This is a genomic window from Pantoea ananatis PA13, from assembly GCF_000233595.1.
Classification (GTDB): Bacteria; Pseudomonadota; Gammaproteobacteria; order Enterobacterales; family Enterobacteriaceae; genus Pantoea; species Pantoea ananatis.
Map to the genome: position 1 here is coordinate 687,810 of NC_017554.1, position 112,350 is coordinate 800,159.

Sequence of the window (112,350 nt, forward strand, 5' to 3'; positions counted from 1 at the left end):
AGCGCAATCTCGCTAATGCACGTCGCCAGCCCGCCGGGGCTGGTGAGTTCTTTTGCCTGGCCTGCGATGAGGCGATACCGGCTGCCCGTCGCCGCGCCGTGCAGGGCGTTACTCACTGCGTAACCTGTCAGGAGATCATCGAGCTGAAAAGCGCCCATTACAAAGGCGGTGCTGTATGAGTACGATCCTCAAATGGGCGGGCAACAAAACCCGCCTGATGCCTGAGCTGATTAATCATCTGCCGCAGGGGCAGCGCCTCGTTGAGCCGTTCGCCGGTTCCTGCGCCGTTATGATGGCTACGGATTACCCGGCTTATTTAGTGGCTGACGTTAATCCTGACCTGATAAATCTTTACCGCCACATTAAAGAACACACGCGCCCGTTTATCGTGGTGGCGATGAGCCTGTTTACCCAAAATAAAACGGCAGAGGATTATTACCGCATCCGCGAAGCGTTTAATCATAACCCGGCTTTAACTCTACTTGAGCGCGCCGCACACTTCCTTTACCTGAACCGCCACGGCTACCGTGGCCTTTGCCGTTACAACCGCAAGAGTAAATTTAATATCCCCTACGGAAACTATTCTGAACCTTATTTCCCCCTGGAAGAAATCGAAACTTTCGCAGCCAAAGCACACCGTGCAACGTTTGTCTGTGCTGATTTCCGCGAGACGCTGAGCATGATACAGACCGGCGACGTCGTTTATTGCGATCCGCCCTATGACGGCACGTTTAGCGACTACCACGCAGGCGGATTTGATAAGGCCGCGCAGCAGGACTTAGCCAGCATGTTAACCAGCGTGTCAGAGCGCTGCCCGGTCATCGCTTCAAACAGCGATACCGACTTTACACGCACGCTTTTCAATGCCTACGAACTGACCAGCGTCAGGGCTGCCCGAGCGGTTGGTGTGGCTGCAGGTGACGGCAAAAGCGCGGCAGAAATTATCGCAGTGCGCCGTCCTGTTGTCTGGATTGGTTTTGACCCTGCAGCATCTTCGGAGGTGGTCGCATGATCGACAAACGCTGCTTTGGTGAGAACGTCATGAATGTGGTCAGCATATCTGGCGGAAAAGACAGCCTTGCTGACTGGTTGCTGGCTGTTGATTCCGGTGTTGAGTTTCAGACGGCATTTGCAGACACCGGTCATGAGCACCCGCAGACCATGGAATATCTGGATTATCTGGAATCGAAGCTGGGGCCGGTTAAGCGTGTTAAGGCTGATTTCACTTCCCGCATTGAAAACAAGCGCAAGTTTATCGCGGAAAAATGGCCTGTTTCCCTGGTTGAGGAGTGTGGATTTACTTCTGAACGTGCGCTATCCGCTGTTGCTTTAGCGCTTGAAACACTCAAACCCACGGGCATTCCTTTCCTTGATTTGTGCTTATGGAAAGGGCGTTTTCCTTCAACTAAAGCCCGTTTCTGCACCTTCGAACTGAAGCATGAGCCAATAAAAGTGCAGATAGTTGATCCCTTAATAGCTGCCGGGAAAAAAGTTATCTCATGGCAGGGTGTCCGTGCGCAGGAATCACCACAGCGCGCGATGCTGGAGCCATGGGAAGAGGGGTTTGACATTGGCCCGGGCCTGGCAATTTATCGGCCTATCCTGAAATGGAAACATGAAGATGTTTTTGCTTTGGCGCGTCGCCACGGAATCAAGCCTAACCCTCTCTACGAGCAAGGCTGCAGCCGCGTAGGATGTATGCCGTGCATCCATGCCCGCAAGTCAGAGCTGGCAGAAATTTTCAGCCGTTGGCCAGAAGAGATAGCACGTGTAGCAGCATGGGAGAAACTTGTTGCGCGTTGTTCACGCCGTGGCAATTCCACGTTTTTCCCGTCAACACAGGATCCGCGCAAGGCAGAGCGCAGAATAGATTTTATATCAGTTGAATCTCACGGTATTGAAACTTACCGGGACTGGGCGCTGACAACCCGTGGAGGCAGTCAGTTCGATTTGCTGGCAACCGCCACTGATCAAGGTGTCTGCAACAGTGTTTATGCAGGGGTGTGCGAGTGATCGAGCACTACGCTTACCCGTGGAATGCCCCACGGGAAGCCATCGCCAGCCCTTATCCCACTTATGAGGAAATGCACAGCCGCAGTCAGATGATTGCGGCTTTAGTGCGTGCGCAGGAGCTGCTTGAACAGCAGCCGACGCTGATTCAAATCGACGTCAAACGTCGCATGAACGAGCTGGAAAAATCACAGGGCATTGCCCGCGCCAATGCGTACTTAACGAAAACTTTCGTTGAGCGCACATTGCCGCGTGTTGAATGCGTTAACGAGCAATACCGGGTTAAGACTATGGATGCCAGCACTTTTAACCTGCTGACACATAACGCCCCGAAAGAGACTGGCGCAGCGCGTGCCGGGGGCCAGCTGTGGGAGCTGATGAAGCGTTTTAACCGCCTGGCTGATATGTCGCGCGCCGATGTGGATTTGCTGGCCGGTGATATTGCCAGTTTCATTCTGGCCGAGCTGGTACAGGCACACGCGCAGGCAGCTGATGAGTCAGATTATAAATACACGCACCGCGTCTACATGACGGCGGCGGCCATCACCCGTGAATTTAATCAGACGCCGCCACTGTGGGATAAGGTGACGTCCCGTTTCTTTGATCCGGAGGAAGTCACGCCCGCCGTGCTGCGTATGCAGACTGAAAAATGGTGGACGGGGCGACTGCGCCGCGTGGCTGCGTCATGGCGGGAACACCTGCAGATTGCCCTGGCTAACGTCAGCAAAAAGCACACCCCCTATGCCAGCAGAATGACGGTTTCAGAATGGCGGGAACAGAAACGCCGCACCCGTGAGTTTTTAAAGGGCATGGAACTGGAAGACGAGGAAGGCAACCGCATCAGCCTGATTGAAAAATACGACGGCAGCGTGGCGAATCCGGCAATCCGTCGCTGTGAGCTGATGACCCGCATTCGCGGCTTTGAAAATATCTGTAATGAGCTGGGCTATGTCGGCGAGTTTTACACGCTGACCGCGCCGTCACGCTATCACGCCACAATCAAAACCGGCCATCGTAACCGCAAATGGAATGGTGCCAGCCCCGCAGATACGCAGCGTTACCTCTGCAGCGTCTGGCAGCGCATCCGCGCAAAGCTGCACCGTGATGACATTCGAATTTTTGGCATTCGCGTTGCTGAACCCCATCACGACGCAACGCCACACTGGCACATGCTGATGTTTATGCGTCCCGAAGATGCGGATCAGGTGCGCCAGACAATCCGTGATTATGCCTTCCAGCAGGACAGCAACGAGCTGACCACGGATAAAGCCCGTAAAGCGCGCTTTCATGCCGAGGCCATCGATCCTGATAAGGGCAGCGCTACGGGCTACGTTGCTAAGTACATTTCAAAGAATATCGACGGCTACGCGCTGGATGGTGATCTGGACGACGAAAGCGGCAAAGAGCTGAAAGAAACCGCGCCCGCCGTTTCTGCCTGGGCGGCCCGCTGGCACATCCGACAGTTTCAGTTTATAGGTGGCGCGCCGGTCACGGTTTACCGCGAGCTGCGCCGCATGGATGACACCGTAACCGCCCACGGCCTCAGCGTGGAGTTTGCCGCTGCGCACGACGCGGCAGACGTGGGCGACTGGGCGGCATACGTTAACGCGCAGGGCGGCCCGTTCGTGCGTCGTGATGAGCTGGCCGTGCGCACATGGTATCAGCCGGGCGATGAGCTGAATGAATACGGTGAGGAGACAGTGCGCATCAAGGGCGTCTACGCAACTGAGGTTGGCGCAGACACGCCGATTTTAACCCGTCTGGCACAGTGGAAGATTGTTCCGAAACGTGCCGTTGATTTTGGTTTTGACCTTCAGGGCGCGCCCGCGCCCTCTCGGAGTTCTGTCAATAACTGTACGGGGCGTTTGAGATCTGGGGATTCAAACCCGCCGGAAAGGGTGGAAGAAATAGACTTCATTGGGATGAGTCGTAAAGAACGGCGGCGGCTGCTGGCCCGACTGAGGGCAGAAAAGCCGGATAAAAAACACTTAGTGCTGCGGCGTACAGACAAAATAGAGACCGCGTGTGACAACGTCATCGGCCAGGTCAGAGATTTAAGCGGAGAAAACATCAGCCGCGGTCTGGCCGTGCGCCTGATAGGTGGCACGCAGACAGAAATTGCAGGAAAAATGTTCCGCAGCACCTGTTACGGCGACTTGGTGCGGCCATTCAGTAACAAAGATGACAATTCACGTAAAGACGAAATACTTAGCCGTTTCAATAGCCTTGCTGAAAGGGCTAAGGCGGACAACTCGCAGAAGGCGGAAAGCGAAGCGCACAAAAAGTAAGGCGGAAAGTAAAAAAACATTTCACTTTCAGAACATCCTAATATACTGTGTTTATGTACAGTTGTTTGAAGAGAGTAAATGTTATGCAGGATTATTTTTTTGAATCTTTGAAATTGCAACGTATTGATTTGTTTCTTAAATTGGTTGCATCGAGTGAATGCAGTGAAGATGAAAAGAGCCTGGCGATACAGTGGGTTTCTGAGTTGACCGACGAGCTAATGAAAAAGGTCAGGAGTCACGAATACGCCCGTTCGATTGAAGTATCAGAGTAAGAAAGGGGGGAGGGGATGCGTATTGAAATAATGATCGACAAGCAACAAAAGGTTAGCCAGGAGACTATTGAGGCGCTTGAGTCAGAAATCATAAAAAATTTGCAGCCTCAATATCCAAAAATGGCTATCCGAATCCGCAAAGGCAGTGCGAACGGCGTCGAGCTGTCAGGCTTAAAGCTGGATGAAGAAAAAAAAGGCGTGATGGAAATTTTACAAGCCGTCCGGGAAGACGACAGCTGGCAGCACTGATAACCGCGCCAGCGTCAAAAACTGGTTTTTGGCGCTGGCGCGGTTGAACAACGAGCAGTGCGAGGCGTTAGAGAAAATCCATGATTAGTTACATACATATGGCAGGTGTTGTTAACATAGACCAGAATATTTCTTTAATCATGCCTATGGGGAATTATGGACAAAGTATTAATTATTTTTTCTTTTGCTTTTTTTGTACTCTTTTTAGTTGGTTTGATCAAACCGTCTGTTGTAAAAATGAAAGACAGGAAAAAGGCGTCATTAGTTTATTTTGGATTGGGTTTTGTGTCTCTGATTGCAGGCGCTTCTATGCTGCCGGATCCTGATAAAAGAAATGCACTTGAGAAATCTGAGGGTGTGCAGCAAAGACAATTTCAATATAATGATTTGAAGTTGTCAGAGTATCGTATAAAAGACAAGGATGAGAGACACGCTGTTGTTACAAATTTCATTAATTCAAAATCAATGAATAATAATGGTCTAAATAACATGTACGCCTGTCTTAGCGAATACAGCATGACCAAATCAGGTGATTTGCCGCTCGGAACCGTTTTAGACTGGTGCTATAAAGAATTTGAGCGCGCGCCTTCTGAATTAAGTAAGAAAGTTAATTTTGATCATTTTCAGTCAAATATAAGTGCGTGGGATGCTTCATACAGGCCGCTCGAAAAACTTATTAAAGACAGCATGAATGATGAATCGTCATATGAGCATGTTTCAACGACTTACAGTTTTATTCTGAATGATAATCCCCATGCTGTTGTTAAAACCTCTTTTCGTGGGAAGAACGGTTACGGCGCAGTCGTGAAAAATACAGTTACGGCTCGCGTAAACATACAAACTGGAGAAGTTGAAAAAATCACTGACCAAAATTAGGTAAAGGATTTTTAAGCACCCTCTTTTCGAGGAAAGGTGGTTCGGTATGGGGCGAAAAGACAGCGATTATCGAATTGTCTATCACGGTCAGGTACTGGAGAATTACAAAGAAGGTGAGTTTATTTTCTTTCAGCGCGCCAAAGAAAGCGGCGGCGGTTACTGGTTGGGGCGGACATTCGACGGCGTTTTTGTATTCACGCTGCCACATCCAACTAAGTTTTGGGATGGGTGGGAATACCTGATCAGGTACGCACTCAGGCCGCCGCCAAAGCCCAAAGCGGTCGAATCCGGAGACACCTTTCCTCTGTTCTGACCGTTTGCGCGTGGGTGCATGTCTATGCTGCATGAAATCGCATGATCCCGAAAGGATCGTTTACCCTCCGGCCCGCCAGTACTGGCGGGCTTTCTCGTATGTCATGCAGGTGCATGAAAATCACTACATAAAGCGCGCAGGCGTGGCGGGGCTACGAGCGCGCGCTAAGGCTTTGTGCTATAGAACTATAGAAATAGAGGGGTTTTTGTAATGTGTTTATAGGTTTACCTATAGAGATCTCATACTATCTTTAGTCTATCTTTGAATGATAAAATCACTGCATTATTTGCTCAATTCAAGAGAATTTTATGGATATTGAGGTTAAAAATTTCGGGACTATACAGGATGCTCATGTCCACATAGGTGGCTTGACAGTCATTACTGGTGAGAACGACACTGGAAAAAGTACAGTTGGAAAGATACTTTTTTCAATTGTTAAAGCCATTGCCCGATATGAATTCGATTTAGAAGAAGACAAGGATGACAGACTCCTCTCGATTGCTGAGGTTCTATACTTTTCTATAATTAGGAGGAGTATAAATGTTTCTACTCATACTAAAATAAGGGATTTGTTTCACCCAAAAAAATTAGTTTCTCAAATTAAAATGGACACTAATACGACACTTGCTGAATGCTATAATACGCTTAGTCAGATGCTTGATAATAACGAACTGACAAATCTTTCATTTTCTGGTGCGAGTACAGAACTCGAGAAAATGAGGTCTATCATTGAAGAGCCTGATGACAAGGTTTACGCAATGAACAGGGCTATCAGCAAAGCGTTTTTTTCTGAATTTCGTGGTGAGATAGTTCCAAAGGGGCAATTTGAGGCTTTGAAGCCTAGTGTAATAGTGAATGACGGCGCATCACCTTTGATGAAAATTAATTGGGTGAGTGATACAAAATTTAAGTTCGAGTTTGATGACGAACTTGGATATAGTGATGCTACATATGTTGAATCACCGGCAATTATGCAGTTTCATAATTTGGTGCAGATGTCAAAAACTTTATTTGAATTCAAAGGTGATGCTGCTGGAAGAGCTACTGTTCCTTTGCATATTAAGGACTTAAGTAATAAGCTGAGTGATTCGATTTATAATTTATATGCTTATAATGATTTATTTCATGAACCAGAAGAAGACATTCATTCTCAGGTCTCGGCGAGAATAAGTAGGGCTTTTAATGGTGAGATATCATATGATAGCGAAAAGTTTGACTTCCTACTCAATAGAGAAGGTTATGTGATCTCGTCTTCAAATATCGCTTCCGGCGTTAAGTCATTGGGCATACTTGACATGATAATCAAAGGTGGTCATGCAGAGGATAATAATTTATTAATTTTAGATGAGCCTGAAGTTAATCTTCATCCTAAGTGGCAGGTTTTATATTGTGAGCTAATATGCGAATTGGTCCGCTCTGGTGTTGATATAATAATAACCACGCATAGCCCATATATTATTGATTCCTTAAAGCATTTTGCTGACAAGTTGAGTATAGAAAATAGTTTTTATTTGGCAATGAGACTTCCAAATGAAGCTCTTACAACATTTTTAGATATCACTGATAATGTTTCATATGCTATCGACCTTCTTGCTGAGCCATTACACGATTTAAATAAGGATGACTTTGATGATTTCTAAAAGTCAGAAAATATTTGATAAGCTTTGTGAGGTTTATCCTGATGCTATGGAAACCATTACTAATCTTAGTTTTAATTCGGATGGCGGTAAGAATTTCATAATTTCCGATGAGGTTGGTTTTAATTACGATGCCGTTGTCAATCACGCTCCTTGTTATAAGCATGGACGTAAAGAAAAATCTCCTGATGCTTTATTTATCGCAGGTGATGTTCTTTATTTTGTTGAGTTCAAAGAGGGCGCTGCAAAAAAAGAAGATATCAGAATGAAGATACACGAGGGAATTACAACATTATTTTGTTTTGTCATAAAGTTTCTCCCCGAAATAACTAGGGATGAGTTTTTTCAACTTGATATACGTTATGCTGTTGTAATGAGGGGGTTTCGCGCTTCAGGACGGCAAGGCCTAATTGACGGCCTTGAGGCCAGTTCTAATAAATTTAATCTTAGAAACATAGAGGGTTTTTTAGTCAGCAAAACTACTATAAGAGATGAACCTAGCAGGATTTTGGCATTACTAAACACGGTAACTTCTGGAAGAATTTCAACAATTAAAATAAATTTACCCGATTCATCATTAGTTAACCTTTCTATTTAGCTTATGTAGTTTTATGGCTATGGCGCTATTTCCTCAGAAAAAGGGAGGTTGGTCTCCCTTTTTTAAGTATCAAGTCAGATCATAGTCTCTAAATTTTATAACATCTTCTTTAACCCACTCGTTTAGTTCTTTCATTCGCTGTTGCAGTGGAATAAGCTCATTACGGACAAATACTTTGCTGGCCTTCTCAATATCCCCAAACCCGCCGGTGTTGTTGGGAATTATTCCCATCAGCTGCGGTGGTACGCGATGCACGGCCAGCATGTCATCACGGCTCACGTTTTTGATATTCAGAAACTCATCTTTCGCCGCCACCTCTGACAGTGGGATAATCTGAATGCCGTCTTTCTTACCGTTAGGGCTGTACATAAACAGATTACGGAAGTTACCGGGCCCTTTCGCGCTTTTCATGGCGCTGCGGATGTTGTCAACGTCCTGCTGGCTTTGTGCCGGGTCGGTCATGTACATGATAAAACCCGCATGGCTGCCGTTAATGTAATACTTGCGGCGAAACAGCGTGGCCGACTCATTCAGCAGCGCGGAAGGTATGGCTGACAGGTAGCCCGGCACGCCGTAGATTTCCTGATTGATGTCCGGTTCCATCAGGTGGAACACGCTGCCTTTTGTGAATTCATACGGCTCCGCGTTCAGGCCGTAATGCGCATACCAGTAGGTGTCAAGGTCAAGCCCGCGTCGCGTGTATTTGGCAAGGGATGGCTCCAGTTTCAGCGTGGTGCCGAGACGGCTGGTTCGCTTCTCCAGGTACGCGTTGGCAAAGACCAGATAATCCATCGCAAAGCGGGTAAAAGCCTGCTGGCTCAAAAGCGGATGCGGGATAAAGGTACTCGCCAGAATGTTGCATTTCACGCTGATGGGTGAGCTGTGATGCACGGCGGCGCGGAACGTGCGCGCCAGCCCGTCAACGCTCACGGGCGGCTCATACCAGCGGTCATTGATGACGCACTCCACGTAGTCCAGCAGTTCGCGCCGGTCGAGTACCGGGATCGGGTCGCCAAATGTAAACGCCTCCGAGGCGGCTGTGCTGGTCATCTGTTCCGGCTGCTGCACGGGCTGTGTGCGCGTGCGGTTCCTGCGTTTGCTCATTAATACATCTCCACAATGTTCTGCGTGTGTGCCGCCTGTCCCTGCAGCGGCTCATTTGCCAGCGCGTGCATGGTCGCCCAGGCTAAATCGCCGTGGCTGACTTCCTCGCTGCGGCTGGTTTCATAGGTCGGACGGTTGCCGCTGGCCGTGGTGGCCTTGCGGATGGACATAAATGACTGCGCGATATCTAAATGGCTGGCGTCAAACTCCATTCGCCCGCTGCTGATGGTGTCGTAGGCTTTCAGCACCAGGGCATTTTTGACCGTCGGGTTGTAAACAAACTCTTTCACCTGCGGGAAAAAGGCTTTCACGTTCTCATAAACGCCAAGGCCGACGCCGGTCGAGTCGATGCCGATGTAGGTCACGTTGTACTGCTGCGTAAGGGTTTTAATGGCGTCGGCCTGCGCGCGGAAATCCATCCCGCGCCACTGGTGGCGCTCAAGGATGCGGAACTTGCCGCCCGGCACGGCAGGCGGGGCAATCACCACGCAGCCCGCGCTGTCGCCGTTCTGCGTACCCTTCGCCGGGTCGTAACCAATCCAGACCTCTTTCCAGCCGAACGGGCGCAGCGCCAGCGCTTCGAAGTCGTCCCACACTTCCCAGCTGTCCACCATGCATTTCTGCAGCATGGCAAGCTGGAACACCGAGGCGAGGTCGTCCATAAACACGCACATCAGCAGGTTTTGATAGTCCTCGGGGCTGTAGCGCGTGCGCAGTTGCTCCAGGTCGAACAGGTCACAGCCGCCCCGTACCGCATCCTCAACGGTTACAATCTGGCGAAACTGGCCGTCGGCACACAGGCGGCCAGCGGCAAGCGACGCGTGGCTTAAATCAATATCAACCCGGTCGGCTTTGACGCGGCCCTTGTTAAACTGTGCGCCTGACCAGAACGGATAGGCACTGTGCGTGAGGCTGGACGGCGTGGAAAAGTAGGTTTCCCGCCATTTCTTGTGCAGCGCCATGCCGGAGGCGACTTTCTGCAGCTCCTGAAATTTCGGGATCCAGAAATATTCGTCAAGGTAAAGGTTGCCGTGATAACTCTGCGCCGTGCGGGCGTTGGTGCCGAGGAAGTACAGGCACGCACCGTTAGCCAGCGTCATCGGGTCGCCTTTCAGTTCTACATCTGCCTCACGGGCAAATTCCACAATGTACTGCTTGAACACGTGCGCCTGCGCCTTACTGGCCGACAGAAAAATCTGGTTGCGCCCGGTGGTGAGCGCATCGATCAGCGCCTCGCGGGCAAAAAAGAACGTCGCCCCAATCTGGCGCGATTTCAGCAGGTTGCGGACGGCGTATTTATTGCCCGCTTCCCACCACTGGCGCTGGTAGCCAAACATCGTGCTGTGGAAGATGTCCTGCAGCTTTTCGATCTGCGCGTCGCTGAATACGTTTTTTTCAGGCGGTTTGCGCGGGCCTCTGTTGCGGTTTTCGACATTGGGGTTTAAATCCGCCTCATTGCCGCCGTTGTTAAATTTCCCGATGCGCGCATGGCGCTCTGACTGACGGGCCAGCAGGTCAATTTCTTTGTAGTCCTTTCCTTCCTTCACCTCTTTCATGACCAGCTGACAGTAGCGCGCGGCGGTGGTGAGCTGCATCTGATCAAGCGGGCCATACTCGCCCCACTTATCGCGCTTCTTCCAGCTGTGAACGGTTGCGGGTTTCTCTCCCAGCATTTCAGCAATGCGGGCGATGCGGTATCCCTGAAAGTGCAGCAGCAAAGCCTGCCTGCGGGGATCGAGGTCTGCGGGGGCGATTGTCGTTGTCATGGCCCCAAAATACGGCCCGCCCGTTTCCTTTTCTGCCGTCCGTGATTGTGTGAATTACGGTACAACGTCGCCGCGTTGTTTCAGTGCCCCTGTCGCCGCAAACATAGGGACTCACAGAGTTTTTATCTAACCGGAGCCTGGACAATGGCAAAGAAAGCAAAGCGTTTCCGCATCGGGGTGGAAGGTGCCACCACGGACGGGCGCACCATCGAGCGCAGCTGGCTGGAACAGATGGCGGCCAATTACGATCCGGCTGTTTATACCGCCGTGATCAACATGGAGCACATCAAGGGTTATACGCCTGACAGCGCGTTTCGCCGTTTCGGTGTGGTCGATGCGCTGGACACCGAGGAAATCAGTGACGGCCTGCTGAAAGGCAAGCTGGGCCTGTACGCGGTGATTAACCCGACGGATGAGCTGGTCACGATGACCGGCAACATGCAGAAGCTTTTCACCTCAATGGAGATTCGCCCGGAGTTTGCCGACACCGGCGAGGCGTATCTGATCGGCCTCGCCGTTACCGACGATCCGGCCAGCCTCGGCACCGAAATGCTGCAGTTCAGCGCCAGTGCGGGCGCTAATCCGCTGGCAAACCGCAAGCAGCATCCTGACAACCTGTTTACCGCAGCCACCGAAACCGTGATTGAGTTTGAGGACGTGGCCGACGAAAAACCGTCTCTTTTCAGCCGCGTGTCCGCGCTTTTCAGCAACAAACAGAAGTCTGATGACGCCCGTTTCAGCGACGTTCACAGGGCCGTCGAGCTGGTCGCTACCGAGCAGCAGGAATTCAGCCAGCGCATCGAAACCGCCCTGAGCGAGCAGGCCAGCAGCCTGCAGGCGCATTTGACCGAAGCGCTGAGCGCAGAAACTGCAGCCCGTGAGCAGCTGCAGACCGATTTCAGCCAGCTGCAGGCGCAGCTGAGCCGTGAAGACGGGCGCCAGGACTTCCGCCCGCGCACGCCCGGTAACGGCAGCGGAAACAACCAGGATGTGCGAACCGACTGCTGATACAGGCGCGGCAAATCCCATTAACGAACAGAGAACACGAAGCGATGAAAAACAGCACCCGTTTTAAGTTAAACGCCTACATGTCGGTACTGGCGGAAATCAACAACATCAACCTGTCGGCGCTCAACAGCAAATTTACTGTTGAGCCATCCGTGGCGCAGACGCTGGAAACCAAAATTCAGGAGTCATCTGACTTTCTGACGCGCATCAACATCGTGCCGGTCGCTGAGCAGAGCGGCGAACGTCTGGGGCTGGGGATCGGCAGCACGATTGCCGGTACAACCGACACGACGCAGAAAGAGCGCGAGCCAACCGATCCGACCTACATTGACGGTGAAGGTTATAAGTGCACGCAGACCAACTTTGACACGGCGCTGCCCTACGTGAAGCTGGACATGTGGGCGAAGTTTGCCGACTTTCAGGTACGCATCCGCGACATGATTGTGAAACGCCAGGCGCTTGACCGCATCATGATCGGTTTTAACGGCCTCAAGCGTGAGAAAACCTCTAACCGCGTCCAGAACCCGCTGCTGCAGGACGTGAACATCGGCTGGCTGGAAAAAATCCGCCAGGAGAAACCGTCGCAGGTGGTCGGCCAGCATATCGACAGCAACGGAAAAGTTATCGCCGACAAAATCACCATTGGTAAAACGGGGCTTTTCCGCAATCTGGATGCCGTGGTGATGGGTGCCGTAACGGAAAAAATCGCCGTGCAGTATCAGGATGACACCGAGCTGGTTGTGATCTGCGGTCGCCAGCTGCTGGCCGACAAGTATTTCCCGATCGTCAATAAAGACCAGCCCAACACCGAAGCGCTGGCCGCTGATTTGATTATCAGCCAGAAACGCATCGGCGGCCTGCCTGCGGTGCGTGCGCCGTTCTTCCCGGCTGATGCCATGCTGATTACGCGCCTTGATAACCTGTCGATTTATGTCCAGGACGACACGCGCCGCCGCTCCATCATCGACAACCCGAAACGGGATCGCGTTGAAAACCTTGAATCGGTCAACGAGGCGTATGTGGTCGAGGACTACGACAGCACCTGCCTGATTGAAAACATCGAAATGCTGGAGCAGGAGCCAGAGCCGGAAGCGGGCCATATGAGCGACGCCGAAATCGCACGCATTGCCTCCGTTGCGGCAAGCGTGGTCAAGGTCATGAGCGAATCGGATACGGCGCAGGCCGAATCTGACGCCAGCACTGCCGCTGACAACGGCACCGGCACCGGCACCGGCAACGCAGGAGCGTAAACCGTGACCAATCCTTTCCGCGCGCACACGCGCTTCATTCAGGGACAGGAGGCCGCCCGCACGGGCGGCAATGGCCGCCATGCGAAAGGCTATGACCTGATGCTGCTGCAGCTTAACGAAGACCGCCGCCGCCTCAAGGGCATTCAGTCCACCGTCACCAAGGCGCAGATTAAGGTTGAGGTGCTGCCGAAATATGCCGCCTGGGCAGAGGGCGTGCTGAGCGCCGACGGGGCGCAGCAGGACGACGTGATCATGTACGTCATGCTGTGGCGTATCGATGCCGGTGATTATGCCGGTGCGCTGACCATTGGCCGCCATGCGCTTAAACATGGCTGGGTGATGCCGGTCGGCAAGCGCAATACGGCGACGGTGCTTACCGAGGAAATGGCCGACGCCGCAAAGGCCGCCATGCTGGCCGGAACGCCGTTTGACGCTGAGCTGCTGCTGCAGACGCTGAAAGCGGTGGACGGGGAAGACATGCCGGATCAGTCGCGTGCACGCCTGCACAAGTCCATTGGCTGGGTGCAGACCGAAAGCAACCCGGTATCCGCACTGAATCACCTTAAGCACGCCCTGCAGCTGGACGAAAGATGCGGGGTGAAAAAAGACATTGAGCAGCTTGAGCGGAAACTCCGCAAAGACAGCTGATAACCGAACGTGCCCACGCGCGGGGCGGCACGGGGTGGCGACAGGCTGCGCCGCATCAAAACCCCGTCCACCGCCCACCTATTCAGGAGTAGTAAGGATGCAGTTTACAGCGCCAGAGCAGTCGCCGGTTGCGCCGGTCATTATCCCGAACAATTCATTCTGGCCGGATCTGGATTTGGCTAAGTTTCGCAGCGCGATGCGCGTTGACGGCACCGTGACGCCGGAGCGGCTCAAGCAGGTGGTGCTGACCGCCATGTCAGAGGTGAACGCCGAGCTTTACCCGTGGCGGGAACGGCAGGAAATGGCAGGTTATAACGGGCTGGCCGACGTACCGGCTGAGCAGCTGGCCGGAAAAAGCGTGCGCCTGCACCACTATGAAAACGCCGTGTGGTGCTGGACGCGTGCGGTACTCAACGAGCGATACAGTGACTTTGACGCCACCGCATCCGGCGCGAAGCGCGGCGAAACGCTGGACGATGCCAGCGGCGATTTATGGCGCGATGCGCGCTGGGCCATCAGCCGCGTGCAGGATCTGCCTCACGTAACCGTCGAGCTTATCTGATGAAAGTGCGTGCGCAGCAGTATGACACGGTGGACGCACTGTGCTGGCGTCACTACGGGCGCACGCAGGGGTTGTCAGAGCGTGTGTTACAGGCCAATCCGGGGCTGGCGGAATACGGCCCCACCTTACCCCACGGTTTAGTGGTCGAGCTGCCGGACGTTGCGCCCGCAGCCACGGCGCAGACCGTGCAGCTATGGGATTGAATCATGTGGGAAAGAATCAGCACGTTTATCACCTGGTCGATGGCCGTGTTTATGGCCTGGCTGGGCGACTTATCGGTTAAGGACGTTTCAACGTGGGCCGGGCTGATTATCGGCATCGGCATGGCGCTAATCAGCTGGTACTACAAGCACAAAACCTACCAGCTGCTGGCTAGCGGGCGCATCACACGGGAGGAGTATGAATCTGCAAACCGTTAAACGCTGCGCTGTGGGTGCGGTACTGGCCATCGCCGCCACACTGCCGGGCTTTCAGCAGCTGCATACCTCGGTTGAGGGGCTGAAACTGATTGCCGATTACGAGGGCTGTCGCCTTAAGCCATACCTGTGCGATGCGGGCGTGTGGACTGACGGGATCGGCAACACGCGGGGCGTTGTGCCCGGCAAAACCATTACCGAGCGGCAGGCTGCCGGGACGTTCATCACCAATGTGTTACGCGTTGAGGCGGCACTGGCGCGCTGCGTGGCGGTTTCCATGCCGCAGCAGGTCTATGACGCGCTGGTGTCGCTGGCGTTTAACGTCGGCACCGGCAACGTGTGCGCATCAACGATGGTGAAACTCATCAGGGCCAGCCGGTGGCGCGATGCCTGTTATCAGTTGCCGCGATGGGTGTACGTGAAAGGCGTATTTAATCAGGGGCTGGATAACCGGCGCGGGCGCGAGCTGAGCTGGTGCCTGAAAGGGGCGGCATCATGATGCGCGCCGTTGTGGTGACCTGCTTTGTCATGCTGCTGGTGACCGCCGGGCTGCTGTCGTGGCAGCTGCACAGCGCAAACAGGACTATCGGCACGCAGGTGGCAGAGCTGGCCGCAAAGGATAAAAAGCTGAGCCAGAAAAACAGCCAGCTGATGGCGGTCAATATCCTGGCACAGAGCAGTAACCTTGCACAGACGCAGCTGTATGCGGCGGCTGAGAAAAACAACGCACTGCTGCGCCAGCGGCAGCGCCAGATTGAGGATCTGAAACGTGAAAATGACGCCCTTCGCCGCTGGAGTGATGCCCCTCTGCCTGATGCTGTTATCCGGCTGCGCCAGCGACCGGCCATCACCGGAGGTGAATCTTACCGTCAGTGGCTGTCCCAGAGTAACCCGCTGCCAGCTGGGGCCGTCGGCGGCGCGCACTAACGGCGATTTGCTGGCCCTGCTGGACGAAACCGAAACCGCCTGGGCGGCCTGCGCCGACAAGGTGGACACCATAGTGACCTGCCAGGATAAAGACGATGAACAAGCCGCAGTCCTTACGCGAAGCCCTTAACAGCGCTGTCCCCTATGTACAGCAGAATCCCGACAGGCTGCACCTGTTTGTTGATAAGGGCGCATCGGTTGGCACTTCTGCCGCGTCACTGTCGTGGGAATACCGTTATACGCTTAACGTCATCGTTACGGACTTCACCGGCGATCAAAATCTGCTGATGGCGGCGGTGATGCACTGGCTGCGCACCAACCAGCCCGACGCGCTGCAGAACGCCAGTGAGCGAGAACAGCTTTGCACGTTTGAGGTGGACATTCTCGGTAACGGTGCGTGTGATATCAGCATTAATTTAAAGCTGACAGAGCGGGTTATCGCCGAGGAAGTCAACGGCGTGACAGAGGTCAGAGCCGTGCCGGAGCCGGACGAGCCAGAGGAAGCCTGGACGGTGAAACGTGGATAATCTGCATGAGGTTGACGCCTGGCTGGATGCGCTGCTGGCAAAGCTGGAACCTGCAGAACGTAAAAAGATGCTGCGCGAGGTGGCGCGGGACGTGCGGCGGATTCAGCAGGCCAACATGACGGCACAGCGCGCGCCCGACGGCAACGCATGGGAACCGCGCCGCGTATCCGCCAGAACAAAGCCGGGGCGAATAAAGCGCAAGATGTTTGTGAAGCTGAAAACCGCAAAGTATCTGAAAACAAAGGCAACAGGCGACAGTGCCGAGGTGGCTTTCATTCCTGCCGTGCAGCGGCTTGCCCGCGTTCACCATTACGGGCTGCGTGATCGAGTGAGCAAGAGAAGTTTTAAAGTGAAATATACCGAGCGTCAATTAATTGGAATCGATGAGCTAACAGAAGTTATGATACTAAAAAAATTAAAAGAATGGTTAGTTAGCTGAGGGAATTAAAAAGCATAGGTTTTTTCCATAACACTATGCTTTTATTGTTAATTCTGCCCTTGGCTTTCAGATTTGCTTTCAAGGTTCCTTAGCGTATTTGGAATTAATGTTTCACTAAAGCCTGACAGAGCGCAAATTACGTAAAGTGAAAAAGAAATGTCACTTTCGGTATTTAAGAATCCAAAGATTATATTGCCTTTCAACATAAAAAAAACAAGTATGCCACCAATTACAGAAAAAAGTATCCGCTCTGCTCCATAAAAGAAGTAGACCTTTTTTTTAAGCTCCCTGTCAGTGTGAAGAGTTTTTATCTTTAAGGATACCGAAATAAATCCTCCCATCGAGGCAAATGCGGAAACATAAAGTAAAATTGGCAGGAAGTGATTCTGTAAAAGAAAATTAGTTTCGCGAAGCAAATAAGCTGCGATACTTATCAATATAATCGTAAGCGATAATGCAATTGCACCTAACTGGTATAAATTTCTACCACTCATGGTGCTGTCATAATCGGTCTTAATTTCACTTATGATTGTTTGGAAAGGATTTGAGTCGAGTTTTACTCGACCAAGTATTATAGAGGATAAAATAGTTGCGGCTCTTTTCTTGTAAATGGATGCGCAATTATATTTGTAGCAGGTGGCTACAAACTCATCAAAGTGAACTTTACAATCTTGAAATAAGTATATTTTTGTCATGTCATCTTCTATCTCGGAGTCGATATTGACACGCATTGATTCATGTGATGGGTGGTCGCCAATTTCGTATATAATATACTCGTCACCGCGAGAGTATATCTTGGTTATTTTATTTCCGGCCAGATCGTTATTGCCTACTTTATAACTTGAAATCCTCTCTCGTTGTTTCTGTTTATATGATTCACTAAAGCTTGGCTCTGTTGTTGTTTTGTCTGAATCGTTCGAAGCATCCATTGCCTTGAAGTTTTCATCAGTAGTTTCAGTTTCATTCAAATTTAACATAGGTCCATACCCAGAAAATTATGATAAAAATTTGTGCCGTAAACGACACAATCTTAAAGGGTTTAATATACGAATAAAATATTTAAATTAAAAGCATGAACGAAAAATTTACTGAAATCATGCGCCTCATCACCAACCTGATCCGCACCGGCACCGTGTCCGATGTCGATCCGGTTAACTGGCTGTGCCGGGTGAAAACGGGCGACCTCGAAACCAACTGGATTAACTGGCTCACCCTTCGCGCCGGTAACACGCGCACATGCTGGCAGCCCACCGTTGGCGAACAGGTCATTTTGCTGAGCATGGGCGGCAACCTTGAAACCGCCTTTGCACTGCCCGCCATTTATTCCGATGCATTCCCGCCGCCTGCAAATTCAGAGAACGGCAGCGCCACGCAGTACAGCGACGGTGGTTTTTTTCAGTACGAACCGGCAACCGGCCAGCTGCTGATAAAGAACATCAAAAGCGTGCGCATCGAAGCGGCGGACGGCATTCAGCTGTTAACTGAGGCATTCGGCGTTGAGGCCAGTAAAACAACCCTCAACAGTGAAACGGCTATTAACGGCACAGTCACACAGCGCGGCGGTGATATGAGTTCTAACGGCGTCGTGGTGCATACCCATAAACACGGCGGCGTTAAGTCCGGCAATGACACATCAGGAGGCCCGGCGTGATGTATCTCGGCATGAACCGCGACACCGGCAAAGCCCTGACCGATGTTGACCACATTCGCCAGAGCGTCAGCGATATTCTGATGACCCCGGAGGGCAGCCGCCTGGCGCGTCGTGAATACGGCTCAATGCTTTCCGCGCTCATCGACCAGCCGCAGAACGGCGTCACCCGTATGCAGGTTATGGCGGCAACCTACACCGCACTTAGCCGCTGGGAGCCGCGCACCCGGCTGATTTCAGTGAATTACACAACGGCCTATGACGGTTCGATGGTCGTTGAGATAAATGCACAGCGTGCCGACGGCTCGCCGCTGGCAATGACCATACCAACGGGGGTGAACCGTGGCAGTGATTGATTTATCGCAGCTTCCCGCGCCGGAAGTCATTGAGGTGCCGGACTTTGAAACGCTGCTGGCCGAACGTAAAGAAAACCTGATTGCGCTGTATCCGTCAGATCAGCAGGGTGCCATGCGCAGCGTGCTGGCGCTGGAATCCGATCCGCTGGTCAAGTGCCTGCAGGAAAACGTCTACCGCGAAATCCTGCTTCGCCAGCGCATCAATGAGGCGGCGCAGGCGGTCATGGTGGCCTATGCGCTCGGCACCGATCTGGACCAGCTGGCGGCAAACAACAACGTTAAGCGCCTGACCATAACCCCGGCCAACCCCGACGCCGTACCGCCCGTGGTGGCGGTGATGGAGTCCGACGACGATTTACGCCTGCGCGTGCCGGGTGCCTTTGAGGGGCTGAGCGTGGCCGGGCCGACGGCGGCGTATGAGTTTTACGCCAAAAGTGCCGACGGGCGCGTATCTGACGTGTCGGCAACGAGTCCGGCACCGGCGGAGGTGCTGATCACGGTACTGAGCCGGGACAACAGCGGGGCGGCAACGGCGGATTTACTGAACGCAGTGAATGTCGCGTTAAACGCCGAGGAAGTGCGTCCGGTGGCAGACCGCGTAACGGTGCAGGCGGCAGCGATATTTGACTATCAGGTGAAAGCCACGCTGCACCTGTTTGACGGTGTGGCCGCAGGCCCGTGCCTGGAGGCGGCGCAGGCGGCAATGGATGCCTACCTGACTGACCAGAAAAAGCTGGGCCGCAGCGTGCGCCGCGAGTCTTACGGGGCGGTGCTGCGCGTGGCGGGCGTGGACTGGGTGGAAATCACCGAACCGGCGCAGGACATTATTCTGAACCGCACGCAGGCGGGCAACTGCACGGCGGTGGCCGTTACCGTTGCCAGCGATAACGGGGGTAAAGGATGAGCCAGAGCCTTTTACCGCCCGCGTCCTCGGCGCTTGAGCGAAGGCTTGCAGAGGCGTGTAGCGGCATCAGCGGGCTGAACGTCCCGCTGCGCGACCTGTGGAACCCTGCCGCCTGCCCCGCGTGGTTTTTGCCTTACCTTGCCTGGTCATTTTCGGTTGACCGCTGGGACGAGGCCTGGGCAGAAACCGTTAAACGCCGCGTGGTGATGGATGCGTTTTACATCCATCAGCACAAAGGCACCATCAGCGCCGTGCGCCGCGTGGTGGAGCCGTTCGGCTTTCTGATCCGCGTGCTGGAGTGGTGGAAAACCGGTGAAGCGCCCGGCACGTTTCGCCTGGATATTGGCGTACAGGAACAGGGGATTACCGAGGAAACCTATCAGGAGCTTGAGCGGCTTATCAGCGATGCCAAGCCCTGCAGCCGTCACATGCTGGGAATGAGTATCAACCTGCAGAGCAACGGCACGGTGATGACGGGTGCTGGGGCTTACGTGGGCGAAATCATGACGGTTTACCCCTACACGCCGGAAGTTATTGAAACCCGCGGCAGTGCGGTGACGGGTGCGGCACTTCATTTAACAGACATACTGAGGGTTTAACATGGCAGCAAAATTTTACGCCCTGCTGACCCTGCGCGGGCAGGCCAAACTGGCGCAGGCCGCCGCGCTGGGAACGCAGCTGAAAATCACGCATATGGGCGTTGGCGACGGTGGCGGCGTGCTTCCCACCCCTGACGCCACGCAGACACGTCTGGTGCGCGAGGTTCGCCGGGCAGCGGTCAACTCGCTGATCATCGACCCTGTAAACGCCAGCCAGATTATTGCCGAGCAGGTCATCCCCGAAGATGAGGGCGGGTGGTGGATTCGGGAAATCGGCCTCTATGACGATGCCGGAGAGCTTATTGCGGTGGCGAACTGCGCCGAAACCTATAAGCCTAAACTGGCAGAAGGTTCCGGCCGCACGCAGGTTATCCGCATGATCCTGATTGTGAGCAGTACGGACGCGGTGACTATCAAAATTGACCCCTCGGTGATTCTGGCTACGCGTCAGTACGTGGATAACGCGGCCATTGAGGTGCGCGCTTACGCCGACGGCCTTATGGCAAAGCACCTCGCCGCCGCCGATCCGCATTCACAGTATGCCCCTAAAAAAGACCCGGTTCTGAGCGGCACGCCTAAAGCCCCGACCCCGGCTGCCGGTGACAGCACCACGCAGATTGCGACCACGGCGTTTGTTATGGCCGCGCTGGCAAAGCTGGTTGACTCATCACCGGCGGCACTGGACACGCTTAACGAGCTGGCCGCTGCGCTCGGCGACGATCCGAATTTTGCCGCCACGATGACCAATGCGCTGGCAGGTAAGCAGCCGCTGGACAACACCCTCAGCAGCCTGAGCGGAAAAAGCGTGACCGCGCTGCGTGACTTCCTGCAGCTGGGAACCGCTGCGCTGAAAAACACCGGCACCGGATCCGGGCAAATACCGGACATGGGCGCCTTTGAAGGCGGGCCGAATTACTTCCGTCTGCCGGGCGGGCGTATTGTCCAGTTCGGCATCATCGGATTCAACGTCGGAAACTACCGGACAAAGGTCAGTTTTCCCATTGCGTTTCCAGCTTCCTGCGACAACATCCAGCTGTCGTGGATGGATGCCTCGGTAGATCTCGGCGGCGAAAAAACCAACGTTGATTTTGGGGTTGTCGCGGATGATTTATCGCGGAAAACCGGTTTCAGCGTCTGGATGAGCGGATCGGGCGGCTTTAACCTTTACTGGATGGCAATCGGGAGATGACACCATGAGCGAAACGTATTTCTACAGCGCGTCAACGAACTGCTTTTACCCGCAGTCGATGAGAGCAGTGTATGAAAGCCAGGGCGGCTTGCCTGCTGACTGTGCAGAGGTATCCGGCGCGGTGGCGGCTGAGTTTATGGGCGCTGCACCGGAGGGCAAGTATCGCGCACCCGGCACCGGCGGTGCCCCTGCCTGGGTGGATTTGCCGGAGCCGACGCGGGACCAGCTGGCCGCCGCTGCCGCCAGCCGCAGGCAGGCTTTGCTTACCGCCGCCACGGCGGCCATTGCTCCGTTGCAGGATGCCGTTGATCTGGATATGGCACAGGAGGCGGAAAAGGTGCAGCTGACCGCCTGGAAAAAATACCGCGTACTGGTAAACCGTATCAGCCCGGCTGATGCGCCGGACATCAGCTGGCCCGACACCCCCGCATGATAAAAGGCCCGCTGCGGGCCTTTTTCCTTTGTGTCATTTGCCAGACAATGGCCGCAGGGTGCGCCAGCGCGCCATCCCTTTCACCATAGCGGAACCCCTTAACAGAGGATCTGCTTTATGGCACAGGATTATCATCACGGCGTGCGCGTTGTAGAAGTCAACGAAGGCACCCGAACCATTACCACCGTCAGCACGGCCATCATCGGCATGGTCTGCACTGCTGACGATGCCGACGCGGCAGCGTTTCCGCTCAACCGCCCGGTTTTACTCACCGACGTCACTACCGCCATCGGCAAGGCCGGTAAAACCGGTACGCTGGCCGCCTCACTGGACGCCATCGCCGACCAGGCAAAACCGCTCGTCGTTGTCGTGCGCGTGGCGCAGGGCGAAACCGAGGCGGAAACCACATCCAACATCATCGGCGGCGTGACCGCAGACGGGATGCGCACCGGCATGAAAGCGCTGCTGGCCGCGCAGAACGTCTGCGGTGTCAAACCGCGCATTCTCGGCGTGCCGGGGCATGACACAAAGGCGGTGGCAACCGAGCTGCTGAGCGTCGCGGAGACCCTGCGGGCGTTTGCGTATATCTCAGCCTGGGGCTGCAAAACCGTGTCAGAGGTCATTGCCTACCGCGCTAATTTCAGCCAGCGCGAAGGAATGCTTATCTGGCCTGACTTCATCAGCTTTGACACCGTGCTGAACGCTGACGCGACGGCGTATGCCACCGCCCGCGCGCTCGGACTGCGCGCCAAAATTGACGAGGCGACCGGCTGGCACAAGTCCCTGTCTAACGTCGGCGTGAACGGAGTCACCGGCATTTCAAAAGACGTGTTCTGGGATTTACAGGATCCGGCAACCGATGCGGGCCTGCTGAACCAGAACGACGTCACTACGCTTATCCGCAAGGACGGTTTCCGCTTCTGGGGTTCGCGCTGCCTGAGCGATGATCCGCTGTTTGCCTTTGAGTGCTACACCCGCACGGCGCAGGTGCTGGCCGACACGATGGCCGAGGCGCAGCTGTGGTCCGTTGACGGCGCGCTGAATCCGTCGCTTGCCCGCGACATCATCGAAAGTATCCGCGCCAAGCTGCGCAGCATGGTGAATCAGGGCTATCTCATCGGCGCAGACTGCTGGCTGGATGACACCGTGAACACCAAAGACACGCTAAAGGCCGGGCAACTCATTATCGATTACGACTACACGCCGGTGCCGCCGCTGGAAAACCTGATGCTGCGCCAGCGCATTACTGACCAGTACCTGGTCAACTTCGCCGCCAGCGTTAAAGCATAAGGAGCTGAACACATGGCCTTACCCCGTAAGCTAAAACACCTGAACCTGTTTAACGCAGGCAACAACTGGCAGGGGCTGGTTGAGTCCCTGACGCTGCCAAAGCTGACTCGCAAGTTTGAGAAGTATCGCGGCGGCGGCATGGCCGGTGCGGTTGATATTGATATGGGCCTGGATGATGGCGCGCTGGACACGGAATTTACCGTCGGCGGCACCGAGGCGCTGCTGTTTAAGCAGCTGGGCGCGGAAACCGTGGACGCGGTGCAGCTGCGCTTTACCGGCTCCATTCAGCGCGACGACACCGGCGAGGTGCAGGCGGTGGAGCTGGTCACCCGTGGCCGCTATAAGGAGCTGGATTCAGGCGAGTGGAAAACCGGTGATGCCAACACGACAAAAGTTTCCGCGACCAACAGCTACGCCAAGCTGACCATTAACGGCGAAGTGCTCTATGAGGTGGATCTGGTCAATATGGTTCACATCGTTGACGGCAAAGACATGATGGAAGCGCACCGCAGCGCGCTGGGCCTGTAATCACGGCGGCAGGCGCTGGCCTGCTGCTTTTATCAATTTTATTCAGTGGATTAAGAACATGAGCGACATCAAAAACGAAAAAACCGTCACCCTGGACACCCCAATCAAACGCGGCAAAACCGAGATTAAAGAGATTGTCCTGCGCAAGCCGCAGTCCGGTGCGCTTCGCGGCGTGCGGCTGCAGGCGTTAATGGAAATGGACGTCAACGCGGTTATGGCCGTATTACTGCGCGTGTCTGCCCCGGCGCTCACTGCGCAGGAGGTCAATGAAATGGACCCCGCCGATTTACTGGCGCTGTCGGTGGAGGTGGTCACTTTTTTGTTGCCGAAGTCGGCACTGTCGGCTTTCCCGCAGAGCTGACCGTAGACGATCTGGTGGCAGACATCGCCACCGTGTTTCACTGGCCGCCGCCGGTCATGTTCGCGGAATCGCTGGCGGACGTGCTGATGTGGCGGCACAAAGCGATCCTGCGTAACGGAGCCGGTGACGATGAGTGACAGAGACCTGCGCCTGCAGGTGGTATTAAGCGCGGTGGATAAAATCACCCGCCCTTTCCGTAACGCGCGCGACGGCTCTAAGGAGCTGTCCGCCGCCCTCAAAGCCAGCAAAGACAGCTTGAAAAGCCTGAACGATCAGGCCGGGCGCATTGACGGCTTTCGCAAAACGCGCCAGCAGCTTGCCATCACGGAGCGCAATCTTGCCTCCGCCAGGCAGGAGGCCGCCGCGCTGGCGACGCAGTTTGCCGCCACCAACCGCCCCACGGCGCAGCAGTCGCGCTTACTTGAGCAGGCAAAAAACCGCGTTAATGACCTGCAGCAGAGCTACAACGGCCTGCTGCGCTCGGTACAGCAGCAGCGCGGCGCGCTGACCGCCGCCGGTATTGATACAAAGCAGCTGAGCGCGGCACAGCGCCGCCTGAAAACCGACGCCAGCGCCGCAACGGAGGCGATTGAGCAGCAGCAGCGTGAGCTGAAAAAGCTTGGAGAGCGCCAGGCTAAATTGCGCGCCGTGCGTGAGCGCTACGGCAAAACGCTGGAGGCCCGCGATAAGGTGGCCGGGGCAGGGGCGACAGCCACGGCGGCGGGCATGGCAATGGGCGTGCCGTTTGCGGCAGCAATTAAAGCCTCGGCGGATATGGAAGATGCCATGAAGGGCGTGGCTAAGCAGGTCAACGGCCTGCGCGATGACAAGGGCAACCGCACCGCGCAGTTTTACGACATGCAGGCCGCCATCAAGGCCGCCAGTGAGCAACTGCCGATGGAGCACGGCGCGGTTGACTATGCCGCGCTGGTTGAGGGCGGCGCGCGCATGGGTGTGACGAACCAGAATGATTCTTATGCCGACCAGAAGCGCGATTTACTGGCCTTTGCCACCACGGCGGCCAAGGCATCCACGGCGTTTGAGCTGCCCGCCGACCAGCTGGCCGAGGGGCTGGGTAAAATCAGCCAGCTGTACAAGATACCGACCCGCAACATTGAGCAGCTGGGCGATGCGCTCAACTATTTAGACGATAACGCGATGTCGAAAGGCGCAGACATTATCGACGTGCTGCAGCGCATGGGCGGCAACGCCGACCGGCTGGACTTTCGCAAGGCGGCGGCGCTGGGTTCAACGTTCCTTTCACTCGGTGCCACCTCTGAGATTGCGGCGAGTTCGGCCAACGCCATGGTGCGCGAGCTGTCGATTGCCACCATGCAGGGCAAGCGCTTTCAGGAAGGGATGACGCTGCTTAAGCTTGACCCGAAAAAGATTGAAAAGCAGATGACCACGGACGCGATGGGAACCATCATCAGCGTGCTGGAGAAGGTCAAAAAACTGCCTGAAAACAGACGCCTGTCTGCCCTGACGATGATATTCGGCAAGGAGTTCGGCAAGGATGCGGCGAAACTCGCCAACAACCTGCCGGAACTGCGCCGACAGCTGGCCCTGACGCAGGGCGATGCCGCCAAAGGCTCGATGCAGAAAGAGTCTGACATCAACAAAGATTCCCTTTCCGCACAGTGGATGCTGACCAGAACCGGCGTAGCCAACACCATGAGCGGCCTGGGCGACACGCTGCGCCAGCCGCTGATGGACATCATGAGCGCGATTAAAAAAGTCACCGGCATGGCGGCGCAGTGGATAGAGAAAAACAAGGCTCTGGCTGGCGCACTGGTGAAAGTCGGCGCAGCGGTGTCTGCCATCGTTATCGGGCTGGGAACGTTAGCCATCGGCTTTGCGGCCATTGTCGGGCCGATGGCGGTCATCAGGCTGAGCATGGCAACGCTGGGCTTTAAGGGCGCGGGCGCATTCGGAATGATAGGTAAGGCGTTGCGTGTCGTCGGCAGCGGTGTCATCTGGCTGGGCCGCCTGATGTTTGCCAACCCTATTCTGGCCGTATTGGGCTTTATCGCAATGGCAGCAATTTATATCTGGCGCAACTGGGACACCCTCGGGCCGAAGTTTGCGGCATTGTGGCAGCAGGTGACAGATAACACGTCGGCAGCATGGGAGGCTATCAGAGGCAAAATAGCCGGTGCGTTGACGTGGGTTAAATCCCTGTTCGCGGATGGCGCGCTGCAGGGAGTCATCAGCAGAGGCTGGGATGCGATACGTGACGGCATCGCCGGGGCATGGCAAAGCATCAAGGTAGCCGTGTCGCAAAAGTGGGATGAACTGGTTAACTCGGCCAGCACACTGCCGGAGCGGTTCAAAGAAGCGGGCAGCAACATGATCAGCGCCATGCTCGACGGCATCACGGCCAAATGGGAGGCGCTTAAGGCCAGACTGTCATCCATGACAGACCTGCTGCCGGACTTCCTGAAACCGTCCGGCGACAAGCCTGCGGCGCCTGCCGCGACCAGTGGCGGTAAAAATCCCGACGGCCCGGCGGTCCCGCCGCGTCCGTCACGGGTTTACAGCCTTCTGCCTGATTTCATGAGGCCAGACGCCGGAGCGTCAGACCGGCCCGCTGCTGTCGCCGGGAGTGCCAAAACGGCGACTGTTTTTGCCGGGCTGTTTGATAACGGCGGCTATATTCCTGCTGGTCAGTATGGCATCGCGGGCGAGAACGGGCCGGAGCTGGTCAACGGCCCGGCGCGCATTACCAGCCGCCACCGTACTGCCGCACTGGCCGCCTCGGCGGCGCTGGCGATGGGTATGGCCGCTGCACCTGCCGCTGCGCGCCCGCTTCATCCCATGAGCCTGCCCGCTGGCAGCTATGTGCAGGAAAAGGTCACAAAGCAAAGCGCCATAACTGCCGCGCCTGTCACCATTCACGCGCCCATTACCATTCATCAGCAGCCGGGACAGAGCGCGCAGGACGTGGTGGCAGAGGTGATGCGGCAGCTGGATGCAAGAGAGCGCTGGGCGAAAGCCCGCGCGCGGAGTTCTTACCTTGATCAGGGGGGATTAGACGAATGATGATGACGCTGGGGCTGTTCGTTTTCATGCTGGAAACGGTGCCTTATCAGGAGCTGCAACTGCAGCGCAGCTGGCGGTTTCCGTCCAACAGCCGCGTGGGCTTTCGCCCGTCGCTGCAGTTTGCCGGGCCGGACACCGACACGCTGACGCTTTCCGGCGTGCTGCTGCCGGAGCTGACCGGCGGCAGATTATCGCTGTATGCGCTGGAGCAAATCGCGGAGCTGGGGCGCGCGTGGCCGCTCATTGAGGGCAGCGGCACCATTTACGGCATGTTCGTGATTGAGAGCCTGGGCCAGACAAAGGCCGAGTTTTTCAGTAACGGCGCGTGCAGGCGGATTGAGTTCACACTCACACTTAAGCGCGCCGATGAATCGCTGGGCGAGATGTTCGGCAGCCTGAGCGGCCAGCTTGACGCCATGAAAAGCGCGGCGGCAGGCGTGGCTGGCAAAGTCACTGCAGTAGCGGGAGGGCTTTTCTGATGATGCAGGCAGAAAGCTGGGTAAAAGGGGCGGCCAGCGCCCCGGCGTTTCGGCTGACGATGGCTGGCGAGGACGTCACGCAGACCATACAAAAGCGGCTCATCAGCCTGACGGTGACCGATAACCGGGGCTTTGAGGCCGACCAGCTTGATATTGAGCTGGACGACGCGGACGGCCTGCTGCAGCTGCCGCGCCGGGGCGTTGTTTTAAAGCTGGCGCTGGGCTGGGAGGGTGAACCGCTTATCGTCAAGGGCAGTTACACGGTTGATGAGATTGAGCACAGCGGCACGCCCGACAGGCTGACGCTTCGCGCCCGCAGCGCCGACTTTCGTCAGACCCTGAACACCAGACGCGAAAAATCGTGGCACAAAACCACGGCAGGCGAAATTGCGAAAGCCATTGCGGAAAGGCACAAGCTGGATTTAGCGCTGGGCGCAGACGTTGAGAAAATGGCAATCGACCACATCGACCAGACCAACGAATCCGACGCCAGTTTTCTGATGCGCGTGGCCCGCCAGTGCGGTGCGCTGGCCTGCGTCAAGGACGGCAAGCTACTGTTTATCCGGCAGGGGCAGGGCAAAAACGCCAGCGGCAAGGCGCTGCCGGTCATCACCATTCAGCGCCGTGACGGCGACAGTCATCGTTTTACCCTGGCTGACCGCGACGCCTATACCGGCGTGATTGCCAGCTGGCTGCACACGCGTGAGCCAGCGAAAAAGCCGGAAACAAAGGTAAAGCGGCGCCGCAAAACCACGGCGAAGAAAAAAGAGCCGGAAGCGAAACAGGGTGATTATCTCGTCGGCACCGATGAAAACGTACTGGTTTTAAGCCGCACCTATGCCAACCGTTCGAACGCAGAGCGGGCAGCAAAAATGCAGTGGGAAAGGCTGCAGCGCGGCGTTGCGACCTTCTCGATCCAGCTGGCGCGCGGGCGCGCAGAGCTTTACACCGAAATGCCGGTAAAGGTGACGGGGTTTAAAAAGCAGATTGATGACGGCGAATGGATCATTACCACGCTGACGCACAGCCTGAGCGCCGACAGCGGCTACACGACCAGCATAGAGCTGGAAGTGAAAATTGATTCATTGCAAATGGAATGAGATGTATCTCAAAACAAATGTTTGTGTATAATTAATTAAAAATGCGATGGGGCTTAAGCGATGATGAATTGTCCTATGTGTGGTAATGCCGCACACACGAGAAGTAGCTTTCAGGTATCTAAGAATACTAAAGAGCGTTATAACCAGTGCCAGAACATTAACTGCAGTTGTACCTTTAAATCACATGAAACTGTGACTGACATAATCATGACACCAGGAAAAGTGGCTAGCGTCCCGCCCCACCCTGATCGAGGTTCTCAGCAAGTCTTATGGATGTAAAAAATGCCCGCTTAGCGGGTTTTTTTTTGCCCCTCGCAAGAGAAAAGTTGATGGACATTGAAATATGCAAAAAAAGTCTGCTGCCATTTTGCTGCCATCGAGACTACAGCCTACAAAAAAGCCACCCTTGATAGGTGGCTTAACTGCATGATTTTCATGACTAAATCTGGTGGCCCCTGCTGGGTTTGAACCAGCGACCAAGCGATTATGAGTCGCCTGCTCTAACCACTGAGCTAAGGGGCCAATGGAGCGGGGATTATAAAGTATCTGTCCGGGGCAATCCAGCGTTGTTCGGCTGGTTGCTGAAATAAGCAGCAATGTTTTACTTGCTGATAACTATGATAAAACAGACGAAAATCTCTGGCTGATGGGCGGCGGTGCAACTGACGCTGTTATCCTTAAATGTCTTTCCCCGCTTAACAATAAAAAAAGCCCACTCAGGCCAGGACGTTAACCGACAAATGCGCTTTAATCAGTGGCAAGATTATGACGAATAAGGATGCGTGAGCGGCTGTAAGGCGCAGCGCAAAGCCAGGAGCCCCATGAGCGAACACAACATCACCGATATCATCGCACCGGACCTGAACGTGCTGTTTTGCGGCATCAATCCCGGTCAGTCGACGGCGCACACCGGCTATCACTTTGCGCATCCGGGTAACCGCTTCTGGAAGGTGATTTATCTGGCAGGGTTTACCGAGCAGCAGCTGAAGCCGGAAGAGGAGCAGCGCTTACTGGAGACCGGATGCGGTATCACGATGCTGGTCGAGCGTCCGACCATTCAGGCGAATGAACTGGGTGGTGATGAGCTTCGCGATGGCGGTCAGCGGCTGATGGATAAGGTGATACGTTATCAACCTGCTGCGCTGGCTATCCTGGGTAAGGATGCCTTTAAACGCGCGTTTCGGCAGAGCAAGGTGGAGTGGGGCGAGCAGCCGATTTACATGGGGAAAACCCAGGTCTGGGTGCTGCCGAATCCCAGCGGACTGAATCGGGCATCACTGGAAGAGATGGTGGCGATGTATCGTCAGATGTACGATGCGCTACAGGCACAAGGTTAAAGGTCAGGCGTGAAAAGTGGGGCAGGGCGGCAGATATAAAAAACCCCGGCGAACCGGGGTTTTAACTGACTTAGTCGTCGAGGAAGCTACGCAGCACTTCCGAGCGGCTCGGATGGCGCAGTTTACGTAGGGCTTTCGCTTCAATCTGACGGATACGCTCACGAGTAACGTCAAACTGTTTGCCTACTTCTTCTAACGTGTGGTCGGTGTTCATATCGATGCCGAAACGCATGCGCAGCACTTTGGCTTCACGGGCGGTCAGGCCAGCCAGCACGTCATGGGTGGCAGAACGCAGGCTCTCAGAGGTGGCAGAGTCCAGCGGCAGCTCCAGCGTGGTGTCTTCGATAAAATCACCCAGATGTGAATCTTCATCATCACCAATCGGCGTCTCCATAGAGATAGGCTCTTTGGCAATCTTCAGCACCTTGCGGATCTTATCTTCAGGCATCAACATGCGCTCAGCCAGTTCTTCTGGCGTCGGCTCGCGTCCCATCTCCTGCAGCATCTGGCGCGAGATACGGTTGAGTTTGTTGATCGTCTCAATCATATGCACCGGAATACGGATGGTACGCGCCTGGTCAGCGATAGAACGGGTAATCGCCTGACGAATCCACCATGTGGCATAAGTTGAGAACTTATAGCCGCGACGGTATTCGAACTTATCAACCGCTTTCATCAGACCGATGTTACCTTCCTGAATCAGATCCAGGAACTGCAGACCACGGTTGGTGTATTTCTTCGCGATGGAAATGACCAGACGCAGGTTAGCTTCAACCATCTCTTTCTTCGCGCGGCGGGCTTTCGCTTCACCGATCGACATACGACGGTTGATGTCTTTCACCTGCTCGATGGTCAGGCCGGTTTCTTCTTCAATCTGGGCCAGTTTCTGCAGAGAACGCATCACGTCATCCTGCACGTCCAGCAGTTTTTCAGACCACGGCTTGTTCATGGCCAGTGCGGCTTTGAACCAGCTCTCGTTAGTCTCGTTACCGGTGAACAGCGTAATGAAGTTTTTCTTCGGCATTTTGCACACTTCAATACACAGCTTCATGATCAAACGTTCCTGAGTACGGACACGCTCCATCATTTCACGCATGTTGTTCACGAGGTAGTCGAACTGCTTCGGTACCAGGCGGAACTGCTTAAAGACGTCAGACAGGTTCTGGATCTCGGCAACCGAGGCAGCATGGCTGCGACCTTTGCTTTTGATCACGTCACGCGTGGTTTCGTACTGCGTGCGCAGGTCAGAGAACTTCTCGCGCGCCAGTTCTGGATCGATAGAGTTATCGTCGTCAGAGCTGTCGTCATCGCTCTCTTCGTCGTCATCTTCGTCGTCGTTACGATCGGCTTCAGACAGCTCAGAACCCACGTGAGTGGCGGTCGGTGCCAGGTCTTCTTCAGCGTTAGGATCAACAAAGCCAGTGATTAAATCTGACAGGCGCGACTCGCCTGCTTCAACGCGATCGTACTGATCCAGCAGGTAGGTAATGGCTTCCGGGTATTCAGCAACGGAACACTGAACCTGGTTAATACCGTCTTCGATACGCTTCGCGATGTCGATTTCGCCTTCGCGGGTCAGCAGTTCAACGGTACCCATTTCACGCATGTACATGCGAACCGGGTCAGTGGTGCGGCCAATTTCAGATTCAACGCTGGATAATACCTGAGCGGCAGCTTCCGCGGCATCTTCGTCAGTATCGGAGCTGTTTTCATTCAGCATCAGATCGTCGGCGTCCGGGGCTTCTTCAACCACCTGGATGCCCATGTCGTTAATCATCTGGATGATGTCTTCGATCTGATCGGAGTCGACGATATCTTCCGGCAGATGGTCATTGACCTCAGCATAGGTCAGATAGCCTTGCTCCTTACCACGGGTGACAAGAAGCTTGAGCTGTGACTGCGGGTTTTGCTCCATAAGACGGTATCCACACTTCTGTTAATTAGATTGGTGTTGGTCGGCAGCGTGCCAACAATAACAGTGAAGGCATTTATTCTCGCCGCTGCCTTCGTCGCGGCCTGGGCTTTGCCCATCAGTAATCGGCACTTAAGCCGCAAATTTTATGTCGGGCCTGGCTTACTCGCCATTTTTGCCGCTGCTAAGTGCTCGTCATCCTCACGTACATCAGTACGCTCCGGTGACTGCGCGCTTTCAGCGACAAAACTTGCTTCGACGCCGACGGCCCGAAAGCGGAAGCTGGCTTACTCGCCATTTTTGCCGCTGCCAAGTGCTCGTCATCCTCACGTACATCAGTACGCGCCGGTGACTGCGCGCCAACAGAAACAAAACGTGCTTCGCCCCTCAATTTTTCAGCATGCCGCTTCGCTTAGGGAAAGCCGCAGGCCGGATAATGCGTTACTTTTTCGCGAAGGCCTGGCTCAGCGCCCAAAGCTCGCGTCGCTCGTCGGTACTGAGCCCGTGCGTACGTTCACGCGCAATCAGGAACTCCAGTCGCTCTTCCAACGCCGAGTCATAAACGCTGGCAAGGGAGTCCTGAAATACCTCCTCGCTTTCCTCATCCACTATCATGTGGTTCCAGACGGCCAGTGTTTCAAGCGTCTGGCTAAAATTTGTTCCGCGATATAACTCTAGTAGCTGACCGGTGGTCAATCCAGGATTCTCATTACAGCGCGTCACTAATTCAATAAATAACGGTAAACCGGCAATTTTCGACTCGGCAAGCCCGTCCAGTGACGGCACCAGGGTTGCCAGCTGCGGATTCTGAATCAGCAGCGCCACTAAAACGCGCATCGTGGTGCGTTTAAGCGGTGGGGCGACCGGTGCGCTTCCGCCCGGGGCCTGCTTTGGCATCAGCTTTTCAAGCTGAGAGTCATCCAGAATACCTAACTTGTTACCCAGCGCCTGGCGCATATAGATACGCAGTGTTTCACCGGGAATCTGTGTGATCAGCGGCAACGCCAACGTACTTAAACGTGCTTTACCGTCGCGAGAGCTCAAATCTACCTGAGGTAGCAGGCTGTCGAACAGAAACGAAGAGAGCGGCATCGCCTGCTCCATCCTCGCCTCAAATGCGGCTTTACCCTCCTGGCGAACCAGCGTATCCGGGTCTTCGCCGTCGGGTAGAAACATAAAGCGTAGTTGACGACCGTCATTCATGTAAGGCAATGCGGTTTCCAGTGCACGCCATGCTGCCTCACGCCCGGCCCGATCGCCGTCATAACAGCAGATCACGTTGTCCGTGCTGCGAAACAGCAGCTGAATATGTTCAGCCGTGGTTGATGTCCCCAGTGACGCAACCGCGTAATCCACGCCGAATTGCGCCAGGGCAACCACATCCATATAGCCTTCTACTACTAACAGGCGCTTAGGTTCAGGATGATTTTTTAACGCTTCATACAGGCCATAGAGCTGACGGCCTTTATGAAAAACCGGCGTTTCCGGTGAGTTCAAATACTTAGGCGTATCATTACCCAGAACGCGGCCACCAAAACCGATGACGCGGCCTCGCTTATCGCGAATCGGGAACATCACGCGCTCGCGAAAGCGGTCATAAACCCGGCCTTTGTCGTTACTGACCAGCATCCCCGCTTCCATCAACGATTCACGATCTTCAGGCTGCTTGCCGAAGCGTTTCAGGACGTTGTCCCAACCGGCGGGCGCATAGCCAATCGAAAAATGGTTGATGATGTCGGCGCTCAGACCACGATGTTCAAGATAATCGCGTGCTGACTGGGCGCTGGACTGCTGCAAACTCTGCTGATAAAAACCGTTCAGGTTCTCCATCAGCTGGTACAGGCTCTGGCGCTGATGGCGTTCCATCTGGCTTGGCCCATTGCCCGCTTCGTAAGGTACGTCTAAACCATGGGAAGTGGCTAACTCTTCAATACTTTCAACAAACTCAAGACGATCATAGTTCATCAGAAAGTCGATTGCGTTACCGTGAGCGCCGCAACCAAAGCAGTGATAAAACTGCTTTTCGCCATTTACGGTAAAAGAGGGCGTTTTCTCATTATGGAAAGGACAACACGCATGATAATTTTTTCCCTGCTTTTTCAGCTTAACGCGGGCATCGATTAACTCCACGATGTCCGTGCGGGCAAGTAAGTCATTGATAAATACGCGTGGAATACGTCCTGCCATAAGCCCCGTTTTTTCAGCTCATAAACGACAACAAGCCGCGCTTCCTTTCGGAAAGCACGGCCTTTTACTTGACTCGGTCTGCGTTTATCACGCTGTGGAGGCGAACCTCCGGGAAATTAGTACAGACGAGTGCGGCGTGCGTTTTCGCGAGCCAGTTTTTTGGCATGACGCTTAACTGCAGATGCTTTAGCGCGCTTACGTTCGGTCGTTGGTTTTTCATAGAACTCACGACGACGAACTTCAGCCAGAACGCCTGCTTTCTCGCAGGAACGCTTAAAGCGACGCAGTGCTACGTCGAACGGCTCGTTTTCACGTACTTTAATTACCGGCATGTAACTCTCACCTCAATAAAATTCGGTTTTGCTGCTGACTGCGGCGCCAGCACATTTCAAAATGGTGCAGCATTTTACTCCAACTCGCGTCGGCTTGTAAAGCACCATGGATAATTTAGAACCAACAGGAGCGTTTGCCTGTGCGGCTGCCGGTTTTTTCCAGGGGCGGGAGTATAGCGCACTCTTTAGGCAGCAGAAAATGACTTTTTGCGTGGATTGCATCCTCTTTTCGTGCAAGGGCTATGCTAAACTGCGCGCCGCAAGAATGAGGTGAAGCAATGCGAATTCTGGGTATTGAAACATCGTGCGATGAAACCGGCATCGCAATCTATGATGACGAGGCTGGCCTGGTGGCTAACCAACTGTACAGCCAGGTAAAACTGCATGCCGATTACGGCGGCGTGGTGCCGGAACTGGCATCACGCGATCACGTGCGCAAAACGGTGCCGCTGATCCAGGCGGCCCTGAAGCAGGCCAACCTGGCGCCGCAGCAAATTGATGCGGTCGCCTATACCGCCGGACCGGGCCTGGTGGGCGCGTTGCTGGTGGGCGCAACGGTTGGACGCGCGCTGGCCTTTGCGTGGAAGGTACCTGCGGTGCCGGTGCACCATATGGAAGGTCATCTGCTGGCACCGATGCTGGAAGAGAATCCGCCCGCGTTCCCGTTTGTCGCATTGCTGGTTTCAGGCGGTCATACGCAGTTAATCAGCGTCACCGGTATTGGCGAATACACACTGCTGGGCGAGTCGATTGACGATGCCGCAGGTGAAGCCTTCGATAAAACCGCCAAACTGCTGGGGCTGGATTATCCTGGCGGCCCGATGCTGTCGAAAATGGCGCAGCAGGGCACCGCCGGGCGGTTCACCTTCCCGCGCCCGATGACGGATCGTCCGGGGCTGGATTTTAGTTTCTCAGGCTTGAAAACCTTTGCCGCGAATACCATTCGTGGCAATGAAGATGACGCGCAAACCCGCGCCGATATCGCCCGGGCGTTTGAAGATGCGGTTGTCGATACGCTGGCGATTAAATGCAAACGCGCGCTGGATCATACGGGTTTTAAACGTCTGGTCATTGCGGGCGGCGTCAGTGCTAACCGCACCCTGCGTGAACAGATGGCCGTGATGATGCAAAAGCGGGGCGGTGAGGTGTTCTATGCCCGTCCTGAATTTTGTACCGATAACGGGGCCATGATTGCCTACGCGGGCATGGTGCGCCTTAAAGGCGGCACGCGGGGAGAACTGGGCGTGAGCGTCAGGCCGCGCTGGCCCTTGTCGGAACTGCCCGCCATCTGAGATCAAAAAAGCCGGTTAACCGGCTTTTTTTACGCTTACTTTTTCTTTTTTCGCTTCCAGATTTTGCTTTCCTGGCCGCGCCACAGGCGCTGAATGTTGTCATGATGACGCAGTAAAATCAGGCAGGAGAGCATGGAAACCGGAAACGTAAACTGTGGCTTAAACCACCAGACATAAAACGGCGCGATAAGCGCACTGACAATCGCGCCAAGCGATGAGTAGCCGCTCAGCAGCACGGTCAGCAGCCACGTTCCCGTCATGAGTCCGGTCAGATCCCAGCCAATGGGGGCGATTGCACCAAACGCCGTCGCCACGCCTTTCCCGCCACGAAAGCGAAAAAACACCGGATAAATATGGCCCAGACAGGCAGCAATGGCGGTTAAGCCCAGATAAAGTGGGGGCACATGAAACAGATAGGCCAGCCACACGGGCAGCATACCTTTCACAATATCGAACACCAGCACAGACGCAGCCGCCAGTTTGCCGCCGATACGCAGTACGTTGGTTGCGCCCGGGTTGCCTGAACCGTGGGTGCGGGGATCGGGTAAACCGGCGAGTTTGCAAACCAGAATCGCACTGGAAATTGAACCGCACAGATACGCGAAAATAATCATACCAAGCGCGAAAGCACTCATAACACCGTCCCGTTTCCTTTGGGGTCGTTTTGATCACGTCTACCATGGATAATACGCACAATCTGCCGGAAGTGGTATCCGGCGCGACCAAAAACAGAGAGCATCATCATGGATATCGTCTTTATAGAACAACTCACCGTCTTCACCACGATAGGGGTTTACGACTGGGAGCAGGGAATTCAGCAGAAGCTGGTGATCGATGTAGAAATGGCGTGGGATAACCGTCAGGCCGCCGCCAGCGACGATGTGAAAGACTGCCTGAGCTATGCCGATGTCTCAGAAGCGATTCTGTCGCATCTGACGGGACAGCGTTTTGCGTTGGTGGAGCGCGTAGCGGAAGAAATTGCGGATCTGTTGATGAACCGTTTCAATTCACCTGGCGTGCGCATCAGGGTAGCAAAACCGGGCGCGGTGGCTCAGGCAGCGCAGGTTGGCGTGCGAATTGAGCGCGGGACTATTCCTAAATAATTACGATGTGATTGCCATCACAATGAAACCAAACCAAATTACTGTTTGTCTCAGCACGTGCCGTTTCGTTACGACAGACTAAACGGCAGTTGAGCTTAAGGTTTTACTCAGACTTAAGCAGATAAGATTTAAGGCGATAGCGCAACAGCTAGCGCCTTTTTCATGATTTTAAAACGGACAGAGGGAATACATTGATGGCAGATCTTCATCAGCTGTGGGTAGCTGCAATCCTGGGCGTGGTAGAAGGGTTAACCGAGTTCTTACCGGTCTCTTCTACCGGGCACATGATTATAGTGGGGCACCTGCTGGGCTTTGAGGGCGACAAAGCAGAAACCTTTGAAGTGGTCATTCAGTTAGGTTCCATTCTTGCCGTCGTCGTGATGTTCTGGCGGCGTTTGTTTGGATTGATCGGCATTCACTTTGGTGAAGTTAAACATGAAGGTGTCGGGACAGGTCGGTTAACCCTGATCCATATCCTGTTGGGCATGATCCCTGCGGTGGTGGTTGGTCTGGCGCTGCACGATCAGATTAAAACGTTGTTTAATCCGATTAACGTCATGTATGCGCTGGTGGTCGGGGGCTTACTGCTGCTGGCAGCGGAATTCCTGAAACCGAAACAGCCAAAATCGCCAGGTATTGATGATATCACCTATCGTCAGGCGTTTATGATTGGCTGCTTCCAGTGTCTGGCGCTGTGGCCGGGCTTCTCGCGTTCGGGCGCCACCATTTCAGGCGGGATGCTGATGGGCGTGAGCCGCTATGCCGCATCCGAGTTCTCGTTTATCCTGGCCGTACCGATGATGATCGGGGCGACAGGGCTGGATATCTATAAAAGCCTCGGCTTCCTGACGATGGCCGACTTCCCGATGTTTGCGGTGGGCTTTATCACCGCATTCGTTGTCGCGTTGCTGGCCATCAAAGTGTTCCTGGAGCTGATCAAACGCATCTCTTTCGTGTCATTTGCCATCTACCGCTTTATCGTGGCGGGCGCGGTGTACATGATTTTCATGTAAGCCACAGGGTAACGCGGTCGGGCAACTGGCCGCGTTACGCTAAGCCCTGTTCGACAGCCTCAATACGACGTCGCGTGAGCTCTTCCCGCACCTCTATCCCTTTAAATCCCGCCTCCACGACCGCCTTAGATGGCACGGCCTGAGCCAGGGCAAACGCACGTCGCAGGTAGTTGCCCTGAGGATAAGGCATGTTGGCAAGGCCACCGCGTCCGCGGGCATCCGCTTCGCTGCACAGCGCCAGTTGGTTAACCCGCTCGGGTTTGCGCCAGGCGTCAAGGCGGTCAAATAAGCCAATCAACGCGTCGGCAGGGCGCTGCTCAATGGTATGCATCATGTCGTGAAACTCCGTGACCAGCAGCGCCAGATCACGGATCGCATTCGGCACGCGTAGCCGTTGACACAGCGCGGCGACCAGCGGAACGCCTGCCGGGCCATGTCCGTGATGGCTGGGCCATTTTTCCACCGGCGTTAAGGCTTTACCGACATCGTGAAACAGCGTCGCAAAGCGCACGTCAATCGCTTCCGACAGGCCAGCAGACAGGGTTAACGCCATCAGCGTGTGAACCCCGGTATCAATTTCCGGGTGCCATCGGGCGGGCGCCGGCACGCCGAACAGGTTATCGATTTCCGGAAACAGTCCCTGCAATGCGCCGCAGTCGCGCAGTACCTGGAAGTAAACCTGGGGATTATGGGAGGACAGGGCTTTTTCCGTCTCTTTCCAGACGCGTTCGGCCGTGAGATCGGCCAGCTCGCCGCTCTCTGCCATTTGTCGCATCAGCGCCTGCGTTTCGTCGGCAATACGAAAATTAAGGTGGGCGAAGCGCGCGGCAAAACGCGCGACGCGCAGGACGCGCAGGGGATCTTCACTAAAGGCATCGGAAACGTGGCGCAGCTGCCGGTCGGCAATATCCTGCTGTCCGTGGTAGGGATCGTAAAGCTCGCCTTGATCGTCGCGGGCAATGGCGTTAATCGTCAAATCGCGGCGCTGTAAATCCTGCTCCAGCGTGACGTCTGGCGCCGACCAGGTCGTGAACCCGGTGTAGCCTTTGCCGTTCTTCCGTTCGGTACGCGCCAGCGCATACTCTTCCCGGCTGTCGGGATGCAGAAACACGGGGAAGTCGCGGCCGACCTGCTGGTAGCCTTGTTCCAGCATGGCTTCCGGGGTCGCGCCTACCACAACCCAGTCTTTGTCTTTAACCGGCAACTTCAACAGCGCATCGCGCACTGCACCGCCAACAAGAAACGTCTTCACGCACAACTCCAGAGATAAATAAGTGATCTGCGCGTCTGTGGGCTTCCGGCACCTGAATCCAGACGGGCACAAACTCTATTGTTGCACAAATTCGACATATTGCAGACAGGCCAAGAGGGGCATCTTACGATCCCCTGATAGCGAGCGGTGGTAAAACTAGTTCATCCAGCGATCGTTTTTCTTACGGCGCGGCACCATGTGCGGTAACAGTAGCCCCAGCAGCAGGCCGACGCCTAGCACGCCGCCACCATACATAAACCACTGCATGATGATCGTACGCTGTTTGTCATCCAACTGAACGTTAGCGGCGCTGACTTTCTTCTGCGCCACGATCAGTTCGTTTTTCAGCTTCTGATTTTGCTCTTTTAAGCCGTTGATCACGCTGTCGCTGCTGGCCACTTTGTTCTGCATTTCGGCGGTGCGCTGATTCCAGCTGTTATCAATATTGGCTAACTTGGCGGTCAGGTCTTTAACCTGTTGTTCCAGCTGCGGTACCCGGGTGCGCAGGCTGGGATTTTCACTCAGCTGCGACAGGGGGATCCAGACGGTGCGGCCTTCGGCATCGCGTACCTGGCCATATTTGGTGGCATCATTGGTCTGCAGCAGCTGTACCTGTTCACCCGCATTCAGCTTGCCCAGCAGGCGAAACTGGTCGCCGGGACCGCTACGAACCCAGGTGGATAATTCGTCAGAAACGTAACGTTTTTCATCGGCGTGAGCAGGTGCAAGGGTGCTGAGGGCCAGCAAAGTGATTCCAGCGATTGTGATTTTTTTCATTAGATTTCGTTTTGCTTAAAAATTAAAGATAATTTACCGGCACAGTCTGTAGAGGCTTCGCGTAAATCTGAATGAGAACTATCCTGGTCTCATGACAGTGCGAAAAGGGTAGCGAAAGCACAAAGAAAGCAGAGACAGTCCGGCTTCTGTGCATTACTCTTCGCCTGAAAACCCTAACCTTCAGCTCAGTGGATGCAGCAGAAGATAACCTTAAACAGGCAGGGAATATATCCTTAAGTGCCAGCGGCGTTAGTGAATAAAAAAATATGACCATCGAAATCGAACTTAAGTTCATTGCTAAACCCAATGCTGCCGGGAAACTGGCAGAACGGCTGGCGGCGTTTCCGCATCAGCACCAGGCTGCCCGTCAGCTGACCAATATCTATTTTGAAACCGACGATAATCAGTTACGTCGTTGGAATATGGGATTGCGCATTCGGGGCGTTGATCAACGCTACGAAATGACGCTGAAAACCGCCGGCAAAACGCTGGGTGGGCTACATCAGCGCGGTGAATACAACGTTGACCTCACTGAGCCAACGCTGGACATCAGCCGTCTGCCCGCAGACATCTGGCCGGAAGGAACGGATGTGGCAGCGCTACAGCAGCGTCTGCAGCCGCTGTTCAGTACCCATTTTGAACGAGAGATCTGGGTAGTCACGGCGGGCAGTAGTGAAATAGAAATTGCCTGCGATCGGGGCGACGTGACGGCGGGGGAGTTGAGCGAACCTCTGTCAGAGGTTGAGCTTGAGCTAAAAGGTGGCCAGCGCAGCGAGTTGCTGACCTTTGCTCAGCAGTTAGTGGCCGTGGGCGACCTGCGGATGGGCAGCCTGAGCAAGGCGGCGCGCGGCTATCAGTTAGCCAAAGGTAATCCCTCGCGTGAGGTAACCGCCTTTCCGCTGTTAAAAGCCGGGGCGAAAGCCACGGTGGAAGAGGGCATGGCGGCGGCCATGGCGGCAGGCCTTCACCACTGGCAATATCATGAAGAAGTGTGGCTGCGTGGCAATAAGCGCGCCAGAGAAGCGGTTCGTGAGGCGCTGGATGTTCTGCGTCAGGCGTTTGCGCTGTTTGGGGCGGTAGTCCCGCGCAAGGCCAGTAGCGAGCTGCGTCAGAAGCTGACCACGCTGGAAGAAACGCTGCTGAATGAAGATGTCGATGCCGACAGCTTCTGTTTTTCGGCTCTCTCGGTAGAGACCCAGTTAGCACTTACTCACTGGTTGGCCGAGGCGCACTGGCGGCAGTGGATTGATGAAAAGGGGCAAACCAAGCTCAACGGTTCCTTTAAACGCTTTGGCGATATCATGCTGGGCCGCATCAATGCCGATCTGAAAGAAACCTTCAGCACCGTCCATCAGGTGAATGAGTATCAGGACAAGGCCACGCGTCTGGATCGACAGCTGCTGGCGGTGCATTTGCTGGCGGGCGCTTACTCGCCGGATGCCGTTCACGACTGGCTGGCGCCGTGGCAGCAGCTGCAGCGCGCAATCAGGGAACAGCAGCACGCCAGCCTGGACTGGTTAACGGCGCAGGCGATGAAACAGTCACCCTTTTGGTTAACCAGCGGTTCGCCACGCTAAGTCATACAGCACGCTATCAGGGAGAGAAAATGTTGCCATCCTTACCCACCGTATTGCGCACCCAGGCCGCGCGGGCAGTTGAACAGCTCGGTCTTGCGGATACCGCTCTCAGCGAGGCGCAGCTTGCCGGTCTGGCCTTCAGCGACTTTGTGCTGGATAACCTGCAGCAGAATCCGCACTGGTGGCAGGAGATTGCCGCACAGTCGCCCGAGGCCGACGAGTGGCAGCAGTATACGCAGTGGCTGGGCAGAGACATGGCGGCGGTGGACAGTGAAGCCAGCCTGATGCGCGTGCTGCGCCTGTTTCGCCGCCGCATGCTGGTTCGCATTGCCTGGATGCAGTGCTTGCAGCTTGCCACGACAGAGCAGACGCTGCAGCAGCTGAGCGTATTAGCCGAGGTGCTGATCGACGCCGCGCGCCACTGGGTTTATCAGGACTGCTGTCGCGAATTCGGCACGCCCTGCAATGCCGCGGGTGAACCACAGCCGCTGCTGATCCTCGGAATGGGCAAGCTGGGCGGCGGCGAGCTGAATTTCTCCTCCGATATCGATCTGATTTTTGCCTGGCCGGAAAACGGCACCACGCGCGGCGGTCGCCGCGAACTCGACAATGCGCAGTTTTTTACCCGCATGGGCCAGCGTCTGATCAAAGTACTCCATCAGCCCACGGCCGACGGCTTTGTTTACCGGGTCGATATGCGCCTGCGCCCGTTTGGCGACAGCGGGCCGCTGGTCATGAGCTTTGCCGCCCTGGAAGATTATTACCAGGAGCAGGGCCGCGACTGGGAGCGCTACGCCATGGTGAAGGCGCGGCTGATGGGCGATGAGCAGGATCGCTGGAGCCAGGAACTGCAGCAGATGCTGCGGCCCTTTGTTTATCGCCGCTACATCGATTTCAGCGTCATCCAGTCGTTACGCAATATGAAAGCGATGATCGCGCGTGAAGTGCGTCGCCGCGGGCTGAAAAACAACATCAAGCTGGGCGCGGGCGGGATTCGCGAAACAGAATTTATCGTGCAGGTTTTTCAGTTGATTCGTGGTGGACGTGAGCGCTCGCTTCAGCTCCGGGCCTTGATACCTACGCTGTCTGCTATTGAATCTCTGGCGTTACTGCCACCCGAGCAGGTTGCGGCATTGCGCGCGGCTTATCTGTTTCTGCGTCGGCTGGAAAACCTGTTGCAAAGTCTGGCGGACGAACAAACGCAAACGCTGCCGGAAGAGGCGTTACCCCGCGCCCGGCTGGCGTGGGCGATGGGCTGTGATGACTGGGCTGCGCTGAGCGCCCGGCTGGAAACGCATATGGCCGCCGTGCGTGCCATCTTCGATGAGTTAATCGGTGAGGATACGCCGGATGTGGGCGATCGCCCCGAACTGGCCGACTTTAACATGCTGTGGCACGACAGCCTGGAAGACACTGAGCTGGCCCCGCTGGTGCCACAACTGGATACCACGCAGTGTCATGCTCTCAATCAGGCGCTGGAAGCGTTTCGCCAGGATATCGGTCACCGCACTATCGGCCCGCGCGGCCGTCAGGCGCTGGATCAGCTGATGCCTCAACTGCTGAGTGAAGTCTGTTCACGCAGCGATGCCGCGGTGACCTTCAGCCGCCTGGCGCCGTTGCTGCTGAGCGTTCTGACCCGCAGTACCTACCTTGAGCTGCTCACCGAGTATCACGGCGCGTTGCGTCACCTGATTCGTCTTTGCGCAGCCTCACCGATGGTGGCCAGCCAGCTGGCACGTTATCCGCTGTTACTGGATGAGCTGCTTGATCCCGCCACGCTCTATCAGCCAACCGCTACGGATGCCTACCGGGATGAGCTGCGTCAGTACCTGATGCGCATTCCTGCGGATGATGAAGAGCAGCAGCTTGAAGCATTACGCCAGTTTAAACAGGCACAGTTATTACGCATCGCGGCGGCGGATATTGCGGGCACGTTGCCGGTGATGAAAGTGAGCGATCACTTAACCTGGCTGGCCGAGGCCATTATCGAATCGGTGGTGCAGCAGGCGTGGAATATGATGGTGCAGCGCTATGGCCCACCGTCACACCTTGTGCATGAACACGAGCGGGGCTTCACGGTATTGGGCTATGGCAAGCTGGGCGGATGGGAACTGGGCTACAGCTCCGATCTCGATCTGGTTTTCCTGCACGACTGCCCGATGGAAGCCGTCACGCAGGGCGAGCGCAGCATAGACGGACGGCAGTTTTACCTGCGGCTGGCGCAGCGCATCATGCATCTGTTCAGCACCCGTACGTCGTCCGGCATTTTGTACGAAGTGGATGCGCGACTGCGGCCTTCGGGCGCGGCTGGCATGCTGGTCAGTACTTTTGAAGCCTTCGACGACTATCAGCGCAACGAAGCCTGGACGTGGGAGCATCAGGCGCTGGTCCGCGCCCGCGTGGTGTTCGGTGAGCCCGATCTGAGCGCGCGTTTTAGCGCCATTCGCCGTGCGATCCTCTGTCTGCCGCGCGATGCGGCAGCGTTGCAAACGGAAGTCAGAGAGATGCGTGACAAAATGCGCGCGCACCTGAGCAACAAGCACAAGGGCCGCTGGGAGATCAAAACAGACGAAGGCGGCATTACGGATATTGAATTCATCGCCCAGTACCTGGTGCTGCGCTATGCGGCGGAGCAGCCCGACCTGACGCGCTGGTCAGACAATGTGCGGATTTTTGAACGGATGGCAATCCACCACAAAATGTCTGACGAGGAAGCGGCAGCGCTCACGCATGCTTATGTCACGCTGCGCGATGCGCTGCATCATCTGGCGCTTCAGGAGCAGCCCGGGCATGTTGAACCTGACGCCTTTGCGCAGGAAAAAGAGTCGGTGAACACCAGCTGGCAGCGATGGCTACAGTCACCACACTCTCTCACGGCGTGATGCTGATAGCACCTGTCGCAACTGTGTTATCATCCGCGCACTATTTTGAATGCAGTCTGGAGTGTCTGGAATGAAAGTTACTCTGCCCGCGTTCGGCCAGGCCTCGGTGCTGGTCGTTGGCGATGTCATGTTGGATCGTTACTGGTACGGCCCCACCAGCCGTATTTCGCCTGAAGCGCCGGTGCCGGTGGTCAAGGTGGAAACCGTTGAAGAACGCCCAGGCGGCGCCGCTAACGTGGCAATGAACATTGCTGCGCTGGGGGCGGGTTCCCGTCTGATCGGACTGACCGGAGAAGACGATGCGGCTCAGGTACTGAGTAAAACGCTGAAGGATGTTCGTGTTGACTGCGATTTTGTCACCTTAAAAAGCCATCCCACCATTACCAAACTGCGCGTCCTCTCTCGCAACCAACAGCTCATCCGTCTGGACTTCGAAGAGGGATTTGAGCAGGTGGACGCCGCCCCGATGCACGAAAAAATGCGCCAGTCACTGTCCCGTAGCGGTGCGGTGGTGCTGTCGGATTACGGCAAAGGCGCACTGGACAGCGTTCAGCAGATGATCGCGCTGGCACGCGAGGCGAATGTACCGGTGTTGATCGATCCGAAAGGCACGGATTTTGCGCGCTACCGCGGGGCGACGCTGCTGACGCCTAATCTGTCTGAGTTCGAAGCCGTGGTGGGCAAATGCAAGACAGAGAATGAGATTGTGGAACGTGGCATGAAGCTGATCGCCGACTGCGACCTTTCCGCCCTGCTGGTCACGCGGTCTGAAAACGGCATGTCGCTGCTGCAGCCGGGTAAAGCGCCCCTGCATTTGCCGACCCAGGCGCAGGAAGTGTTTGACGTGACCGGCGCCGGGGATACCGTCATTGGCGTGCTGGCCGCTGCTTTAGCCGCAGGGGATTCGCTGGAAGAAGCCTGTTTTCTGGCTAACGCCGCTGCAGGCGTGGTGGTTGGGAAGTTGGGGACATCAACCGTCAGCATCGTGGAGCTGGAAAACGCCATTCGTGCGCGTCCAGAGCGCGGTTTTGGCATCATGACTGAATCCGAGCTGAAAGAGGCCGTCGCCATGGCGCGTCAGCGCGGCGAAAAAGTGGTGATGACCAACGGCGTCTTCGACATTCTGCATGCCGGCCATGTTTCCTACCTTGCCAACGCGCGCAAGCTGGGCGATCGCCTGATTGTCGCGGTAAACAGCGATGCGTCCACCAAACGCCTCAAAGGCGACAGCCGTCCGGTGAACCCGCAGGAAAACCGTATGATCGTGCTGGGTGCGCTGGAAGCGGTAGACTGGGTCGTGCTGTTTGAAGAAGACACGCCACAGCGCTTAATCGCCAGCGTATTGCCCGATCTGTTGGTAAAAGGCGGGGATTACAAACCGGAAGATATCGCGGGCAGCCAGGAAGTCTGGGCCAATGGCGGTGACGTGCGGGTGCTGAACTTTGAAGATGGCATCTCGACCACCAATATCATCAAAACCATTCGCGGCGACTGAGTCATGGCGGCGGGAGCCCGGGCTCCCGCCCGCCCTTTATTTAGCCGGTTTGTCAGCAGGATGTGCGGCTGGCACGATGGCCGGTGCCGGGCCAGGTGTGCTGGTGGCAGCGGGCGCGGCAGACGCTGAACTCTTGCTTTCCAGCTGAGCGAGACGCTGTTCCAGCGCCGCCAGTTTTTCACGCGTACGCAGTAAAACCTGAGTCTGGACATCAAACTCTTCACGGTTGACCAGATCCATGCGGGTCATTTGTGCCTGCAGCGTCTGCCGGATTTTCTTCTCGACATCATCGCCAAATTCACGAACTCCCTTCGGCAGCGCGTCATGAACCTGACGGGCCATTTGTTCAATTTTTTTCGTGTCGATCATGATGGTTTCCTGGTTACGGGTTGCTATGGCAGCATTGTACCAACGCTAGAGTCACTTAAGTGTAATGCCTGAATTGAAAAGGTTAAACCTGAAATCCTTAGCGCAAAAAATGCTAAAGCAATAATGGCTTTGTGGATTGCCGCCCCGAATAGGAAGCGTTATAGTTAAAACGCTTATTCTCAGGGCGGGGCGAAATTCCCCACCGGCGGTAAATCAGCCCAGGCTGACAGCCCGCGAGCGCTTCACTGTGATGGTGAAGGTCAGCAGATCCGGTGAAATTCCGGGGCCGACGGTTAAAGTCCGGATGGGAGAGGGTAACGACATCTGTCAGGCATTATGTCTGTTTTGCGTCATTGCTACGTCTATACGGCGTCACTCCTAAGCTTGCCCTGATTCTGGTAACCCAATACATTTAAAAGGTTTTATTACCATGAATCAGACTCTACTTTCTGAATTTGGCACGCCGAAACAGCGTGTAGAACGTGCTATCGCCGCACTCCGTGAAGGACGCGGTGTGATGGTGCTCGACGATGAAGATCGTGAAAACGAAGGCGATATGATTTTCGCTGCCGAAACCATGACCGTCGAGCAGATGGCTCTCACTATTCGCCACGGCAGCGGTATCGTGTGTCTCTGCCTGACCGAAGAACGCCGCCAGCAGCTGGCATTACCGATGATGGTGGAAAACAACACCAGCGCCTATGGCACAGGGTTTACCGTGACCATCGAAGCGGCGAAGGGCGTCACCACCGGCGTATCCGCGCAGGATCGCATCACTACCATTCGCACGGCGATTGCCGATAACGCCAAACCCGAAGATCTGAACCGTCCGGGCCACGTTTTTCCCCTGCGTGCCCATGATGGTGGTGTTCTGACCCGCGGCGGTCATACTGAAGCGACCATCGATCTGGTCACGCTGGCGGGCTTTAAACCTGCAGGCGTCCTGTGTGAACTGACCAACGACGACGGCTCTATGGCGCATGCGCCTGAAGTGATCCTGTTCGCGAAACAGCATGCGATGCCGGTCGTGACGATCGAAGATCTGGTTGCCTATCGTCGCGAGAACGAAACGCGTCAGGCCAGCTAAACGGCTTACTGTCAGGCCAGAAATACTGGCCTGATTGCTTCACCTCTTCCCCCATCCTTCCTGCTTATCTGACTCATCTCTTTCGTTCAAATTTCCTGACAGAGAACATCATGCTTATCCGCGTGATAACCCCTGCAAACAGCGTATCGTAGTGCTCATAGAGTGAACACATTAAGGATCGCTATGAGCCAGTTACGTATGCCAGCACTGTTTTTGGGACACGGCAGCCCGATGAATGCGTTAGAAGAAAACCGTTACACCGAAGCCTGGCGTAAAGCCGGTGCCACGCTGCCACGACCGCGGGCCATCCTGGCCATTTCGGCTCACTGGTACACCCAGGGAACGGCGGTCACAGCGATGGAAAACCCGCGCACCATTCATGACTTTGGCGGTTTTCCGCAGGCGCTTTTTGATACCCGCTATCCCGCGCCGGGTTCGCCTGAACTGGCAAATGAAATTGCTGAGATTTTATCGCCCGTGCCGGTTCATCAGGATCATGCATGGGGATTCGATCACGGCTCGTGGGGCGTGCTGATTAAAATGTATCCTGAGGCTGATATTCCGGTCGTCCAGCTTAGTATCGACAGCGGCAAGCCTGCGGCCTGGCATTTTGAAATGGGGCAAAAACTGTCTGAACTGCGCGATCGCGGCGTGATGATCGTTGCCAGCGGCAATGTGGTACACAACCTGCGTAAGGTGCTGTGGGGCGGCGGAAACGCTTATGACTGGGCGACCGGATTCAACAACTATGTGCGCGATAATCTGGCGGTTGACGCCGGAGCAGATTCCCATCCGTTGGTGAATTTTATGCAGCATCCGGATGCTGCGTTATCCAATCCCACGCCGGAGCACTTCCTGCCGTTGCTGTACGTGCTGGGGTCCCGTCAGCCAGGCGAGGCCGTAACCGTACCTGTTGAAGGTATGGAAATGGGCGCAATCAGTATGCTGTCGGTACAGGTCGGCTAGAGGAAAACCAGGCCAGCGAGCTGGCCTGGAGGAAAGCGCTACTCGATAAACGCGTGCGGATAGAAACGCGAAAGATCCTGGGTGATCAGGTCGCGATCTTCGCGCAGGCCGATGCCCGCAGGCTGATCGTCAATCAACCAGCTACCAATCAGGGTATAGCTGTCGCCAAATTTCGGTAGCGGATGGAACTGCTGGACGATCATGCCTTCTTCGCCGTAAGGACCGTCCACACGGGCGATCTCTTTGCCGTTTTCCACAATACGAATGTTGGCCCCTTCGCGCGAGAACAGTGGCTTAACTACGTATTTCTCCATCGGTGGCACATCGTCTTCGGCAAACCAGGCGGGCAACAGGTTAGGGTGATTAGGGAACATCTCCCACAGCAGAGGCAGCAACGCTTTGTTTGACAGGATGCTCTTCCATGCCGGCTCCAGCCAGCGTACGCCCGCATCGGCCAGCTTGGTAGAAAACATCTCGCGCAGCATGAATTCCCACGGATAAAGCTTAAACAGATTACTGATGACCTGATCCTGGGCGTCAGTAAACTGGCCCTTTTCCCCCAGCCCTATCTCATCAATGTAGAGAAATTCGCTCGGCAGTCCGGCTTCCGTGGCGCAGTCCTGCAAGTATTGCACCGTCCCACGATCTTCATCGGTATCACGACAGCAGGCGAAATGCAGCCAGTTAAACCCCTGTTGCTGATGAAGCACCGTAAAGCGTTCAATGAGTTTCTCTTGCAGGCTGTTGAATTGATCGCTGCCCTGCGGCAGCTGACCGGCATTGAGCTGGTCTTCGAGCCACAGCCACTGGAAAAACGCCGCCTCATACAGCGACGTCGGCGTGTCGGCGTTGTTCTCCAGCAGTTTGGCATCGCTTTTGCCGTCCCATGCGAGGTCGAGGCGCGAATAAAGCGAGGGCTGACGCTGTTGCCATGAATCACGCACGAAGTCCCAGGTATGCTTAGGAATGCGAAATTTGGTGAGCAGCGCTTCACTGTTCACCACTTTTTCCACGACCTGCAGGCACATCTGATGAAGCTCGGCGGTGACGTCCTCAAGATAATCAATCTGCGCCAGCGTGAACTGATAGTAAGCCTCTTCACACCAGTAGGGCTCACCGTGCATGGTGTGAAAACGAAAACCAAACTCCGTGGCTTTTTCCCGCCAGCCCGGGCGCTCTGAAATCGCGATGCGTTGCATAAGCGGGGTTAGCCTCCCAGCGAACGGCTGGAGGTGCCGGACGCGCTGCTGCTACGCTGCATGCTGTTTTGCTTCGCGACCGTTTCACCAAAGCCACCCCGCGTAATCGTTGAGGTGGTGGTCGGTTTAGGCGCCATGGCGGTTTTAGGAACCGTCATGGTTTTACCGGAGGTGGCGTTACCATAGTTACGGCCGGACGCATCAACGAACTGACCGTTAGCCGGGCTGTTTGGCGTTTTGGGTGAGAACAGCGGCTGCTGCGCAAAACCCGCGCCGCCGCCCATCATGCGGCCCATCATATAGCCCGCCATCAGCGGCATCCAGAAGCTGCCGCTTTGCTGCGACTCGGCATTAGTGCTGCCCACGCCAGCCTGTGCAGGCGCCTGCTGACACTGGTTTTCACCAAATTCTGCCACGCAGTCTTCACGTGTGGCGTATTTCGGTGCGGTGCGTTCCGCTTCCTTTTTGGCGTTGTTAAACGCGGTGGTGCATTGCGCACTCTGGCCGGGATTGGCTTTCGTACAATCATCGGCGTTCTGATAGAGCGAGACGGTTTCGTCGTTTTGTTCACAGCCTGCCAGCATAAATACCGCTGATACAGCGATAGCAACAGGCGTTAAGTGTCTTGCTTGCCAGCTCTTACGAAAGGCGGCATAGCGGATCGTTTTAGTCCGTTTCATTATAAATATCCTGTGCCCAAAGGTAGCGCATAGAATAGGGGATGAGTGGCGAGAAATGAAGCTAACGGCCAGGCAGGACGGGGATCTTTACTTAGTTATACGTTTTTAAGAGAAGCGGGCCGCAAAGCGGCCCGCAGGGCGATCAGTTAGCGAAAGGGTTACGGCTGCTTTTGTGGGCGGCCGGGCGCACTGGCGCCGTCGCGGTTTCAGAAGAACTCGCGATGTGATCTTCACCCAGTACCTGCTGAACGTTCTGGGGCTGAACGGTTTCCGGTGAGGTGGAGATCTCTTTGCCTAACTGGCTGTTGAGAATGCCCAGACTCTGCTCGTTCAGCGTGCCCAGCGCATAGCTGATATTTAGCTGATTAATCAGATAGCTGTAACGTGCATCGGACAACTGCTGTTTCGCGTTATACAGGGTTGAGGTGGCGTTCAACACGTCAACGATGGTACGCGTACCGACCTGATAACCGGCTTCCATGGCGTCTAATGAACTCTGCGCAGAGACCACGGCTTGCTTGTACGCCGCAATGCTGCTCGCGGACGCATTCACGTTGTTGTAAGAAGAACGTACCGTCTGAACCGCAGAGCGGTGAGCCGCTTCCAGCTGTTCGCTGGCGCTGACAAAGTTATATTGCGCCTGCTTCACCTGTGAGGTCACGCTGCCACCGCTGTAAAGCGGAAGCGTGAAGCTCAGGCCGACTTTACTGTTTCCTGTAATCGAGTCTGTTGAGTTTGCACTCTGTTCCGCGCGGCTTCCGCCGTATTTGCTGTTAGACAGACCGGTAGACGCGGTCAGATCGAGCGTTGGCAGGTGGCCTGATTCCGCAGAACGAATCTGTTCACGAGCTAAATCCTGATTCAGACGGGCAGAAAGCAGATTAAGGTTACGGCTTTCTGCCTGCTTGAGCAGCGCGTTAACGTCATCAGGTTTGGTGGTTTTAAAGCGATCGATGTTCAGTGAGGCCAGTGCCAGATAGTCCATGCCGGTGATCTGACGCAAAGACTCCACCGAGTTATCCAGATTGTTACGCGCCGTGACTTCATTGGCCAGCACGCTGTCATACTGGGCGCGGGCGTTCTGCACGTCGGTAATGGCCACCAGGCCCACGTTAAAGCGCTGAGTGGTTTGATCCAGCTCGCGGTAGATGGACATCTTCTGTGCTTCGACGTAAGAAAGCGTATCAATGGCTTTCAGCACGTTGAAATAGGCCGTCGCGGTATTCAGAATTAAATCCTGCTGGGCAACCTGATAGGTGACGTCCTGAATACCTGCGGTTTTTTCCTGCAGGGTCAGCGCGCGCCATTTTGACATGTCGAAAATGGTTTGCGTCAATTGCAGTGTGCCACTGGTCGTGTTGGAATGAATACCGCTACTATCACGATAGCCATTTGCATAGCTGTAATCTGCACCCAAACCCAGTTGTGGTAATAAAGGGCTGCGCGCTTCGTTGATTTTCTCAAACGCAGCATCGCGAGTGGCAGCGGAGCTCCGCAGGTCCGGGTTGCTTAAACGCGCTTGTTGGTAAACCTGAAGCAGGTTTTCTGCCTGACTGGCGACGCTGAAACCGCCCAGGCTCAGCCCAATAAATAATGGGAGCAGTTTTTTCATTTGCATTCCTTTTGTTGCAGCAAATCGCAATGATAGTGCCGCCGGTAAGCCAAAAATTATCGCAGATTCTAGCAGAGGGCAACTGTGAGATAAGGTGGCTGAACGTGCCATATTTGCGTGTTTCAGGTAAATAACTCTGTAATGACTGTTTAGATAGTGCCCGGGCTTGTGTTTTATCTGTGTCATCCCAATCTGCAAAAGGAACCAAACGATGAAGGACAATAAAACATCACCTGTGACTTTCACAAAAAATGATGTAGAAATTATTGCACGTGAAACGGCCTATGACGGTTTTTTTTCCATCGTTCGCTACCGTTTTCGCCATCGTCTGTTTAAAGGCGGCATGAGCGGAGAAGTGACGCGTGAAGTTTTTGAGCGCGGCCATGCTGCCGTCCTGCTACCTTATGATCCCATCCGTGATGAAGTGGTGCTGATTGAGCAGATCCGCATTCCGGCCTTCGACTGCAGCCCAACGCCCTGGCTGCTGGAAATGATTGCGGGCATTATTGAACCCGGTGAAACTCCGGAACAGGTGGGGCGCCGTGAAGCATCAGAAGAAGCCGGTCTGACCGTTGGCCGGGTGAAGCCCGTGTTGAACTATCTTGCCAGCCCGGGCGGCACCAGCGAACGTTTATCGGTTATGGTGGGAGAAGTGGATGCCGGCCTGGCAACAGGATGCCATGGCCTGGAGGAAGAGAATGAGGATATTCTTGTGCATGTCGTAAGCCGTGAACAGGCTTACCACTGGGTGGAACAGGGGATTATTGATAACGCGGCATCTGTCATCGCCTTGCAATGGCTGGCACTGCACCATAAAGAACTTCGAGAAGAGTGGACGCAAAAATGAAACAGCGCTATATCCCTGATTTCCCCGAGATGATGCGGCTGTGCGAAACCAATTTCGCCCAGTTACGCCGTCTGCTCCCGCGCGATGACGAGGCAGGCGCATCGGTTAGCTATCAGGTGAGCGGCGCCCGCTATCAGTTAACAATAGAAGAATCAACACGTTACACTACTCTGGTTGAAATTCGCCAGACGGCACCGGCGGTGAGTTACTGGAGCCTGCCTTCCATGTCTGTCAGGCTGTATCATGACGCCATGGTCGCTGAAGTGTGTTCAACACAGCAGATCTATCGGTTTAAAGCGCGTTATGATTACCCGAATAAAAAGATGAATCAGCGTGATGAAAAGCATCAAATCAATCAGTTCCTCGCTGACTGGTTACGCTACTGTCTGACGCATGGCGCCATGGCAGTACCGGCTTGCTGATACGTATAATGCATTGAACGGCGTAGAGACGAAGGAAACGCTTTGGATAGCCTGCTAACTCTTCCTGCGGCAACAGAATCTGGGGTGCGGATTCTGCAAGTGACGGACACGCATTTGTTCGCAGGAAAACACGAATCGCTGCTGGGAGTGAATACCTGGTCGAGTTATGACGCCGTGCTGGACGCGATCATCGCACAACAGCGCGACTATGATCTCATTGTGGCCACCGGCGATCTCTCTCAGGATCACTCGGTCGAAGCCTATCAGCATTTTGTTGAGGGCATTTCGCGCCTGCCAAAACCCTGTGTCTGGCTGCCGGGTAATCATGATTTCCAGCCCGCAATGGTGGATACGCTGGCCAGGGCCGGCATCAACGCGCATAAGCATGTGCTGGTGGGCGAACACTGGCAGGTCGTGCTGCTGGACAGTCAGGTCTTCGGCGTGCCTCATGGCATGTTAAGCGACTATCAGCTCGACTGGCTTGATAACGCCCTCGCGCGCTTTCCCCTGCGTCATACGCTGGTGCTGCTGCACCACCATCCGCTTGCTTCAGGCTGCACCTGGCTTGATCAACACAGTTTGCGCAATCCCCATCAGCTTGATGCCGTGTTACAGCACTATCCGCTGGCAAAGACACTGGTGTGCGGCCATATCCATCAGGAAATGGATGTGGCGTGGCACGGTCGCCGCGTGCTGGCCACGCCTTCCACCTGCGTGCAGTTCAAACCGCACTGCACCAGCTTTACCATTGATACCCTTGCGCCAGGCTGGCGCTGGTTTACGCTGCACAATGACGGTCAGCTTGATACAGAAGTGAACCGGCTCAGCACTCAGGCGTTTTGCCCCGATCTTGATGCCGAAGGATACTGACGGATGAAGGCGCTGCTTTACCTGCACGGCTTTAACAGCTCCCCGCGCTCAGCGAAAGCGACGCTGTTCAAACAGTGGCTGAGTCACAATCATCCCGACATAGAGATGATTGTGCCGCAGCTTCCCACTTTTCCGGCCGAGGCCGCGGCGATGCTGGAAGACATCGTGTTAAGTCACAGCGGGCGTGAAATGGGCCTGGTGGGCTCCTCGCTGGGCGGTTACTACGCGACGTGGCTGTCCCAGTGCTTTATGTTGCCTGCAGTGGTCGTCAACCCTGCCGTGCGGCCGTTCGAGTTGCTGGTGGATTTTTTAGGGGAGAATCAGAATCCCTACACCGGTCAGCAATATGTGTTAGAGTCTCGCCACATTTACGATCTGAAAGTGATGCAGATTGAACCGCTGGAAGCACCTGATTTGTTGTGGTTGCTGCAACAAACCGGCGATGAAGTGCTCGATTACCGCCAGGCGCTCGATTACTACAGCGCGTGCCGTCATACGGTGGAAGAGGGCGGAAATCATGCATTTACTGGATTCGAACGCCATTTCCCGCAAATTCTGGACTTTCTGGGCCTGAATCACGCTTGAGTAACGCGGAAATCGCAACCATTTTCTTCTTCTAATCAGACAGTTACCATGAGTCAATCAAGCTATAATGCGGGTGACATTGAGGTCCTGACTGGCCTTGAGCCGGTTCGCCGTCGCCCGGGAATGTATACCGATACGACGCGCCCTAACCACTTGGGTCAGGAAGTGATTGATAACAGTGTCGATGAGGCACTGGCGGGCCATGCCAGGCGCGTAGAAGTGATTTTACATGCCGATCAGTCGTTAGAAGTGACTGACGACGGACGCGGCATGCCGGTGGATATCCATCCGGAAGAAGGCGTCCCGGCCGTTGAGCTCATCCTGTGCCGGCTGCACGCGGGGGGGAAATTCTCTAATAAAAACTACCAGTTTTCCGGTGGCCTGCACGGCGTCGGCATTTCGGTGGTCAATGCCCTCTCTAAACGTGTTGAAGTCAACGTGCGGCGTAATGGTGAGATCTACAGTATCGCCTTCGAAAACGGTGAAAAAGTGCAGGATCTGACCGTCACGGGCACGGTTGCGAAGCGCAACACCGGCACCAGCGTCCATTTCTGGCCGGATGAGCACTTCTTTGACAGCCCGCGCTTCTCGGTGTCCCGCTTATCACACCTGCTTAAGGCGAAAGCCGTGCTGTGTCCAGGGGTGGAAATTGTCTTCAAAGACAAGCTGAACAATACCGAACAGCGCTGGTGCTACGAAGATGGTCTGACAGATTACCTGTGCGAAGCCGTCAACGGCCTGCCAACCCTGCCAGAGAAGCCCTTCGTCGGAACCTTTGCCGGTGATATCGAAGCGGTGGACTGGGCATTACTGTGGCTGCCGGAAGGCGGTGAGCTGCTGACCGAAAGCTATGTGAACCTGATTCCCACCATGCAGGGCGGTACCCATGTCAACGGTCTGCGTCAGGGATTGCTGGATGCCATGCGTGAGTTTTGTGAATACCGCAATATTCTGCCGCGCGGCGTCAAACTGTCCGCAGAGGATATCTGGGATCGCTGCGCCTATGTGCTGTCAGTAAAAATGCAGGATCCGCAGTTTGCAGGCCAGACAAAAGAGCGTTTATCCTCGCGCCAGTGCGCCGCCTTTGTGTCTGCCGTAGTAAAAGATGCCTTTAGCCTGTGGCTGAATCAGAACGTGCAGGCGGCAGAACAGCTGGCGGAGCTGGCGATCTCCAGCGCCCAGCGCCGTATGCGCGCAGCCAAAAAAGTGGTGCGTAAAAAACTGACCAGCGGCCCGGCACTACCGGGTAAGCTGGCAGATTGCACCGCGCAGGATCTGAATAAAACCGAACTCTTCCTGGTGGAAGGGGATTCGGCGGGCGGATCGGCGAAGCAGGCGCGCGATCGCGAATATCAGGCGATCATGCCGCTTAAAGGTAAGATCCTCAATACGTGGGAAGTCTCGTCCGATGAAGTGCTGGCCTCGCAGGAGGTGCACGATATTTCGGTGGCGATCGGTATCGATCCCGATAGCGAAGATCTCTCACAGCTGCGCTACGGCAAAATCTGTATCCTTGCTGATGCGGACTCGGATGGGCTGCACATCGCCACATTGCTGTGTGCGCTGTTTGTGAAGCACTTCCGCACCCTGGTAAAAAATGGCCACGTCTATGTCGCCATGCCGCCGCTGTATCGCATCGATCTGGGCAAAGAAGTGTATTACGCGCTGGATGAAGACGAGAAAGAGGGCGTACTGGAGCAGCTGAAGCGCAAGAAGGGCAAGCCAAACGTGCAGCGCTTTAAAGGGCTGGGTGAAATGAACCCGCTGCAGCTGCGCGAAACCACGCTCGATCCCAACACGCGCCGTCTGGTGCAGCTCACCGTCAGTGACGATGACATTGAACAGACTTTGCGGGTAATGGATATGCTGCTGGCGAAAAAGCGATCCGAAGATCGTCGTAACTGGCTGCAGGAAAAAGGCGATAAAGCGGATATTGAAGTGTAATCCGCAGCCTGATGGAAAAAGCCCCTGAACGGGGCTTTTTTTGTGCGTGTTCCGCCAGGATTATTTACCCGGCTCCAGCACCAGAATTTTCACGTCAGTCACATAGTCTTTAATCGCCGTACGATGGGCTTCCATATGCGGCATCTGCTGATGCTGATCAAGATGGCGCAGGGTTTCCCACTGCTCCAGCATAAAAATCGAATCAGGTGAATTGTGTTTCCAGGGCACCTGCGCCTGGTGATCGACCAGAGGGCTGTACTGATGGCAGCCTTCTTCTTCCAGCACGGTAGGGATCACCTGGTGAAACGCATCCAGCACTTTCTGACGACAGCCCGGCTTAACACAAATTTCAGCAACGACGGTTAACATTTACGTTTCCTCTTTCTGGGTGAAACGCTATTTAAGCAAAAATTTTGCTGAGATGCGTGCGATAACGTGCAATATCACGTGGAACATCCGGCTGTTTCATCACGTCGTTGCAGATAAAGGTCGGCAATGCTTCCATGCCCAGGAACTGATTCGCCTTATGGAAATGCAGATAAAGTCCGTCAACGCCCACGCCTTCAAAGAACTGTTCAGGGGCGGTAAAGGCCTCCAGTGGTGCGTTCCAGGTCAGGGACAGCATATATTTTTTGCCCTGAATCAGTCCGCCTGAACCATATTTTTTTGCGCCGTCGGCACGGGTGCGGCCATCGCTGGCATACAGCTTACCGTGGCCGTCGGTGAAAACCTCGTCGATGTAACGTTTCACGGTCCAGGGTTCACCCATCCACCAGCCCGGCATTTGATAAATCACCACGTCACTGTCGAGATATTTTTGCACCTCATCGGCCACAACATACGCGTGGTCGGCAACGGTGATCGTGACCTCATGGCCCAGATCACGCAGCTGGCTGGCGGCCACCTCGGTCAGCGTATGATTCAGCTCGCCTTTCGAATGGGCGAAGGTTTTACCGCCATCGATAATTAAAATGTTACTCATTAAGCTTGTCTCCCGTATGCGTCAATGGGGGGTAGCTTAGGCCGTGGCGGGCGGGAGAAAAATGCGAGAATGATCACAACACTTTTGCGAATAGCGCAATAACCCCCGAGGTTATGTCACCATACCAGCGCAAACTCACTGCCGAAAAAAATACAATGATGAAAAAAACACTCGTAATCACGTTACTGCTGGTGGCTGGCGGCGCGCAGGCCCAGTCGCGTCTGGACAGCGTTCTTAACACCAAAACCCTGAAAGTCTGTACTACCGGGGACTACAAACCTTACAGCTTCCTGAAACCGGATGGCAGCTATGAAGGGCTGGATATCAGCATGGCTGAATCCCTGGCCGCGTCACTGGGGGCGAAGGTGCAATGGGTACCCACCACCTGGAAAACCCTGATGCAGGACTTTATCGCGAAGCAGTGCGATATCGCCTTGGGTGGCGTATCGGTCACGCTGAAGCGCCAGCAAACGGCCTGGTTTGCGCAGCCGCTGGGCGTGGACGGTAAAATTCCGCTGGTGCGCTGCGCCGATAAGGCGAAGTACCAGACGGTCGAACAGATGAACCAGCCCAGCGTGCGTCTGGTTGAGCCAGCAGGGGGCACGAACGAGGCGTTTGTTCACAGCCACTTACCTCAGGCTGCGTTAACGCTGTTTCACGATAATGTGACCATCTTCCAGCAGCTGGTGGACAATAAAGCCGATGTGATGATCACCGATGCCTCAGAGGCGCTGTATCAGCAAAAACGCTTTCCTTCCCTGTGTGCGCTCAACCCGGATAAACCGCTGCAGTACGGTGAAAAAGCTTACATGATTCCGCGTGATGATATGAGCTGGAAGCAGTATGTCGATCAGTGGCTGCATCTGAGCACCGCGACCGGGGAATATGCGCAGATCGCCCAGCAGTGGATGGGTGTGATGAAGTAAGGCGAAAGCAGGGGGTTTACCTGATGTGTTAACGCCGGGCTTCAAAACTGCAGATAGCCGTCCGAAACGGCGCACATGCGTCACTGTGCCCACCGCCACGGGAGCGGAACAGACAATTCGCAGCGTTGAGCAGAGCGAGGAAGCCAGAATTTGCCCGCAGGACGCGGGCAAAAAGCGGAGCCGGTACAGGAAGTACCGTCTCCGCTGGTTCGTCAGGCTGACGAACGCCGCGAAGGCACCGCGTTAGCGGCGCGAGGACGTCAGATCCGATACCGTGGCGGTGGGAACCGCACGGAACACCAACCACACATTTTTACCCTTAAGTACTCAATACAGAGAGGCTTTCCCCAGTCCGCCAAACAAGTTCATTTTGTAGCGAATGACCGCCTTGGCCGCCTCAATCGCTTCAGGATAAATCACGTTTGGATCCCACCAGGTTTCGCGGGTCAAGACTTCGCGCACCTTCTGGAAATAGGCATATTTCATATCGCTGGAAATATTGATTTTACCCACGCCCAGCGTAACCGCCTCCGCCACTTCGGCATCGGGATTCGCCGAACCGCCGTGCAAGACCAGCGGAATGGACACGCGTTGCGAGATATCCCGCAGAATATGCATTTGCAGTTCGGGCTTCATATCTTTGGGATAGATACCGTGCGCCGTGCCTATTGCCACCGCTAAAGTATCCACGCCGGTGCGCTGCACAAAGTCTTCCGCCTGCGCGGGATCGGTGTAAATCACTTTACTGACGCCGCCCTCTACCGAGGTGCCGGTATCGCCAATGGTCCCCAGTTCGCCCTCGACAGATACGCCCACCGCGTGCGCCAGCTTCACTACCTCTTTGGTCAGCGCCACGTTTTCTTCATAGGGCAGCAGCGAGCCGTCAATCATGACCGATGTAAAGCCACACTGAATAGCGCGCAGCACGTGGGCAACCGAAGCACCATGATCCAGATGCAGGGTAAAGGGCACGGTACTTTTCAGAGTGCGCTCCCGAACATAGCCAAAAAACGCATCCGTCACGAACGCCAGTTCGCTGGGGTGAATAGAGATAATGGCCGGAGTTTGTGTGGCTTCGGCTTCTTCCACCACCGCGCGGATAAAACAGCTGTCGGCCACGTTAAATGCGCCTATAGCAAAGCGGTGTTGGCGGGTGGGGCTTAACATCTCTTTCATTGAAATCAACATGTTAAATCTTCCTCAGCTTGTTTTACGACAAAGGGATGCCCTGCGCTGACGTTCAGAGACGCGCACCGGGTTACAGCAGAAAAAAATCAGATCTGATTAGCGGAGCCGGAACAGCTCAGATAGTCATGTACGACTTCGCAGCAGGCGGCCTCCATCAGCGCCAGCAGATCAGGCAGCTCAGCAGCGGGATGCTGCTTAAGCGCCTGATGGAGCGCCTGCTTGCCTGCATCAAAGACCGCCGCGCCAACGTTAATCTTGGCGACGCCGTGCTGACTGACGCGTCGAATATCGTCGGCTGGCGTGCCGCTGCCGCCGTGCAGCGCCAGAGGAACCGGCGAAACCCCATGCAGCGCAGCCAGACGCTGAAAGTCGATTTGCGGTTTGACGCCAGCGGGATAGAGCCCGTGCGCGGTCCCAACCGACACCGCTAACAGATCGATGCCCGTCTGTTGCAGAAAGGGCACCACGTCCGCCACCTGGGTCATTTTCACCGCAGCGTCTGCCAGCGCATAGGTTGGGGCATCGGCGATATGCCCCAGTTCGCCCTCCACACAAACCCCGGCGGTATGCGCCATCTCGACCACTTTTGCCGTCTGGCGAATATTTTCTGCCAGCGGCTCGGAGGAGGCATCGATCATCAGTCCGGTAAACCCGGCGCGAAAGGCCTGTCCAATCAGCGGAAAGGCTTTTCCGTGGTCAAGCGCCAGCGCGATCGGCACGCGGGCATTCGCTGCCAGCGCCTGAACCAAGGGCACGGCGACAGCGGGCGGGAAATGGCGGCTGTGCCCCTGATAAACATTCAGGATCAGGGGCGCGCGTTGCTCCTCCGCCGCCTTCACTGCTGCACGTGCGCTCTCCAGATTGAAACAGTTGATGGCCAGTACCGCATACTGATTACGGGCAGCCCGTGCGATCAGGTCGTTCATTGCCGCGTACATACGCACTCCTTATTCCAGTGTGAATTTAATGTCGTCGTCGCGAACGCTGTGGTCTTCCACGTCGTCAAACTCTTCGTCGGCTTCGGTCACCGGCTTTTTCAGCAGCGATAGCATCACGCCACAGATCGTGCTGCCGATACCGAGCGCCAGGCAGAACAGCCAGGGTTTGGTGAAGAGGGGCACTACGAACATGCCGCCGTGAGGCACGGGCGCTTCGACGCCCCAGACCATAATCAGCCCGCCGGCGACGGCGGAAGCCACCACACAGCTGCCGACGACACGAAGCAGATCGCGGGCGGCAATCGGGATCACACCTTCAGTGATCATGCAGATCCCCATGGGAAAGGCCGCCTTCAGCGCCTCTTTTTCCGCGCGGGTGTACTTATGGCGGGTTAACAGCCAGGAAAGGGTGATACCAAAGGGCGGGATCATCGAACCGACAAATTTGACCGCTTCCGGTCCGTAAATACCGTCGACCAGCATGCCATCCGCGAACAGCGACATGGTTTTATTGACCGGCCCGCCAAAGTCGAAGGTGGCCATCGCCCCCAGAATGGCGCCCATAACGAACTTCGAACCGCCCTGCATGGATTCCAACAGCGCAATCAGCGCCTTCTGCAACCAGACGATGGGCTGGCCGATGAAGGTCATCATCAAAAGCCCGGCGATAATGGTGCTCAGCACCGGTAACACCATGATCGGCATCAGGCCCTGCATCGACTGCGGCAGCCGAATGCTGCGGCGCAACAGAATCACCGTATAACCCACCAGGAAGCCGCCAAGGATGCCGCCGATAAAACCCGTGCCGATCTGGCCGCAGATAAAGCCTACGATTAAGCCAGGCGCAAAGCCCGGCCTGTCGGCAATCGAGTAGGCGATGGCGGCGCTAATCAACGGCACGATCAATCCCATGCCCCAGCCGCCCATCTGGTTCAGCATCCAGGCAATCGTGCCGGGATGTTTGCCTACGTCCGGACCACCGATGACCTGGCCCAGCGCGATACAGATCCCGGCGGCGACAATCAGCGGGATCATCCAGGAGATCCCCGTCAACAGATGACCTTTGATCTCCTGTCCGTACTGTCTTTTGTTATCGTTCATTGTGGATCTCCTCAGGCACGCGCCAGTGAATCCGCCACTTTTTCCAGAAACTTAATCGGCGACTTGATCACCACTTCAGTTTTCACCCTGACGATCGGTTTGCCGCGAAAGCGTTCCTCACCGTTGATCTTGACATCCACCGCCAGAATGACGACATCGGCGGCGGCGATGGTTTCCGTATCGAGGGCGTTTTCAGTACCAATGGTGCCCTGCGTTTCTACGTGGATGGTGTGACCAAGGGCATGGGCTCCCTTGATCAGTTTTTCGCGCGCAATGTAGGTATGCGCGATACCCGCCGTGCAGGCGGCGACACAGACAATGTTCATGGTCTACCTCGGACGTGTAGGATTAACAGAGGTCGGTCTCGGCGTACTGACTGAACAGCCGAATGATTTCGCTGGGGTCGTTTTCCACCAGCAACTGCGCAATCACCTCATCATCGGCCAGCGCACTGGCCACCTGGGACAGCAGGCGAATATGGGGGGTATTTTGATCTTCAAGGCGAACGGCAAACAGGATGATGCAGCGCACCTGGCTGCCATCCAGCGTTTCCCAGGGAATATCCTGCTGGCTGCGCCCAATGGCTAACGTGGTCTGTTTCACGGCTGACGATTTCCCGTGGGGAATGGCAATGTGATTTTCAAACCCTGTCGAACCCTCTGCCTCGCGTAGCCAGACATCCTTGATAAAGGCCTGTTTATCGCTAATCGCACCGTCACTGAACAGCAAATCGGTCAGTTCAATGATGGCCTCCTCTTTACTGCTGGCTTGCAGGTTGAGATTGACGCGGCGTGGCGTAAGAATGCGAGAAATATCCATCAGTCAGACCTCATTCAGTTAATGTTCTGCCAGGGCGCTGTTAACGGCCTTCGGCAGTTGGCTGCCAATCATGGCGTCAGTCACACGGCGAATATCGTCGTCATTGAAAAACGCGGTCACATACACGGTAGGAAACAGCGAGGTATCGAGGTGAATAGTCGAGATCACCAGATCCACCGGCTCCTGTTGGCAAAAATCGCCGAGGTTACTGGCCGAAATGACGCCCGCAATAATCCAGTCCGGGAACGCGCGCAGAATACGGCTCTTCAGGAGATGCGAGGTGCCGACGCCGCTGGAACAGACCAGCAAAATGCGTTTATGGGCGATTTGCCGTTCCAGCGCGGCCTGAAAATGGACACATAAATAGCCCACTTCGTCGTCAGCAATCGACCCGTAATGAAAACGCGCGGCGGTAAGCTGCATGGCCCGCTGAGTCAGCGTAAAAATTTCACTCAGCTCCGTTTTAATATCATCGAGCAATGGATTACGAATGCTAATATGATATTTCAGCCGGTTAAGTAATGGCTTAATATGGAAAAGTAAACCTTCAAATAATAAAGGATCGGCAGTGAGGTCCTGTTGAATCAGTTCTGAGAAGCAGCGAATTAATTCAACCGTAATATTACGCGACGCTTCATTCGATAATTGATATTGCGGCAACATATCGCTGCCGCGTTCTTCAACTACAATGCCCGACGAAATAATGTACTGATAAATAAATCCGACTTCATCCGCTGGCACTGACTGGCCTAAACGTTGTTCAACCTGTCGCACCATTTGGCGGGCAATCTTCAGAATGCGATTATCCATTTCCTGAGCGCTCAGCGCTAAGGGCAGAGATAAAGCCTTACCCTGCGACATGCGGTGGATCATAATCAGGATGTGGGTGGACAGATTGATGTAGTACGCATCGCTCAGTGGATAGCCAAGCTGCTGCTCCATCTGCTGCAGTAAGGTCTGCACAAACGCCACATCCTCCTCGCCAAAATAGTGGACCAGCGCCTGGTAACTGCCCGGGTCCAGCCGCGGTAGCGCTGTGTTACTGCCACCGTAATGCTGCATAACATCGTTAATCAGCGATACCATCGCCTGACGTAATGCCTGCTCACTGCCTTCGACATGCGTACCGCTCTGACTTCTGACCAGCGCCAGCGCCAGCGGTTGTAGCCACTCTTCAATGACCTTTAAATCGTTGACGATAGAAGCGTGACTAATGAAATAGCGTTCAGATAACTTACTGATGGAGGTTTCACGCGGCGCATCCCTCAGCAGCTGTGACAGAATTTTCACCCGGCGTGCATTGTTGCTTAAACCTTCAGACCAGTTCTCTTCACTGGCCAGATGCTGCTGTAATCGCAGGCGTTGCGCGATATCCTCGGTTTGCAGTATCACGCTGCGACCGGGCAGCTTGATCAGCTGTGCCTGCCAGGCGCCCAGCCAGATTTCCAGGCTTTGCAAATCGCGATAAATACTTTTTTCAGAAACGGTTAACTGCTGGGCTAATTGCGTTAAAGCCAGCGGCGTACCCGCCTGCAGCAGTAATTTCAGTAACCGGTGTTGTCGTGAAGTCAGATTCTGCATTCAGTCACCTGTCTATTATTTCGTTAGCGGTGCTTAAGTGGCAATTCGTTAAATCCAACCTGGAAAAAAATAAAAGTGTGTAACAGCGTTAAAATTGAATGTAGGGCGTGGAAGGCGAATCAACAATACTAAATGTTGTCCCCGAAACGGGACAGGATTAATACGCTATAACGTCGCCGGTAATTAATTGCGAGCGCGGTCACAAACTATTAGAAATAAGACATTCGGCATTTTGTCCTGAGGCGGATTTTCGGCGATCGGTCAACCGGGAAAAAACCCCAGGCCTGACTGCGTCTGGCCTGTGACTAACACCCACGAATAAGGTACTATCCTCGCCAAACAACCGCCGGGTGATCCGCCGTTGCGGGTCACGATGTGAGGATGAGGACTTAATGAGCGAATTGACGCAGGATGGTGCAGAGCGTCTTGCCCTGCATACGTTTACTGAGAATGCGTACTTAAATTACTCCATGTACGTCATCATGGACCGCGCGCTGCCTTATATTGGCGACGGTTTAAAGCCCGTGCAGCGCCGCATTGTCTATGCCATGTCAGAGCTGGGGCTGAACGCCACCGCCAAATTTAAAAAATCCGCCCGTACCGTCGGTGACGTGCTGGGTAAATACCATCCTCATGGCGACAGCGCCTGCTATGAAGCCATGGTGCTGATGGCACAGCCGTTCTCCTACCGCTATCCGCTGGTCGATGGCCAGGGAAACTGGGGCGCGCCGGACGATCCTAAATCTTTCGCCGCCATGCGTTACACCGAGTCGCGCCTGTCGAAGTATGCCGAAGTGCTGCTGGGCGAGCTGGGGCAGGGCACGGCTGACTGGGTGCCGAACTTTGACGGCACGATGCAGGAGCCCAAGATGCTGCCGGCGCGGCTGCCGAACATCCTGCTGAACGGCACCACCGGCATTGCGGTGGGCATGGCAACGGATATTCCGCCGCACAACCTGCGTGAAGTGGCGCAGGCCGCTATCGCCCTGATTGACGATCCGAAAACCAGCCTGGATGCGTTGCTGGAAATCGTGCAGGGCCCGGATTTCCCGACTGAAGCCGAGATCATCACGCCTCGTGACGAGATTCGCAAAATCTATCAGAACGGACGCGGTTCGGTGCGCCAGCGCGCGGTGTGGAAAAAAGAAGACGGCGAAGTGGTGATCACCGCGCTGCCGCATCAGGTATCCGGCGCGCGCGTGCTGGAGCAGATCGCCAACCAGATGCGCAACAAAAAGCTGCCGATGGTAGAGGATCTTCGTGACGAATCCGATCACGAAAACCCCACCCGGCTGGTGATCGTGCCGCGATCCAATCGCGTCGATCTTGAGCAGGTCATGAACCACCTGTTCGCCACCACCGATCTGGAAAAAAGCTACCGCATCAACCTCAATATGATCGGCCTGGATAACCGTCCGGCGGTAAAAAACCTGCTGGAGATCCTGTCTGAATGGTTAGTGTTCCGTCGTGACACCGTGCGCCGCCGTCTGAACTACCGTTTAGATCGCGTGCTGCGCCGTTTGCATATCCTTGACGGTTTGCTGGTGGCGTTCCTCAATATTGATGAAGTGATTCATATCATCCGTACCGAGGACGAGCCGAAACCGGTACTGATGTCGCGCTTTGACATTAGCGAAACCCAGGCTGAAGCGATCCTTGAACTCAAGCTGCGTCATTTGGCCAAGCTGGAAGAGATGAAGATTCGCGGCGAGCAGAGCGAGCTGGAAAAAGAGCGCGATCAGCTGCAGGCGATTCTGGCGTCCGAACGCAAAATGAATACGCTGCTGAAAAAAGAGCTGCAGGCAGACAGCAACAATTTTGGCGACGACCGCCGTTCACCGCTGCGTGAGCGTGAAGAAGCGAAAGCGCTGAGTGAAACCGAGCTGGTGCCGTCCGAGCCTGTCACCATTGTGCTGTCGCAGATGGGCTGGGTGCGCAGTGCTAAAGGACATGACATCGACCCGGCAGGGCTGAGCTACAAAGCGGGCGACAGCTATCTGGCGGCGGCGCGCGGCAAGAGTAACCAACCTGTGGCCTTTATCGATTCCACCGGACGCAGCTATACGCTGGATCCCACCTCGCTGCCGTCGGCACGCGGGCAGGGCGAGCCGCTGACCGGTAAGCTGACGCCACCGCCGGGTGCCGTTATGGAGCAGGTGCTGATGGAGCCGGAAGAGCAGCGTTTGCTGATGGCGTCTGATGCCGGATACGGTTTCATCTGTACCTTCAACGATCTGATTTCGCGCAACCGTGCGGGTAAAGCGCTGCTGACGCTGCCTGAAAATGCCCGCGTGATGACGCCCATGGCTGTACATCACGAAGATGACATGCTGCTGGCCATTACGCAGGCGGGCAGGATGTTGATGTTCCCGGTCGGCGAGCTGCCGCAGATGTCAAAGGGCAAGGGCAACAAGATTATCTCGATTCCGTCTGCGGATGCCGCGTCGGGAGCGGATAAACTGGCCTGGCTGATGATCCTGCCACCGGGCAGTGCGATTACGCTACACGTTGGCAAACGCAAGCTGCTGTTACGCAGTGAAGAGTTGCAGAAGTTCCGTGCCGATCGCGGCCGTCGTGGCACACTGCTGCCGCGCGGCCTGCAAAAAATTGATCGGGTCGAACTGGATGCGCCGGCACGTCCCGGCAGCGCGGACAGCGACGCGTAATTCACCCGGCTGGCCCCGGCCAGCCGTGTCACATTGAGGAAAATATGTTACTGATATTACGCACTATTATCGTAGTGATTTATTCAATATTGCTGAGTTTTTTTGGCTGTATCTGGTGCCTGTTCTCGCCACGTAATCCGCGCCACGTTGCGACCTTTGGTCACCTGTTTGGCAAATTATCGACGCTGTTTGGGCTTAAAGTTGAGCTTCGTCGGCCCGAAGGCGCGGATAACTACGGCAACGCGATTTACATCGCTAACCACCAGAACAACTACGATATGGTCACTGCAGCCAAGATTGTGCAGCCAACAACGGTCACCGTCGGTAAAAAAAGCCTGTTGTGGATACCTTTTTTTGGTCAGCTTTACTGGCTGACCGGCAACCTGCTGATCGATCGTGACAACCGCGCCAAAGCACACGGGACGATCGGTGAGCTGGTGGATCAGTTTAATAAAAAACGCATCTCCTTCTGGATGTTCCCGGAGGGCACGCGCAGCCGTGGTCGTGGGTTGTTACCCTTTAAAACCGGGGCATTTCATGCCGCCGTTGCCGCAGGCGTGCCGATCATTCCAATTGTAGTATCGAATACTCACGGCAAGATTAACCTCAACCGCCTGAAAAACGGACTGGTGATTGTGGAAATGCTGCCGCCGGTGGACGTGAAACAATTCGAATCCTCTTCGGTGCGCAAGCTGGCGACTCACTGCCGGGAATTGATGGCGGCCAAGCTGGAAGAGCTGAACGCCGAAGTCGAAGAACGCGAAAAAAACGGTAAAATCTAACCGATAAGCCCTTTATCGGACTATTCTGCATGGATGCCCCACGGCGAGTCAGCATGACGTTGCTCGCCGTGCACGCAGCACAGCAATGGCAGCAATAAAAACAGAGTTGGCGGTTCAGCGCCACGCGTAAAAGGTCTGAAATTCAATGTCTTTCAGCAGACGTCAGTTTATCCAGCTTTCTGCCGGTGCGGCGCTCAGTGCCGCGCTTGTGCCTCATGCGGCGCGTGCCGCTTCTGCGGGCGGTGATACGCCCCTGCCTGTCCCGCCGCTACTGGAATCTCGCCGCGGTCAGCCGCTGTTTCTCACCCTGCAGCGCAGCCACTGGTCGTTTAACGGCGATAACAATAAAGTCCCGGTCTGGGGCATCAACGGCATGTACCTCGGCCCCACGGTGCGCGTGTACAGCGGTGATGATGTCAAACTGATTTACAGCAACCGCCTCAATGAACCCGTTTCAATGACGGTCAGTGGCCTACAGGTGCCGGGCGCACTGATGGGCGGCGCGCCGCGCATGATGTCAGCCGGGGTCGACTGGGCGCCGGTTTTACCCATTCGCCAGAGTGCCGCGACCTGTTGGTATCACGCCAACACGCCAAATCGCATGGCCCCGCACGTGTACAACGGCCTGGCGGGCATGTGGTTGATTGAGGATGACATCAGCAAGCAGCTACCTTTGCCGAAACACTATGGCGTGGATGATTTCCCCCTGATTATTCAGGATAAACGGCTGGATAACTTTGCCACGCCGGTTTATGACCCACCGGGCGACGGCGGTTTTCTCGGCGATACGCTGCTGGTTAACGGTGTGCGTAACCCTTTTGTCGAGGTATCACGTGGCTGGGTCCGTCTGCGGTTACTCAACGCCTCCAATGCGCGGCGTTATGAACTGAGCCTCAGTGACAACCGGCCCTTCACGGTGATTGCCAGCGATCAGGGCTTTCTGCCGTCACCCGTCGCCGTACAGCGCTTAACTCTGGCGCCGGGCGAACGGCGTGAAGTCTTAGTGGATATGTCGCAAGGGGATGAAGTCTCCATCACGGCAGGCACGGCGGCGGGCATTATGGATCGTTTGCGCGGTTTCTTTGAGCCCTCCACAATCCTGACCTCAACGCTGGTGCTTACGCTGCGGCCTACCGGCCTGCTGCCGCTGGTGACGGATAACCTGCCGATGCGTTTGCTAGCCGATCAGATTCTGGATGGCGCCTCGGTGCGCACGCGTGAGTTCCGCATTGGCGACAGCCTGCCGGGCATCAATGGTGCCGTCTGGGATATGAACCGCATTGATTCTACCGCACAGCAGGGCACGTTCGAACGCTGGATTATTCGCGCCGATCGTCCGCAATCTTTCCACATCCAGGGCGTCATGTTCCTGATTAAGAGCGTAAACGGCGCTCAGCCCATGGGCGAAGATCGCGGCTGGAAGGACACGGTCTGGGTGGACGGAGACGTAGAGCTTCTGGTGAGCTTTACGCAAAGTTCTTCTGAGCATTTTCCGTTTGTCTATCACAGCCAGACGCTGGAACTGGCGGATCGCGGCACGGCAGGTCAGCTGCTGACGCAACCTACGCTGTCTTAGCGGCACACGTGCTTCAACAGGGCAGGAGAGCCTCTCCTGCCCGTGCCCTTCGGAGATTAAAACCGAAGAAGCTGCAGCATCAACTGGGGCATCTGGTTGGCCTGAGCCAGCATCGCTACGCCGGCCTGCTGTAAAATCTGCGCCTGTGACAGCGCCGATACTTCTGTCGCGTAATCAACATCCTCTATCCGGCTCCGTGCGGCAGTGAGGTTGGTCACCATGCTCCCCAGGTTGGCGATAGCGGACTGAAAGCGGTTCTGGTCTGCCCCCATCATGCTGCGTTGCGTGTCAACGAACTGAATCGCCCGGTCAATATCAGTCAGAGGCGAGTTCCCCGTCGCTGTCCCGTTCGCTCCGCCAGTCACTGCGCCTTTCAGAACGTCAAAACCCTCTGCGGCAACCGTACGTGCGGCCCCGTTAACGGTATCACCTGATGTCATCTGACGGACGTTGAGCGTGGTGCCGGTTGTTCCCGCTTTTAGCAGGTTGTACCGGTCACTCGAATCAATATCGATGCTGATGGTTTCACCGTCTTCCGCACCGACCTGAAAGCGATACTCGGACGCACCCGATCCGGTATTCAGCACCTTAATGCCATTGAAATCCGTTTGCGCCGTAATGCGGTTAATTTCCTCCATGCGCTGGTTCACTTCGGTCTGAATCGAGTCGATATCCGCAGCGGAGTTGCTTCCATTTTGTGCCTGTACCGTGAGGTCGCGTATACGTTGCAGGTTGTTGTTTATTTCATCGAGCGCGCCCTCAGCGGTTTGTGACAGCGAAATACCCTCACCGGCGTTTCGGGTGGCAACCGTCATTCCGTTGATCCTTGAGGTCAGACGGTTAGCTATCGCCATCCCGGCAGCATCATCTTTAGCGCTGTTAATGCGGAGTCCGGAAGAGAGGCGTTCAATGGCCGTCGACATCGCGTTTTGCGAAAGGAAAAGGTCATTCTGAACGATCAATGACAGGATATTGGTATTGATAACCGACATGACAGGCTCCTGGGTTGATAACGTTACGCTTTACTTCACTGCGCCTTAATGCCGCGAACCCTTGAACGGGGGTGGGCGGGCAGCAGAGCCAGGCTAAAAGATCATAACGTTAATCATTATCACCCCGGTTATCAGACCGGCACAGTCAGTCAGCCCGGCGGTGTGTTGCAAAGCGTGACGCGCTAACAGGAAACGGAGCCACCAGCAGGCTGAGCCCGTTTTTAAACGGCACAGATAACCGTATTGCTGGCGGATAAGGCAAGGTTTTAGAGGGGGGATTTGACTTAACGAGGCGCAGGATGTGGCGATGTGCTGGCGAGCCGCTCATCTTGTGCCGGAGAAGACGAATGCGTCTGACGCAGGCTGATCATCAATGATGTCCTTTGACACAGATTTTAAAAAATCTTAAAACTCCCCGTTCCCGCGCAGCCATAAAAAAAAGCCTCCCCCAGCCGGGAGAGGCGATGCGTACCCACTCTCTTGTTAAGTCGAGGCAGGCGATGGTCAGCCGTTGAACGTATCCGGGTCAGGCCCCAGGCGATTACCGCTGTCCAGCTTCGCAATCTCGCTCATTTCTGTCTTATCCAGACGGAAATCAAACACCTTGAAATTTTCTTCAATGCGCGCAGGCGTGACGGACTTAGGGATCACCACCAGGCCGCTGTCCAGGTGCCAGCGGATGACGATTTGCGCCGGGGTTTTACCGTATTTTTTCGCCAGCGATTTGATGATGTCCTGATCGAATACGCCTTCACCGCCCTGGGCCAGCGGACTCCAGGATTCAGTCTGAATCTGGTGCATGGCGTTCCAGGCATGGAGCGTGCGCTGTTGCAGCATGGGATGCAGCTCAATCTGGTTGATGACCGGAGTCACGCCCGTCTCTTCCAGCAGTCGCTTCAGGTGTGGCTGATTAAAGTTGCACACGCCGATGCTCTTCACCAGGCCCTGCTGCTGCAGTGCGATCATGTGTTTCCAGGCTTCAACGTAGTGATCATTCTCTGGACACGGCCAGTGCATCAGATAGAGGTCAACCTGATCCAGCTTGAGTTTTTCCAGGCTGGTTTCCAGCGCCTGCTGAACGTTTTGCTGGTCGCTGTTCCACAGCTTGGTCGTGACAAAGATATCGTCACGCGCGACCTCCGTTTCCTGTAGCGCCTGACCTATGGCTTCTTCATTTTTATACGCGGCGGCGGTATCAATTGAGCGATAGCCGACCTCCAGCGCTTTCAGCACGGCATGACGGGCATCTTCGACGCTGGCTTGCCACACGCCAAGTCCCAGTTGCGGCATCATGTTACCATCGTGCAGTTTGATAATGGGTTGGTCTGCCATAACATGCTCCTTACATTTGCAGTAAACCAGTGAATCCTCGCTGTGCTTAAGTCTAGCTAACAATTTTCAGGCTGCCTGTGAACCGCACAGGATAACCCTGCCTGATCCTGTAAACTTCTTGCCTGATTCTCCATTTTGCTGGCGAATTAACCAGGCGCGCGGCAAACTGCTGTTTTATTTTCTGGAGTGATTATGCCTCACGACGCATTGTGCCAACGTCTGGCTCAGCAGGTGGTCACGCTGATGACACATGGCCGTCACCAGCGCTGTCCGGTAGAAAACGTTTCTCTGATCTACGCCGATCAGTATCGTCCGCGCACGCCCATCATGTATCAGCCGGGCATCGTCATTCTGTTTCAGGGCGGTAAAACCGGCTATCTCGGCAGTACGGTTTTTCAGTACGACGCCACAAAATATTTAATGCTGACCGTGCCCTTGCCGGTCGAATGCGAAACCTGGGCCTCACCGGAGCAGCCGTTGGCCGGAATGTGTTTACGCGTGGACACGGCCAGTCTGCAGGATCTGCTGATGGATATAGGTGACGACGAAGGGTTTCAGCCACAGCCGCTCACCTCCGGTATTCACTCCGGCTGGTTAACCGAGCCCATGTTGTGTGCCGCAGAACGCCTGCTGGATGTGATGACGCAGCCGCGCGATGCGCGCGTGCTGGGGCCGCATATTGTGCGGGAGATTATTTATTACGTGCTGACCGGGCCGATAGGCGGCGCGCTGCTCTCGCTGGTGAGTCGGCAGACGCAGTTCAGCCAGATCGCCCGCGCGCTGCGCCGCATTGAGAATCACTATGCCGATAACCTCAGCGTGGATGCGCTGGCGGCGGAAGTGAACATGAGCGTGTCGGCGTTTCACCATAACTTTAAGGCCGTCACGCAGACGTCGCCGTTACAGTACCTTAAACGTTATCGTCTGCATCAGGCGCGGTTGCTGATGTTGCACGATGGCCTGAAAGCCAGCGTGGCGGCCGTGCGGGTTGGCTATGAAAGTCCGTCGCAATTTTCGCGTGAGTTTAAACGCTATTTTGGCGTGACGCCGGGAGAGGAAGTGAATCGGGTGCGCCAGACGGTGGCCGAACCGCCCGCCTGACGCTACCCGCTGTCAGGCGTGTTTCTGGCGACGTTTTTTCCAGATCACGATGACGCTGCCGACCAGGCCGACCACCAGTAGCACCATCGGCAGTATCATCAGGATCGCCATGACCTGATCTTCATGACGTTTGATAAAGGGCACCTGGCTGATACCGTAACCCAGCGTGACCACGATGCCGACCCAGAGCAGGCCGCTGAGCCAGTTAAACAGCTGGAAACGGGCATTAGACAGTCCGGAAATGCCCGCCATGGTAGGCAACAGGGTACGAATAAACGCCAGAAAGCGGCCAACCAGAAGCGCCATCAGACCATGGCGGTTGAACATATTCCAGGCGCGTTGATGATATTGCGCCGGCAGCTGCATCAGCCAGCTCTTCACCAGCTTCGTGTTGCCCAGCCAGCGCCCCTGCAGATAACTCAGCCAGCAGCCCAGACTGGCGGCGACCGTGAGTATCACCAGCGTCGGGAAAAAGTCCATCACGCCTTTAGCCACCATGGCACCGGCCAGTAGCAAGAGGCTGTCGCCAGGCAAAAAAGAGGCAGGTAACAAACCATTTTCCAGGAATAGCGTCATAAACATTACGCTGTAAACGATCCAGACCACTTCTGGATTGGCCAGCGCGGCAAAGTCCTGATGCCAAAGCGCGTGCACAATCTCGTGTAAAACACCCATTAGCTATCCCATTACGTCAAAATGAAACTCAATTGTTCTGTTCAGACCTGGCTGACCTCTTACTTCCCGCCACAGCATTGCGCGGTGAAGGGGTAAAATGTTGCGGTTCTTCTGCTGACTGAACACTTTTTTATAGATCGAATGTTAACAGCTAACCAGCCATGACCGGGTGTAATATCACGACGGTCGGCGCCTGGTTTATATCATGTTTACTATTTTAGCGCGTCAGGCGATCAAAGCCTGCCTCAAGATCGACCAGCAGGTCATCGACATGCTCAAGACCAATGTGGAGCCGTATCAGCGTCCCCTCAAAGTCAACGCCACCGGCCGGGCGAATGGCCGCTAACTCTTCGGGCTGGTTGGCTAAAATCAGTGACTCATATCCACCCCAGGAATAAGCCATGCTGAAGTGATGAAAATGGTCGAGATAATTCGCCAGCTGTTCACGGCTCAGTTTTTGCCGCAGCACGAATGAAAATAAACCGCTGCTGCCGGTGAAGTCACGCTGCCAGAATGCATGCCCGCGGCACGAGGGCAGCGCCGGATGGTTAACCCGCGCCACTTCAGGGCGCGCAGAAAGCCACTCTGCTACCTGCAGCGCACTCTCTTCATGCTGGCGCAGGCGCACGCCCAGCGTACGTAAGCCACGGCTTGCCATGTAAGCCGTATCGGCATCCACCATCTGGCCCATCAGGTAGCTGTTTTCGCGCAGTTGATCCCAGCAGCGGGCGTTGGCGACAGCGGTGCCAATCATGGCGTCACTGTGGCCGATCAGGTATTTCGTTCCAGCCTGAATAGAAATATCCACGCCCAGGGCCAGCGGGCTGAACAGCACGCCTGCCGCCCAGGTGTTGTCGATCATAATGATGGCGTCTGGCGCTTTAGCGCGTATCGCCGCAACGATAGCCGGCACGTCCTGCACTTCCATGGTGATGGAGGCGGGAGATTCCAGGAAAACCACGCGGGTGTTAGGCTGAACCAGCGCGGCGATGTCGTGACCAATACAGTGATCAAACCAGGTGGTCGAGACCTGGAGCTTGCTGAGTATTTTTGTGCAGAAGTCCTGAGTCGGTTCGTAAACGGCGCCGCTCATTAAAATGTGGTCGCCCGCTTCGACAAACGCGAGGATGGCATTGGAGACGGCTGCTGCGCCGCAAGGATAGAGAACACAGCCCGCGCCGCCCTCCAGCTCCGTCATGGCATCCTGCAAGGCGAAATGCGTCAGGGTGCCGCGACGGCCGTAAAACAGTTCGCCTTTCGCGCGCCCTGCGGTGGCCCGTTTTTTCTCTGCAACGCTATCGAAAACCAGTGAAGAGGCTCGCTGAATGACCGCATTCACCGAGCCTTGGGTATAACGCTTGTTGCGTCCAGCGCTGACGAGGGTGGTATCAATTTTTTTCGTGGTCATAACTCTCTACTTTGCCGCTTGCAACTCAGCCTTCACGTTACCACGAATTTTGTAGCGACGTTGAGGGGCAAAACAGATTATTGACGCAGCAGCAGGGAGATTTCCCGGGCCGCCTCCTGCAGCAGCGGCAAATGGTGCTGGCGCAGCGTATCGGCAGAAACCTGCCCGGCATGCACGCCCACGTTGAGCGCGGCCACTATTCGGCCTCCCGGCGCGCTGAGCGGCACGGCGAGAGATCGCAGCCCGATTTCCAGTTCCTGATCGTTAATGGCGTAGCCCTGCTGCCTGACGCGCGCCAGTTCTTCACGCAGTGCGCTGCTGCTTACCAGCGTATGACTGGTATAACGCAGCTGGGTCAAGCGCGCCAGGTAATCGTTAAGCGGTTCACTGGCCAGGCCGCTTAACAGCACTCTTCCCATGGAGGTGGTGCTGGCAGGCAGGCGGCTGCCGATGTGCAGGTCAATCGTCATAATGCGCGATGCCGACGCACGGGCGATGTAGAGAATGTCGTCCCCGTCCAGTACCGCCATCGAACAGGACTCGTTCAGCGTCTGGCTGAGCTGACGCAAAACCGGCTGCGAGGCGCTGGCAAGCGGCGTTGCGCCTAACCAGTTGTGGCCGAGAGAGAGCACGCGCGGACGCAGTTCAAAGTTTTTGCCATCCTCCGCATACACAAACCCCAGCTTGCTCAGCGTATACAGACAGCGCCGCACGGCCGCACGGGGAATGCCCGTACGCTGACTGATTTGCGACACGGACATCAGGCGGCGCTGTGGCGTAAACGCCTGTAGCACTTCCAGTCCCCGCGCCAGGGAGGCCATAAAATTGGGATCGCCTTTCCAGGGATCGCTGTTACCGCGCAGTCGTTGTTGTTCATCCGTCATGGTTTTCTCCTGTCAGTGGCTTGATGCGCGCACGCCTGTGTGCGCGATCGCAATGTCCTGTTTTATCCCGTCAGTGACCGATAATCGCACACTATTTCGATTATCGGTATTGTTTGCTGTCACATAGCGATCTACTTTTTGGCTATTCACGACAAGCCGGCCTGTGCCGGGCGAAAGGAAGAGCAGATGATCGATAAAAGTGTGGCAACGCTGGCAGAGGCCGTTGCGGTGATACCGGACGGGGCCAGCATCATGATTGGCGGATTTGGACCCGCAGGCCAGCCCCTGGAGCTGATTGATGCGCTGATTGACCATGGCGTGCGCGGGCTGACGGTGATCAGCAACAACGCGGGCAACGGCGAAAGTGGCCTGGCCGCGCTGCTGAAGGCCGGCTGTGTTGAGAAGATGATTTGCTCTTTTCCCCGCCAGGTCGATTCCTGGGTGTTCGACGAACGCTATCGCCGGGGAGAAATTGCACTGGAGCTGGTGCCGCAGGGCAACCTTGCCGCCAGAATGCAGGCGGCAGGGAGCGGGCTGGGGGGGATTTTCACGCCAACCGCCTTTGGTACACCGCTTGCGGAGGGCAAAGAAACCCGTGAAATCGACGGTCGTCATTACGTATTTGAAAAGCCGCTCAAGGCTGATTTTGCCCTGATCAAAGCGCATCAGGGCGACCGCTGGGGCAACCTTGTTTACCGCAAAGCGGCACGAAATTTTGGTCCGGTGATGGCGATGGCCGCTACGACCACGATTGCGCAGGTGGCAGAACTGGTGCCGCTCGGCCAGCTCGATCCTGAAAACGTCGTCACGCCGGGCATTTTTGTGCAGCGGCTGGTGGCCGTGGCTAATCCCGTGACCCTGACCCTTTCCGCCTGAGGAGTAGGCTATGCAAAAACTCACCCGAGACCAACTGGCACAGCGCGTGGCGCGCGATATTCCTGAGGGCGCCTACGTCAATTTGGGCATCGGCCTGCCCACCCGCATTGCCAACTATCTGCCTGCAGATAAAGAGATCTTCCTGCACAGCGAGAATGGGCTCCTCGGCATGGGGCCCGCTCCCGTCGCCGGAGAGGAGGATCCAGAGCTGATCAACGCCGGGAAAGAGCAGGTAACGCTGCTGCCTGGCGGCTGTTTTTTCCACCACGGCGACTCGTTTGCCATGATGCGCGGCGGGCATCTGGATATCTGCGTGATGGGGGCCTATCAGGTGTCTGTCGGCGGCGATCTGGCTAACTGGAGCACCGGCGCGCAGGACGCGATTCCTGCCGTAGGCGGGGCAATGGATCTCGCCATCGGCGCGCGCAAAGTCTATGTGATGATGGATTACCTGACCAAAAAAGGGGAGTGCAAGCTGGTCAAACAGTGTAGCTATCCGCTTACCGGTCTGGGCTGCGTCAGTCGCCTCTATACCGATATGGCCGTGATCGATATTACCCCACAGGGCCCGCTGGTGGTGGAGTGCTGCCCCGGGCTGAGTTTTGATGCGCTGCAGGCGTTAACGCCGGTGCGTTTATTGCAACCTGAACTGGCTACCGCCTGAGGAGAAGCTGATGCAACAGGCGTTTATCTGCGATGCACTCCGTACGCCCTTTGGCCGTTACGCGGGCGCGCTTGCCAGCCTGCGTGCTGACGATCTGGCTGCTTTACCCTTAGCGGCGCTGTTAGCCCGCCAGCCGGCTTCGGTGGCGCAGGCTATTGACGATGTGATTTACGGCTGCGCAAATCAGGCGGGAGAAGACAACCGTAACGTGGCGCGCATGGCGCTGTTACTGGCCGGGCTGCCGTCCAGCGTGCCGGGCACCACGCTCAACCGTTTGTGCGGCTCGGGGCTGGATGCCATCGGCACGGCCGCCCGGGCGATCAAATGCGGTGAGGCCGAAATAATGATAGCGGGCGGCGTGGAGAGCATGTCGCGCGCGCCCTTTGTGACCGGCAAAGCAGACAGCGCGTTTAGCCGTTCCCTGAAAATGGAAGACACGACGATGGGATGGCGCTTCATCAACCCGCAGATGCGCGCTCGCTTTGGTGTCGAAACCATGCCGGAAACGGCAGAAAACGTAGCGCGTGATTTCGCTATCAGCCGCGCCGATCAGGATGCTTTTGCCCTACGTAGTCAGTTGCGTACCGCCCGGGCGCAGGAAATGGGGCTGTTTAGTGACGAACTGATGGCGGTGAGCATCCCGCAGCGCAAAGGCGAAGCCCTGAACGTCACCTGTGACGAGCATCCGCGCAGCACCTCGCTGGCGGCGCTGGCGGGCTTAAAAGGCGTGGTCAGCCCGGACGGCAGCGTGACGGCGGGTAACGCATCGGGCATTAACGATGGGGCCTGCGCCTTGCTGCTGGCGAGCGAGAACGCGGCGGCAGAACATGGACTCACGCCACTGGTGCGGATTGTGGCGATGGCGGCCTGTGGCGTGGAGCCGCGCATTATGGGCTATGGTCCGGTGCCTGCCGTGCGTAAAGTGCTGGCTCAAAGTGGCCTGACGCTGGCGCAAATGGACGTGATCGAATTAAATGAGGCTTTCGCTGCCCAGGCGCTGGCGGTGACGCGCGCACTGGGACTGGCCGATGATGCTGCCCATGTGAATCCCAACGGCGGCGCGATTGCGCTGGGACATCCGCTGGGCGCGTCAGGCGGCAGGCTGGCCATGACCGCAGCGTATCAGCTGCGGCGCACGGGCGGCCGTTACGCGCTGTGCACCATGTGCGTGGGCGTGGGGCAAGGCATCGCACTCATTCTGGAACGGGTATAACCAATGTCTCTTTACCGCGCCATGTTTATGGCCTCTCCCCTTGACGACTGCTTTAGCGATACGGCGTTGTTACAGGGAATGCTGGATTTCGAAGCCGGGCTGGCACAGGCGCTGGCCACGGCAGGCGTGATCGATCACGCCGCCGCTCACTGTATTCAGGCCTGTTGCCAGGCGCAGGCGATCGATACGGCGGCGCTGACGCAGGCGGCGGGCCTGGCGGGCAACCTGGCGATTCCGCTGGTTAAACAGCTCACTGCCGTGGTTGCGGCGACGTCGCCCGAGGCCGCGCGCTATGTGCACTGGGGCGCAACCAGTCAGGATGCGATCGACAGCGGACTGATGCTGCAACTGCGCACCGCGCTTAACGACACGGCTTCGCTGCTGGATCGGCTGATTGCCGCCCTGACGATTCAGTGCGAGCGGCACAGCACGACGCTGATGGTCGGCCGGACCTGGCTGCAGCACGCGCTGCCGGTGACGTTAGGCCTGAAGCTGGCGGGCACGCTGGATGCGCTGGTGCGTTTTCGTGCGCGACTGGCGGCCATGCGGCCGCGGGTGCTGGCGCTGCAGTTTGGCGGGGCGGCGGGCACGCTGGCATCCCTGGGGGAAAAGGGCGAACGCGTCGAGCAGGCGTTGTCTGATGTGCTGGCGCTGCCGCGAAGCGCTACGCCCTGGCATGCGCAGCGCGACAGAATCACCGAGCTGGCGGGCTGGTATGCCGGTCTTACCGGTACGCTGGGCAAGCTGGCCCGGGACATGTCGCTTCTGATGCAGAGCGAAGTCGGCGAAGTCAGTGAACCCCTGGCGCCGGGGCGCGGGGGATCTTCTACCATGCCGCACAAACGGAATCCGGTGCTCAGCGCGGCGATTCTCAGCGCGGCCAACCGGGTGCCGGCCCTGATGTCAGGTCTGTATGCCGGTCAGGTTCAGGAGCACGAGCGTGCGCTGGGCGGCTGGCAGGCCGAGTGGCAGAGCCTGCCGCAGCTGATTATGCTCAGCGGCGCGGCGCTGGTACACAGCACAGAGCTGATCGACGGACTGGAAGTCCATGAAGAAGCCATGCAACGCAATCTCGGCCTGACACAGGGGCTCATCATGGCGGAAGCGGTCACGCTGGCGCTGGCAGACGCGCTGGGACGGCAGCAGGCCCATCATCATATTGAACAGTGCTGCCGTCGGGCGCTGGCGACGCAGCAGCGTTTGCTGACCGTCCTGTGCGCGGATGAAACCGTTGCCGCGCACCTGAGTCGGCCCGAACTGGAGAGGCTGCTCGATCCGGCGAACGCCACGGGCAGCGCGTCACGCTTTATTCACCAGGTTTTAGCGGCTGCGAGGGCCACATGATGCTGCATTACGTACTTGAGGGGCCAGACGATGCCCCGGTGATTTTATTCAGTAACTCCTTAGGCACAACGTCCGAGATGTGGCAGCCGCAGCGTGATGCGCTGATAGGGACGTATCGCCTTTTGCGTTACGACGTTCCCGGCCACGGTGCTTCGGCACCGAACGGACAAACCCGCTCGCTGGAACAGCTGGGGATGGCGGTCCTGTCGCTGCTGGACCAACTGGGCATCGACAGGGTGCACTTCTGCGGCATTTCAATGGGCGGGCTGACCGGACTCTGGCTGGCGCGTTTTCATCCGCAACGCCTGATCACGCTCACGATCGCCAACAGCGCGGCAAAGATCGGCGAGTCGGCCGCCTGGCGAGAGCGGGCCGCGCAGGCTCGTCAGTACGGCATGGCCGCCATTGCAGAGGGCGCGGCGGCACGCTGGTTTACCCCGGCCTTCTGTGAACGTGCGCCTGCGACGGTAAACCATCTGGTATCCCAGCTCAGCGCCTGTGACGCCGACAGCTACGCTGACTGTTGTGAAGCCCTGGCGACAGCCGATTTGCGCCACGAACTGGCGGCGATTTCATTACCCGTGCTGGTGATTGCCGGGCGTGACGACAGGGTAACGACCCTGGCCGATGCTGACAGCATGGCTGAACAGATCCCGGGCGCGCAGCGTGTCGTGCTGCCCGCCTCGCACTTGTCCAGCGTCGAGGTCTGGCTGGCGTTTAACCGCGCGCTGCAGCCTTTTATTGACGCACAGCTGACCCAGCAGCAGCGCTACCAGCAGGGCATGACCGTACGCCGGGCGGTGCTCGGCGACGCCCATGTTGAGCGTACGCTCGAAAACCTGTCGCCGCTGAATGACGAATTCCAGAACTTTATCAGCCGCTACGCCTGGGGCGAGATTTGGACCCGGCCCGGCCTGACTCGCCACACGCGCAGCCTGATCACCATCGGCATGCTGATTGCGCTTAACCGCGAAGCGGAGCTGAAGATGCACCTGCGGGCCGCGTTCAATAACGGCGTCAGCCGGGATGAAATCAAAGAGTTGCTGATGCATGCTGCGCTCTACTGCGGCCTGCCAGCATCCAACGCCGCGTTCCATCTGGCGCAGAGCGTTTTCGATGAGCAGGACAGCGCCCAGTAAACTGCGCTGTCAGACAGGCACGTCCAGCACCCGTTGCCGCAAGGCCGCCACCAGCTGCAGCTGCTCGGGTGGTGGCGCGTGCTGCTGGCGGGTCAGGATGCCGACCGCCTCAGCCATCCCCTGGCTGGGAAGCGGCAACGTGCGTAGCTGGTTGCTGGTCAGGTCGTCGCGCACCGCGCCGTAGGGCACCAGCCAGACGTAGCCGTGACTCAGCGTCAGACGGCGGGCCAGCGTGGTTGACAGGGTTTCCACTGCGCCATCCGGTAATCTCAGGCCATGGCTGGTCATCAGCGATTCGGCATTCTGGCGCGGCACCGTGCCGCGTGGAGACAGGATCAGCGGCCAGCTCAGGGCTTCAGCCAGCGTTACGCCAGCATGCAGCAGAGGATGATGTGGGGCCACAACCAGACGCAGGGTTTCCAGATACAGCAGCTCGAAGTTCAGGCCATCCATCAATACGGGTTCAGCCATGCGCCCAATCCCCAGCGCCATCTGCCCTGATTTTATCCCCATCAGCAACGCATCATTCGCCAGCGTGCTGACCTGAATGCGCCAGCCCGGATAGTGCTGCTGCAGGCTGGCTAATACCGGCGCCACCACGCTGACAATGGCGGTAGGCAGTGCGCCAATATGCATCGGTCCGGGCTGCGGCGCACTGCCGGGACGCATCACCTGGTGCACAATATTCAGCGCATCGAGAATACGGATGGCATCGTGCAGGAATCGCGTGCCGCTGGCGGTGAGTTCCGTCCCGTGGCGGCTGCGCAGCAACAGCGGCTCACCGGCAAGGTATTCGAGTTCGTTGAGGGTCTTGGACAGGGCGGGCTGGGTAATCCCCAGATGGAGCGCGGCGCGCCCCAGCGTCCCCTGCTGTGCAGTGGCCACAAAAGCGTGAAGATGGCGCACGCGCACGCGCTGACTAAACCGGGAAACCCTATCCATGACTCATGTTATGAATTTGCCGCCGAAGCGGCAAGGACATTGTCGTGGGCAGATTAAGGTTCAGACATCAAAGAACACGGTTTCGTTTTCACCCTGCAGCCAGATATCGAACCGGTAGACCGTCTCGTCGCCGCGCTGTTCACGCCGCGCCAGCAAGGTGCGACGTCGCTTCTCCCATTCGATCACATTCAGTACCGGATCGGCGTCATTTGCCGCCTGTTCATCGGCGAAGTAGAGCCGGGTGTTCAGTCCGATGTTAATGCCGCGCGCCACAATCCACAGGTTAAGATGCGGCGCCATGGGGCGACCGTCGCGCCCGGTCACGCTACCGGGTTTGATCGTTTTGATACGCCAGATCCCGCTGTCGAAGTCGGAGCAGGTCCGTCCCCAGCCACGAAACGCCGGGTCCAGCGGCTTATCGTGCTGCCGATCGGCGGGATGGTTGTAACGCCCTTCGGCATTCGCCTGCCACACTTCAATCAGCACGTCGCGCACCGGCGTGCCGGAACCGTCGTAAACGCAGCCTTCTACCACAATGCGCTCGCCGCGCGTTTCCGGCTGGGTCAGCACCTCACTGAAGTTGTTTTCAAAAATGTCGAAGCCCGCCGCATGGGGCGCCAGACCAATGTGCACATAAGGTCCGGCGGTTTGTGACGCCGTTTCGGCAAGATAGCGTTTCATGATGCTGCCCCCTGAGTGCGGTTTTCGAACCAGGTTGCGCGGTGCCCGCGCAGGACCAGGTCAAAGCGGTAGGCCAGGCAGTCCAGTGGCACGGCAGAGTGGGTATCCAGCTCGGCAATCAGCGTGCGCACGGCCGCTTCGCTGCCGACTGACTGAACAATGGGACAGCGGCCGATCAGCGGATCGCCCTCGAAATACATCTGGGTAATCAGGCGCTGGGCAAAGGCTTCGCCAGAGAGTGAGAAATGAATATGCGCCGGACGCCAGTCACTCACCTGATTCCGCCACGGGTAGGGACCGGGCTTAATGGTGCGGAAGCAGTAGTAGCCGTTATCGTCGGTCAGCATGCGACCGCACCCGCCAAAATTTGGATCAATGGGCGCAAGATACTGATCTTTTTTGTGACGATAGCGCCCCCCGGCATTGGCCTGCCATACCTCAACCAGCGCGTTGCGCACCGGCTGACCAAATGCATCCCGCACGTAGCCATGCACAATAATCCGTTCGCCGATGGGTAAACCCTCTTTGGCGTAATTGAGGATAAGGTCACTGTCTCGTGGTCCGAGCTCCTGCTGGGTGAACACCGGTGCCGTGATTTCGGATAGCGAATTCTGCAAAGAAATCAGCGCATTGCGTGGCGAGCGTAGCAGACTTGTTTTATACAAAGGCGCAAGCGCCGGTGGGTGATCACGATAGTCACGATGAACCAGTTCGCGGGCGGGCCAGTCATTTTTCATCCAGGCATCCTTATTATTTTCGGTACAGAGCGGGAAGTGTAGGAAGCGCAACTTGTAAAAGAAAAGTGAAAAATCGTCGGCTTTGTCATAACCAAAAATCATGACCAGTTACACATTGACGAAATGTTCCAACTGGTTCATAACAATTGCCAATCTCCGTTAGCAGAATGCCTCGCTGCTGACCGGCTGCTTTAAGGTCACCCCGTGACCGCTTATCAGGAGGCAACAATGAAACGTTCTGTCGCAACGGTCTCGGTATCGGGCACGCTGCCGGAAAAACTGCGAGCAATTGCCGCCGCAGGCTTCGATGGCGTTGAAATTTTCGATAACGATCTGGTCTATTATCCCGGCTCACCCGTGGAAATCCGCCAGCTGTGTGAAGCGCTCGGGCTGGAAATCTTGCTGTTTCAACCTTTTCGCGACTTCGAAGGCGGCCCCCGTGACAGGCTGGCGCAAAACCTGGCGCGCGCGGCGCGCAAGTTTGAGGTCATGCAACAGCTGGGCTGTCAGCGGATGCTGGTCTGCAGCAATGTCTCACCCGACTGCAGTGACGACTTCGCCACACAGGTCAGCGATCTCACCGCTCTGGCAGAGCTGGCGGCTGAGCACGGTATTACTCTCGGTTATGAGGCGCTGGCCTGGGGACGACACGTCAGCCTGTGGCGCGACGCCTGGGCCCGCGTCAAGGCCGTCAACCATCCCGCGCTGGGGATCGTGCTCGACAGTTTTCATATTCTGTCGCGCGGCGACAGCCTGGACGGGCTGGAAGCGGTCCCGACGGAGAAAATTGTGTTCGTACAGCTGGCGGATGCACCGCTGCTAAAAATGGATGTGCTGTCGTGGAGTCGCCACTTCCGCTGTTTTCCCGGCCAGGGCGAATTCAATCTGACTCAGTTTATGACGCAACTGTCGGCGCATGGCTACCGGGATGCCTGGTCGCTGGAAATTTTCAACGATGGATTCCGCGCCTCGCCGGTGGTGCCTACCGCGCAGGATGGTTACCGATCGCTGCTGTGGCTGGAGGAGCAAACCCGTGACTGGCTGGTCGGACAGCCGCTGCTGCCGAGCGCGCTGGCCTCCCTGGCCGGGGAAGGGCTGTTCCACTCTGCGCCCCAGCCGCCGCTGTTGTCGCTGGAGTTCATCGAGTTTGCCGTCAGCCACAATGACGCTTTGGCACTCGGACAGTGGCTGACGCAGCTTGGCCTGGTTCATGCGGGCGATCATCGCTCCAAGCAGGTGTCGCTGTATCGTAACGGCAAGGTGCATGTGATTCTGAATGCGCAGCCGGAGAGCCAGGCCAGCGGGTATTATCATCAGCACGGTATTTCGCTGTGTGCGGTGGCCTGGCGGGTTCGCGGGGTCGATAAGCTGATCACGCGCGCGCAGGATTACGGTTACGCCATCTGGCAGGGGGAAACCGGCCCCAACGAACGCCAGATCCCGGCGTTATGTGCGCCTGACGGCAGCCTGATTTATCTGGTGGAAGATGAGCCTGCCGGTCAAGACGGCTACCACAGCGACTTCCACTTAACGCACCGCGCCGCGCCCCAGCCTGCGATGCAGACCATCGACCATCTGGCGATTGCCCTGCCGGATGATACGCGCGATAACTGGATTATGTTCCTGCGTAGCGTGCCGGGTTTTGTGCAGGATACCGAGTGGGAACTGCCCGATCCGCTGGGGCTGGTGCGTAGCCGCGTGCTGCGAAGCCCCAACGATGCGATTCGCCTGCCGCTAAACATGTCGGTCAGTCGGGAAACCCAGATAGCCCGCGCTTTAACGACCTATCAGGGCGCAGGGTTGCAGCACGTCGCCTTTGGCTGTGACGATCTGTTCAGTGCGGTAAAGGCCGCGCGCGAACGTGGGCTGAAAACCTTGCACATTCCCGATAACTATTATCAGGACCTGATGGCGCGTTTCGATCTCGACGCCGATTTTCTGGCGCAGCTGCAGCGTTACGATGTGCTGTACGATCGGGACGAACAGGGCGGGGAGCTGCTGCACGTCTATACGCTTCCCTATGAAAAGGGCCGCTTCTTCTTTGAGCTGCTGGAACGACGTGGCGGCTATCGTGGCTTTGGCGCGGCCAATGCTCCCGTGCGGCTGACCGCCATGCGGTAAGACGTTGATGGGCCAGTTTCGCTGGCCCGCTATCCTGCTCAGACCGCTTCTCTGCCTGTTCTCGCCCTCTCAAATCCGCCCGATCCCGCTCACAATCCTTTGTCGATAACGGAACCCATGCTGCCAAAAAAATTGTCTTTTTTAACAATCTATTAACGCAGATTTGGCGTTTAATTCGCGCATAATCGTGCGATAAACGCACAAAATTTCGATTATCGCCGTTTAACGCATTACAGCGCCTGCATATAGTAACCCCACATTACGTATTTCACCGGAGAGTCACCGTGGCGGAAAGCAAAGCAATTGATGTTCGGGCGTTAATCGACAGCCGCCCGCTGGGGATGTGGCAAAAAATGGTGGTGCTTTTTGGATTCTGCATCATCGCCCTCGATGGGTTTGATATTGCCATCATGGGGTTCATTGCACCTGAACTGAAAGCGGACTGGGGCATCACCAATCGCGAACTGGGGCTGATCATCAGCGCTGCACTGGTGGGGCTGGCGCTGGGCGCAATGCTCTCCGGCCCGCTGTCAGACAGGCTGGGTCGCAAAGTCGTGATTATTAACAGCGTGTTCTTTTTTGGCGCCTGGACGCTGATAACCGCCTTTTCGCAAAATATGGAACAGATGATCCTGTTCCGTTTTCTGACCGGTCTGGGATTAGGCGCGGCGATGCCCAACGTGGGCACGCTGGTGGCCGAGTTTGCTCCTGCCAGACGACGGGCATTCCTTATCACCGTGGTGTTTTGTGGCTTCACGTTTGGCGCAGCGCTGGGTGGCTTTGCCGCCTCCTGGCTGATGCCGCACTTCGGCTGGCATTCTGTCCTGATGCTGGGCGGGATCCTGCCAATGCTGTTCGTGCCGTTACTGCTCTGGGCGCTGCCGGAATCGGTGTGCTTTTTAGTGGTAAGGCGTGCCGCCAGCAAAAAAATTCACCGTATTCTGGCTAAGCTGGCACCAGATCTGGATCTGCAGCAGTGCAGCGTCGAACTGCCGCCGGTCAGCAAGGCCAGGGCGCAGCCGGTAAAAGTCGTACTCAATGACCAGTACCGGTTTGGCAGCCTGATGCTGTGGGGCGCCTATTTTACCGCACTGTTTTTATTCTATACCCTGGGCAGCTGGCTCCCCATGCTGATCAAGGATAACGGTTTTGACGTGGTGCAGGCCGCCATTATCACGGCTCTGTTCCAGGCGGGCGGAACCTGCGGTTCGCTGTTTTCGGGCTGGCTGATGGACAGGATTGAATCGCACCGGGCGCTGTCGATGATTTACGGCGCGGGCGCGCTGTTCACGGTGGGGATGGGATTTTCGCTGGCGCACCCGGTGCTGCTGGGCGGTTGCGCCATGATGATCGGCTTCTGCATCGGTGGCGCTAACACGGGAATGAATGCGCTTTCGGCCAGCTTTTATCCCACCGAGGCGCGTGCAACGGGCTCCAGCTGGATGCACGGCGTAGGGCGCATCGGGGCCATTCTCAGCGCGCTGGTGGGGGCAGAGATGCTGGCGCTGGGCTGGGGGTTCGCCACTATTTTCGCCGTGCTGGCCATCCCGGCCCTGTTAACGGTGGCGATGATAACGGCCAAGGGGCGCAGTCAGCAGCGCCGGGCGGGCGAAAGAAGCACGCCTTCCCGCTGGGGGATAAGCCCTGGCGATATCCGCTAATCACCCGCCACCGGGCCAGGCTTTGTGGACGTGTCGCCTGCTCAGGGCTGACAGCCCGGGGATGCCGCCAGCGGGTTCTGCGGCGGCGTGATCAACGCAGGAGCGGCGTTGTAGCGCGGAGTGGTACAGGGCGGTAACGATTGCGCCTGCGGCGACCTGAGCAAGGCATCCGGTGAAAACAGAGAGGGCTCTGCCGGGCTGACATGGATGGCTGAGTCCGATTCGGGAGCCGCACGGAACGGCGGGCGCACGTTGCGCCTTCGCGTTTTATCCGACTGATGACCGTAGTGAAAACGCTTTAGTCTGCCCGGCGGTGCCGCATTGCGTGAGGCGTGGATAAAACGAATCAGGGCCACGCTGCGCAACTGGCGACTGAAACACTTCACGATGCCGGATGAGGGTTTATCTGACTCATAACAGCGCCTGAAAAAGTGCAGGGTGATCAGCGTGTTGGTCGCCGCATAACAGGCACCAGAGCAGGATGAAATCATGTTTGAACCCGGCAGCAGTAGCGACACAAATAACAGGCAGCGGGATAGCCACAGCAGCATCGTCCGGTCTGGCGTCGTGATGGGAAGCGGTGACGAGCCGTCTGCAGAACGGGCGGGCGCAGTAAGCGGCCCTGTGGCGTCAGCGCGATGGCCGTCAGGACCAGGCAATATCGAAGCGTGCGCTGCGCGTGATGCGTGATCTTGCGCGCGTGCACGGTTAAAGCCTATACGGCGATCCCGTAATAAGCGCTGCTGTCGTTTCCGACGTAAAAGTGACGTTAGGCTGGTTATGATTGTGTTGCTCATAGGCTGTTTATCGTTATGTTTGCGCACCCACCGTTCGCAGAGGCTAACCGCTGCGCCCGAAAGCGATTTTTCACATACTCGCTTCTCTGACAATCAAAATGCCGATTTATGCCGACTCTCGTGTAATTAATTGGCCCGATAATAAAATACGCTGCCTTGGGCGCTCAGGGTCTTGTAGCTGGCGCAGGATAAGCTCAGCCGCCTGGCGGCCGGTTTCTTCACTGGCGGAGGAAACATAGGTAAAAGAGGGCGAGGTGAGGTTCACGTGCAGCATGTCCTCAAAGCCCATCAGAGCGACCTGTTGGGTCAGAAACACGTCTTTACCCACGGTGCGACCGGTGTGATGAATACCGGACATCGCCCCGATTATCGCATCCGGAGAGTGACAGAGCAGCGCGGTAATGGTGTTGTTTTGCTCCAGTAACTGACGCGTGGCAAAGGCGGCTGAGTGGGTATCGTCACGGCAGGATGGCGTAAATCCTTCCCTTACGGCCAGCCCGTGTTGAGTCAGGGCGCTGCGAAACCCCAGTAAGCGCTGCTGACGGATCAGGTCCCCTTCAATTCCCCCAATATAGGCAATATTGCGGTGACCGCGTTCAATCAGATAGCGGGTCGCCAGGTGGGCGGCCTGGTGGTTGTCACGCATGACCAGATTACACTTCTCCGCCAGCAGCGACTGGGACACCACCACCAGGGGTAAAGGGCAGTGGAGAAGCTGCGACGGCAGGCTGGCATTTCGTCTGTCTGACGCCAGACAGACAACGCCAGCGACGCCCTGCTGTTTAAAGGAGAGCAGGCAGCGCGTCAGCGATTCGCCGTCGTCAGTGGGCTGCCCCAAAAACACCATATAGCCCTGCTTTTCCAGCTGCTGCACAAGGCTTGCCATGACCTTCACGGAGAAACTGTCGCTGAAATCACGCAGAATCAGACCGATAAGGTTAGAGGTGCTGGCGCGCAGGTTGGCGGCTGCCACATTCTGAACGTAGTCGAGCGCATCAATGGCGGCGTGAACTTTCCTGATGGTGGCATCGGATATTTTTCCTTTTTGACGCAGCACCAGCGAGACGGTCGAAACCGACACGCCGGCGTGTTTAGCCACATCAGTAATGCTGACTCTCTTCAAACCTGCTCCCTGAAATTCACCTGCTCAGCCTGCTATCGCCTTGCCCGCCATCGTCAGAAAGCCAGGCCTGCATCAGCCTGTCATCCCGGACAGCGTCTGGGCAATAAATTGCGCTCTGGCGCCAAAAATAATTTGTATACCGTTATCGCCGACAAAAACCACGCCGCGTGCGCCAAGATTATTCAGCCCTTCACGGTCAACGTCATGGCTGTTGACGACTTCAAGCCGTAAGCGCGTGATACAGGCGCCCACCGAGCGGATGTTTTTCTCACCTCCCAGCAGGACGATGATTTCGCTAGCCAGCTCTGCATCGGTTTTGTCATCGGTCGTCGCTGTGACGTCCGTTCGTCCCGGTGTTTTTACATTAAACCGACGAATAACGAAGCGGAAGGTGAAATAGTAAATCAATGCCATCGGTACGCCCACGATAACCGCGCTGAGATAATGAGTCTGGTAACCGTTGAGCGACGGCACAATGCCAAAGCTAATGTAGTCAATCAATCCGGCGGAAAAAGATTTAGCGATATGGGCATGCAGTAAATACATGGTCATATAGGCCAGGCCCGCCATGATGGCATTAAAGACATAAAGCAGGGGCGCGACAAAGATAAAGGTAAACTCCACTGGCTCGGTGATGCCGGTCAAAAAGCAGGTCAACGCCGCTGAAAACAGGATACCGAACGCGATCTTTTTATTCCTGGTATGGGCTTCGTGGTACATCGCCAGACAGGCGGCAGGCAGGGCGAAAAGCATAAGCGGATACTCACCTTGCATAAACTTGCCCGCATTTTGGTAGCCGTTGCTGCTAAAGGATTTCACGCCTTCCTCCAGCATTTTGAACCAGATGGTTTGATCACCATGAATCACCTGGCCGGTTTTGGTGACGTAATCACCGAAGGAGTACCAGAACGAGGGATACCAGATGTGGTGCAGGCCAAGCGGGATCAGGGCGCGCTCCACCAGCCCAAAAATAAAGGTGGAGGCCGCCTGATTATCGCCGTTGACGATCACCGAAAGTGCATCGATGCCCGCCTGAATATGTTGCCAGACATAGGGCATCAGCAGGCCGAGCAGAAAGGATAAAAATGCCGTCGCAATGGCAACAAAACGCTTACCCGAGAAGAAACCCAGGAACTCAGGGAGCTGCAGGGTATGGAAGCGGTTGTAGCACCAGGCGGCGAGGATGCCGCAGATAAGGCCGCCGAATACGCCCATCTGTAGCGTCGGAATGCCGACGACCATGGCATATTTTCCTCCCTGGGCCGCCATTTCCGGAGTGATATGCAGCATGGTGCCAATGGTGATGTTGGTGACAAAGACGGAAACCGCGGCGGAAAGTGCGGCTATCCCGGATTCGGCGGCCAGTCCCACAGCCGAGCCAATCGCAAACAGCATCGGCAGGTTATCAAAAATCACCCCTCCGGCGTTCATCATCAGCGGTAACTCGAACTTATTACCAAATGCCAGGAGTAAGCCAGCGGCAGGCAGCAACGAAATAGGCAGCATGAGCGCCCGACCAATCATTGATAACTTCGATAACGATTTAACCAACCCTAATAGCAGTGTCATACCGAGTTTTCCCGATGTTGCGCCCCTATTGGCGTTTTTATTGTAAGTAGAACGTTTTAGTAGAACGTTCTACTTATCCTGCTGTAGGCAGTTTTTAGCTGCAACATAATTTTCACATTCATCGAAACGAAAAAGTTATTTTATGAGAGCGATCGCTAATTAACCGTTTTGGGGCGGGATGCCGCCAACAGGGGCGAAACGATCAACGCCAGTCATCCCGTCAGGATTGGACCAGAGAAACGGCAGGGCAGGCGCGGCTTATTCAGGTGCTGGCTCACCGTCATTAGTGGCTGCAAGATTGTAAATACTAATGAGAACCACTATCAATTCGATTGTTTTTTGCTATCATCGGCACTTCATTCCGCACCCATGTAGTAGATGAAGTTGGAGAAGCAGCGTGGTAGCCAGTGACTTAATGCAAGCAGACCTTTCCGTATGGGGCATGTACCAGCATGCCGATATCGTGGTAAAGGTGGTCATGATTGGTCTGTTATTGGCCTCGGTCGTGACCTGGGCAATTTTCTTCGGTAAATATGCTGAGCTGAGCGCGGCCAAACGTCGCCTCAAGCGCGAGCAGCTGGCGTTAGGTGAAGCCCGCAACCTGAATGATGCCGCGCGCGCTGCCCAGCAGTTCAAAACCGCCAGCCACAGCGCGGTACTCCTTAACGATGCGCAAAATGAGCTGGAACTTTCTGCTGGCGTTGAAGATACCGCCGGGATCAAAGAGCGTACCGCTTTCCGTCTTGAACGTCGGGTGGCTGCCTTCTGCCGTCACGCGGGCCGCGGTAACGGTTTCCTGGCCACGATTGGTTCGGTCGCGCCGTTTGTCGGCCTGTTCGGCACCGTCTGGGGCATCATGAACAGCTTCATTGGTATCGCCAAAACGCAAACCACGAATCTTGCCGTGGTTGCCCCCGGCATTGCCGAAGCCTTGCTGGCTACCGCTATTGGCCTGGTTGCCGCCATTCCTGCCGTGGTGATCTACAACGTGTTTGCCCGCATGATCGCCAACTACAAAGCCTCGCTGGGCGATGTGGCCGCGCAAATCATGCTGCTGCAAAGCCGCGATATCGACCTGGGAAACCTGGCCCAGCCTGACGTTAACCGCCCGGCAGCCGCACAAAAACTGCGTCTGGGGTAAGCGTTATGGCGATGCGATTAAACGACCAGGCCGAAACAGATGGCGAAATGCACGAAATCAACGTCACGCCGTTTATCGACGTGATGCTGGTGTTGCTGATCATCTTTATGGTTGCAGCGCCGCTGGCGACCGTTGATGTCCGTGTTAACCTTCCGGCTTCCACCAGTGCGCCCCAACCGCGTCCGGAAAAACCGGTTTACCTTTCGATCAAAGCCGACAAGCAGTTGTACGTGGGTAACGAGGTGGTGAATAAAGCGTCGTTGATCAACGTGCTGACCCAGCAGACGGAAGGCAACAAGGACACCACGATCTTCTTCCAGGCGGACAAGTCTGTCGATTATGAAACCCTGATGAGCGTGATGGACGAACTGCGCACGGCCGGGTATTTAAAAATTGGCTTGATGGGAATGGAAACGGTCAAGAAATAGCGATTGGAGCCGGTCGGGCTTTCCCGCTCAACGCTTAACGCTCAACGCATTCAGCCAACATTCGGGGCCTTCAGGCGTGGTAAACGCGCCTCGTCAATACGCTATCACGGCTAAAAAGCGCGCATTCCGCCGCGCTTTTTTTATGTCTGTTTTCACAGAATCTTCTTCTGCTCATTCCGCCTGATAACAGGCAAAGATGCTGCTGTAACTCTCCTGTTAATTTCTTGTTACGGAAACTTATAGACTTGTAAACTGCAATGGTGATCGGTGTCACATTAATCTGGCTTGTCGCAGGCTAAAACGGATAAAAAACCAAGGAAGCCGTGATGAACCCGAGTGAAACTTTACAAAAGCCGCCTGCCAGCGCGGCCAGAACCATTTTCAACGTTACCAGTGGTAACTTCCTTGAGATGTACGATTTCATGGTGTTTGGCTACTACGCCACGGCCATCGCCAAAACCTTCTTTCCCGGTGACGATCCGTTCTCTTCCCTGATGCTGACGTTGATGACCTTCGGTGCGGGCTTCCTGATGCGTCCGCTGGGGGCCATTATTCTGGGGGCTTACATCGACCACCATGGTCGTCGCAAAGGGCTGCTGTTAACGCTTGGCCTGATGGCGCTGGGCACGCTCACGATTGCACTGGTACCGGGTTATGCCACGCTGGGCGCGGCGGCACCGGTTCTGATTCTGCTGGGGCGTTTGCTGCAGGGCTTTTCAGCCGGTGTGGAACTGGGTGGCGTGTCGGTCTATCTGGCCGAAGTCGCACCGAAAGGCCGCAAAGGCTTCTTTGTCAGTTGGCAATCCGGAAGTCAGCAGATTGCGGTGATATTCGCTGCGCTGCTGGGACTGGGCCTGAACCATCTGCTTTCTCATGATGACGTCACCGAGTGGGGCTGGCGCATTCCCTTCGTGGTGGGCTGCCTGATCGTGCCCTTCCTGTTTTATATCCGCCGTATGCTGGAAGAAACCGAAGCCTTCAGTCAGCGTAAACACCACCCGGCCATGACCGAAATTATGCGTTCGGTGGCCAGCAACTGGGCGCTGGTGCTGGCAGGTATGCTGATGGTCGTCACTACCACCGTGATGTTCTATATGATTACCGCCTTTACGCCCACCTTCGGCAAAACGGTGTTGATGATGAGCGACACCCAGGCGTTTATGGTGACGCTGTTTGTCGGGATTTCGAACCTGTTCTGGCTACCGGTGATGGGCGCGCTCTCCGATCGCATAGGTCGTCGCCCGCTGCTGCTGACGTTTACCTTGCTGATGATTGCCACCGCCTGGCCGGTGCTGCACTGGATGGTGGGCTCGCCCAGCTTCGCGCATCTGGTCGAGGCGGAATTATGGCTCTCCTTTCTCTACGCAAGCTATAACGGCGCCATGGTGGTTTATCTGGCGGAAATTATGCCAGCGGAAGTGCGCGCCGCGGGCTTCTCTATGGCCTACAGCCTGGCAACGGCGCTGTTTGGAGGCTTTACGCCAGCAGTATCCAGCTATCTGATTCACGCCACAGGTGGCAAGGCGATGCCGGGCGTGTGGCTGACCTTTGCGGCCGTCTGTGGCCTGTTTGGTACGCTGCTCATTGGTCGCATGGTTAAGCAGTATCGCGCTCGTCACGGCAGCACGCCGGTCAGCACATCCCTTTAAAACGCAATATCCACCACCACGCTGTCGCTGTAGTTTCCCGCAGGCGGCGTGTTTTGCGTGGTGAGGACGCGCGCAGTGTAGTTATAGCTGCGCGTCAGCCCATCGGTGCTGACGGTATTGGCCGCCGCACTGCCCACCCGTTCTGTGCCACTCGGCCCCCAGCGATCGCTACTGGTTCCTTTATAGATTTCGTAACTCAAACGATTGGTTCCGCTCGCCATGTTGCGCACGCTGCCTGATGCGTTGTTGCCATTGCTTAAGCCCACGGTATAGGTACTGCCTTTACTGCATAACACACTGATGGTTTGCGAAATTGCCCCAAAGCTGGCGACCAGCGGCGCGCTGCCAAAGCTAATGTTGGGGGCGGTAATCGCTGTACAGTCATTGCTCAGAACGACGGTCACGGTAATGGGGATCACGCCGCTGCCGGTCTGCGGGGTCAGACAAGCGCCCAGGGCGGAAACAGAGGTGCAGATGTTATAGGTGACGGTCATGTTCAGGGTGAGCGTATAGCTGCCCGCCGCCACGGTTTGCCCGGCGACGGTGCGTAAATACACCGGAATCGCGAAGTTCAGGCTGCCGAGTAATCCCGCCAGGTTGATCAATGTGGCCGAGTTATACACAAAAGCCGATCCGCCAATGGTCAGCTCATTGGCGCAGGCGCTGTCGGTACACAGCCGCACCGGAATATTGTCGCTACCGGTATCGCCGCTTCGCTTGAGCGTGCCGCGCGTGCCGTTGGTGTTGCTGGCGCTGGTCAGCTGAAACGTAATCTGATTATTACTCAGCAGAGTCAGGGCCGTGCCTGATCCGCAGTTAACGTTAGCGTTGGTGGAGGTCGTGCTGACGCTGGTATTGGCAACAAACGTGGTTTGTGTGCCAAAGCTGGCGCTGGACGCGGGAAGGGTACAGGCGGCATAGCCCAGCGAGGGTAGCAGCAGCAGGCAAAGCAGCATCAGGTTTTTCATGGTGTTATTCCGGCTGTCGCGTTTTCGGGGTTGGGTACCGGTGCGCCGTCGGGCAGCGGCGGCAGGGGACAGGTCAGCGGACCGTAGGTTTTCAATGCCTGCGGCTGGCCACCCGCCAGAGTCAGTTCGGTTTTACAGGTTCGGCCGTCAGGCGCGATGACCTTAATTGGGTTGTGTTCGCTGAGATCGTCCAGCCAGGCGATACCGTCCCAGCCAACGTAGCCCGTTGCCTGGCCGGGACGGATCACCTGGCTGGATACCGGCAACGGCTGGTTATGGCTGTCATACAGAATCACGCTGGCGGCGCGTAAACGCTCAACCGGAAAATTCAGCAAAAATCCACTCTGGCGCTTCACGGCAAAACGCTGCTCGACTTTGGGGGTGGTCATGTCGGCGGGCAGGTCGAGCGTATCGATATCGTATTTGGCCGCGTAATAGCTGCTGATGGAGGGCACCAGCAGATAGCCCTTGCTGTCGGTACGTCCCATCGACTGGTTTTCATAGCGGACATTGACGTCCGGGTAGTTGGTTTTCACCACCACAAAGGCATCATTGATCGTGTTTGCGGCAAAGACCTGGTTATCCATTAACACCAGCGCGCCGGATAAATCTGCCCACTGCGTAGTGTTGCCATCATCCCCGTAGAATCCGCCAGACGTATCGATTTTATTGTTACGGTAGCGCAGGCTGCCCTGCCGGTAATCACCGCTATTCCCGCCCTGGTTGGCCCAGGAGGCGTCCCAGGCAAAACCGCCGTCGCTGGGCATGGCGCGGGACAGATAAGCCCGTTGATTGTGTCGACCTTGCTGATCGCGCTCAACGCTCAGTGAGGCATTGCTGTTTTCACCAAACGGAATGACCAGCGAGACGGCGCCGCTCCATTCGCCCTGTTGCCTGTCACGGCTGGCGGAAACGTACAGGCTGGCATTGCCCCACAGGTTTTTACTCCAGGAGAGGTTCCACAGGGTGGTGCGCTGGTTATCGCCGCCGGAAATATCAATATAGGCTGCACCCAGGCTGCCATAACGGTTGAGCGATATGCTGGCGCTGTACTGCGCCGTTCGCCGCGCCAGGCTGTAACGGTAATCCGAACCGCCGTTGCGCTGGTTGCTCAGCAGGGCCAGATTACCAAAGCCGGCATTGCGCATCTGGTGCTGCGTACCCAGGCTAAAGCGACTGTTGTTGTACTGATAGCCCCAGCTGTACTGCGCGCCAGACTGCCCGTCCATTTGACTCTGCGCGGCTGCGCCGTTGATCACGCCCCAACTGCCCACTTTAAACTGCGCGCCTGCTCCGCCCATGCCCAGGTGGTTACTGCCCTCCCCATGGGTTTCCAGGGTGAGCCAGTCTGTCATGCCATAGCGCCATGAGCCGCTCATCGCCGCCGCACCGTAATCCGCGTTTTTAATGCCGTAGTTTTGTCGCATCGCACCGGCGGAAAAGGCGTAATCGGACAGGCCAGGCTTAAGCAGATTACTGGAAACATAAAACGGCAGCGTGGTGACCACCTGACGCCCGACGGCATCCGTGGTGGTAATCACCGCGTTGCCCGCGCCGTTTACAAAGGGCACGTTCGTGAGCGACCAGGGACCGGGCTGAACGTTGGCCTGAGTGGAGCGGTAGCCGTTAACAAACAGATCGACCGTTGAGGGCACCGCCGCCTGACCGGAAAACGCGGGCAGGGGATAGGTCACCAGATCCGGACGTACGCTGAAGTCCCGCGCAACCTGAATGCCGCCAAGCCGGACGCTGCTGGTCCATGCCAGCGCATCGGTCGTGAGGTCGCCGACCCGCCAGCTCAGGATGGCGTTTTCGTTTTCATTGCTCCACCAGGTGTCGTAGCGGATATAGCCATCATCCTGGTAGCGATTTTGTCCTTCCAGCTGCTGTTGCCAGACGCCGTTGCTGGAGATGTGTCCGGCATCACCAAACAGGCGCAGTTCGTTCCAGGCCGCCAGACGTGTACCCGCAACGTCGGTGCGCGTGGCGTAGAGATCGTAATTTATCAGCGCCCCAGGGCTGACGCGTCCGGGAAAGCGCGGTCCGGTGTTGCTCTCACCAATCGTCTGTTCGGGCAGCCAGCCGGGCGGTACCGTCAGCAGCAGGCGCTGGCGACGATCGTCATAGTCCACTTTCACCTCTGCGAGCTGATTAACATCAACCTGTTGTTGTCCCTGATACTTTTCCGGCGGGATCCCCGCACGCTGCAGATCGCCTGCCCGCACCAGAAAGTGACCGTTTTGTTGCTCTACCGGCACGATATCGCCCCGTGCCTGCTGATTCACCACCAGCTCTAACATGTAGCGCTGACCGGCGGCGCTGTTGTCCACGGCGGGCGGCGGCGGGAGCGACGTAAAGGTTTCAGCCCAGACAGAACCGGGTGTCAGGCAGCACAGCCCCGCGATAGCCAGCGCAACGGGATGCGGCGAAAACGACATCATTACACTTTACTGAGCCGCAGCGCTGCGCCACTGCCCGTGGTTGGTTTCTGCGCGCAGTTCACCGCTGACCGCGGCTCTCAGAGGAAAACGCTGGGTGCTGTTAGCCAGCACATAACCGTAAAGTCCGTTTCCGAGTCGCTGACCGCCCACGGTGACATTACTGAGACGTGCGTGGCCGTTACCGCGATTAGTCAGCTCCAGATAACGCTGACCGCCAGTGTTGACCTGGCGCCAGCTCAGTACAGACCTGGCGTCATCGCGAACCAGTCCGTTGCCGTAGACAAACAGGGGAACCGAATAGCGCATCTGAAAATTCAGTCCGGCCTGATTATCGCCGACCGACCGTGGGGTGGGGATCTCATCCAGCACGACGCGGTAGGCCATCTCTTTACCTGCCACGGGCGGGACTTGTTTAATCAGGCGAACGAGCTGCTTTTGCCCGGGTTCGATGCGTATCAGCGGCGGGCTGGCGACAACCTGCTGCTGGGTCTGATACTGCTCCTGATTGTGCGTCTGCTGCCAGGCGAAGATGCGCACCTGCATCAGGGTGGTGCTGCTGCCACGGTTTTCCAGCCACAGCTCGCTGGCTTTTTCCTCCGGGTTAATCGCCGGATCGATAGGCCAAATCATGACGGAGTTAGCGCCCTGAGCCTGAGGCAACAGCAGGAATGTGAACAGAAAAAACAGGGCGCGCAGGGATGGCATGGTAAAGCTCCTTTGTCCTTTTATCACCAGGTCAGCGTGACGCTGAGGGTGTCCGAATAAACCCCGGCGCGCGTCGGGCCGGGTAACTGCAGCGAGCCATATATTGGTAACGTGATGTTATTCGCATTGCTGTAGCTCAACGGCACTGCCGTGTTCACCGGAATCGGCGTGGTACGTGCAGCATTGCTGTAGAGGTAATAGGGAACCGTGTTGGTGTTGTTAGCCAGCTTCAGATTACGGGTCGAGGTATAGTTACTGCCGCCATTGATGGTCATGCTCAGCGTGGTGCCCGGTGTGCAGGCAAGGTTAATCGTGGAACTTTGTACATAGCTGGCGCTAACGCTGTTCGTGGCCAGCCCCGACTGGGTACCAAAATTAAGCGTGCCAAAGATCCCCGTATTCGTGCCTGAGACCACGCAACCCGCAACGATTGACGCTGACACCTGGAATGTGGTGGAGCTGGTCGTGATGCCCCACCCATTACCACTCACCCACAGCAGCAGCCCGCCAACGGTGACTGAAACAGGTGACCACTTTGCCGTCATCTGTAGCTACTCAAACACGAGCACTCAATAGTTCACGGCGACGTTAATCGTATCGGTGTAAGTCCCGGCCGGTATCACAGGGTTAAAGCCGCCGCCTACCACGCGTCCGTAGATGGCGTAATTGGTACCAAGCGTCGGATCGGTGGTGCCGCTGGGCGCAATATTGGTGTTATTTGCGATGGCGGTGCTAAAGGAGGCGTCGCTATAGAGGGTATAAGCGATGCCCTGGGTATTATCCGCCCCCAGCACCAGGTAGCGTGGAGCGGATGACACGGTGCCGTAGACGGTTCCCGGTGCCGCATTGCTGCTGGTCACCTGGACGTTAAAAGTTTGACCGGTTGTGCAGCGCACGTAGATACCGTTACCCGCCGCGCCCACTAAGGTGGCATTCAGGGTATCGAAGGTCGCGGCACTGCTGCCAAAGTTTAACGAACCGAAATTTACGCCAGTGGTGGCGGACTGCCCGTTCACCAGACAACCCGTGGTTAATGTTAGCGTCGCGTTAATCGCACCCGTGGTGGTGGCAGCAAACGTCGCGGAAGGCAGCGCCGTAGTCAACCCGACAACGAACAGAAAAAGCTTGAATTTCATAACCATTCCTTACCGATTATTGAGGATCAGTGCTTTTTCACCTGATGGCGTAATACAGAAAAACCAAAAAAATTAGAATCTTGCTGTAAGTTATTAGCATCCTGCCAGCGTTTTGACGATAACCGCGTCATCGGGTTGATCGTTTTATATTAGTTTTTTTTACTATACATCAGCTTATGCGCTGTGGCGAAACTCCGCGTAAAAATTTTTATTATTTTGTTACATCAGCCCCCTTCATCTGCCTCGCCCGTTAATGCATGAAAATAAAAAAGGCGAAACTGCCGGCCCTCTATCCCACTTTCGGTTTCGATGATATGTTTTCGCACCGGTCTGAAACGCTCACCGAAACGCTTCGGTTACGGGCGAACGTCAAGGATAATATTGGGGTGTTTTCGCCTGTTAAGTTGTTGAAAAAGTCTCGTTTTTAGGTGGCTCTATGTCACTGAGACGCATGGGCGGATAGCGGAGAAGGGAAAGCGGCACCCCAGCCGTCCGGGCAAAATCGCGCTGCATGACTATCATGTATTTTGCCTGTAAAGAGGATTGATTGATCCTGACGCTTGGAAGCATAGATATCTTCTATTAAAAAAGCCTAAGTTAGTATTTTTCTGCGCCGATAAACGGTAAACAAGGCAAAAGATCTTTTTCAACTCCATTATTACAGCTGCGTATTCGGCGCTGTTCGGAAAACCCTATGTTAGTGGCCTCTTATAACGCATTTATTGTCGTCATTTCGGTATTGGTGGCGATGCTGGCTTCATTTACTGCGCTGGATATGGCGGGACGCGTGGCGACCTCAACCGGTAAAGTGGCGCTCGTATGGCTGCTTGGCGGCGGCTTTGCCATGGGCATCGGCATTTGGGCAATGCACTTCATCGGCATGCTGTCTATGGATCTGGACATGATGATGAGTTACGACGCCCGGCTGACGGCGCTGTCTGCCGGTATTGCGGTGTGCGCCTCAATATTCGCGCTGTGGCTGGTCTGTCATGGGGAATTGCCCCTGCCGCGCTTAGCCGGCGGAGCCATCGTGCTGGGCTCGGGCATTGTAGCCATGCACTATACCGGCATGGCCGCGCTGATGCTGTCGCAGGGGATCGTCTGGAACTGGGGCTGGGTGCTGATATCGGTGATCATTGCGCTGGCTGCCTCCGTTGCCGCACTGTGGCTGGCATTTAAACTACGGGAAGGGCATGAGGGACGCGTCGCGACTCTGCGAGTGTGCGCCTCGGTGGTGATGGGCGCCGCGATTGCCGGCATGCACTACACCGGCATGATGGCGGCTGAATTCCCTGCGGGCAGCCATAGCATGGACGCTGGCGTTAACAGCAACTGGTTAGCCATGGTTGTGACCGTGGTGACCCTTGCCATTCTCGGCATTACGCTACTGGTTTCCATGCTGGATGCGCGTATGCAGGCCCGAACGTCGATCCTGGCCAGTTCGCTGGCGGAAGCCAATCGTGAGCTGGCACAGCTGGCGCTGCACGATAACCTGACCCGACTGCCCAACCGTATCCTGTTGGAAGATCGTCTTGAACAGGCCATTAACAAAGCCAACCGGGAGTGCAGTCAGTTTGCCCTGATGTTCATGGATCTTGATGGGTTTAAAGCGGTAAACGATGCTTTTGGTCACCATATTGGCGACAGTCTGCTGATCAGCGTGACGGAAAGGATGAGTGAGCAGATGAAAGGCTACTACACCCTGGCGCGGCTGGGTGGCGATGAGTTTGTTCTGCTGATTGAAATTACCGAACCGAACGATGCGGCAGCGGTGGCCGATCAACTGGTGAAAGCCGTCGATCGCCCGTTCTCCATTTCCCGTTACGATCTGGTGGTGTCGTTGAGCATTGGTATCGTGGTGTATCCCGGCGATGGCGAGGATGAACGCGAGCTAATGTTTAATGCCGATGCTGCGATGTATCACACTAAAAACAACGGTCGAAACGGTTACACCTTCTTCCAGCCGTCCATGAATATCCTGGCGCAGAGCCAGCTACAGCTTAATAACGACCTGTGGCATGCGCTGGATAACGATGAGCTGCGCCTGTATTACCAGCCAAAATTCTGTGCCCCGCATGGCCCGATTCTGGGCTTCGAGGCGCTGCTGCGCTGGCAGCATCCAAGGCACGGCTTACTGTCGCCGGACTGCTTTCTGCCGATGGCGGAAAAAACCGGCATGATAGTCAATATTGGTAACTGGGTAATTAATGAGGCCTGCCGCCAACTGCACCAGTGGCACCTGCAGGGCCATCCTGAGTGGTCGGTGGCGGTAAACCTGTCGGCGATGCAGTTTGAGCAGAGTAACCTGGTCGATACCGTCAAGCAGGCGCTGGCGCTGCACCATATTCCGGCCGCGCAGTTAACGCTGGAGGTGACCGAAACCACGGCCATGCGCAATCCTGACGATAGTGTGCGCATTCTGACCGAACTCACCGAACTGGGCGTCAAAGCGTCTATCGATGACTTTGGTACTGGCTATTCCAGCCTGCTGTATCTCAAACGTCTGCCGGCCAGCGAGCTGAAAATCGATCGGGCCTTCGTGAACGAACTTCAGCATCAGTCAGAAGATGCCACCATTGTGTCGGCGATCGTTGCGCTGGCGCAGTCACTGCATTTAAAAGTGGTAGCCGAAGGCGTCGAAACGCCTGAACAGCAGGCGTTTCTTACCGATCTTGGCTGCAACACTCTGCAGGGATATCTGCTCGGTCGCCCCCTTCCACCGGAGCGGATTGAAGAGATGGACGTGTTTGCCCGCGCAGAAACAGACAAACCCGCTGAACTGGAGTGTTAGCGCCACGGCTTTTTTTGTTACAGATGTTCAACATGCTAAAGTGACGCCTCAGCATCAGGAGCAACATGCCGTGGCGAAATATCAGCGATTAATGGACGACATTCAGCAGCAAATAGAAGCCGGTATCTGGCCCCCAGGCACCCGACTGCCTTCGCTGCGCCAGCAGGTCGCCCGGCAGGGGGTGAGCCTGATGACCGTGCTGCATGCCTATGAATTGCTGGAAAGTCAGGGATGGATCGTCTCGCGTCCGCAGTCCGGCTATTACGTGGCGCCGCGGGCGCTGGCGGCCGCGCCGCTCAGCGTGGCCATTAGCGAGCGGGTAGATATCAACGACTTTGTCTTCGACATCCTGCAGGCCACGCGCGATCCGGCCATCGTGCCCTTTGGTTCAGCGTTTCCCGATCCGGCTTTGTTTCCCCAGCGCCAGCTTATGCGCTCGCTGGCGAACGTTTCCCACCAGCTGACGCCTACCGATGCGTTACATAACCTGCCGCCTGGCAATGCGACGCTGCGCCAGCTGCTGGCCCAGCGCTACGCCCGCCAGGGCATGACCTTATCGCCCGATGAAATCGTCATCACCAGCGGTGCGCTGGAGGCGCTGAACCTCAGTCTGCAGTCCCTGACCGAACCCGGCGACTATGTCGTGATTGAGCAGCCCAGCTTTTATGGCGCACTCCAGGCGATTGAACGGCTTAAGCTCAAGGCGCTGGCTATTCCGAGCGATGCCCAGAACGGCATTGATTTACAGCAGCTTGAGGATGCGCTTCAGCGCTGGCCGGTGAAGGCCTGCTGGCTGATGACGACCCTGCAAAATCCGTTAGGCGTTACCTTGACGCCCGCGCGTAAACAGCAGCTGGTGGCGTTACTGGCCCGTCATCAGGTGCCGCTTATTGAAGACGATGTGTACGCAGAGCTGTGGGACGAACGCGCACCGCCCCTGCCGGCCAAAGCCTGGGACCGCGAGGGCAACGTGCTGCACTGTGGATCATTTTCAAAATCACTGGTGGCGGGATTTCGGGTGGGTTGGGTGGCGGCAGGTCAGCATGCACAGCGCATCCAACGTCTTCAGCTGATGAGCACGCTTTCTACCAGCGCACCGATGCAGCTGGCGCTGGCCGATTTTCTGGCAACCCGCCGCTACGATAACCATCTGAAACGGCTGCGGCAAAGCCTGGTCAAACGCCAGCAGCTGGCCCGCCAGGCACTGATAAAGGTTCTGCCTGCGCAGTCAACGGTAAGTGAGGCGGCGGGGGGATATTTTTTGTGGGTCACGCTGCCGGACAGCATCAACACCACGCAGCTTTACCAGCGGGCGCTGGCGAAAGGCATCAGTATTGCGCCGGGGCAGATGTTTGCTGCAGGTGAACAGTTCAGCCACTGTTTCCGGCTCAACACCGCCTGGCCCTGGGATTCACGGGCCGAGGCGGCAGTCGTTACGCTGGGTGAAATCATGGCGGAAATGGCCGGCGATTAAACCTGCGCGGCCTGGCGATGTCCCCATGTCAGGTAGTAAACGTCGTAAAAGTCCACTTCGCCTTTCTGTTTCATCAAACGATCAATCCCTGTTTTCACGCGCTCTGGCGCATCTGGTAAAGACATAATGCGCGAGATCGCCTGTTCAGGCACCGGCTGCACGTAATACCATTCGCCGTTGTAGCAAACCCGCAGGTCCAGCGCATCGATATCTTCGAAGCGGTATTTGGGATTGATGTCCAGCAACATCAGAAAGCTCATCACCAGCACAAAAGCGGTGGCAAACCAAAACGCCGGCCAGCCCAGCATCTCAGTGGAAAAAATCAAAGCCACGCACAGGCCGTAGCACAGGTACATCACCGCCCACAGCCCGGGATGCTTTTTCAAAAAAGAGAAGCTGAAACGCGGCAGGTTATCGCGGCGTTCTTCACGGTTGAGCGTATTAATTTCATCGATCAAGATCTGTTTAATGGCGTCCATCGTTCCCCTCACTTTCAACTGATAGCAATTAGAACAGATAACAGTCAAGCCGTTCAGACACAGATGACGCCATTTTTTATATAACAGTTTCGCTTTCACGCACGGACTGTGCCGCCACGATGTTCAGGGCGCGCGGTGCCAACTGGGTGAAATAGTCGACAGCAGGCCGCAACAGTGCCTCATCGGGATTAAAGGCTGGATGATGCAGGCCAAACGCGCTGGCACTGCCGATATTCACAAAGGCGCCCGGCACCTGCTGCAGATAAAAGGCAAAATCTTCTCCGCCCATCAGCGGCGTTGCAGCCTCTTCCGCGCAATAGCCGCTTTGGGCGGCCTGGTCCAGCGCAACCTCTGCCCATTCTGGCGTATTGATCAGGGCGGGCGGCCCTGCTATCCACTCCAGTTCCGCCCGCGCGCCGAAGCCTGCTGCGAGGCCCTGAATCAGCGTGGTCATACGCTCAGGTATCTGCTGACGTAGCGCCGCATTATGGGTGCGGACCGTGCCTTCCAGCTCCACCTGCTGCGGGAGGACATTCCAGGTGTTCCCCGCCGTAAAACGCGTGACGCTCAAAACGACTGTGTCCAGAGCGCTAAACACCCGCGCAGGCAGCGTCTGTAGGGCGGTGACGATGTGGCTTGCAATGACGATAGCGTCAATCCCCTCCTGAGGCCGTGCGGCATGGGCGCCCTTGCCGTGCACCCGAATCGTAAAGCGGTCAACGTTGGCGTAAAACGCGCCTGGCCGGGTTCGCAGCGTGCCCAGCGGCAAATCGGGCGCGTTATGCATGCCGAAGATGGCCTTTACGCCGTTCAGCGCGCCTGCGGCAAGCAGCTGGCTGGCCCCTTCAAACGTCTCTTCTGCGGGCTGAAAAAGAAGCCGCACGCGGCCCGGCAGCGTGGCTTCGCGTTGCTTAAGCTGATGTGCCACGCCGAGCATCACCGAGGTATGAATATCGTGCCCGCAGGCGTGCATTACGCCTGACCGCTGGGATTGCCAGGGTACGTTCACCCCTTCATCGATGGGAAGGGCATCAATGTCGGCGCGAAAGGCGATCAACGGTTCTCCCTGGCCGATTTCCGCCACCACGCCGGTCTTCAACGGCAGGGGCAGCAAACGAATGTCACCCTGCTTTAACCAGCGTGTAATACGTTCCGTGGTGGCAAACTCCTGATGAGAGAGTTCGGGATGCTGGTGCAATTCCCGACGCCACTGCACCAGCTGTTCCGTTAATAATGACGTCATGAGTCTCCTTATTTAAACAGGCCAACGCCTTATCTGAGGCTGCTGACGGGTGATTAAAGATGATTCGGTTGCCAGGGGTAATCGCGTAATAACGTCGGGGCGTTTTCATGGGTAAATAAAACCGGCACACCGGCAGGTTGATTATTATCTCGCGACACATTATGGCGGGGGGATAACGCGCTGTCAGAGGCTGAGCCCGCCCGCGCCGTCTGCGCTTTTACTGCGCTGTGCTGGCAGTCTGAACCCTGTTTACCTGAAAAGAGACGGTGTAATAACATGCTGAATTTTGCCATGCTTTTTTTGCCCTGAGATCGTGAGTTTGATGAATCATCATCAGGCGAGATCTTTCGCGGATAAAATAAGGAATTAATCAAAGCTTAGTTAAAATACGCAAATGGTGATTGAGCGATTTTTTACTCTTCTCCGCGATCATGTTTTACGCGCGGAAATAATAATCTCCTCGGTTAATTACTTTATTATTTAAATTCTATTGCCGTTTTTTAACTTCATATTCTCATATTTATTGTTTTACGAAATATATCCTCATCGCCACACTGGCCCATAACGGAAATGAGTGAGGACAGGTGAATGGCATATCAGTTAAGTCTGTTAGACAAAGCCCCCGTAGCGGAAGGTGAAACACCGGCGGCGTCGCTCCAGCGCACGTTGCAGCTGGCGAAACAGGCTGAAAAATGGGGCTATCACCGCTTTTGGCTGGCTGAACACCACAATATTGAGCAGCTGGCGAGCCCGTCACCTGAGGTGTTGATCGCCTGGCTGGTGGCGCAAACTCAACATATTCGTATCGGCTCTGGCGGGGTGATGCTGCAGCACTACAGCCCCTACAAAGTGGCAGAAAACTTTAATTTACTGGCGTCGCTGGCGCCGGGAAGGATCGATCTGGGCATCGGTAAAGCACCGGGCGGCCTGCCGCTTTCAACTCGGGCACTGCAGCTTGGGGTCCATCAGGACGAAAAGGGCAGTTTTGACGAACAGCTTACGCAACTGGACAGCTGGCTGAAGCCTGAGACAGGACCGCGGGACGAGGACGAAGCCGTGCGCGCGACGCCGTTACCGGCCCGTCCGGCACAGCGGTTTCTGTTAGGCGGGAGCGAAGAGAGTGCACGGCTGGCGGCCCGGCTGGGCTGGCAGTTCGTGTTTGCCGCGCATATCAACGGCGATCGTCAGCTTCTGGCGCGATCTCTGCGGGCCTATTCACAACAGGCACAGGGCAAACGGGCGCTGGTGGCGGTGCAGGTGGTCGTAGCTGACTCGCCCGCCGAGGCCGAGCTGCTGGTGGCCGATCTCAGGCATTTCCACGTGCAGGTCAAAAACGGGCCAGGCGTGAACGTCGCCAGCCTGGAACAGGCGGAGCGTTATGTCCGTCAGGGCGGTTTTACGGACTACCTGATTGAGCCACGTACGCCGTCCCTGTTGAAAGGCACCGCTTCACAGGTCCACGCCCAACTGGAGGCCCTGCAGCGCAACTTCAGCATTGACGAGTTTGTTATCGACACGCCGATTGCCGATCCCCGCGCGCGTTACCGATCGCTGGAGCTACTGGCCACCCATCAGTGGGTCGCCGCCTGAGCACGATGTGTTAGCCGAGGTAAACCATGAGTCTGAACGAAGCACAGTTAATTGAATGGCGACGTGAATTACATACCTGGCCTGAACTCTCCGGCCAGGAGTTTGCGACGACCGCGCGGTTACGCCAGTGGCTTCAGAATGCCGGCATTCGCTTGCTGGATTATCCACTGGAAACCGGCGTGGTCGCGGAAATCGGCAGCGGTGAAAACCTGATTGCACTGCGTGCCGATATTGATGCGCTGCCTATCCACGAGGCCAGCGGCGTCAGTTTTCACTCTCGCCAGCCGGGAGTCATGCACGCCTGCGGCCACGATTTACACAGTGCCGTGATGCTTGGGGCGGCGCTCGAACTGCAGGCTCAGCAACATCAGCTTCGTGGACGGGTGCGTATTTTATTTCAGCCAGCCGAAGAGATTGCGTGCGGTGCCAGGCAGTTTATTCAGGCTGGCGTGCTGGATCAGGTACAGGCCATTTTTGGCATGCATAACGAGCCAGGCTTGCCGAGCGGGACCTTCGCCACGCGTGGTGGGGCGTTTTATGCCAATGCCGACAAGTTTGTTATCCACGTGACAGGTAAGGGCGCGCACGCTGCGCATCCCGAGCAGGGCGTTGATGCCATCGTGGTCGCCAGCCAGATCATTCAGGCACTGCAGGCGCTGACCAGTCGCAGCTTTAATGCGCTCGATAGCCTGGTACTCAGTATCACCCGCGTTGACGGCGGCAAGACCTGGAACGTGCTGCCAGAAACGGTGGAGTTTGGCGGTACGGCCCGCACCCACGATCTGCAACTACGGGCGGAACTGGAAAAACGTGTTCGCACGCTGGTGGAGAACATCGCCCTGGCGAATGGCGCTCAGGCCAGTCTGCACTGGCATGCCGGACCGCCCGTACTGGTTAACGACGCGAACTGGGCGCAGTTCAGCAGTGAGGTGGCTCGCCAGGTAGGCTATCAGGTTCAGACTGCCGATCTACACCTGGGTGGGGAAGATTTCGCCTTCTACCTCCAGCAGGTGCCGGGCGCGTTTGTCAGCATTGGCAGCGCCAGCGACTTTGGCCTGCATCATGCCGGTTTCACCCCCGACGAATCTTCGATAGCGCCTGCCGCCCACTATTTTGCGCAACTCGCCCGGCAGGCATTGCACCATCTTCACGACCGATGTCGTGAACCCGCCCTGAATTGATTTCAACCGCCTGAAGTGCCTGTGTGGCTGTCCCGGACAGCTGCCTGGCATCCTGATGCACAAAAGAGAGCACATCATGACCACAAGACAGCTTCGACTGGGTACCATTCTGCATGGCGCCTCTGGAAACATGTCGGCCTGGCGCCACCCGGCAGCCCAGGCAGATGCCAGCATTAACCTTGACTACGCGAAAAAAATCGCGCGTAAAGCGGAGCAGGGCAAACTGGATTTTCTGTTTGTCGCCGACGGCTTATTTATCAACGAAAAATCGATTCCCCACTTTCTGAACCGGTTCGAACCCTTAACGCTGCTGTCGGCTCTGGCTGGCGTCACCGAACATCTGGGGCTGGTAGGCACCGTCTCCACCTCATATAGCGAGCCCTTTACCGTGGCGCGCCAGTTCGCCAGCCTGGATCACCTGAGCGGCGGACGTGCGGGCTGGAACGTGGTCACTTCTCCGCTGGAAGGGTCGGCGAAGAACTTTTCTCGCCAGCAGCACCCTGAACATGCCTTGCGTTACCGTATTGCCGACGAATATCTGCAGGTGGTGAAAGGGCTGTGGGATTCATGGGAACAGGATGCCTTTGTTCGCAATAAAGAGAGTGGTCAGTTTTTCGATCCCGCGAAGCTGCACACGCTTAACCATCACGGCGACTTCTTTCAGGTGCAGGGACCGCTCAATGTTTCCCGCACGCCGCAGGGCCGACCGGTCATTTTTCAGGCAGGTGCCTCGGAGGACGGCAAAAAGCTGGCGGCGCGTCATGCCGATGCCATTTTTACGCATCAGCCAACGCGAGAAGAAGCCCAGGCTTTTTACCGGGATGTTAAAGCGCAATTGGTGAAAAACGGCCGTCAGCCACAGGATCTGCATATTTTTCAGGGCGTAAGCGTGATTGTCGGCAGAGATGCAGAGGAGGTGGAGCAGCAATATCAAACCACCGCCGCGCTGGTTTCCATCCAGGATGCGCTCAACTATCTCGGTCGCTTCTTCGACCATCACGATTTTTCACAGTATCCACTCGATGCGCCTTTTCCCGATCTCGGTGATATCGGCCAGAACAGTTTCCGCAGTACCACCGACGAGATTAAACGCAAAGCCCGCGAGCAGGGGCACACGCTGCGTCAGGCGGCGCTGGAAGCGGCCACGCCACGTCCGCTGTTTCATGGCACGCCGGAGCAGGTCGCCGACGGCCTGCAATTGTGGTTTGAAAGCCAGGCGGCAGACGGTTTCATCATCAACGGCGGTACGCCTGATACCTTTGAGCGTTTTGTTGACCAGGTGGTGCCCGTCTTGCAGGCGCGCGGGTTAGCGCGACGTGACTACCCGGGCCGAACGCTGCGTGACAGCTTTGCCTTGCCACAGCCGGTTAATCAATTCACCTCACAATAAGAGCCTTTGCTATGCATAAAACGAGTTTTATCGCCTTGCTGATGCTTAGCGTCAGCGGTGGCAGCCTGGCGGAAAGCACCAGCGTCGCCGTAAATGGCCAGCGCGTCAGTCTTGAGGCCAACAAAGCCCCGATCCACACGCCGGAAAATGCCAGCGCGGTGGCGCAGCTGCCCGCCAACTATCATTTTGCCGTACCGGGCGCGTTGACCGTGGCGGTAGCGGCGCTGAATTCCCCGCCGCTCACTGTTTTTTCGGATGACAATAAAACGCTGCTGGGTAGCGAAGTCGATATTGCCAGGCTGGTGGCCGACAGCCTGGGGCTGAGGCTCAACGTGGTGCCGGCCTCCTGGGAAGACTGGCCGCTCGGCGTGGCCTCGGGAAAATATGATGCCGCCATTACCAACATCACCGTGACGAAGGCGCGCAAAGAGAAGTTTGATTTTGCGACCTACCGTAAAGACTCGCTGGGGTTTTACGTCAAAACCAGCAGCCCAATCCAGTCGCTGACTAAAGCCGATGATATTGCCGGACTGCGCATCATTGTGGGGTCCGGAACCAATCAGGAGGCGATTTTACTCGCCTGGGATAAAGAAAATCAGGCCAGGGGCCTTAAGCCTTTCACGCCGATTTACACCAAAGATGACGCCGCCCAGACGCTGGCGCTGCAGGCCGGACGAGCGGATGCGTACTTTGGCCCTAACGTGATCGGTGCCTGGAAAGCGGCGCTCAACGGCAAAACCCGCCTGGTCGGCAGCGTTGATGGGGGCTGGCCGAAAGCCGCGCACATTGCCGTCACGGTAAAAAAAGGCAGTGGGTTAGCTGAACCCATCAGCACCGCCCTGAACGGCGTCATTCAAAATGGTGACTATCAGAAGGTGCTGGATCGCTGGGGCGAGGGCGTTGAACGCATCGACCATTCCGAGATTAATCCACCGGGTTTGGGTGACTAAGGAGCGCATGATGAGTGAACTGCAATTCCGCGAGCTGTCACCGGATGCGCCGGAGCTGGTGCCCATCCTGACCGGTTTATTCGGTGAATATGCGGCCCGCTATGGCGATTATTTCAGCCGCCATCAGGAACAGGAGCAGGCCGAATGGTATCTGCCGCCGCACGGCTTATTTATTGTGCTGGAGCGCGACGGCGAGATTATCGCCATGGGCGCGTACAAACCTTACGACGCGCACACGGCAGAGCTGAAGCGCATCTGGACGCGTGGCGACCTGCGTCGTCAGGGGCTGGCGCTGGTGGTGCTAAAAGAGCTGGAGCGACGGGCGCTGCGCGCCGGTTATCAGCGCCTGTTTCTGACCACCGGTTTCCGCCAGCCCGAGGCGGTGCGCTTATATACCGGCCACGGCTATGAGCCGCAGTTCGATCTGAGTGGCGATCTGGAGCGTTTCGGACAGCCACCGCACGATGGACGCTTACGCTTCATCAAAGTCATCGACGTGCACAGCGTTGCGCAGGCAAGTTAAGGAGCGAGCATGCGTCATCAACAACAACTTCATGTGGTGCCTGCCCGCTATCCCGCCCGCACCCTGGGCGCCGTGGTAGCGCTGTTTATCCTGGCGGGCGTGGTGCAGTCGGTAGCGTTTAATCCACGCTGGGAATGGGGCGTGTTTGCCCGCTGGTTCTTTGATCCGGTAATTTTACATGGCCTGGGGCAAACGCTGCTGTTGACCCTGCTGGGCACGGTGTTCAGCCTGCTGTTCGGTGGCGTACTGGCGCTGGCGCGGCTCTCATCGTCCTGGCTGTTAAGCAGCCTGGCATGGGGATACATCTGGCTGTTTCGATCGCTGCCGCTGATCGTGGTGCTGATCATTCTCTACAACTTCTCCTATCTCTACGACACGCTCTCTCTTGGCGTGCCTTTTACCTCGCTGTCATGGGGCCATTTTCAGACCATCAATGTGCTGGGCCAGTTTCCCGCGGCGGTGATTGGTCTGACGCTGGTACAGGCAGCCTACAGTGCAGAGATCATTCGCGGCGGCTTTCTGGGTGTCGATCACGGTCAGGTGGAAGCGGCTTCCGCCCTCGGGCTGTCCGCGTCGCGTCGCACCTTTCGCATCATTCTGCCTCAGGCGTTACGCGCCATTATTCCGACGGCATTTAACGAGATTATCAGCCTCGCGAAGGGCACGGCGATGGTCTATGTGCTGGCGATGCCGGAACTGTTTTACACCATCCAGATGATCTACAACCGCAACCAGGAAGTGATCCCGTTACTGATGGTCGGCGCGGCCTGGTATCTGATTATCACCACCGTCCTGTCAGTGATTCAGCACAGCGTTGAGCGCTGGCTGGCTCGCAGCGTCAGCCGTGAACCCCAACCGTCGCGCTGGCGACAATGGCGCACTCGCGTCGCACCGCTTAATCCTGTTGAGGAGATCGGCCATGTCCGAAGCCATTGATTACCATTTATCCCCTACCACCGGAGCCATCAGCATTACCGGCGTCAGCAAACGTTTCGGCAGGCTCAAGGCGCTGGACAACGTCTCGCTGGATCTGGCACCCGGTTCCGTTACGGTGATTCTGGGGCCATCAGGATCGGGAAAATCGACGCTGCTGCGCACCATTAACCACCTGGAACGCGTGGATGAAGGGTTTATCCAGATTGACGGTGATTACATTGGTTATCAGCGTCGGGGTGACAGGCTATATGAGCTGAAGGAGCGGGCGATTCTGCGTCAGCGCATTAACGTGGGCTATGTCTTTCAGAACTTCAATCTGTTTCCCCATCTTACGGTACTGCAAAATTTAATCGAAGCGCCCATCGCGCACCGTCAGCTCTCGAAGCGTGAAGCGATAATCCGTGCCGGTGAGCTACTGGATATCGTCGGCCTGCGTCATAAGGCCGATGCGTGGCCCCGGCATCTCTCTGGCGGGCAGCAGCAGCGCATTGCCATTGCCCGGGCTTTGATGCTGCAACCCCGGGTGATGCTGTTTGATGAGCCAACCTCGGCGCTGGATCCGGAACTGGTCGGCGAAGTGCTGGACGTGATTAAAAAGCTGGCCCGATCGGGCACCACGCTGGTCATCGTGACACACGAAGTGGGATTTGCCCGCGAGGTAGCTGACAACGTGGTGTTTATGGTGGACGGAAAAATTGTCGAGCAGGGCAGCAGTAGCCAGGTGTTAAACCACCCACGACATGAGAGAACGCGCCGCTTTCTGGCGCGCGTACTCTAAGGGGCCAGAATGAGATATGCCTGTGTGACGCTGTGCGCGCTGCTGGTGAGCGGCGCGGTTTTTGCCGAGGAAAAACCGGATGTCGCCCGAAATGAACAGCCGATTCACGCGCCCGTGAACCCTGAGGCGGTTAAAAAAATTCCGGCGGATTTTCATTTTGTTGAGCCCGG

The 112,350-nt window shown here is 56.2% G+C and carries 113 protein-coding genes, 1 tRNA gene and 1 riboswitch (2 of these 115 running past the window's edge); of the genes, 74 read left to right on the plus strand and 40 right to left on the minus strand.

Translation table 11 applies throughout. The features are described 5' to 3' along the window. From PAGR_RS03355 to PAGR_RS03400, 10 genes are all read left to right on the plus strand, one after another. Positions 1-179, plus strand: partial view of a TraR/DksA family transcriptional regulator gene (locus PAGR_RS03355; RefSeq protein ID WP_014604984.1) — the 3' portion only. Its footprint begins 49 nt before the window's first position; only the last 179 of its 228 coding nucleotides appear in the window; its start codon lies off the left edge, out of view; it ends in the stop codon at positions 177-179. Further along, positions 176-1,012 (plus strand): DNA adenine methylase, encoded by an 837-nt coding sequence (locus PAGR_RS03360; RefSeq protein WP_014604985.1) that lies wholly within the window; start codon positions 176-178, stop codon positions 1,010-1,012. Before PAGR_RS03355 ends, PAGR_RS03360 begins: the two co-directional genes overlap by 4 nt. Further along, the gene (locus PAGR_RS03365) at positions 1,009-2,013 is read left to right on the plus strand and encodes a phosphoadenosine phosphosulfate reductase domain-containing protein (protein WP_014604986.1); all 1,005 of its coding nucleotides are present in this window, start codon (positions 1,009-1,011) and stop codon (positions 2,011-2,013) included. Before PAGR_RS03360 ends, PAGR_RS03365 begins: the two co-directional genes overlap by 4 nt. Next, positions 2,010-4,298, plus strand: coding sequence for a replication endonuclease (locus tag PAGR_RS03370; protein ID WP_014604987.1), 2,289 nt, complete (start codon positions 2,010-2,012; stop codon positions 4,296-4,298). The genes PAGR_RS03365 and PAGR_RS03370 overlap by 4 nt, the downstream gene beginning before the upstream one ends. Before the next feature lie 83 nt (positions 4,299-4,381). Next, complete coding sequence (locus tag PAGR_RS03375) at positions 4,382-4,570, plus strand: hypothetical protein (RefSeq protein WP_014604988.1); 189 nt, start codon at positions 4,382-4,384, stop codon at positions 4,568-4,570. 15 nt (positions 4,571-4,585) lie between these two features. Beyond that, a complete protein-coding gene (locus PAGR_RS03380; RefSeq protein ID WP_014604989.1) occupies positions 4,586-4,819 on the plus strand; it encodes a DinI-like family protein in 234 nt (77 codons plus the stop codon). Between the two features lie 156 nt (positions 4,820-4,975). Next, on the plus strand, positions 4,976-5,695 hold the full coding sequence (locus PAGR_RS03385) for a hypothetical protein (RefSeq protein WP_014604990.1): 720 nt from the start codon (positions 4,976-4,978) through the stop codon (positions 5,693-5,695). A gap of 46 nt (positions 5,696-5,741) precedes the next feature. Further along, the gene (locus tag PAGR_RS03390) at positions 5,742-6,008 is read left to right on the plus strand and encodes a hypothetical protein (RefSeq protein WP_014604991.1); all 267 of its coding nucleotides are present in this window, start codon (positions 5,742-5,744) and stop codon (positions 6,006-6,008) included. A 308-nt stretch (positions 6,009-6,316) separates the two neighbouring features. Then, positions 6,317-7,648: an AAA family ATPase gene (locus tag PAGR_RS03395; RefSeq protein WP_014604992.1), complete on the plus strand. Its 1,332-nt coding sequence runs from the start codon at positions 6,317-6,319 to the stop codon at positions 7,646-7,648. Then, positions 7,638-8,243: a hypothetical protein gene (locus PAGR_RS03400; RefSeq protein WP_014604993.1), complete on the plus strand. Its 606-nt coding sequence runs from the start codon at positions 7,638-7,640 to the stop codon at positions 8,241-8,243. Before PAGR_RS03395 ends, PAGR_RS03400 begins: the two co-directional genes overlap by 11 nt. 69 nt (positions 8,244-8,312) lie before the next feature. Here the strand turns inward: PAGR_RS03400 and PAGR_RS03405 are convergent, their stop codons facing one another. Together PAGR_RS03405 and PAGR_RS03410 are read right to left on the minus strand one after the other, a co-directional pair. After that, entirely contained in the window at positions 8,313-9,347 is a 1,035-nt protein-coding gene (locus PAGR_RS03405; protein WP_014604994.1) for a phage portal protein, read from the minus strand. Further along, complete coding sequence (locus tag PAGR_RS03410) at positions 9,347-11,113, minus strand: terminase ATPase subunit family protein (RefSeq protein WP_014604995.1); 1,767 nt, start codon at positions 11,111-11,113, stop codon at positions 9,347-9,349. Before PAGR_RS03410 ends, PAGR_RS03405 begins: the two co-directional genes overlap by 1 nt. Before the next feature lie 144 nt (positions 11,114-11,257). On the opposite strand from PAGR_RS03410, the gene PAGR_RS03415 reads away from it, so the two are divergent. From PAGR_RS03415 to PAGR_RS03460, 11 genes are all read left to right on the plus strand, one after another. Beyond that, positions 11,258-12,121, plus strand: a complete 864-nt coding sequence (locus PAGR_RS03415; protein ID WP_014604996.1) for a GPO family capsid scaffolding protein — start codon at positions 11,258-11,260, stop codon at positions 12,119-12,121. A 44-nt stretch (positions 12,122-12,165) separates the two neighbouring features. Next, positions 12,166-13,371: a phage major capsid protein, P2 family gene (locus PAGR_RS03420; RefSeq protein ID WP_014604997.1), complete on the plus strand. Its 1,206-nt coding sequence runs from the start codon at positions 12,166-12,168 to the stop codon at positions 13,369-13,371. A 3-nt stretch (positions 13,372-13,374) separates the two neighbouring features. Further along, entirely contained in the window at positions 13,375-14,019 is a 645-nt protein-coding gene (gene gpM / locus PAGR_RS03425) for a phage terminase small subunit (protein WP_014604998.1), read from the plus strand. A gap of 97 nt (positions 14,020-14,116) precedes the next feature. Next, a complete protein-coding gene (locus tag PAGR_RS03430) occupies positions 14,117-14,581 on the plus strand; it encodes a head completion/stabilization protein (RefSeq protein ID WP_014604999.1) in 465 nt (154 codons plus the stop codon). Next, complete coding sequence (locus PAGR_RS03435; protein ID WP_014605000.1) at positions 14,581-14,784, plus strand: tail protein X; 204 nt, start codon at positions 14,581-14,583, stop codon at positions 14,782-14,784. Before PAGR_RS03430 ends, PAGR_RS03435 begins: the two co-directional genes overlap by 1 nt. A gap of 3 nt (positions 14,785-14,787) precedes the next feature. After that, on the plus strand, positions 14,788-15,000 hold the full coding sequence (locus PAGR_RS03440; RefSeq protein ID WP_014605001.1) for an HP1 family phage holin: 213 nt from the start codon (positions 14,788-14,790) through the stop codon (positions 14,998-15,000). After that, positions 14,981-15,496 carry a lysozyme gene (locus PAGR_RS03445; RefSeq protein ID WP_014605002.1) on the plus strand — a complete coding sequence of 172 codons (516 nt, stop codon included), beginning with the start codon at positions 14,981-14,983 and terminating at the stop codon, positions 15,494-15,496. The genes PAGR_RS03440 and PAGR_RS03445 overlap by 20 nt, the downstream gene beginning before the upstream one ends. After that, the gene (lysB, locus tag PAGR_RS03450; protein ID WP_014605003.1) at positions 15,493-15,924 is read left to right on the plus strand and encodes an Rz-like lysis system protein LysB; all 432 of its coding nucleotides are present in this window, start codon (positions 15,493-15,495) and stop codon (positions 15,922-15,924) included. The genes PAGR_RS03445 and lysB overlap by 4 nt, the downstream gene beginning before the upstream one ends. Beyond that, a complete protein-coding gene (lysC, locus tag PAGR_RS24065; protein WP_237711075.1) occupies positions 15,812-16,054 on the plus strand; it encodes an Rz1-like lysis system protein LysC in 243 nt (80 codons plus the stop codon). The genes lysB and lysC overlap by 113 nt, the downstream gene beginning before the upstream one ends. Next, positions 16,020-16,451, plus strand: a complete 432-nt coding sequence (locus PAGR_RS03455; protein ID WP_014605005.1) for a phage tail protein — start codon at positions 16,020-16,022, stop codon at positions 16,449-16,451. The genes lysC and PAGR_RS03455 overlap by 35 nt, the downstream gene beginning before the upstream one ends. Beyond that, positions 16,444-16,890 carry a phage virion morphogenesis protein gene (locus PAGR_RS03460; protein WP_014605006.1) on the plus strand — a complete coding sequence of 149 codons (447 nt, stop codon included), beginning with the start codon at positions 16,444-16,446 and terminating at the stop codon, positions 16,888-16,890. The genes PAGR_RS03455 and PAGR_RS03460 overlap by 8 nt, the downstream gene beginning before the upstream one ends. 47 nt (positions 16,891-16,937) lie before the next feature. Here the strand turns inward: PAGR_RS03460 and PAGR_RS03465 are convergent, their stop codons facing one another. Continuing rightward, positions 16,938-17,867 (minus strand): hypothetical protein, encoded by a 930-nt coding sequence (locus PAGR_RS03465; RefSeq protein WP_014605007.1) that lies wholly within the window; start codon positions 17,865-17,867, stop codon positions 16,938-16,940. Positions 17,868-17,962: 95 nt separating this feature from the next. On the opposite strand from PAGR_RS03465, the gene PAGR_RS03470 reads away from it, so the two are divergent. The 14 genes from PAGR_RS03470 (at position 17,963) to PAGR_RS22925 (ending at position 29,098) form a co-directional block, all read left to right on the plus strand. Further along, complete coding sequence (locus tag PAGR_RS03470) at positions 17,963-18,541, plus strand: phage baseplate assembly protein V (RefSeq protein WP_014605008.1); 579 nt, start codon at positions 17,963-17,965, stop codon at positions 18,539-18,541. After that, the gene (locus tag PAGR_RS03475) at positions 18,541-18,894 is read left to right on the plus strand and encodes a GPW/gp25 family protein (RefSeq protein WP_014605009.1); all 354 of its coding nucleotides are present in this window, start codon (positions 18,541-18,543) and stop codon (positions 18,892-18,894) included. Before PAGR_RS03470 ends, PAGR_RS03475 begins: the two co-directional genes overlap by 1 nt. Beyond that, entirely contained in the window at positions 18,881-19,798 is a 918-nt protein-coding gene (locus PAGR_RS03480) for a baseplate assembly protein (RefSeq protein WP_014605010.1), read from the plus strand. The genes PAGR_RS03475 and PAGR_RS03480 overlap by 14 nt, the downstream gene beginning before the upstream one ends. Continuing rightward, on the plus strand, positions 19,795-20,397 hold the full coding sequence (locus tag PAGR_RS03485) for a phage tail protein I (RefSeq protein ID WP_014605011.1): 603 nt from the start codon (positions 19,795-19,797) through the stop codon (positions 20,395-20,397). Before PAGR_RS03480 ends, PAGR_RS03485 begins: the two co-directional genes overlap by 4 nt. Position 20,398: 1 nt before the next feature. After that, positions 20,399-21,586, plus strand: coding sequence for a phage tail protein (locus tag PAGR_RS03490; protein ID WP_014605012.1), 1,188 nt, complete (start codon positions 20,399-20,401; stop codon positions 21,584-21,586). 4 nt (positions 21,587-21,590) lie between these two features. Beyond that, the gene (locus PAGR_RS03495) at positions 21,591-22,019 is read left to right on the plus strand and encodes a tail fiber assembly protein (protein WP_014605013.1); all 429 of its coding nucleotides are present in this window, start codon (positions 21,591-21,593) and stop codon (positions 22,017-22,019) included. 117 nt (positions 22,020-22,136) lie between these two features. Continuing rightward, entirely contained in the window at positions 22,137-23,309 is a 1,173-nt protein-coding gene (locus PAGR_RS03500) for a phage tail sheath protein (RefSeq protein WP_014605014.1), read from the plus strand. Between the two features lie 12 nt (positions 23,310-23,321). Then, positions 23,322-23,837: a phage major tail tube protein gene (locus PAGR_RS03505; RefSeq protein ID WP_014605015.1), complete on the plus strand. Its 516-nt coding sequence runs from the start codon at positions 23,322-23,324 to the stop codon at positions 23,835-23,837. A 58-nt stretch (positions 23,838-23,895) separates the two neighbouring features. Further along, a complete protein-coding gene (locus PAGR_RS03510; RefSeq protein WP_014605016.1) occupies positions 23,896-24,198 on the plus strand; it encodes a phage tail assembly protein in 303 nt (100 codons plus the stop codon). Between the two features lie 14 nt (positions 24,199-24,212). Beyond that, positions 24,213-24,335, plus strand: coding sequence for a GpE family phage tail protein (locus tag PAGR_RS03515; protein ID WP_013027006.1), 123 nt, complete (start codon positions 24,213-24,215; stop codon positions 24,333-24,335). Next, complete coding sequence (locus PAGR_RS03520; protein ID WP_014605017.1) at positions 24,328-27,240, plus strand: phage tail tape measure protein; 2,913 nt, start codon at positions 24,328-24,330, stop codon at positions 27,238-27,240. Before PAGR_RS03515 ends, PAGR_RS03520 begins: the two co-directional genes overlap by 8 nt. After that, entirely contained in the window at positions 27,237-27,719 is a 483-nt protein-coding gene (locus tag PAGR_RS03525) for a phage tail protein (RefSeq protein ID WP_014605018.1), read from the plus strand. Before PAGR_RS03520 ends, PAGR_RS03525 begins: the two co-directional genes overlap by 4 nt. After that, a complete protein-coding gene (locus PAGR_RS03530; protein ID WP_014605019.1) occupies positions 27,719-28,819 on the plus strand; it encodes a phage late control D family protein in 1,101 nt (366 codons plus the stop codon). The genes PAGR_RS03525 and PAGR_RS03530 overlap by 1 nt, the downstream gene beginning before the upstream one ends. Positions 28,820-28,879: 60 nt before the next feature. Next, a complete protein-coding gene (locus PAGR_RS22925; protein WP_014605020.1) occupies positions 28,880-29,098 on the plus strand; it encodes an ogr/Delta-like zinc finger family protein in 219 nt (72 codons plus the stop codon). Positions 29,099-29,265: 167 nt separating this feature from the next. Here PAGR_RS22925 and PAGR_RS03535 read toward each other — a convergent pair. Next, positions 29,266-29,341: transfer RNA gene (locus PAGR_RS03535), tRNA-Ile, on the minus strand. A gap of 299 nt (positions 29,342-29,640) precedes the next feature. On the opposite strand from PAGR_RS03535, the gene mug reads away from it, so the two are divergent. Beyond that, on the plus strand, positions 29,641-30,156 hold the full coding sequence (gene mug / locus PAGR_RS03540) for a G/U mismatch-specific DNA glycosylase (RefSeq protein WP_014605021.1): 516 nt from the start codon (positions 29,641-29,643) through the stop codon (positions 30,154-30,156). A 70-nt stretch (positions 30,157-30,226) separates the two neighbouring features. On the opposite strand, the gene rpoD is transcribed toward mug, so the two are convergent. The 3 genes from rpoD to rpsU all read right to left on the minus strand — a co-directional run bounded on the left by rpoD (position 30,227) and on the right by rpsU (position 34,587). Next, positions 30,227-32,071 (minus strand): RNA polymerase sigma factor RpoD, encoded by a 1,845-nt coding sequence (gene rpoD / locus PAGR_RS03545; protein WP_013027259.1) that lies wholly within the window; start codon positions 32,069-32,071, stop codon positions 30,227-30,229. Positions 32,072-32,509: 438 nt separating this feature from the next. Further along, entirely contained in the window at positions 32,510-34,255 is a 1,746-nt protein-coding gene (gene dnaG / locus PAGR_RS03550; protein WP_014605022.1) for a DNA primase, read from the minus strand. 116 nt (positions 34,256-34,371) lie between these two features. Continuing rightward, positions 34,372-34,587, minus strand: coding sequence for a 30S ribosomal protein S21 (gene rpsU, locus PAGR_RS03555; protein ID WP_001144069.1), 216 nt, complete (start codon positions 34,585-34,587; stop codon positions 34,372-34,374). A 278-nt stretch (positions 34,588-34,865) separates the two neighbouring features. Here rpsU and tsaD point away from each other — a divergent pair, with 278 nt between their 5' ends. Continuing rightward, the gene (gene tsaD / locus PAGR_RS03560) at positions 34,866-35,879 is read left to right on the plus strand and encodes a tRNA (adenosine(37)-N6)-threonylcarbamoyltransferase complex transferase subunit TsaD (RefSeq protein WP_014605023.1); all 1,014 of its coding nucleotides are present in this window, start codon (positions 34,866-34,868) and stop codon (positions 35,877-35,879) included. A 35-nt stretch (positions 35,880-35,914) separates the two neighbouring features. On the opposite strand, the gene plsY is transcribed toward tsaD, so the two are convergent. Next, a complete protein-coding gene (gene plsY / locus PAGR_RS03565; RefSeq protein ID WP_013027256.1) occupies positions 35,915-36,514 on the minus strand; it encodes a glycerol-3-phosphate 1-O-acyltransferase PlsY in 600 nt (199 codons plus the stop codon). Positions 36,515-36,622: 108 nt separating this feature from the next. Here plsY and folB point away from each other — a divergent pair, with 108 nt between their 5' ends. Continuing rightward, on the plus strand, positions 36,623-36,982 hold the full coding sequence (gene folB, locus PAGR_RS03570) for a bifunctional dihydroneopterin aldolase/7,8-dihydroneopterin epimerase (protein ID WP_013027255.1): 360 nt from the start codon (positions 36,623-36,625) through the stop codon (positions 36,980-36,982). A gap of 194 nt (positions 36,983-37,176) precedes the next feature. Next, on the plus strand, positions 37,177-37,995 hold the full coding sequence (gene bacA, locus PAGR_RS03575) for an undecaprenyl-diphosphate phosphatase (RefSeq protein WP_014594643.1): 819 nt from the start codon (positions 37,177-37,179) through the stop codon (positions 37,993-37,995). Between the two features lie 34 nt (positions 37,996-38,029). Here the strand turns inward: bacA and PAGR_RS03580 are convergent, their stop codons facing one another. After that, positions 38,030-39,247, minus strand: coding sequence for a multifunctional CCA addition/repair protein (locus PAGR_RS03580; protein ID WP_014605024.1), 1,218 nt, complete (start codon positions 39,245-39,247; stop codon positions 38,030-38,032). Between the two features lie 156 nt (positions 39,248-39,403). Beyond that, the gene (locus PAGR_RS03585; protein WP_014605025.1) at positions 39,404-40,024 is read right to left on the minus strand and encodes a TIGR04211 family SH3 domain-containing protein; all 621 of its coding nucleotides are present in this window, start codon (positions 40,022-40,024) and stop codon (positions 39,404-39,406) included. Positions 40,025-40,290: 266 nt separating this feature from the next. On the opposite strand from PAGR_RS03585, the gene PAGR_RS03590 reads away from it, so the two are divergent. The 3 genes from PAGR_RS03590 to hldE all read left to right on the plus strand — a co-directional run bounded on the left by PAGR_RS03590 (position 40,291) and on the right by hldE (position 45,978). Then, positions 40,291-41,601 (plus strand): CYTH domain-containing protein, encoded by a 1,311-nt coding sequence (locus PAGR_RS03590; RefSeq protein WP_013027251.1) that lies wholly within the window; start codon positions 40,291-40,293, stop codon positions 41,599-41,601. A 29-nt stretch (positions 41,602-41,630) separates the two neighbouring features. Next, on the plus strand, positions 41,631-44,483 hold the full coding sequence (gene glnE / locus PAGR_RS03595) for a bifunctional [glutamate--ammonia ligase]-adenylyl-L-tyrosine phosphorylase/[glutamate--ammonia-ligase] adenylyltransferase (protein ID WP_014605026.1): 2,853 nt from the start codon (positions 41,631-41,633) through the stop codon (positions 44,481-44,483). A 70-nt stretch (positions 44,484-44,553) separates the two neighbouring features. Beyond that, entirely contained in the window at positions 44,554-45,978 is a 1,425-nt protein-coding gene (hldE, locus tag PAGR_RS03600) for a bifunctional D-glycero-beta-D-manno-heptose-7-phosphate kinase/D-glycero-beta-D-manno-heptose 1-phosphate adenylyltransferase HldE (RefSeq protein ID WP_014605027.1), read from the plus strand. A 36-nt stretch (positions 45,979-46,014) separates the two neighbouring features. Here hldE and ubiK read toward each other — a convergent pair whose 3' ends face one another. Then, positions 46,015-46,347: a ubiquinone biosynthesis accessory factor UbiK gene (gene ubiK, locus PAGR_RS03605; protein WP_013027248.1), complete on the minus strand. Its 333-nt coding sequence runs from the start codon at positions 46,345-46,347 to the stop codon at positions 46,015-46,017. 171 nt (positions 46,348-46,518) lie between these two features. After that, positions 46,519-46,667, plus strand: a riboswitch (FMN riboswitch). A 110-nt stretch (positions 46,668-46,777) separates the two neighbouring features. Between ubiK and ribB the strand changes: the two genes are divergently transcribed. After that, complete coding sequence (gene ribB / locus PAGR_RS03610; RefSeq protein WP_014605028.1) at positions 46,778-47,434, plus strand: 3,4-dihydroxy-2-butanone-4-phosphate synthase; 657 nt, start codon at positions 46,778-46,780, stop codon at positions 47,432-47,434. A 183-nt stretch (positions 47,435-47,617) separates the two neighbouring features. Then, positions 47,618-48,400: a 4,5-DOPA-extradiol-dioxygenase gene (gene ygiD / locus PAGR_RS03615; protein ID WP_014605029.1), complete on the plus strand. Its 783-nt coding sequence runs from the start codon at positions 47,618-47,620 to the stop codon at positions 48,398-48,400. A gap of 38 nt (positions 48,401-48,438) precedes the next feature. Here the strand turns inward: ygiD and PAGR_RS03620 are convergent, their stop codons facing one another. The 3 genes from PAGR_RS03620 to tolC form a co-directional block, all read right to left on the minus strand. Beyond that, complete coding sequence (locus PAGR_RS03620; protein WP_014594637.1) at positions 48,439-49,599, minus strand: glutathionylspermidine synthase family protein; 1,161 nt, start codon at positions 49,597-49,599, stop codon at positions 48,439-48,441. An 8-nt stretch (positions 49,600-49,607) separates the two neighbouring features. Continuing rightward, positions 49,608-50,279 (minus strand): DUF1190 family protein, encoded by a 672-nt coding sequence (locus PAGR_RS03625; RefSeq protein ID WP_013027244.1) that lies wholly within the window; start codon positions 50,277-50,279, stop codon positions 49,608-49,610. A 142-nt stretch (positions 50,280-50,421) separates the two neighbouring features. Continuing rightward, positions 50,422-51,891 (minus strand): outer membrane channel protein TolC, encoded by a 1,470-nt coding sequence (tolC, locus tag PAGR_RS03630; RefSeq protein WP_014605030.1) that lies wholly within the window; start codon positions 51,889-51,891, stop codon positions 50,422-50,424. Positions 51,892-52,102: 211 nt separating this feature from the next. Between tolC and nudF the strand changes: the two genes are divergently transcribed. From nudF to parE, 5 genes are read left to right on the plus strand one after another with little or no spacing between them, the layout of a single operon-like run. After that, on the plus strand, positions 52,103-52,738 hold the full coding sequence (gene nudF / locus PAGR_RS03635) for an ADP-ribose diphosphatase (RefSeq protein WP_013027242.1): 636 nt from the start codon (positions 52,103-52,105) through the stop codon (positions 52,736-52,738). After that, complete coding sequence (locus tag PAGR_RS03640; protein WP_014605031.1) at positions 52,735-53,160, plus strand: DUF1249 family protein; 426 nt, start codon at positions 52,735-52,737, stop codon at positions 53,158-53,160. Before nudF ends, PAGR_RS03640 begins: the two co-directional genes overlap by 4 nt. 42 nt (positions 53,161-53,202) lie before the next feature. Then, positions 53,203-54,030 (plus strand): 3',5'-cyclic-AMP phosphodiesterase, encoded by an 828-nt coding sequence (cpdA, locus tag PAGR_RS03645; RefSeq protein ID WP_014605032.1) that lies wholly within the window; start codon positions 53,203-53,205, stop codon positions 54,028-54,030. Between the two features lie 3 nt (positions 54,031-54,033). Further along, positions 54,034-54,615, plus strand: a complete 582-nt coding sequence (gene yqiA, locus PAGR_RS03650) for an esterase YqiA (RefSeq protein ID WP_013027239.1) — start codon at positions 54,034-54,036, stop codon at positions 54,613-54,615. Between the two features lie 48 nt (positions 54,616-54,663). Further along, complete coding sequence (gene parE, locus PAGR_RS03655) at positions 54,664-56,559, plus strand: DNA topoisomerase IV subunit B (RefSeq protein ID WP_014594634.1); 1,896 nt, start codon at positions 54,664-54,666, stop codon at positions 56,557-56,559. 60 nt (positions 56,560-56,619) lie between these two features. On the opposite strand, the gene PAGR_RS03660 is transcribed toward parE, so the two are convergent. Next, positions 56,620-56,928 (minus strand): putative quinol monooxygenase, encoded by a 309-nt coding sequence (locus PAGR_RS03660; protein WP_013027237.1) that lies wholly within the window; start codon positions 56,926-56,928, stop codon positions 56,620-56,622. 31 nt (positions 56,929-56,959) lie between these two features. Beyond that, positions 56,960-57,541: an NAD(P)H-dependent oxidoreductase gene (locus tag PAGR_RS03665; protein ID WP_014605033.1), complete on the minus strand. Its 582-nt coding sequence runs from the start codon at positions 57,539-57,541 to the stop codon at positions 56,960-56,962. Positions 57,542-57,654: 113 nt separating this feature from the next. On the opposite strand from PAGR_RS03665, the gene PAGR_RS03670 reads away from it, so the two are divergent. Further along, entirely contained in the window at positions 57,655-58,467 is an 813-nt protein-coding gene (locus tag PAGR_RS03670; RefSeq protein ID WP_013027235.1) for a transporter substrate-binding domain-containing protein, read from the plus strand. A 327-nt stretch (positions 58,468-58,794) separates the two neighbouring features. Here the strand turns inward: PAGR_RS03670 and PAGR_RS03675 are convergent, their stop codons facing one another. The 6 genes from PAGR_RS03675 to PAGR_RS03700 form a co-directional block, all read right to left on the minus strand. Then, on the minus strand, positions 58,795-59,655 hold the full coding sequence (locus PAGR_RS03675) for a ketose-bisphosphate aldolase (RefSeq protein WP_014605034.1): 861 nt from the start codon (positions 59,653-59,655) through the stop codon (positions 58,795-58,797). An 86-nt stretch (positions 59,656-59,741) separates the two neighbouring features. Next, on the minus strand, positions 59,742-60,593 hold the full coding sequence (locus PAGR_RS03680; protein ID WP_014605035.1) for a class II fructose-bisphosphate aldolase: 852 nt from the start codon (positions 60,591-60,593) through the stop codon (positions 59,742-59,744). 9 nt (positions 60,594-60,602) lie between these two features. After that, the gene (locus tag PAGR_RS03685) at positions 60,603-61,694 is read right to left on the minus strand and encodes a PTS fructose transporter subunit IIC (protein WP_013027233.1); all 1,092 of its coding nucleotides are present in this window, start codon (positions 61,692-61,694) and stop codon (positions 60,603-60,605) included. An 11-nt stretch (positions 61,695-61,705) separates the two neighbouring features. Then, positions 61,706-62,020, minus strand: coding sequence for a PTS fructose transporter subunit IIB (locus tag PAGR_RS03690; RefSeq protein ID WP_013027232.1), 315 nt, complete (start codon positions 62,018-62,020; stop codon positions 61,706-61,708). Between the two features lie 22 nt (positions 62,021-62,042). Next, positions 62,043-62,513: a PTS sugar transporter subunit IIA gene (locus tag PAGR_RS03695; protein WP_014594631.1), complete on the minus strand. Its 471-nt coding sequence runs from the start codon at positions 62,511-62,513 to the stop codon at positions 62,043-62,045. An 18-nt stretch (positions 62,514-62,531) separates the two neighbouring features. Continuing rightward, positions 62,532-64,094, minus strand: a complete 1,563-nt coding sequence (locus PAGR_RS03700) for a BglG family transcription antiterminator (protein WP_014605036.1) — start codon at positions 64,092-64,094, stop codon at positions 62,532-62,534. Positions 64,095-64,486: 392 nt separating this feature from the next. Here PAGR_RS03700 and parC point away from each other — a divergent pair, with 392 nt between their 5' ends. The 3 genes from parC (at position 64,487) to ftsP (ending at position 69,118) form a co-directional block, all read left to right on the plus strand. After that, entirely contained in the window at positions 64,487-66,760 is a 2,274-nt protein-coding gene (gene parC, locus PAGR_RS03705; protein ID WP_014605037.1) for a DNA topoisomerase IV subunit A, read from the plus strand. Between the two features lie 44 nt (positions 66,761-66,804). Next, on the plus strand, positions 66,805-67,542 hold the full coding sequence (locus tag PAGR_RS03710; protein ID WP_014594628.1) for a 1-acylglycerol-3-phosphate O-acyltransferase: 738 nt from the start codon (positions 66,805-66,807) through the stop codon (positions 67,540-67,542). Between the two features lie 145 nt (positions 67,543-67,687). Further along, on the plus strand, positions 67,688-69,118 hold the full coding sequence (ftsP, locus tag PAGR_RS03715; RefSeq protein WP_013027227.1) for a cell division protein FtsP: 1,431 nt from the start codon (positions 67,688-67,690) through the stop codon (positions 69,116-69,118). A 56-nt stretch (positions 69,119-69,174) separates the two neighbouring features. Here ftsP and PAGR_RS03720 read toward each other — a convergent pair whose 3' ends face one another. Together PAGR_RS03720 and dkgA are read right to left on the minus strand one after the other, a co-directional pair. Beyond that, a complete protein-coding gene (locus tag PAGR_RS03720) occupies positions 69,175-70,110 on the minus strand; it encodes a flagellin N-terminal helical domain-containing protein (RefSeq protein ID WP_014594627.1) in 936 nt (311 codons plus the stop codon). A 504-nt stretch (positions 70,111-70,614) separates the two neighbouring features. Then, positions 70,615-71,442 (minus strand): 2,5-didehydrogluconate reductase DkgA, encoded by an 828-nt coding sequence (gene dkgA / locus PAGR_RS03725; protein WP_014594626.1) that lies wholly within the window; start codon positions 71,440-71,442, stop codon positions 70,615-70,617. A gap of 192 nt (positions 71,443-71,634) precedes the next feature. On the opposite strand from dkgA, the gene PAGR_RS03730 reads away from it, so the two are divergent. Continuing rightward, a complete protein-coding gene (locus tag PAGR_RS03730) occupies positions 71,635-72,543 on the plus strand; it encodes an AraC family transcriptional regulator (RefSeq protein ID WP_014605038.1) in 909 nt (302 codons plus the stop codon). A 12-nt stretch (positions 72,544-72,555) separates the two neighbouring features. On the opposite strand, the gene PAGR_RS03735 is transcribed toward PAGR_RS03730, so the two are convergent. From PAGR_RS03735 to PAGR_RS03745, 3 genes are all read right to left on the minus strand, one after another. Further along, positions 72,556-73,218, minus strand: coding sequence for a DedA family protein (locus tag PAGR_RS03735; protein WP_013027223.1), 663 nt, complete (start codon positions 73,216-73,218; stop codon positions 72,556-72,558). 217 nt (positions 73,219-73,435) lie between these two features. Further along, entirely contained in the window at positions 73,436-74,626 is a 1,191-nt protein-coding gene (metC, locus tag PAGR_RS03740) for a cystathionine beta-lyase (protein ID WP_013027222.1), read from the minus strand. A gap of 77 nt (positions 74,627-74,703) precedes the next feature. Then, the gene (locus PAGR_RS03745; protein WP_013027221.1) at positions 74,704-75,510 is read right to left on the minus strand and encodes an IclR family transcriptional regulator domain-containing protein; all 807 of its coding nucleotides are present in this window, start codon (positions 75,508-75,510) and stop codon (positions 74,704-74,706) included. Positions 75,511-75,696: 186 nt separating this feature from the next. Between PAGR_RS03745 and PAGR_RS03750 the strand changes: the two genes are divergently transcribed. From PAGR_RS03750 to pcaDC, 5 genes are read left to right on the plus strand one after another with little or no spacing between them, the layout of a single operon-like run. Beyond that, the gene (locus PAGR_RS03750; RefSeq protein WP_014594624.1) at positions 75,697-76,386 is read left to right on the plus strand and encodes a 3-oxoacid CoA-transferase subunit A; all 690 of its coding nucleotides are present in this window, start codon (positions 75,697-75,699) and stop codon (positions 76,384-76,386) included. Between the two features lie 10 nt (positions 76,387-76,396). Next, the gene (locus PAGR_RS03755; RefSeq protein ID WP_013027219.1) at positions 76,397-77,050 is read left to right on the plus strand and encodes a 3-oxoacid CoA-transferase subunit B; all 654 of its coding nucleotides are present in this window, start codon (positions 76,397-76,399) and stop codon (positions 77,048-77,050) included. A 10-nt stretch (positions 77,051-77,060) separates the two neighbouring features. Beyond that, positions 77,061-78,263, plus strand: a complete 1,203-nt coding sequence (pcaF, locus tag PAGR_RS03760; RefSeq protein WP_014605039.1) for a 3-oxoadipyl-CoA thiolase — start codon at positions 77,061-77,063, stop codon at positions 78,261-78,263. A gap of 3 nt (positions 78,264-78,266) precedes the next feature. Further along, complete coding sequence (locus tag PAGR_RS03765; protein WP_014605040.1) at positions 78,267-79,607, plus strand: 3-carboxy-cis,cis-muconate cycloisomerase; 1,341 nt, start codon at positions 78,267-78,269, stop codon at positions 79,605-79,607. Continuing rightward, on the plus strand, positions 79,607-80,746 hold the full coding sequence (gene pcaDC / locus PAGR_RS24070; protein WP_435674031.1) for a bifunctional 3-oxoadipate enol-lactonase/4-carboxymuconolactone decarboxylase PcaDC: 1,140 nt from the start codon (positions 79,607-79,609) through the stop codon (positions 80,744-80,746). The genes PAGR_RS03765 and pcaDC overlap by 1 nt, the downstream gene beginning before the upstream one ends. 9 nt (positions 80,747-80,755) lie before the next feature. Here pcaDC and PAGR_RS03775 read toward each other — a convergent pair whose 3' ends face one another. The 3 genes from PAGR_RS03775 to pcaH are packed head-to-tail and all read right to left on the minus strand — an operon-like array spanning position 80,756 to position 83,106. Then, complete coding sequence (locus PAGR_RS03775; protein WP_014605041.1) at positions 80,756-81,688, minus strand: LysR substrate-binding domain-containing protein; 933 nt, start codon at positions 81,686-81,688, stop codon at positions 80,756-80,758. A 60-nt stretch (positions 81,689-81,748) separates the two neighbouring features. Further along, positions 81,749-82,369, minus strand: coding sequence for a protocatechuate 3,4-dioxygenase subunit alpha (pcaG, locus tag PAGR_RS03780; protein ID WP_013027214.1), 621 nt, complete (start codon positions 82,367-82,369; stop codon positions 81,749-81,751). Further along, positions 82,366-83,106 (minus strand): protocatechuate 3,4-dioxygenase subunit beta, encoded by a 741-nt coding sequence (gene pcaH / locus PAGR_RS03785; RefSeq protein ID WP_024471045.1) that lies wholly within the window; start codon positions 83,104-83,106, stop codon positions 82,366-82,368. Before pcaH ends, pcaG begins: the two co-directional genes overlap by 4 nt. 228 nt (positions 83,107-83,334) lie before the next feature. Here pcaH and PAGR_RS03790 point away from each other — a divergent pair, with 228 nt between their 5' ends. Both PAGR_RS03790 and PAGR_RS03795 read left to right on the plus strand, forming a co-directional pair. Continuing rightward, positions 83,335-85,227, plus strand: a complete 1,893-nt coding sequence (locus tag PAGR_RS03790; protein ID WP_014594619.1) for a bifunctional sugar phosphate isomerase/epimerase/4-hydroxyphenylpyruvate dioxygenase family protein — start codon at positions 83,335-83,337, stop codon at positions 85,225-85,227. A 284-nt stretch (positions 85,228-85,511) separates the two neighbouring features. Continuing rightward, positions 85,512-86,888, plus strand: a complete 1,377-nt coding sequence (locus tag PAGR_RS03795) for an MFS transporter (protein ID WP_014605042.1) — start codon at positions 85,512-85,514, stop codon at positions 86,886-86,888. Between the two features lie 41 nt (positions 86,889-86,929). On the opposite strand, the gene PAGR_RS03800 is transcribed toward PAGR_RS03795, so the two are convergent. The 3 genes from PAGR_RS03800 to PAGR_RS03810 all read right to left on the minus strand — a co-directional run bounded on the left by PAGR_RS03800 (position 86,930) and on the right by PAGR_RS03810 (position 90,377). Next, entirely contained in the window at positions 86,930-87,547 is a 618-nt protein-coding gene (locus tag PAGR_RS03800) for a hypothetical protein (RefSeq protein WP_234033840.1), read from the minus strand. A gap of 244 nt (positions 87,548-87,791) precedes the next feature. Further along, a complete protein-coding gene (malI, locus tag PAGR_RS03805) occupies positions 87,792-88,808 on the minus strand; it encodes a Mal regulon transcriptional regulator MalI (protein ID WP_013027209.1) in 1,017 nt (338 codons plus the stop codon). Positions 88,809-88,880: 72 nt separating this feature from the next. Next, positions 88,881-90,377 (minus strand): PTS transporter subunit EIIC, encoded by a 1,497-nt coding sequence (locus PAGR_RS03810; protein WP_014605044.1) that lies wholly within the window; start codon positions 90,375-90,377, stop codon positions 88,881-88,883. Positions 90,378-90,792: 415 nt separating this feature from the next. Here PAGR_RS03810 and exbB point away from each other — a divergent pair, with 415 nt between their 5' ends. From exbB to PAGR_RS03825, 3 genes are all read left to right on the plus strand, one after another. After that, on the plus strand, positions 90,793-91,518 hold the full coding sequence (gene exbB, locus PAGR_RS03815) for a tol-pal system-associated acyl-CoA thioesterase (RefSeq protein WP_014594615.1): 726 nt from the start codon (positions 90,793-90,795) through the stop codon (positions 91,516-91,518). A gap of 5 nt (positions 91,519-91,523) precedes the next feature. Next, positions 91,524-91,946, plus strand: a complete 423-nt coding sequence (exbD, locus tag PAGR_RS03820) for a TonB system transport protein ExbD (RefSeq protein WP_013027206.1) — start codon at positions 91,524-91,526, stop codon at positions 91,944-91,946. A gap of 326 nt (positions 91,947-92,272) precedes the next feature. Then, the gene (locus tag PAGR_RS03825; protein WP_014605045.1) at positions 92,273-93,595 is read left to right on the plus strand and encodes an MFS transporter; all 1,323 of its coding nucleotides are present in this window, start codon (positions 92,273-92,275) and stop codon (positions 93,593-93,595) included. On the opposite strand, the gene PAGR_RS03830 is transcribed toward PAGR_RS03825, so the two are convergent. The 5 genes from PAGR_RS03830 to PAGR_RS03850 are packed head-to-tail and all read right to left on the minus strand — an operon-like array spanning position 93,592 to position 98,845. Further along, complete coding sequence (locus PAGR_RS03830; RefSeq protein ID WP_014605046.1) at positions 93,592-94,563, minus strand: Csu type fimbrial protein; 972 nt, start codon at positions 94,561-94,563, stop codon at positions 93,592-93,594. The genes PAGR_RS03825 and PAGR_RS03830 overlap by 4 nt on opposite strands. Next, the gene (locus PAGR_RS03835; RefSeq protein WP_014605047.1) at positions 94,560-97,004 is read right to left on the minus strand and encodes a fimbria/pilus outer membrane usher protein; all 2,445 of its coding nucleotides are present in this window, start codon (positions 97,002-97,004) and stop codon (positions 94,560-94,562) included. Before PAGR_RS03835 ends, PAGR_RS03830 begins: the two co-directional genes overlap by 4 nt. 6 nt (positions 97,005-97,010) lie before the next feature. Then, positions 97,011-97,709 carry a fimbrial biogenesis chaperone gene (locus PAGR_RS03840; RefSeq protein ID WP_014594611.1) on the minus strand — a complete coding sequence of 233 codons (699 nt, stop codon included), beginning with the start codon at positions 97,707-97,709 and terminating at the stop codon, positions 97,011-97,013. Positions 97,710-97,732: 23 nt separating this feature from the next. Next, positions 97,733-98,254 (minus strand): Csu type fimbrial protein, encoded by a 522-nt coding sequence (locus PAGR_RS03845; RefSeq protein WP_013027201.1) that lies wholly within the window; start codon positions 98,252-98,254, stop codon positions 97,733-97,735. 24 nt (positions 98,255-98,278) lie between these two features. After that, complete coding sequence (locus PAGR_RS03850; RefSeq protein ID WP_014594610.1) at positions 98,279-98,845, minus strand: spore coat protein U domain-containing protein; 567 nt, start codon at positions 98,843-98,845, stop codon at positions 98,279-98,281. Between the two features lie 694 nt (positions 98,846-99,539). Between PAGR_RS03850 and PAGR_RS03855 the strand changes: the two genes are divergently transcribed. Both PAGR_RS03855 and PAGR_RS03860 read left to right on the plus strand, forming a co-directional pair. Beyond that, positions 99,540-101,636: a putative bifunctional diguanylate cyclase/phosphodiesterase gene (locus PAGR_RS03855; RefSeq protein WP_014605048.1), complete on the plus strand. Its 2,097-nt coding sequence runs from the start codon at positions 99,540-99,542 to the stop codon at positions 101,634-101,636. Between the two features lie 70 nt (positions 101,637-101,706). After that, positions 101,707-103,110: an aminotransferase-like domain-containing protein gene (locus PAGR_RS03860; protein ID WP_014605049.1), complete on the plus strand. Its 1,404-nt coding sequence runs from the start codon at positions 101,707-101,709 to the stop codon at positions 103,108-103,110. Here the strand turns inward: PAGR_RS03860 and PAGR_RS03865 are convergent. Further along, positions 103,107-103,589 carry a YlaC family protein gene (locus PAGR_RS03865; RefSeq protein WP_014605050.1) on the minus strand — a complete coding sequence of 161 codons (483 nt, stop codon included), beginning with the start codon at positions 103,587-103,589 and terminating at the stop codon, positions 103,107-103,109. The two genes, PAGR_RS03860 and PAGR_RS03865, sit on opposite strands and share 4 nt — an antisense overlap. Positions 103,590-103,665: 76 nt before the next feature. Then, on the minus strand, positions 103,666-104,832 hold the full coding sequence (locus PAGR_RS03870) for an amidohydrolase (RefSeq protein ID WP_014605051.1): 1,167 nt from the start codon (positions 104,830-104,832) through the stop codon (positions 103,666-103,668). 588 nt (positions 104,833-105,420) lie between these two features. Here PAGR_RS03870 and PAGR_RS03880 point away from each other — a divergent pair. The 8 genes from PAGR_RS03880 to PAGR_RS03915 form a co-directional block, all read left to right on the plus strand. Continuing rightward, positions 105,421-106,422: an LLM class flavin-dependent oxidoreductase gene (locus PAGR_RS03880; protein ID WP_013027195.1), complete on the plus strand. Its 1,002-nt coding sequence runs from the start codon at positions 105,421-105,423 to the stop codon at positions 106,420-106,422. Positions 106,423-106,448: 26 nt separating this feature from the next. Beyond that, positions 106,449-107,603, plus strand: coding sequence for an amidohydrolase (locus PAGR_RS03885; RefSeq protein WP_014605053.1), 1,155 nt, complete (start codon positions 106,449-106,451; stop codon positions 107,601-107,603). Between the two features lie 76 nt (positions 107,604-107,679). After that, entirely contained in the window at positions 107,680-108,993 is a 1,314-nt protein-coding gene (locus tag PAGR_RS03890) for an LLM class flavin-dependent oxidoreductase (protein WP_044042286.1), read from the plus strand. Positions 108,994-109,004: 11 nt separating this feature from the next. After that, entirely contained in the window at positions 109,005-109,943 is a 939-nt protein-coding gene (locus PAGR_RS03895; protein WP_014605055.1) for an ABC transporter substrate-binding protein, read from the plus strand. Between the two features lie 10 nt (positions 109,944-109,953). After that, complete coding sequence (locus tag PAGR_RS03900) at positions 109,954-110,466, plus strand: GNAT family N-acetyltransferase (protein ID WP_014605056.1); 513 nt, start codon at positions 109,954-109,956, stop codon at positions 110,464-110,466. A 9-nt stretch (positions 110,467-110,475) separates the two neighbouring features. Then, on the plus strand, positions 110,476-111,402 hold the full coding sequence (locus PAGR_RS03905; RefSeq protein ID WP_014594602.1) for an amino acid ABC transporter permease: 927 nt from the start codon (positions 110,476-110,478) through the stop codon (positions 111,400-111,402). Beyond that, entirely contained in the window at positions 111,386-112,180 is a 795-nt protein-coding gene (locus PAGR_RS03910) for an amino acid ABC transporter ATP-binding protein (protein WP_014605057.1), read from the plus strand. The genes PAGR_RS03905 and PAGR_RS03910 overlap by 17 nt, the downstream gene beginning before the upstream one ends. Positions 112,181-112,189: 9 nt before the next feature. Beyond that, positions 112,190-112,350: the beginning of an ABC transporter substrate-binding protein gene (locus PAGR_RS03915; RefSeq protein ID WP_014594600.1), read on the plus strand. Its footprint extends 739 nt past the window's final position; 161 of the gene's 900 nt are visible here — the first part of the coding sequence; it begins with the start codon at positions 112,190-112,192; its stop codon lies beyond the right edge, outside the window.

Excerpts from the sequence above, each read along its gene's own strand:
- PAGR_RS03500 (WP_014605014.1), top strand. The coding sequence starts at position 22,137 with ATGGCACAGGATTATCATCACGGCGTGCGCGTTGTAGAAGTCAACGAA.
- PAGR_RS22925 (WP_014605020.1), top strand. The coding sequence starts at position 28,880 with ATGATGAATTGTCCTATGTGTGGTAATGCCGCACACACGAGAAGTAGC.
- PAGR_RS03735 (WP_013027223.1), bottom strand. The coding sequence starts at position 73,218 with ATGGGTGTTTTACACGAGATTGTGCACGCGCTTTGGCATCAGGACTTT.
- PAGR_RS03485 (WP_014605011.1), top strand. The coding sequence starts at position 19,795 with ATGAGCCAGAGCCTTTTACCGCCCGCGTCCTCGGCGCTTGAGCGAAGG.
- PAGR_RS03380 (WP_014604989.1), top strand. The coding sequence starts at position 4,586 with ATGCGTATTGAAATAATGATCGACAAGCAACAAAAGGTTAGCCAGGAG.
- PAGR_RS03405 (WP_014604994.1), bottom strand. The coding sequence starts at position 9,347 with ATGAGCAAACGCAGGAACCGCACGCGCACACAGCCCGTGCAGCAGCCG.
- PAGR_RS03530 (WP_014605019.1), top strand. The coding sequence starts at position 27,719 with ATGATGCAGGCAGAAAGCTGGGTAAAAGGGGCGGCCAGCGCCCCGGCG.
- PAGR_RS03755 (WP_013027219.1), top strand. The coding sequence starts at position 76,397 with ATGCAAAAACTCACCCGAGACCAACTGGCACAGCGCGTGGCGCGCGAT.
- bacA (WP_014594643.1), top strand. The coding sequence starts at position 37,177 with ATGGCAGATCTTCATCAGCTGTGGGTAGCTGCAATCCTGGGCGTGGTA.
- pcaG (WP_013027214.1), bottom strand. The coding sequence starts at position 82,369 with ATGAAACGCTATCTTGCCGAAACGGCGTCACAAACCGCCGGACCTTAT.
- PAGR_RS03845 (WP_013027201.1), bottom strand. The coding sequence starts at position 98,254 with ATGACGGCAAAGTGGTCACCTGTTTCAGTCACCGTTGGCGGGCTGCTG.
- PAGR_RS03665 (WP_014605033.1), bottom strand. The coding sequence starts at position 57,541 with ATGAGTAACATTTTAATTATCGATGGCGGTAAAACCTTCGCCCATTCG.
- PAGR_RS03900 (WP_014605056.1), top strand. The coding sequence starts at position 109,954 with ATGAGTGAACTGCAATTCCGCGAGCTGTCACCGGATGCGCCGGAGCTG.
- PAGR_RS03440 (WP_014605001.1), top strand. The coding sequence starts at position 14,788 with ATGTGGGAAAGAATCAGCACGTTTATCACCTGGTCGATGGCCGTGTTT.
- PAGR_RS03375 (WP_014604988.1), top strand. The coding sequence starts at position 4,382 with ATGCAGGATTATTTTTTTGAATCTTTGAAATTGCAACGTATTGATTTG.
- pcaF (WP_014605039.1), top strand. The coding sequence starts at position 77,061 with ATGCAACAGGCGTTTATCTGCGATGCACTCCGTACGCCCTTTGGCCGT.
- PAGR_RS03910 (WP_014605057.1), top strand. The coding sequence starts at position 111,386 with ATGTCCGAAGCCATTGATTACCATTTATCCCCTACCACCGGAGCCATC.
- ubiK (WP_013027248.1), bottom strand. The coding sequence starts at position 46,347 with ATGATCGACACGAAAAAAATTGAACAAATGGCCCGTCAGGTTCATGAC.
- glnE (WP_014605026.1), top strand. The coding sequence starts at position 41,631 with ATGTTGCCATCCTTACCCACCGTATTGCGCACCCAGGCCGCGCGGGCA.
- PAGR_RS03625 (WP_013027244.1), bottom strand. The coding sequence starts at position 50,279 with ATGAAACGGACTAAAACGATCCGCTATGCCGCCTTTCGTAAGAGCTGG.
- PAGR_RS03895 (WP_014605055.1), top strand. The coding sequence starts at position 109,005 with ATGCATAAAACGAGTTTTATCGCCTTGCTGATGCTTAGCGTCAGCGGT.
- PAGR_RS03620 (WP_014594637.1), bottom strand. The coding sequence starts at position 49,599 with ATGCAACGCATCGCGATTTCAGAGCGCCCGGGCTGGCGGGAAAAAGCC.
- PAGR_RS03385 (WP_014604990.1), top strand. The coding sequence starts at position 4,976 with ATGGACAAAGTATTAATTATTTTTTCTTTTGCTTTTTTTGTACTCTTT.
- hldE (WP_014605027.1), top strand. The coding sequence starts at position 44,554 with ATGAAAGTTACTCTGCCCGCGTTCGGCCAGGCCTCGGTGCTGGTCGTT.
- PAGR_RS03585 (WP_014605025.1), bottom strand. The coding sequence starts at position 40,024 with ATGAAAAAAATCACAATCGCTGGAATCACTTTGCTGGCCCTCAGCACC.
- PAGR_RS03680 (WP_014605035.1), bottom strand. The coding sequence starts at position 60,593 with ATGTACGCGGCAATGAACGACCTGATCGCACGGGCTGCCCGTAATCAG.
- mug (WP_014605021.1), top strand. The coding sequence starts at position 29,641 with ATGAGCGAACACAACATCACCGATATCATCGCACCGGACCTGAACGTG.
- PAGR_RS03640 (WP_014605031.1), top strand. The coding sequence starts at position 52,735 with ATGAAACAGCGCTATATCCCTGATTTCCCCGAGATGATGCGGCTGTGC.
- dkgA (WP_014594626.1), bottom strand. The coding sequence starts at position 71,442 with ATGGCAGACCAACCCATTATCAAACTGCACGATGGTAACATGATGCCG.
- exbB (WP_014594615.1), top strand. The coding sequence starts at position 90,793 with ATGCAAGCAGACCTTTCCGTATGGGGCATGTACCAGCATGCCGATATC.
- PAGR_RS03730 (WP_014605038.1), top strand. The coding sequence starts at position 71,635 with ATGCCTCACGACGCATTGTGCCAACGTCTGGCTCAGCAGGTGGTCACG.
- tsaD (WP_014605023.1), top strand. The coding sequence starts at position 34,866 with ATGCGAATTCTGGGTATTGAAACATCGTGCGATGAAACCGGCATCGCA.
- PAGR_RS03690 (WP_013027232.1), bottom strand. The coding sequence starts at position 62,020 with ATGAACATTGTCTGTGTCGCCGCCTGCACGGCGGGTATCGCGCATACC.
- PAGR_RS03495 (WP_014605013.1), top strand. The coding sequence starts at position 21,591 with ATGAGCGAAACGTATTTCTACAGCGCGTCAACGAACTGCTTTTACCCG.
- rpsU (WP_001144069.1), bottom strand. The coding sequence starts at position 34,587 with ATGCCGGTAATTAAAGTACGTGAAAACGAGCCGTTCGACGTAGCACTG.
- dnaG (WP_014605022.1), bottom strand. The coding sequence starts at position 34,255 with ATGGCAGGACGTATTCCACGCGTATTTATCAATGACTTACTTGCCCGC.
- exbD (WP_013027206.1), top strand. The coding sequence starts at position 91,524 with ATGGCGATGCGATTAAACGACCAGGCCGAAACAGATGGCGAAATGCAC.
- PAGR_RS03395 (WP_014604992.1), top strand. The coding sequence starts at position 6,317 with ATGGATATTGAGGTTAAAAATTTCGGGACTATACAGGATGCTCATGTC.
- PAGR_RS03840 (WP_014594611.1), bottom strand. The coding sequence starts at position 97,709 with ATGCCATCCCTGCGCGCCCTGTTTTTTCTGTTCACATTCCTGCTGTTG.
- PAGR_RS03685 (WP_013027233.1), bottom strand. The coding sequence starts at position 61,694 with ATGAACGATAACAAAAGACAGTACGGACAGGAGATCAAAGGTCATCTG.
- PAGR_RS03865 (WP_014605050.1), bottom strand. The coding sequence starts at position 103,589 with ATGGACGCCATTAAACAGATCTTGATCGATGAAATTAATACGCTCAAC.
- PAGR_RS03670 (WP_013027235.1), top strand. The coding sequence starts at position 57,655 with ATGTCACCATACCAGCGCAAACTCACTGCCGAAAAAAATACAATGATG.
- PAGR_RS03390 (WP_014604991.1), top strand. The coding sequence starts at position 5,742 with ATGGGGCGAAAAGACAGCGATTATCGAATTGTCTATCACGGTCAGGTA.
- PAGR_RS03850 (WP_014594610.1), bottom strand. The coding sequence starts at position 98,845 with ATGAAATTCAAGCTTTTTCTGTTCGTTGTCGGGTTGACTACGGCGCTG.
- PAGR_RS03750 (WP_014594624.1), top strand. The coding sequence starts at position 75,697 with ATGATCGATAAAAGTGTGGCAACGCTGGCAGAGGCCGTTGCGGTGATA.
- PAGR_RS03410 (WP_014604995.1), bottom strand. The coding sequence starts at position 11,113 with ATGACAACGACAATCGCCCCCGCAGACCTCGATCCCCGCAGGCAGGCT.
- PAGR_RS03415 (WP_014604996.1), top strand. The coding sequence starts at position 11,258 with ATGGCAAAGAAAGCAAAGCGTTTCCGCATCGGGGTGGAAGGTGCCACC.
- PAGR_RS03700 (WP_014605036.1), bottom strand. The coding sequence starts at position 64,094 with ATGCAGAATCTGACTTCACGACAACACCGGTTACTGAAATTACTGCTG.
- PAGR_RS03825 (WP_014605045.1), top strand. The coding sequence starts at position 92,273 with ATGAACCCGAGTGAAACTTTACAAAAGCCGCCTGCCAGCGCGGCCAGA.
- metC (WP_013027222.1), bottom strand. The coding sequence starts at position 74,626 with ATGACCACGAAAAAAATTGATACCACCCTCGTCAGCGCTGGACGCAAC.
- PAGR_RS03465 (WP_014605007.1), bottom strand. The coding sequence starts at position 17,867 with ATGTTAAATTTGAATGAAACTGAAACTACTGATGAAAACTTCAAGGCA.
- PAGR_RS03890 (WP_044042286.1), top strand. The coding sequence starts at position 107,680 with ATGACCACAAGACAGCTTCGACTGGGTACCATTCTGCATGGCGCCTCT.
- PAGR_RS03810 (WP_014605044.1), bottom strand. The coding sequence starts at position 90,377 with ATGACACTGCTATTAGGGTTGGTTAAATCGTTATCGAAGTTATCAATG.
- rpoD (WP_013027259.1), bottom strand. The coding sequence starts at position 32,071 with ATGGAGCAAAACCCGCAGTCACAGCTCAAGCTTCTTGTCACCCGTGGT.
- PAGR_RS03710 (WP_014594628.1), top strand. The coding sequence starts at position 66,805 with ATGTTACTGATATTACGCACTATTATCGTAGTGATTTATTCAATATTG.
- PAGR_RS03695 (WP_014594631.1), bottom strand. The coding sequence starts at position 62,513 with ATGGATATTTCTCGCATTCTTACGCCACGCCGCGTCAATCTCAACCTG.
- PAGR_RS03830 (WP_014605046.1), bottom strand. The coding sequence starts at position 94,563 with ATGAAAAACCTGATGCTGCTTTGCCTGCTGCTGCTACCCTCGCTGGGC.
- plsY (WP_013027256.1), bottom strand. The coding sequence starts at position 36,514 with ATGAGTGCTTTCGCGCTTGGTATGATTATTTTCGCGTATCTGTGCGGT.
- tolC (WP_014605030.1), bottom strand. The coding sequence starts at position 51,891 with ATGAAAAAACTGCTCCCATTATTTATTGGGCTGAGCCTGGGCGGTTTC.
- PAGR_RS03905 (WP_014594602.1), top strand. The coding sequence starts at position 110,476 with ATGCGTCATCAACAACAACTTCATGTGGTGCCTGCCCGCTATCCCGCC.
- PAGR_RS03430 (WP_014604999.1), top strand. The coding sequence starts at position 14,117 with ATGCAGTTTACAGCGCCAGAGCAGTCGCCGGTTGCGCCGGTCATTATC.
- folB (WP_013027255.1), top strand. The coding sequence starts at position 36,623 with ATGGATATCGTCTTTATAGAACAACTCACCGTCTTCACCACGATAGGG.
- parE (WP_014594634.1), top strand. The coding sequence starts at position 54,664 with ATGAGTCAATCAAGCTATAATGCGGGTGACATTGAGGTCCTGACTGGC.
- PAGR_RS03510 (WP_014605016.1), top strand. The coding sequence starts at position 23,896 with ATGAGCGACATCAAAAACGAAAAAACCGTCACCCTGGACACCCCAATC.
- PAGR_RS03365 (WP_014604986.1), top strand. The coding sequence starts at position 1,009 with ATGATCGACAAACGCTGCTTTGGTGAGAACGTCATGAATGTGGTCAGC.
- PAGR_RS03520 (WP_014605017.1), top strand. The coding sequence starts at position 24,328 with ATGAGTGACAGAGACCTGCGCCTGCAGGTGGTATTAAGCGCGGTGGAT.
- PAGR_RS03435 (WP_014605000.1), top strand. The coding sequence starts at position 14,581 with ATGAAAGTGCGTGCGCAGCAGTATGACACGGTGGACGCACTGTGCTGG.
- PAGR_RS03790 (WP_014594619.1), top strand. The coding sequence starts at position 83,335 with ATGAAACGTTCTGTCGCAACGGTCTCGGTATCGGGCACGCTGCCGGAA.
- PAGR_RS03590 (WP_013027251.1), top strand. The coding sequence starts at position 40,291 with ATGACCATCGAAATCGAACTTAAGTTCATTGCTAAACCCAATGCTGCC.
- PAGR_RS03745 (WP_013027221.1), bottom strand. The coding sequence starts at position 75,510 with ATGACGGATGAACAACAACGACTGCGCGGTAACAGCGATCCCTGGAAA.
- PAGR_RS03720 (WP_014594627.1), bottom strand. The coding sequence starts at position 70,110 with ATGTCGGTTATCAATACCAATATCCTGTCATTGATCGTTCAGAATGAC.
- PAGR_RS03775 (WP_014605041.1), bottom strand. The coding sequence starts at position 81,688 with ATGGATAGGGTTTCCCGGTTTAGTCAGCGCGTGCGCGTGCGCCATCTT.
- ygiD (WP_014605029.1), top strand. The coding sequence starts at position 47,618 with ATGAGCCAGTTACGTATGCCAGCACTGTTTTTGGGACACGGCAGCCCG.
- PAGR_RS03675 (WP_014605034.1), bottom strand. The coding sequence starts at position 59,655 with ATGTTGATTTCAATGAAAGAGATGTTAAGCCCCACCCGCCAACACCGC.
- PAGR_RS03360 (WP_014604985.1), top strand. The coding sequence starts at position 176 with ATGAGTACGATCCTCAAATGGGCGGGCAACAAAACCCGCCTGATGCCT.
- PAGR_RS03660 (WP_013027237.1), bottom strand. The coding sequence starts at position 56,928 with ATGTTAACCGTCGTTGCTGAAATTTGTGTTAAGCCGGGCTGTCGTCAG.
- PAGR_RS03880 (WP_013027195.1), top strand. The coding sequence starts at position 105,421 with ATGGCATATCAGTTAAGTCTGTTAGACAAAGCCCCCGTAGCGGAAGGT.
- PAGR_RS03870 (WP_014605051.1), bottom strand. The coding sequence starts at position 104,832 with ATGACGTCATTATTAACGGAACAGCTGGTGCAGTGGCGTCGGGAATTG.
- yqiA (WP_013027239.1), top strand. The coding sequence starts at position 54,034 with ATGAAGGCGCTGCTTTACCTGCACGGCTTTAACAGCTCCCCGCGCTCA.
- lysC (WP_237711075.1), top strand. The coding sequence starts at position 15,812 with ATGCTGTTATCCGGCTGCGCCAGCGACCGGCCATCACCGGAGGTGAAT.
- PAGR_RS03445 (WP_014605002.1), top strand. The coding sequence starts at position 14,981 with ATGAATCTGCAAACCGTTAAACGCTGCGCTGTGGGTGCGGTACTGGCC.
- PAGR_RS03420 (WP_014604997.1), top strand. The coding sequence starts at position 12,166 with ATGAAAAACAGCACCCGTTTTAAGTTAAACGCCTACATGTCGGTACTG.
- parC (WP_014605037.1), top strand. The coding sequence starts at position 64,487 with ATGAGCGAATTGACGCAGGATGGTGCAGAGCGTCTTGCCCTGCATACG.
- PAGR_RS03400 (WP_014604993.1), top strand. The coding sequence starts at position 7,638 with ATGATTTCTAAAAGTCAGAAAATATTTGATAAGCTTTGTGAGGTTTAT.
- PAGR_RS03765 (WP_014605040.1), top strand. The coding sequence starts at position 78,267 with ATGTCTCTTTACCGCGCCATGTTTATGGCCTCTCCCCTTGACGACTGC.
- pcaH (WP_024471045.1), bottom strand. The coding sequence starts at position 83,106 with ATGAAAAATGACTGGCCCGCCCGCGAACTGGTTCATCGTGACTATCGT.
- PAGR_RS03490 (WP_014605012.1), top strand. The coding sequence starts at position 20,399 with ATGGCAGCAAAATTTTACGCCCTGCTGACCCTGCGCGGGCAGGCCAAA.
- PAGR_RS03470 (WP_014605008.1), top strand. The coding sequence starts at position 17,963 with ATGAACGAAAAATTTACTGAAATCATGCGCCTCATCACCAACCTGATC.
- lysB (WP_014605003.1), top strand. The coding sequence starts at position 15,493 with ATGATGCGCGCCGTTGTGGTGACCTGCTTTGTCATGCTGCTGGTGACC.
- PAGR_RS03855 (WP_014605048.1), top strand. The coding sequence starts at position 99,540 with ATGTTAGTGGCCTCTTATAACGCATTTATTGTCGTCATTTCGGTATTG.
- PAGR_RS03885 (WP_014605053.1), top strand. The coding sequence starts at position 106,449 with ATGAGTCTGAACGAAGCACAGTTAATTGAATGGCGACGTGAATTACAT.
- PAGR_RS03505 (WP_014605015.1), top strand. The coding sequence starts at position 23,322 with ATGGCCTTACCCCGTAAGCTAAAACACCTGAACCTGTTTAACGCAGGC.
- ribB (WP_014605028.1), top strand. The coding sequence starts at position 46,778 with ATGAATCAGACTCTACTTTCTGAATTTGGCACGCCGAAACAGCGTGTA.
- PAGR_RS03455 (WP_014605005.1), top strand. The coding sequence starts at position 16,020 with ATGAACAAGCCGCAGTCCTTACGCGAAGCCCTTAACAGCGCTGTCCCC.
- PAGR_RS03835 (WP_014605047.1), bottom strand. The coding sequence starts at position 97,004 with ATGATGTCGTTTTCGCCGCATCCCGTTGCGCTGGCTATCGCGGGGCTG.
- nudF (WP_013027242.1), top strand. The coding sequence starts at position 52,103 with ATGAAGGACAATAAAACATCACCTGTGACTTTCACAAAAAATGATGTA.
- pcaDC (WP_435674031.1), top strand. The coding sequence starts at position 79,607 with ATGCTGCATTACGTACTTGAGGGGCCAGACGATGCCCCGGTGATTTTA.
- ftsP (WP_013027227.1), top strand. The coding sequence starts at position 67,688 with ATGTCTTTCAGCAGACGTCAGTTTATCCAGCTTTCTGCCGGTGCGGCG.
- PAGR_RS03475 (WP_014605009.1), top strand. The coding sequence starts at position 18,541 with ATGTATCTCGGCATGAACCGCGACACCGGCAAAGCCCTGACCGATGTT.
- PAGR_RS03525 (WP_014605018.1), top strand. The coding sequence starts at position 27,237 with ATGATGATGACGCTGGGGCTGTTCGTTTTCATGCTGGAAACGGTGCCT.